Below are 115,343 nucleotides of genomic sequence, written 5' to 3' on the forward strand. Positions count from 1 at the left end.
TGTCCCTTAATTCACTATAAACTTTCACAATTGTTAGTGAAATATTTTCCTTTGGAATGCCCTGAAAGAACCTTAAAATCCTTAAGACGTAATCTTTCATCACAAAATGTCAGCGTCATCCCCTGGATCCATTCATAAAGGTATTTGATGCAAGAAAGTGAAATCAACGTCCTATTGGGGTCTTTGAATGGAGGTGGTTTTTATTACTGCCCCCCAATAGTTCTCTACCCCTTTTATTCCCTCCTTAAAAACGTCTTTGTGATATAGGCTTTCACACATTTTTCGCTTTTACATACCATAAGTAGCAAACAATATATGTCAGTCATCCCGGGCGCACCGACTCATCGCAGCCACTACGCTCGGGTTGTGACAAGGCTAAAGGAGAGGAACCCATTTGAAAAGGCTGCTGAAGATTAGTTTTGCTTTATTTATGATCCTCATTCTCGCAATTGGAGTATGGGGGTGTGCCAATGAGGAACAGAAATTAGAAAAGGTTAAAATTGCAGAAGTTACACGCTCGATTTTCTATGCTCCTCAATATGTCGCAATTGAAAAAGGCTTCTTTAAGGAAGAGGGGCTGGACATTGAGCTGACTACCACTTGGGGCGGGGATAAGACGATGACCACCCTGCTCGCTGATGGAGCGGATGTTGCACTGGTGGGTTCAGAAACAAGCATTTACGTGGATTCTCAAGGTTCGAGTGACCCCGTTATTAATTTTGCCCAATTGACCCAGACAGATGGCACCTTTCTTGTCGCAAGGGAAAAAATGGAGGATTTCGACTGGGAGCAGTTGAAAGGTTCTACTTTCCTCGGCCAGCGAAAAGGCGGAATGCCCCAGATGGTTGGGGAATTTGTCCTGAAGAAGCAGGGTATCAATCCACAACAGGACCTGGATTTGATCCAGAACATTGATTTCGCCAACATCCCTAATGCCTTTGCGTCCGGGACAGGAGATTATGTCCAGCTCTTTGAACCAACTGCATCAATTTTTGAAAAAGAAGGAAAAGGCTATATCATCGCTTCATTTGGTGAACAGTCCGGCCATGTGCCATATACAACCTTCATGGCGAAAGAAAGCTTCATGGAAGAAAATAATGAAACCATTGAGAAATTTACGAGAGCGATTTATAAAGCCCAAAAGTGGGTGGAGGAGCATGATCCTTCTGAAACCGCTGATGTCATCCAGTCCTACTTTGAAGATACTGAACTGGATATCATCGAAACCGTGGTCGACCGATATAGGAGCCAGGGTTCGTTTGCACCGGATCCAATTCTTGATGAAGAGGAATGGAATAACCTGCAGGATATCATGGATGAAGCCGGGGAACTTCCAGGGCGTATCGACCATGAGAAATTGGTCAATACCACTATAGCTAAAGAAGTCATGGATGAATAAAGTATGGTAGAGTACCGGCGGTTAGTCCATATGGGGCTAACCCTCTTTCTCTAATAAGAGTATCCAAAAGGAGGGGGAAAAATGGAGCTACTGGAAATTAAACAAATTCATCATACTTATTTCACACCCACTTCTGCCACTACAGCTTTGGAAGACATCTCACTTTCCATACAGGAGGGGGAATTTGTCTCTTTCCTGGGTCCGAGCGGCTGCGGCAAAACCACTTTGCTCTCCATTGTCGCTGGCTTGTTTGAACCGAGTTCGGGAACAATCAGGATCGATGGTGATTCCATTGAAAAGGGCAGGAACAAAATCGGCTACATGCTTCAGCAGGACTACTTATTTCCCTGGAAGACAATCGAGGAAAACATCCTCCTGGGCCTGAAAACGATGGGCCTCCTGACAGTTGAAAAGAAAAACTGGGTCTTAAACTTACTGGATGAAATTGGGCTGAAGGGCGTTGCCCAACAATTCCCCAGACAGTTATCCGGAGGGATGAGGCAGCGGGCTGCACTTGTCCGTACGCTTGCTGTAGAACCAAAACTGCTCCTGCTTGATGAACCTTTTTCTGCACTTGATTACCAAACCAAACTGAAGCTCGAGGATCTTGTGTTTGAAACTCTGAAGTCATTCCACAAAACGGCACTACTCGTCACCCACGATATAGGAGAAGCCATTGCGATGAGTGACCGGATTGTCCTCCTGTCTGCCAAACCAGGAAGAATCCATAAGGTTTTTGAGGTGCCGAAGAAGCTCAGGGAACTAAAGCCCTTCGACTCCAGAAACCATGAAGCCTATTCAGACTGCTTTCAACTCATATGGAAGGAGTTGGAGTCCCTTGAGTCCACATAGTAACATCAATAAGCAGCATGAACAATTTTTACAAAGCCTAAAAAAGGAAAAGAAGATGGTTCGCTTCTACCAGCTGCTCATATTCCTTTCCTTCTTTACAGTATGGGAAGCAGCCAGCCGGGCCAACTGGATTGATCCCCTTATCTTCAGTTCACCGACTAAGATATGGAACTTGTTCATCGAAAAAATCGGTGACGGATCACTGATTATGCACATTACAATCACGTTGGGAGAAACTGTAGCCGGATTCATACTCGGCACTCTTTTGGGAACATTGCTTGCAGCTTTACTATGGTGGTCCCCATTTCTGTCAAAGGTTCTGGACCCCTATCTGGTCATCTTAAATGCAATGCCGAAAGTGGCACTCGGCCCGATCCTTATTGTTGCACTTGGACCAGGTCTCACATCCATCATCGCAATGGGTGCGATCATATCAGTCATCATTACCACCATAGTTGTCTATACATCCTTCCGGGAGGTTGATCCCAACTATTTAATCGTCATGCAAACCTTCGGGGCAACCAGAGCACAAACATTTAAAGAAGCCATCCTGCCCGCATCTTTTCCAACCATCATATCCACCTTGAAAGTCAATGTTGGATTATCCTGGGTAGGGGTCATTGTCGGGGAGTTCCTGGTATCTGCCAAAGGTCTCGGCTATATGATCATTTATGGTTTTCAAGTATTTAACTTCTCTCTCGTACTGCTTTCGCTGCTGATCATCGCAGTGTTCGCCACTCTTATGTATAAAATTGTCGAAATCCTCGAGAAAAAATTAATACGATCCTAAAAAACGAGGCTCATTAAACAGCCTCGTTTCTTACTGCACGTATCCTTGTTCTTTCAAATAGCTCAATGCTTTTTCAATGACGTCATCCTTCATCACAAAGCTGAAGCTCTCATTTTCCAAAACGGTTTCAAAATCCCCGTTCCAAAGGCGGGGTCCTTCCGTTTCCAGGTAATCATTTTTCCTTTTTAACGTCCCGACTTCCGCAAAAAAGATGGCCTTTGCAAACGGGGGCTGCTGCTTCACCATATATGTGCCGATCCTGGACAAGCTTGATGCTACACCACCGGTCTCTTCAAACAATTCTCGTTTGGCTGCTTCTTCAAGCGTCTCATCTGCTTCAACATTGCCTCCTGGGAATTCAAGGCCGCGGACACTATGGTTTGTCAGAAGCCACTCCCCTTTATGACGGGCGATCACAAATACATGCGTGGGGTCAAGCGGAAAATAAGGGCTGCCCAGCTCCAGATGAACTTCATAGCCGTTAAAATCAATAAATTTCTCCATTTTCTCACCATTTCTCAACTGTTTATTTTAAGAGATATTTCTTGTGGCATTTTTCTGTGTCAATCAACGGCACATTTATACTTAACCAGCATCTCTTCTAACTATGTTTAACGAAGTGAAGAGAATGAGTTGATTGTAACGGAAGTGGAGGATCTCCGGCGGGAGCAGCGGGACTTGTCTAGCTTAAGCAGCCAGCGCCTAGCGGATTTCGCTCTCTCCTTGCGATAAGTCATCATCGAATCGCTGTCGCTCTTCGTGATTCCTATATCTCATGCGGGAGCCCTCCAATCTGTACGGCGCTGAACGGCCGCTTCCGCTTTTTATTCAATCCAGCTCCAGCGCCTAGCCCCTCGGGGTCATAAGCCCATCCGTCATGAAGGTTAAAGAACAACCTTCCCGCCTGCTCGTCTTATGCCTGTCGGGGCTGATCAAGGCGCTTCCGCTTTTTATTCAATCCAGCTCCAGCGCCTAGCCCCTCGGGGTCATAAGCCCATCCGTCATGAAGGTTAAAGAACAACCTTCCCGCCGGCTCGTCTTATGCCTGTCGGGGCTGATCAAGGCGCTTCCGCCTTTTATTCAATCCAGCTCCAGCGCCTAGCCCCTCGGGGTCATAAGCCCATCCGTCATGAAGGTTAAAGAGCAACCTTCCCGCCGGCTCGTCTTATGCCTGTCGGGGCTGATCAAGGCGCTTCCGCCTTTTATTCAATCCAGCTCCAGCGCCTAGCCCCTCGGGGTCATAAGCCCATCCGTCATAGAGGTTAAAGAGCAACCTTCCCGCCGGCTCGTCTTATGCCTGTCGGTGCTGATCAAGGCGCTTCCGCCTTTTATTCACCTGTCCTGCGGAGTTGCATACTTGAAGTGACAATCAACTACTCTTTCTAATTATCTGATCCACCCCATTATACTACTCTTCCCGCCCTCCTTCATTTCTCAACAATTTGCGCACAAAAAAACAGCACTCTTAGAATGCTGTCAGGTCAAATCCGTTAATATGCCCATACTTTTAATATGGTTCTTTGCATCCTCATCGCCTAACGTGTATATCATTTGATAGGCATGCAGCAGGTTATCGTCATAGGCATCATTATCTTTATCAAAATGATACTGTAGATACGGGGTATGGGCCCGGTAAAAGTTCCTCCAGTCTGTTGAGTGCTGCTGGTCGAACACTTCCCGGAGCCTTGTGATTTCTTCATCTGTTGCTGAGATCTTGAAATTCCATGGAGAATCCGTAGAACTTCTGGAGATTTCTCCTGTTGCAATTTCAATGTAATACTCATTTTTCACTTCTGCCATGAGTTCCACCCCTTATCAATAGTATTTATCTTTTTCCTCAAATCACGAATTTCTATTCAGACTCATCCTTGTCCTTAATTTTGCTGCGCAGCGATTCTACTGCGTCCCTCAAAAAAGGGGGGAGCGGGAGCCCAGCCCTGCCTGCGTTTTCAATGACGGATAAAATTTCATTGCAAAGATAAAAAATTATTGTTGAATCCCGAATAATATGCTGATTTCCAAGTATAGTATCAATAAGGTGGGCTGCTGCCACTATGCTGAATATAATAACCTTTTTGCCGATTCCTTTTATTCCTCTCTTGCTTGAAAGTTTGCCAGTGATCCCCCCTGCGACCAGACCAGTAATATAATCAAGGATCATTGCGATGACCAAAATGGCAAGCAGCCTGTTCCAGCCGCTGCCCGTCATATTGGAGACAGTTGAGGTAATGATTGATGCAAAAGGAATGATCCACTTGTTCATCCCATTGCCTCCCTTCATACAATAAAATGGGATTAACCTATTTGAATAAGGGTAAATATTATTTAAGTGGTTGTCCCTTTTATTATCATATGAACAAAGAAGTATAACGTTTATTAATATGAAAAATTGAGTCAGGAGGTGAGGTAACGTGAAACTTGTCGAGGAGCTATATGAAATTTACAGGGGGAAAATCAGGGGAACGGATGAGGACCTGGATATGATCGCTTTGACAATTCTCGAACAATCATCAAGACAGGAACTTTTAAACATCATCGACGAAATGGACAATGAGGAACTTCAGTATTTTATTCGCTTATACATATTGGAAACGCTGAAAGAAAAGCTGACAGCCGGCGAGCATGATAATCACTATAATTACAGGACCCTTCATTGAACGACAAACCCCCAAAGAACCGGTCTTTGGGGGTTTTCCTTACCCTTTCAGGTCGATGGAACCGCCTTTGAACGGGTGAGGTGCTTCCTTTTGGATTGCTGTCTCTGTCATGTTTTCCATCATAGCCGTCGCTCCAGCCATTTGAGATGCCATTTGGCTTTGCAGCAGGCTCAAGTTCAGAGTGTGCTGCAGTTCAGCTGTCTGCCTGCTCATCATTGCAGATAAGTTCATGGCACTTCCCTCGTCTCTGTAAAAAATGTATGTACTCACCATGAAGTCTTATCTTTAACTTAACAGAGTTTAATAATAATAGGAACACTATTAACCTGATTTTATCTTCATGGTAAAATGGAGAGTAAGGGAGGAATACATTATGGGTTATGTTGGTGTACTTGTCATCTCAATCATCCTTATTTTTATCATCATACTCGTCAGTGTCCTGACAACAAGCAAGGCTTACGACTATAAGCACACAGTGGATCCAATTGAGGATAATCCCCATCTGGGTAATGATGAAACCGAAAATAAGGATGAGACGAAACAATCCTGAACCAATAAAAAGGAGAACAGCTTTCCTCAGGAAAATTGTTCTTTTTTTATGGCATTTTGCATATAGTTTCGTCCATGAGCTTTTCAAGCCTGTTCGATTATCGAGCCTTATTGCCTTTCCTTTTATAAACCGATGCCGGGGTTGGAAATACCCTGTTTTCGAATGGGACTCTATCTATAAAGCATGGTTCGTCCCAAACACCCTGTTTTAAAATGAGTTTGCGTTCATACTTAACCCAGCTGAAATGACTTTCCCTCATGTATCCTATTAATGTACTTTCAGAAAAACCATTTCCGACTAACGCGGTGAGGAAGAGTTTTGAAATTTTTCCTGATTTGATCAACTTTATGCTTAACCAATCGAGATTTATAGTTGATTGGTTTCAATCGTCTTGCCTGCTTTATAATTTTCAGGGGTAATGGTATATTTCAGTTATAGAATTTACCAGGGGGCCAGTCATGCAAAAAATATTCCTGGCGTTCATTCGCCTGTACCAGTTGGTCATTTCTCCCCTCAAGCCTCCAACCTGCAGATTTTACCCAACCTGTTCCCACTACGGGATGGAATCCATCAAACGATTTGGAGCCATCCGGGGCGGTTGGCTGACGATAAAAAGAATCGTAAAATGCCATCCCTTCCACCCCGGGGGAATCGATCATGTACCTGAAAAGTGGCCATCAAGAAAATAATCTTGGTGGTTTTTTTCTTGCTTTTTTGAACAGGTGATAGTAAAATCATGTAGGTGATACAAATCGTAATGATTACTTTTTAAATAATTCGGACTTATTCTGACTTGAATGAAATGAGGAGGAGAAACATGAAACGCGTAAACATACTATTCAGCATCACCCTCCTGTTGCTTCTTGCAGCTTGCGGAGCCGGCACTGAACAAGAGAACAGCAAAGATTCAAATGCTTTAAAAGTCTATACAACCGTTTATCCGTTGAGTGATTTCACCGAGAAGATCGGCGGTGACTATGTGGAAACGTCATCCATTTACCCGCCAGGAACGGATGAACACACATTTGAACCTTCCCAAAAAGATATGATGAAATTATCGGATGCAGACGTATTTTTCTATATTGGACTTGGTCTAGAAGGGTTCGTAGATAAAGCTGAAAGTGTCCTTGAACATGAACATGTCACCATGGTTGCGACAGGAGCTGAACTTGAAGACAGTCTTGAAGGCGGTCCTGACGAGGATACAGAAGAGGAACACGCTCATGAGGATGAACATGACGAACATGTCCATGAAGAAGAAGGCTCTCACGGACATAGCCATGATATCAATCCACACATCTGGTTAGATCCTGTCTATGCAAAAGAACTGGCTCATACGATTTATGAAACACTCTCTGCCGAAATGCCTGAGCAGGAAGAAACCTTCAAAGAAAACTATGAAAACCTGCTTTCCCAGCTCGATGATTTGAATGAATCTTTTAAATCAACTGCAGCTAATGCAACAACTAAAAAGATCTTTGTGGCCCATGCAGCATACAGCTACTGGGAAGACCGCTATGGTATTGAGGAAGTGTCGATTTCCGGTATTTCATCGTCTGACGAACCATCCCAGCAGGAGTTGAAAAACATCATTGATGACGCAAAGGAAAATAACATATCCCATATCATCTTTGAACAAAACGGAACATCCAGGTTGACTGAAGTGGTACAAAAGGAAATCGGTGCTGAGAAACTGACCTTGCATAACCTCGGAGTCCGCACCCAGGAAGATATCGATGAGGATAAAGACTATTTTGATTTAATGAATGAAAATATCGAAACACTGCAGGAAGCTCTTGGCAGTGAATAATGTTGAAAAAGCGCTGACTTTATGGGAGGCCACTGAAAAAGTCCAATAAAAATCTAAAAGGCAGAATTGTTTACTTTAAAAAACGATTCTGCCTTTTTCATTTCCCGTTTTATGAAAAGGTGTAGATTTCCGTTCCAGGTGCACGACTCTGCGGGGTCTCACCTGTCCCGCTAGTCCCGCAGGAGGTCGCACACCTTCCACTCCAATCAACGCAGCAAAAAAAGAACTACCTACTAACAAAGCCTTACTTTATAATAGAAATATCAATAAAAGTGGGTGGTTTCCAATGATTCAGCAACAACAAACAATGATGTTCAGTAAGTATATGGACCTTTATGATATCGTCGTTCCTCAGGACAATATGTTAAGGAAAATAAACGATTTAATCGATTTCTCCTTTATTTTTGATGAATTAAAGAATAAATATTGTCATGATAATGGACGGAATGCCATTGATCCTATAATACGCATGTTCAAATATCTGTTTTTGAAAACCATTCACGATGTATCAGATGTAGATATTGTTAAACGTTCGAAATATGATATGTCTTTCAAGTATTTTTTGAATATGGCTCCAGAAGAGCCCGTCATTGATTCAAAGTTCTCTGACTAAGTTTCGTAAACTTAGGTTAAAGGACATGAACTTATTAGACATGCTTGTCAACAAGACGGTTGAGATTGCCATAGAGAATGAAATTATAAAAAGTAAGTCCATTATTGTGGATGCCACCCATACCAAAGCCCGCTATAATCAAATGAAGCCAAAGGAAATTCTTATGGAGCGCTCCAAGAATCTTAGAAAATCGATTTATAAGATTAACGAAAGTATGAAGGACAAGTTCCCTGTGAAGCCAACCAATGATGTTCTGGAAGATGAGATAACCTACTCACAAAAGCTCATTAAGGTGATAGAAAAGGAAGAAATCCTTTTAGAATATCCCAAAGTGAAGGAACAGATTAATCTCCTGAAAGAAACGGTTGCCGATGATATTGAGCAGCTCCAGTGCATGAATGATTAGGATGCCAAAGTGGGACACAAAACAGCAGAATCCTCGGGTCTAATTGGCATGGAGTTACAAGGTGCCATGGCAATATTTGCGGTAAACATTAAGAGGATTCTCAAGCTAATGGGATAAAAAGAGCAACACATACAAAGCTTTCAAAGAAAAAAGCCGCCCCTTTTTCCTATATTAGGAAGAAGGGGCGGCTTTTTATTTAGTAATCATAAACTATGGTCGGCGCTTTTTGTTGGTTTGGTGCTATGTTCTCCACTGTATGGCTGTCACTCCCCGGCTATGCAGGAAAATCCAGATGCAAAGAGGCCGTTCAACGCTGTACTGATTGAAGGGCTCCTATACGAGTTAAATTCATCTACTAAGACATCAGTCTCGGGGTTGACTTATCCTAAAAAAAGCGTAAAGGGCCGTTCACCCGCTTACGTGCCGGACTGACTCCGTCTGGGATTAAGGAAACCGCTGGACGAGTCTCTAGAGCTCTTTTCCCCTTCCTCTCCAACAGTTTTTAATCCTTCATACGATTTCTTCTTCTTTTCCAGTCTCAGGATTACCTCCTGTGGGATTGGCTGTTAACCGTCAGCTCTATCCTCCGTTTCCACTTCTGGATAACTCTGCATAATTTGTATCTTTTGGAGAAGAATAAAACCGTCAAACACTAGTTAAAGGAGTAACACTTATGGATGATTTGGTAATTGCTCGGTCAATGTTCGGGACGACGATGGGATTTCACATCATATTTGCCACTCTCGGAGTCGCCATCCCAATGATGATTCTGATTGCAGAACTGCTTTATCAGAAAACGAAAGACCATGAATATGAAATCATGGGGAAAAGATGGACAAAAGCCTTTGCCGTCCTGCTCGGAGTCGGAATTCCTTCAGGGACGATTGCCGGTGTTCAGCTTTCTCTGCTATGGCCGGGCTTTATGGAGGTTGTCGGAAGAGTCATGGCACTTCCTTTCCAGATTGAAATCTACGCTTTTTTTGTGGAAGCATTATTCATGTCGATTTATGTGTATGCAGCCAACCGTATCGCTCCATGGATGCGTATTCTCAGCCTGATACTGGTTGTACTCGGGGGACTGGCTTCTGCTGTACTCATTACGAATGTCCATGCGTTTGAAGGAACTCCTGCGGGATTCAGGATGGTCAACGGTGAAATTGTCGACGTTGATCCATGGAAGGCTTTTTTCAACCCAAGTTTCTTCGTAACAGCGGGACATGTTGCATTGTCAGCGTATGTAACAGGAGGATTTGTCATCGCTTCAGTTGCTGCTTACAAAATGCTGAAGGCGGACTTCGGCAGCAGAGTATATAAGTTCCACCGTAAAGCGCTGATGCTCGGTCTGCTGGTGGGAGCAACTTTTGCCTTTTTCACAGCCATCAATGGACATGAATCGGCACAGATGCTCCACGAATATCAGCCTGAGAAACTTGCAGCGGCAGAAGGTTTATTCGAAACCCAGCGGTACGCACCTCTTGCCATCGGCGGATTCACTGACAGAGAAACCCAGGAAATAAAATGGGGAATCGAAATCCCCTGGGCATTAAGTTTCCTGGCAGGAAACAGCTTTCAAACAGAAGTCATAGGATTAAATGATTTTCCAGAGGAATATTGGCCTCCTCTTTTTGTTCACACGCTGTTTAATGCCATGGTAGGGATTGGAAGCCTCCTCATAGTGCTTGGCCTTATCGCCTTTGTATGGAACAAATTGCTCAAGAAGGACCGTTTCCCTAAATGGATGATGTGGTTATTCATTACCGGCGGCCCTTTAGCGATTCTGGCTATTGAATTCGGGTGGATTTTTGCCTGTACCGGCAGACAACCTTGGACGATTTACCGAATGCTTAGTACCGAGGACTCCGTGACTACTACCGGGAATCTGGCAACATTGTTTGTCGCCTTCACTTCGGTCTATGTGGTATTGGGAATCGCTGTAGTTTCCGTACTTCTATATTATTTCAGAAGAAATCCAGCTGAAGATGACCTGAACAAAGCAGAGCACACAAGCACAGGATTTTTTTCGTAACCTCACCTACATACGCCTGAAAACTTCACTGGGGGTGAAAAGATGTCGAATGAATTACTGGCCATTACGGTACTGTGGGGATTTGTATTTATCTATGCTGTCATGGCCACCATGGATTTCGGAGCGGGCTTCTGGTCCATGGTTTACATTAACCGGGAAAAAACGAAAGCCACGAATATCGCCAACCGCTACCTTTCTCCAACATGGGAAGTGACCAATACCTTTATCGTGGCGATTGTGGTGGCTGTCTATAGTTTCTTTCCAGGCGCTGCCTATTCACTTGGCACTGTCCTTTTAGTTCCAGGAAGCATGATTCTTTTATTGCTTGCCCTTCGAAGCGCCTTTCTTGTATTTTCTCATGTTGCTGAAGACTACAGAAAGATCCTGACTTATATTTCAGGGGTTTGCGGCTTGTTGATACCTGGTCTGCTGATCAGCGTCCTGCCTATTTCCCACGGACAATTTGTGGATTTTGAAGATGGCCAGACCCTGCTTTTGGGGGAACTGTTTGCCAGTCCGAATGAATATGCCTTTATAGCCTTTGCCATCAGTTCTACCTTGTTCCTTTCTTCTCTCCTTCTCGCGGACTACTCGAAAACTTCTGAGGAACTTGATGCCTATCGCGTCTACCGGAGAGATGCGATGATAACAGGGCCTCTGTCGCTGATGTCAGCCTTGTGGATCATGTTTACTCTGAAGACGGAAGCCAGCTGGCTCTATGAAAGTATGATGGAAGACAGGATTCTGCTTGTATTTTCATTGCTGGGTTTTCTCGTTGCCGGCGCAGCTTTATTTTTGCCCACAGACAAAAAAGGCATCAAAGGCCTGCCAAGGATTGCAGTCATTGCCATTACGCTTCAATATCTGATTGCCAGCTATGTATACGGAAAGGCTCACCTTCCATATATCATTTATCCAGAAGTTACCATCAGTTCTGGCTTTACGGATCCTAATTCCTTTAAAGCCGTCTTTATCACCTATATTGTCGGGTTCGCCATCCTGTTTCCAGGGTTCATTTATTTCTGGAGCCTGTTCATGAATGATAAGCGATACTTGAAACAAAAGACATAGATATAGTTACCACTCATAAACCTGTTAAATAACATCAAAACTAACCATGTACGGCATTTCTAACATGGGAGTTGAAGAAGATGGCAAAAGACGTACTGTGCGAAGTGAATAACTGTCACTTCTGGAAACATGGAAACAAATGCTCTGCAGACCAAATTTATGTAGTCAGCCATTCTGGCAAACAAGCTGATGACCAGCATGAAACGGATTGTAAGACATTTGAACCTGTTTCCTAATTAGACCCAAAGATTATGACTGCCGAACAAGTAAAAGGAGGCTGATTTCAGCCCTCCTTTTTAGTGTTTGAATTCTTTTGTGAAAAGGGAAACCTGCTTTAATCGTCCTTGGTTTAATTCGACACCGATCCCCGGTTCTTCAGTCACAGTAATCTTTCCATTTACGACTGTTACTGCCGGCTCTATGATATCCTCTTCCCAATAACGAGATGAGGACGATATGTCTCCCGGAAAATCAAAGCCTTCCAAAGTAGAAAGGGCAATATTATGCGCCCTGGATATCCCGAATTCAATCATGCCGCCACACCACACTCGCACGCCTTCCTGCTTGCATAAGTCATGCACGGAAACAGCAGGGGCATATCCTCCGATCCGGCCAAGCTTGATATTGATGAACCTGCAGCTGCCCAGTGCAATAGCGCTTCTGGCATCATGAATAGAAGTGATGCTTTCATCGAGACAGACCTTGGTCTTCAACTCTTTCTGAAGGAGGCTGTGCTCATAAATGTCGTCTATCCCCAAAGGCTGTTCAATCATTTCGAGCCCGAATGGATCCAATTTTTTTAGATGTTGAATATCTTTTAAGGAATAGGCAGAATTTGCATCAGCCATTAACGACAGGTGAGGGAATTCATTCCTGATGGCCTTAATCAATTTAATATCCTTCTCCGGGGAGATTTTCACTTTAATCCGCTCGTAGCCTTCCTTCACCAATTCATGTACTTGCTCAATTGTTTCTTTTATCCCAGGAGATCCAGCCACTGCACCGGCAGCGATGATTTCCCTGGTTCCTCCTAGCACACGCCATAGCGGCTTTTCGAGTCGTTTCGCATAAAGGTCCCAGACCGCGCATTCCAAAGTTGCCTTTGCCATATTGTTTCTTCTGACAGATGAAAACAAGGGAAATACTTCTCGCGGATCAGTGATAGATGATCTTAACAACAGAGGGATCAACACATCCTGTAGGATATGCAAAGAGGTGCCGACTGTTTCTTCTGTATACCACGGGGTACTGAAGGCCACTCCTTCTCCATATCCCCTGATTCCCCTCTCATCAATGACTTCCACGATAATCCCTTCCCGGTCCTTAACCGTTCCAAGATGTGTTGTAAAAGGCTTCTTGAGCTTCATCTTGATAACATGGAGGATGATCTTTTCAATTTTCATTGTCCTGCTCCTTTTGAACAAATGCCCTCAAATTCTTTCGCAATAATTTATTGGATGCATTTCTAGGGAGGCTTTCAACCAAGTAAATATAGTGAGGAACCTTATAACCGGCAAGCCTGGTTCTGCAAAAATCCTTTACCTGCGAACTTTCCAGCTCTTTTTCAGAAACAAGGAAGGCTGCCGGGACTTGTCCCCATCTTTCCGATTCAACCCCGATTACCCCGGCTTCAGAAATATCAGGATGGGACACCAGAACAGATTCAATTTCGGCAGGATAGATATTTTCCCCTCCAGAAATAATTAGATCGGAACGCCGGTCAAGTACATATAAAAAGCCCTGGTCATCCCGGCAGCCGATGTCCCCTGTCAGGAACCAGCCTGCTTCAAAGCTCTCGTTATTTGCCTTTTCCCGATTGAAATATCCTTTTGTGACATTCGGGCCCCTTACGGCGATTTCCCCCTGTACATGGGCTTCCGCTTCTTCGCCGTTATGGACAATTTTCAATTCACAGGGAAATAAGGGTTTGCCCGCAGATCCCAGTTTTTTCAGGCTGTCCTCGGGCGAGAGTGTCACGATTTGAGACGAAGTTTCGGTCATCCCGTAGGTCTGATAAACAGGGATACCTTTTTCTTTACACTCTTCAAGCATACTTTTCGGCGCAGGGCCGCCTCCAAGCAGCATACAGCGGAAATCAGGATGGTAGCTGTCCTCTTCCAGGTCTTTCAGAAGCCTTTGAAGCATGGCACTGACTACGGAAATAATCGTTATGCCGCCACTCCTTAAATCCTGGTTCACATCCGCTGCATCGAATTTTTCATAAAGCTTGATCTCCATACCGTAAATTATGCTTCTCATCAAAATCGAATAACCGCTTATATGAAACAATGGCACAGCACACAGCCAGACATCGCTTTCCTTAAGTCCGAGGTTCAGTGCCGATCCTACTGCGCTCCACCAATGATTATTGTATGACTGCACTACACCCTTTGGCTTTCCTGTCGTTCCGGAAGTATACATGATTGTACAGACACCTTCCATTTCAACCTGTTCATGAGGATGGAATTCCTCTGATTGCTGTGACTCCAGCTCTGAAAGCGCAAATACTCTTTCTTTATTGATGATTCTCTTCAACTCATGTGCACAGCTATGGAATTCTTCATCATAAAACAAAGCATCAATACCGGTGTCTTGAATTTGAAACTCCAACTCTTCATTGGTCAAACGGTTATTCAACATCACTGCCGCCACGCCTGCCTGCTGAAGAGCAAGGAGCAGGAAGTATCCAGCTTTCGTATTTTTAATAAGAACACCTGCTTTAGTGCCTTGCTTTACATTGAACGTATTTTGAAGGGTCCCAGCCCACCTTCTCGCGGTATCATAGACTTCCCTGAACGTATATTGATGTTCCTCAAACGTCAAAGCCCTTCTGTCAGGAGTCAAAAAGGCTCTCTGTTTCAATAAGTTGGGAAGGAATAAATGATTCTCCATTTCGAAGTCTCCAATCCATTGTGTTTCTATCATTTTTCCATTAATTTTTAGTAAATGTTGATTTGGTATTCATAGTTAAATATTCGAGATACCCACGTGTTTCGAGCGAGGGTCAGCATTTTCTCTTTTTAAGCCTCTGCTTCCATGGGGGTATATCAACTTCCTCTTCAACTTTCTTTCATTGGTATTGAGCTGCATTGGTAAGATTTCCTTTGAACGATATGCGTTAATTCGAAAAAAAGCTTGATGGAAGATTCCATCAAGCCTTTTACTAATCATCCAACACACTGTTCAGGTCCGTTCCGTTTGAACCTCTTCCCCATTAAGGGAATCGTGGGAATTGACCGAAGTCCGGCTTGCGCTTTTCCTTGAACGCATCGCGGCCTTCTTTTGCCTCATCTGTTGTATAATATAGAAGTGTTGCGTCACCAGCAAGCTGCTGAAGACCTGCAAGTCCATCTGTGTCCGCATTGAATGCCGCTTTTAGGAAACGAAGGGCAGTCGGGCTCTTCTCCAGCATTTCAGATGCCCACTGAACGGTTTCCTCTTCCAGCTTCTCATATGGTACCACAGTGTTGACCAAGCCCATTTCCAGAGCCTCCTCTGCACCATACTGACGGCACAGGTACCAGATTTCTTTTGCTTTCTTATGGCCGACGATACGAGCGAGATACCCTGCGCCATACCCGGCATCAAAGCTTCCTACCTTTGGACCTGTTTGTCCAAATACAGCATTATCTGCAGCGATTGTCAGGTCACAAACGACATGAAGCACGTGGCCCCCGCCGATCGCATACCCGGCAACCATTGCGATGACCGGTTTAGGAATGACACGGATCAGACGCTGTAAGTCCAGGACGTTCAAACGAGGAATTTCATCTTCACCAACGTATCCGCCATGGCCGCGGACGCTTTGATCTCCTCCGGAACAAAATGCTTTCTCTCCAGCACCTGTCAAAACGATAACGCCTACCTTGGAATCGTCTCGAGCATATGCGAAGGCATCAATTAATTCCATCACAGTCTTAGGACGGAATGCATTGCGAACCTCAGGACGGTTGATCGTGATTTTCGCTATTCCATTATATGTTTCGTACAGAATATCTTCATAATTTCTTTCGCTCACCCATTCAAATGACATAACGGGAAAACCTCCTTATGTATTCTTTAAAAACTCACTTACTATTGTACCAAACTTTTCAGGTTCTTCCACATGTAATGCATGGCCGGTACCCTGAACGATTACAACAGAGGAATTTTCTGCGTCTTTCTCCATGGCTTCTGCAATTCTGCAAAATTTACTGTCGAGCTCCCCTGCTATAAAAAGCATGTCCATTGAAAGATATTTTAATCCCTTCCAATAGGAAGGCTGCCGGCCGGTCCCCATACCCTTGAGGCTGTTCGCAAGCCCCAGTGGATTTTGGGACAGTCTGTTGTTTCTGATTTTCTCCTTAATATCAGAAGACAAAGACTTTTGTGATGAAAACAGGGGGATATCTTCCCAATAATCAACGAAAGATCTCATGCCTCTGGATAGAATCATATCAGCCAGCTTTTGATCACCTGCATACCTTTGGTTTCTCTCGTCTTCCGTCTTCAACCCTGGGGAAGAGCTTTCCAAAATCAACGTTTTGACGCGATTTGGGTAGGCAGCAGTAAACCCAAGCGCGAGTCGGCCTCCCATTGAATACCCTAGCAGATAGACTTCATTATAGTTCAATTTCTGAAGAAGCCGTTCTAAATCGTCTATAGCCCGTTCAATCCTGTAGCGTTCGGGTGTTTCAGGCGATTCTGTCTTGCCATGTCCAAGCAGATCCACCGCTATCGTTTGGTAATCTTTCAGATAAGGAAGGACACTGCCCCAAGTACTGCCGTCACCGGTAAATCCGTGAAGAAGTACTAACGGGGGACCTTCTCCTTTAATCTCGACATGGTACTGAACACCATTAATAGAAAAAATCATATTCTATCCCCTGTAATGTGAATTATTGTCAAACTACAGCAGCCTTTCTATTTCCCGGGAAACATTATTCCACAATTCTCGATGGTTACGGACATTTTCTTCTCTGTTGGTGACAGCTTCAATGATGGATAAACCCGATATTGTGTCCCACTCTGCCAAAGCTTCCGTAAATTCTTCGAAGGTTTCAGCTTTTTTATAATTTGCTCCATAGAGTTTTGCTGCATGGACAAAATCAAGATCAGCGGGAGTTCCAAATAAAAGCTCAAAATGCTCCTTCTCATTTGCTTGCGGCAAGTAAGAGAAAATGCCTCCGCCGTTGTTATTGATCAGAAGAATCTTCAAGTTGAGGCCATACATCTTCCCTGCCAGCAGGCCATTCATATCATGATAAAAGGCCAAATCACCAATTACCAGATAAGTTGGCTTCCCGGTTGCACTGACGCCCATGGCTGTCGAGACGACACCATCAATCCCATTGGCCCCGCGGTTCGCGAGTACAGTGACATTCTTTTCATTATTCATGAAGAAGGTATCCAAATCCCTGATTGGCATACTATTGCTCGCAAATATTGCCGAGTTTTCCGGGAGGGATTCGATTAAACTTTTGACAGACATTCCTTCATCCAGCGATACATTGTTTTTAACAGTAAAATCAGCTGTTAATTCCTGGGTTTTTTGATTGATCTTCACCCATTGATTCATCCAGCCGCCTTCAGTATCTGTTCCATCCATCATATCGGCCAACCCATTTAATACTTGAGCTTCATCAGCATGTATCATTTCCGTACACTTTCCTGATGGATCTCGCCACATGCCTCCTGAATCTAAGACCCAATGGTCGATTTCCTGATCCTTGAGAAAAAGTGTCAGTGCTTTTGAAACAGGCATAGCCCCGACACGAATGACGATATCCGGTCTCATTGCAGACTTGAATTTTTCTATCCGCAAGAAACTGTCATAACCATCAATGATCAGGGATTTGTCATGGTCCCCGCTTCTTAATGAAGACAGCGGATCCGCCAGCACAGGGAAGTTCATCTTTTCAGCCAGCTTAACAACCGCTTCCACAGCACGGGCATCCAATTGAGGACCGCATACGATCATCCCTTTCCTTTTTCCGGAAAGCTGAAAAGCCAGCCTCTCAAGTACCGAACGTGAAACACTGCCAGCCCCTTGTGTGATGACTGTCTGGCTTTGTTCTTCTTTAAAGGTATATCTCATATCAGGTACAAGCGGTTCGCGAAGCGGGAAATTAAAGTGAACTGGGCCCTCTGGCACACTTTGCGCAAAAGCAGCTCCGCGCGAAGCGGCTCTCTTGGCATATTGAATCATGGAATCAGTGTGTTCAGGGAGGGCCATTTCGTCAAACCATTTTGCATGGCTGCCAAAGAGATCAATCTGGTTAATGGCCTGTGGTGCTCCTACTTCCCTTAATTCATGAGGCCTGTCAGCAGTCAGGACAACCAGCGGCACGCGGGAATATTTGGCTTCAATGACTGCAGGATAATAATTAGCAGCAGCAGTACCTGAAGTACACAATATGGCAACCGGCTGTTTGTCGGCTTTTGCCATGCCAAGTGCAAAGAAGGCTGCCGACCTTTCATCAATATTGATAAACGACTCTATATTCGGATGTTTCGCAAACAGCATTGCCAGCGGGGTTGAACGTGACCCCGGACTGATTACCACTTTGTTGACCCCCGAATGATACAGCTCTTCTATAAACGCAGAAAGATATTCAGTTAGTGCTTTCTGATGATCAAAGTCCATCAGTATTTCCTCCTAAAGCCCGAAGCATTGGTTTGAATTTGATTTGTGTTTCCCGGTATTCACTCTCTGCAGTAGAATCTGAAACGACCCCGCAGCCGGAGAACAAATATGCCTCATCTTTAAATATAAGGCCGGAACGGATGGCGACAGCAAATTCACCGTTTCCATAGGCATCCATCCATCCCATTGGAGCTGCATACAGACCCCTGTCCATCTTTTCAGCTTGCTTGATTGTCTCCATGGCCTTATCCCTTGGAACACCGCCAAGTGCCGGAGTCGGATGAAGCTGGGATACAAACGTTAAAATGGAGGTCCCTTTCTCCGCTTTTCCTTTTACAGGGGTATAAAGATGCTGGATATCCCTCACCTTCATCAGGTCAGGTCCTTTCGGCATTTGCACCTCTGAGCAATGTTGTCCCAGTACATCCTTGATCATTTCAACCACCAGATGATGTTCATGGCGATTTTTCTCATCCCGAAGAAGGCTTTCTCCCAGCAGTCGATCTTCCTCGGGATCGGAGCTGCGTGCTATAGAACCCGCAAGACAGGTGGAAAGGATGGCATCCCCCTCCTTTTTGACAAGCCTTTCGGGCGATGCCCCAAGGAAGCAGCTATTAGCCACTTCCATTGAAAAAATAAAGCTGTCCCGCTGTTCATCCCAGAGGTTTTGAATCACTTCATCAGAAGAGGGTTTATCCTTGAATGTCATAAGCATCTTCCTTGCAAGGACAACCTTCTCCATTTCCCCGGCTTTCAGTTTTGAGACAACTTCCTCCAGGGCCGTCTTCCATTCTTCCGGTGCTACTTCAGTTTCTTTCACCACTTCTAAGGTTGAATTTCTGTCTTGTGACTGTCCTAACAACTCTCTTCGTTTTTCATCAATGATATCTACTAATGTTTCATCATCCTGTGAGGTGCAGAGTATATTGGTCGTCAGATAGCTCTCATCTCCAGCCACCGTCAACATAAACGTTGGCATTTGAAAGATCCCATGTGAAAAATCGGACCACTCTTTCGATCTTGGAACTGATGGATCAAAAGAAAATCCACCAAATAAAAGTGGCCCTGTACCGGCCGTCTCCTCATCAGACTCTATCACTGCATTCTCGATTAAGCGCTTCCACTCGTTCTCAATCGAAGTGTAACGGTTATTTTCAGAATCATTTCGAAGCATATATGCGCTGCCTAAACCGGCAATTTGTGTTGTGTTCTCCTTGTCCTTCCAAAAAAAGCGCTCTCCATTATAAAGCGAAAAGCCCTTTGTATAAAATGAAAGGGGGTTTACGCGGCTGACCTTTTGAACTGCACTGTATAAAACCGGGACGCCTTCAGCTTTAGCTTTTGCCAATGCCTTTTCAAAGCTGCCTCCGATTTTGATATCATGAATAATACTCAAAACAATCCCCCCATAAAGCCTTCCTTAGATTTAAACCTATTTTAAGATACACCTGACATATAGTCGTGTCAACGTTCATCACTTTATTTCCTTATTATATAATAACGTCTTTTTGCACATTTGAGAAACGGAACGTTTTATCTTTTAAGATATGGAAAATAACACCTTCCGGCTTTTTGAAAAAGTTATTGACACTTTTGTGTCCTTTACCTAAACTTTAATCTGTAAAGCAATTGTAACTTAAACTATTTCCCACAATTAAGGAGAGGACCAAGATGGAGACATATACATCCAATATTGTGGAGTCAGATAAAGGCTGGCGTATCTGGTGGCAGCTGACCAGACCCCATACACTTACAGCCGCATTTGTGCCCGTCCTGCTTGGAACTGCATTAGCCGTACAGTACGGGGATATTGACTGGCTTCTCTTTTTAGCAATGTTGGCAGCAAGCATCCTGATTCAGGCTGCGACCAACATGTTCAACGAATACTATGATTACGCGAGGGGCCTTGATAACGAGAAATCAATCGGAATCGGCGGTGCAATCGTCCGCAACGGCGTCAAGCCCTCTACGGTAAAAGGCCTTGCATTCGGTTTATATGGGGCCGCATTCCTCCTCGGCTTGTACATCTGTGCCAACAGCAGCTGGTGGCTGGCAGTGATAGGCTTAGTTTGCATGGCAGCAGGCTATTTTTATACTGGTGGACCTGTTCCAATTGCCTACACACCCTTCGGTGAAATTGTAGCAGGCTTTTTCATGGGAATTGTGATCATCTTGATCTCATTCTATATCCAGACAGGGATTGTGACCGCATCGAGTGTCCTGATTTCGATTCCAATCTTTCTCCTTGTCGGTATGATCCTGATGGCGAACAACATCCGCGATTTCGATGGAGATAAAGAAAACGGCAGAAAAACGCTGGCAATCCTTATAGGCAGGAAAAAAGCGATCAATCTGCTTGGCGCAGCCTTTGCCCTTTCCTACATTTGGGTGATTGCACTCGTCATTGCCGGTTCATTTACACCATGGCTCCTCATCAGCATAATCAGCATTCCAAAAGCCATTAAAGCCTACAAAGGGTTTATTGGAAAAACAATGCCGATACAAATGATGCCTGCCATGAAAGCAACAGCTCAAACCAACACAATTTTTGGTTTCCTGCTTTCAATCGGATTGTTTATAAGCTATATCTAAGTTAGGAAAAGACCAATCGCCAACGCGATTGGTCTTTTCATGTTCCTTACATTCTCACACTTTCCTTAGGCAAAACCTACGGGCAAGGCCATAAAGGATACATAAACTAAAAAAATGGCTGTATTCTGCTTCAACGAAGAACGGATGGAGGTGTACAAAATGACGTTACGGACAACAGGATTGATCGAAAACTCCCCGGTGAGCGGAATTCGTCCCAATCAGCAAATGTCGGTGCAGATCATGAACCGGAATGCATCCCATTTTTCATCTGTACTTATCCAGGGCTTTCATGGCACAGAGCGCAAACCGTATATCCTGAAGACCATCGAGATTCCACCTCAACAGTCAAAGTGCTTAAACTTCTATGCCGAGTTTGATATGCTCTTTTTTGAATTTAACGTACTGAATGAAATGGAAGAGAACGTAGAGATAACTCTATGGGGCAAAAATTCGGATGGATTATTAACCATGCAACATCCGGTGTTTTCAGAACTAACAAATCAACTAGTTCAACAAGTACAGGAACAAAACGGATGCAGAAAAACGTTTGGTTTCGGCTCTTTATACGGTTCTGATGAAGAACAGCCTCTAAATGGCCGGTTCGAGACCATTGAATTTGATGAAACAGGGCCCGCTGTGAATGCCGCTCCTGCCCTGTTGACCAATCTCCTTTCTGTCTCTGAAAATGGGATGTATGAGATTACTGCCCAACTGACTCTTCTGCTGGATACCCGGGAATACTCAGTGCAGGGAGCCAGTTTTGAACTATTCCGCGGCAATCAGTTCCTTCCAGGCTCAAGGTTTGATTTATATATAAGTGAACCAGAAACCAAACTGATTACGACAATAGGCAAGACAATCCAGTGTAAGCTGTCTGCCGAAGATGCCATCAGCATAAGAGTTTCTGCCGCCTTAAATCAGCCCTATTACCGGTCAGGATCACTTACCATAAAGCGGCTCTATTAAGGGTTGTTTTTCCTATTAATGTTTTCCATCCTCAAAATCATGTTTCCGCCCTGTCCATATTGGATAAAGTACAACATACATGAAAATCAACAAAACTTTTTCATACTTGATTGCACCTCCAATATCAAATGGAATAAAGGACGTGACACAGATGTTGACGGATAAACAACTTGAAAAGTTAAAGGATGAATTGCTGGAACGACAAGAGCAGCTTCAAAGGCACTTGGACAATGATAAAAAGACGCTGCATGGCCAAAATGAGCAGGAGAGATACGGCGAGCTGAATACGGTTGATAATCACCCTGCCGACCTTGGAACAGAATTATATGAACGTGAAAAAGGGTTTGCCCTCGATGACCATGCAGAATCAGAGATGGAAAAGGTGGATCAGGCCCTTGCAGCGATGGAAGAAGGAACATACGGAAAGTGCAGGGTTTGCGGCAAAGAAATCGAGTACGAACGATTGGAAGTGCTGCCGACCACCCTTTACTGCAAAGAAGATACACCAGAGACCACGCTTGCAACAGACAGACCCGTCGAGGAGGATATTCTGACGCCTCCGAAGAACGACAGCTATATTAAAGGCCGGAGAGATGAAATAAAAGATTACCAGGACAGTTTCCAGGAAGCCGGCAGGTACGGAACTTCCGAAACCCCTTCAGATTTCCAAGGTACCTATAATGATTATAATTCCATGTATCAGGATGGAGTCAGATCGAATGATGGAAACACAGAAGACATTGATTCCTTCTCTGCTACAGACATCGAAGGAAAAGAAAGAAAAGTCGTCCCAAATGAAAAAATGGACGACTATGAAGACAAGCTGGATCGTGAAGACCTTGAATCACCGATTGGAAATATCCCCTACAAAAAGGGAGACAGCTACGTTTCAGATAAGAAAAAATAATATCACAGGCTAATCATGCCTGATGGTCTATCGATATCTTTACTCACACGCCGGTCCCGCCGAAAGGTCCGGTACACAAAAGGAAAGCGCCGGTAATAATCTAACTCGTTCGGTTGAGAGGGAGAAAATGCCTATTTGCTGGTGGTTTTGCCGGTTAAAATACAAGGCTGTTTTCGCATATATTGTTGTTTTCGGAAAAATCCCAAGTGCCGGATTTTTCCCCTGTATTATAGGGTTTTACTCTCGAAAAAGAACGGGCAGCTCTTTTCTTTCCCTCTCACCGCGGTTTTAACGACGATTTACCAGGATATTAGTTGAAATTTATATTGAATAGCAACAAAGTTTACGAAAAGAGCCAAATACAAAGACTTTTGCAGGCTGTTTTGAAGTGTATTATGAATGAAAATTGCACAAAAAAGAGGAGCTGCCAACGACCTTGCAGCTCCTCACTTCTATTATGTGTTATTAATTAAGCCCCAGATCGGTTGCACAGCCGGTTTCCCGTTAAACTTTACATTCTTCAGCAATGAAACCAGGTTCTCTGCTAATTGAGGTTTATAGAGGGAAAAATTATCCTTAATTAGCAAATAGTATTGAAAACAGCTTAAATAGAGGGAGAAATTCCTCTTATTTGACTCAGAAAACGTGAAAATAGGCAGCTTTGCTTTGTATAAAGGGAAAAACTCCCCTTATTTTCCGCAAAAACCACGTCTACTCTACATCTAACGGTAAAATCTCCCCTTATTTTTCTCCCACTGGTTATTCCCCTTCTCTTCCCATCTATTGTATCTGGCAATAACGAATCCGCGGACAAATTTGTAACATAAAATGCAGACCAGTTTGCAACACCACATACATTTATGCGGTAGTGCAAATTGGCCTGCAAATCAGTATGCAGCAATAAGCGAAAAAACACCGAAACTATTGATATGCCGATAAAAAAGGCGATACAAAATGCTATGCAAATTGTACCGCAAATTACCTTTCAATTTATTGGTTTCTCCCTCTGTACTGAACGGGTTAGTAATAATCAGCTGCGCTTTCTTTTTTATCTCTTGATCAGTTGCTTTCCGGTAATTCCCCAAATATCATCAGCATACTCTTTGATCGTCCTGTCACTGGAAAAATAGCCGGAACCAGCGATATTGATCAAACTTTTTTGCAGCCACAGGTCTGTATTTTCATACGCCTTTCCTGCCTTTTCCTGTATAGTTGCATAGGAGGCAAAGTCCCGCAGAACAAAATACTGATCATTTTCAGCCAGAAGCGAATCGAAAATCTCTTCAAAGTGGTCTGCAGAGTCAGGCAGTGTACCATCTATCAACTGATTGATGACCTGTTTGATATGTTCATCATGATGATAATACTCCATAGAATAATATCCACCCTCGGCATAGTACTTCATGACCTCTTCAGCCGATAATCCAAAAATAAAGATATTCTCGGGACCGGCCTTCTCAAGGATTTCAATATTTGCGCCATCCAGGGTACCCACTGTTAAGGCACCGTTCATCATGAATTTCATATTGCCCGTTCCAGATGCCTCTTTGCTCGCAGTTGAAATTTGCTCACTGATATCGGCGGCCGGGATGATATCCTCTGCTAAAGAAACCCTATAATTTTCCATGAACACCACTTTAATGCGGCCTTTTACAACCGGGTCATGATTAACGAGTTTCGCAACCGAGTCGATCAGCTTGATAATTTTTTTAGCATAAAAGTATCCTGGTGATGCCTTTGCCCCGAAAATGAAAGTCCTTGGATGCATATCAAAGCTCGAGTCTTCCCTGAAACGGTTATACAAATGAAGGATATGCAGAACATTCAGGAGCTGTCTTTTGTATGCATGAAGACGTTTGATCTGAACATCAAAGATTGAACCTGGATCGACTTGCAGTCCGTTCTGTTCCATGATTTTTTGGGCAAGCTGCTGTTTCTTATAATGTTTAACCTTCTGCAGTTCCTCCAGGAACATCCGGTCTTCTTTAAAAGCATGAAGTGCGTGCAGCTTTTCCGGCTCATGGACCCAATCACTTCCTATCGCATTTGTCACCAGTTTAGCGAGAGGCTGGTTTGCCTTTAACAACCATCTGCGGTGAGTGATTCCGTTGGTTTTATTATTGAATTTGTCAGGATAAAATTGATAAAACAAGTTCATTTCCCTCTGCTTCAATATTTCAGTGTGTATGGCTGCAACACCATTTACACTGAAACTGCCCGCAATGGCAAGGTGGGCCATCTTTATTTCCCCATGCGAAACGATAGCCATTTGTTCAATCCTATTCCATTCGCCGGGATATTTTTGCCACAAGGTCTGGCAGAACCGCTCATTAATCTCATTTACAATCATAAAAATTCGCGGAAGCAATGGTTTAAAGATTCTGACGGGCCACCGTTCCAATGCTTCTGATAAGGTGGTGTGATTCGTATAGGCAAAAGTCTTTGAAGTGATGCTCCAGGCATCGTCCCAATCCAGCCCATGTTCATCCAGGAGGATCCTCATCAATTCGGGAATTGCCAGCACAGGGTGTGTATCATTGATATGAATTGAAATAAAGTCATGTAAGTCACGGATGTCACGCTTTTGCGCCAGATAGGATCTCAGAATGGACCGCAGACTGGCACTGACAAGAAAATACTGTTGTTTCAAACGCAATGTCTTCCCCTCATCATGTGTATCATCCGGATAAAGGAATTCCGTGATTGCCTCTGTTTCCCTTTTATGTTTCATCATATCTCTGCCGGCTTGATAAGAAGAAGGTTCAGCACTCCAAAGCCTCAACGTATTGACCGTTGACGTCTGGTATCCAACTACGGGCATATCATAGGGAACAGCTGTTACAGCTTCTGCATCCATATGGCGGAACTTCCAGCGGCCATTCTCTTCATGTGATTCCACTCTCCCCCAGAAGAGCACCTCCACTGCCAAATCCGGCTTCCTCACTTCCCAGACATGGCCGTGACGCAGCCACTGTTCCGGCAGTTCCACTTGAAATCCTTTGACGATCTTTTGTTCAAAGAGACCATGCTTATATCGGATGCCGCATCCATGTCCAGGAAGGTCGAGGGAGGCCAGTGAGTCCAAAAAACATGCGGCAAGCCTTCCCAGACCGCCATTTCCAAGACCCGCATCCGCTTCCTCTTCTTCAATATCATCAAGGTCAATACCCAGGTCGGTCAGTCCTGCTTCGACAATTTCATAGATTCCCAAATTCATAAGATTCTGGCGGAGCAAGCGGCCAAGCAGAAATTCAATCGATAAGTAATAGACCTGCTTCTGCCCTGTGAACCGATATTGCTCATTGGTGCCGATCCAGTTGATGCTGATGTACTCCCTGATTATATTCCCAAGCGTGAAATACTGATCACGGCTTGTGGATTCAGGAAAAGTTTTCCCATACATCATTTCAAGCCGCTTCAGGAATACCACTTTAAAATCATTTTTATCAGAAAACATGGCTCTCACTCCTGGATGAAATTTTCGCGTAAAGTTGATTGTATTTAAACGCGGACTGGGCCCATCCACAGTCAACCCCCATCGCTTCTCTGACAATTCTTTCCCATGTGTTCGTGTCTTCATGATAAAACGCCAATGCCCTCTTCAATGTGTAGAGCATATCATGTGCATTGAAATTCCTGAATGAAAAACCGTGCCCCTCACCTGTATCCTCATTATAGGAAAGGACCGAATCATTCAGCCCTCCTGTTTCCCGAACAAGTGGCAGCGTTCCATATCTAAGGGCAATCATCTGCCCTAACCCGCAGGGCTCAAACTTCGAAGGCATTAAAAATAAATCCGATCCAGCGTAAATCTGTTTAGCAAGGCTTTCATCAAAGCCAATGTGGACTCTCAGCTTTTCAGGATATGCATTCGCCATATTGTTAAAGAATTGTTCAAACTCCTGGTCTCCCGTACCAAGAATTATAAACTGCAGATTTCCCTGCATGATTTCGCTGAAAACCCCCTTCACCAGGTCAAGACCTTTCTGCTTGGTCAATCTGGAAACGATGGAAATAATCGGCACATCCTGGTTCTGATCTAAACCGAATTTCTGCTGAAGCCGCCTCTTATTCTCCTTCTTCTTGCTGGGATCCTCTTTTGTAAAAGGTACAATGCCGGCTCCTGCCTCCGGCGAATAGTAAGAGTCATCGATCCCATTCAAAATCCCCTGGAGGCTGCCTGCACGCCCTCTCAGCACACCTTCAAGCTTCTCTCCATAATATGCGGTCAGTATCTCATCCCTGTAAGTTGGACTGACAGTCGTAATATAATCACTTGCAATAAGGGCCGCCTTCATGAAATTGATATTCCCATAAAACTCCAGCTGTTCAGGGTGAAAATAGGACTCGTCAATACTCAATAAATCTGTCATGACTTCCTTCGGAAATACACCTTGGAATTGCAGGTTGTGTATCGTAAAGATGCTCCTGATAAAACTGTACCCTTTTCTCCATTGATACTGGGTGCGCAGCAGAAAAGGAATCATGCCTGTGTGCCAATCATGGCAGTGGAGAATATCAGGATAAAAATCAAGTTGTGGCAGGCTTTCCAGGACCGCTTTTGTAAAATAGGAAAATCTCTCGCCGTCATCCCAGTACCCGTAAAGGCCGTCCCGTTTAAAATAAAATTCATTATCCACAAAGTAGAACGTGACACCATCATGTTCCAAGGATTCTATCCCGCAGTATTGTTCCCGCCAGCCGACCCGGACGGAAAACTCACAGACCTTTTTCATTTTGTTCCTATACGGCTCTGCGATTGATTGATATTTTGGCAGAATCACCCTGACATCAGTGCCCAGGCTTTTTAACTCTTTTGGCAGGGAGCCGGTTACATCCGCCAGCCCGCCTGACTTGATGAAAGGAACACATTCCGAGACAACAAATAATACCTTCACGAGTTCATCAACGCTCCTTGGATCATTCCTTTTCTGATGACAATTGGATCCTGCCGGGTTCCGACAAGTTTCACATTGTCCTCTATCTTCACATCTTTGTCCAGAATGACATGTTCTAATACACAATTTTCCCCTACTTGGCTTTTTTGCATAATGATACTGTTTGAAACCATGCTTCCTCTGCCGATTTTAACGCCTCTGAACACAGTGCTGTTCATTACATTCCCTTCAATGAAGCAGCCATTGGCAATGATTGCATTCTTCACAGTCGCACCATTTTGATATCTTGTAGGGGGTTCATCCTTTACCTTGGTAAGGACTGGGTACTCTTTTCGGAACAGCTGTTTCCAGCATTCGGGTTTAAGGAGATTCATGCTTGCATTGAAATAACTTTGAATGCATTCAATCCTTTCAACATATCCCAAATATTCATAGTCGCATATACTTAACCCGCCTGTTTTATCCTCAACCACATCTTTCATACAAGTATAGCCCGTTTTCTCACGTGTTTCGATCAACTCAATAAGCCGGGAAGTCTCCAGAAGATAGATCTCCATGGACCTTTGCTCATGATTCATCTTTGTAATATCACAGCCTGTCTCCATGTGGCGCTTTAGCATAGGAGTGAAATCTGTCGTGAATATCGTATTGCAGTTGGTAATCAAAGCATATTTCTGTTTGCTTCGTTGGAAATAATCCATATGATGTGCGAAATGATTGAATGAGCCCATCGCCTGGTTTGCCGAAACAATCGCCGGAGCCGGGAAAAAGAACAACCCGTCTCTCTTTCTGTTCAAGTCCCAGTTTTTACCCGAACCTAAATGGTCCATAAGCGAACGATACTGATATTTAGGAAAGATCGCTACACTGTGAATGCCGGAATTCACCATATTGGATAAGATGAAATCGATTAATCGGTAGCGTCCTGCAACCGGCACAGCAGCCAATGAACGGTTCAGCAGCAAATCTTCCAAGGATTGGTGATAAGTGGTTGCGTCAATTACTCCTAGCATTGATTTATTCAAGTGATTACCCCCTGTCGCATGATGAGTGGTTATTGTGCTTCCTCTTCTTCCATAATGGATTCCAGCAATGTTTCTGTAACAAGAATGACGTCATCAGACCCTTCCTCGGGAATGATGCATACTCCATCAGGGATCCTGATATTTGGCGGTACAATCACCTTTTCCAAATAAGCACCTTTTCCGATTGCCGCATCAGGCATAATGACCGAATCTTTAACATGAGCCCCGGTTTCCACTCTTGTTCCCTGGAATAACACCGAATGATCTACAACTCCCTCAATATAACAGCCTTCATTAATCAGAGAACCTTCCACAACAGCCTCTTCAGAAATATACTGAGGCGGCTGGTTGGGATTCACTGAGTAAATGCGCCATTCATGGTCAAATAGATTCAAGTCGCATTCATCATCCAGCAAGTCCATATTTGCCTCCCAAAGGCTCTTCACCGTTCCAACGTCTTTCCAGTATCCATTGAATGGATAGGCCATTAATTTTTTCTTTTCTTCAAGGAGCAAAGGGATCACATCTTTCCCGAAGTCATGGCTTGATTCCGGATTCCGGTCATCCATCTCAAGATACTCTTTTAACAGTGACCAGTTAAAGATATAAATGCCCATGGAAGCAAGGTTATTTTTCGGTTTCGGCGGTTTTTCATCAAACTCTACTATTCTCATATCTTCTGAAGTATTCATGATTCCAAAGCGGCTTGCTTCCTCCCATGGAACTTCGAGGACGGAGATGGTTACATCCGCTTTTTTACTTGCATGGTACTCCAGCATCTTTTCATAATCCATTTTATAAATATGGTCTCCTGAGAGAATGAGGACATACTCAGGATCAAACTGTGCGATATAATTAAGATTCTGGTAAATGGCACTGGCTGTCCCTGTATACCAACGGACTTCCGATGACTCAGCGTAGGGAGGCAGAACGGTCACTCCGCCGCTCTTCCTGTCGAGGTCCCACGCACTTCCGATTCCAATGTAAGAATTGAGGAGAAGAGGCTGATACTGGGTCAGCACCCCTACAGTTTCTATACCTGAATTGGTACAGTTGCTTAATGTGAAATCGATGATACGGTATTTCCCTCCGAATGGTACTGCGGGTTTAGCGAGGCTTTTAGTCAGTGAACTTAACCTGCTGCCTTTCCCTCCTGCTAATAACATTGCGACACAATCTGACTTTGCCATACTTAATGCGCTCCTTCCTGCGATGAATTGGTCTTAGATATACTACTGCATATGGTGGGATGGTCATCTCCACATAACATGGTTTCCCATGGTAACCCTCTCTTTTTACCGGTAAAATTTCTTGGTTGATTTGGTTGGATCCTCCGAACCTGTAATGATCGCTGTTCCAAATTTCCCTGTAACCATCCGCCTCCAGTACACCGACTTTATAATGGTGATAAACCACCGGACTGAAATTGCAAATGACCAGCATATGATCGTCGGGCTGTTCTGCTTTTCGGATGAACGAAAAAATCTGCTGGGATGCATTGTTTACATCCACCCAATCAAATCCTTCCGACCGATGGTCCTGCTCATACAATGAAGGCGACCTTTTATATAAATGCAAAAGCTCCTTAAGATATGAATTAAACTTTTGATGTTTTTCAAAATCCATCAGATGCCAGTCAATCTGTTCAAGGTCTTTCCATTCAGAAAACTGCGCCACCTCTGTTCCCATGAATAAAAGCTTCTTGCCGGGGTGTGCCGTCATGAAACCAAGAAGCAGGCGGAGCTGGGCAAATTTCTGCCAGTAGTCCCCCGGCATTTTATCGAGCAGAGATTTCTTTCCATGCACCACTTCATCATGTGAAAATGGCAGGATATAATTTTCGGTGAAAGCATACAAAAGAGAAAACGTGATTAAAGAATGCTTCTCCTGGCGTTCAGACGGCTGAGATTCCATATATTTCAGCACATCATTCATCCACCCCATATTCCACTTATAATTGAAGCCCAGTCCCCCATAGTGGACTGGAGACGTAACCTGCGGCCAATCAGTGGAATCTTCAGCGATCATCAGGGCATATGGGTCAAAATCAAACACGGACTTATTCAGTTTCTTTAAAAATGCGATTCCCTCATGGTTCACGCTGTTTTCATCCCGATTTGCTCGATAGATAATGTTTGCTACAGCGTCCACCCGGAAACCATCGATATGAAATTCTTCCATCCAGAACCTGGCGCTCGAAAGGAGGAAACTTTGAACCTCGCCTTTTCCCAAGTCAAAGTTTGCCGTACCCCATGTATAATTTTCCCGGTCATATTCATGGGCATAGTCATACAGGAACGATCCATCAAATTGATATAATCCATGGGCATCTTTACAAAAATGGCCCGGAACCCAGTCCAGGATCACCCCAAGCCCATGGGCATGACATTCATTAATGAAATATTTGAAATCAGCTGGAGAGCCATAACGGCTGGTAGGAGCAAAATAGCCTGTCCCCTGATAGCCCCACGAACGATCGTAGGGATGTTCAATGATAGGAAGTAATTCAATATGGGTAAAACCGTGTGAGACAGCATGTGGAATGATTTCTGCGGCCATTTCCCGATAGCTCAAAAACTCTTTTTCATCTTGCTTGCGCCAAGTTCCCAAATGGACTTCATAGATAAACATCGGCTGGTTATAAACAGGCGTTTCACCCTTTTTCGACAGCCATTCTTCATCCGTCCACTCGTAGTCCCCCAAGTCACAGACGATACTGGCTGTATTCGGCCGCAGCTCGTTATTAAATGAAAAAGGATCGCTCTTCAAGAGGATTTCCCCAGCCGCTGTCACGATCTCATATTTATATATGTGGTGGAGAAGGTCCTCCCCTGTGTCCAAAAACCATATACCTTCTTCATTGAGCTTTTGGCATTCATACCCCTCACTATCCCAATCATTAAAACTCCCGGCTACACTGACAGATCTCGCTTCAGGGGCCCAAACACAAAAGGCGGTATTGTATCTTCCATCCTTTTCAATACGATGAGCACCGAACATGCGGAAAGCCTCGAACAAATTACCTTCATGGAACAAATGAATATTAAAATCGGTAGGAATCACGGCATTCATCTCTTTCACCTGCAGTTAAATTTAAATGTATTTTATATAAATCTTCTTTCAAACTAAAGAAAATCCTTTAGTTATTTTTCGGAAATATCCGACAATTCAAAGGTATGTAAGCGGTTCACATGAAAATCTGCTTCTGCAGATAGAGAAGTTTTAAGGGATTGTGACGGGTTTTGTCGAAAAGTTTTCGTAACTTAAAAGAGAGGTGAGAGCAGAAAAGGGCATAAAAACGAGGATAAGGAGATAATTTGGGTTCAGTCTCATCTCAGCAGGAAGAGATGAATGGAAAAATATTTTAACCATTGTAGGAATAAGCTTTCTACCCAGCATGGACGGGACTTGCCTGTTAGGAATATCCGATTTGATAGATCTGATTTTTCAGGATCACTAGGTGGTGTTTTAGTCTCATCATTTTTTGTTGTCGATTTATTTGGTGCCTTAATAAAACCCTATGGAGCCATCAGTTGTAATCAATTTTATTTGATGACTAAATAAACCACACCACATGCAGATTGTTCCATATCAGTTCATTTGGTATCTTACTCTTCCTTATTTTGTTTTGCCTGAGGCCATATCTTACTTAATTGGCCCGCTTTCGTTCCGTTAAAGAGTCCAGATTCAAAATCAACCGTTTTTTAGCATACAAAAAAACACTATCTGTTTAGATAGTGTTTTGGAATGACCCGTACGGGATTCGAACCCGTGTTACCGCCGTGAAAGGGCGGTGTCTTAACCGCTTGACCAACGGGCCAAATATAGATGGCGGAGAAGGAGGGATTTGAACCCTCGCGCCAGTTGCCCGACCTACACCCTTAGCAGGGGCGCCTCTTCAGCCACTTGAGTACTTCTCCAATAATGGCTCCGCAGGCAGGACTCGAACCTGCGACCGATCGGTTAACAGCCGATAGCTCTACCACTGAGCTACTGCGGAACAAACAAAAGTGGGCCTAAGTGGACTCGAACCACCGACCTCACGCTTATCAGGCGTGCGCTCTAACCAGCTGAGCTATAGGCCCATGGAGCGGGTGAAGGGAATCGAACCCTCATCATCAGCTTGGAAGGCTGAGGTTTTACCACTAAACTACACCCGCAATAACTAAATGGGGCGACTGATGGGAATCGAACCCACGAATGTCGGAACCACAATCCGATGCGTTAACCACTTCGCCACAATCGCCATAATATTTAGTATTAAAAATGGTGGCTCAGGACGGAATCGAACCGCCGACACATGGATTTTCAGTCCATTGCTCTACCAACTGAGCTACTGAGCCATAATATGTTTCGGCTTACGCTAAGCTGCGAATCTCTTCGTCAGCGCCCTTATTCACATCCTCACGCACATCAGTGCGCTCCGATGTTCATTCGGTTGCTTCCTTGACCTTCTTGCTTATCGAAACCCTCTTATTCTGGAATCACATTCATAAAATTTCGCTAAGCTGCAGATCTCTGTATGCTTCAACGAAACCCACTTTGTATTGGTCACAATTCTTCATGAAAAATGGCGGTCCGGACGGGACTCGAACCCGCGACCTCCTGCGTGACAGGCAGGCATTCTAACCAACTGAACTACCGGACCATGTGAGGCTTTCGCTTATGGCGAAAGCCTCTTGTATTGCGGGAGCAGGATTTGAACCTGCGACCTTCGGGTTATGAGCCCGACGAGCTACCGAACTGCTCCATCCCGCGACGATAAAAGATATGGCGGAGGAAGAGGGATTCGAACCCCCGCGGGCTTTAACACCCCTGTCGGTTTTCAAGACCGATCCCTTCAGCCGGACTTGGGTATTCCTCCGTATAATGATTAAAGAATAATGGTGGACCTTGTAGGACTCGAACCTACGACCGGACGGTTATGAGCCGTCTGCTCTAACCAACTGAGCTAAAGGTCCCTTAAGTAGCGGCGGAGGGGATCGAACCCCCGACCTCACGGGTATGAACCGTACGCTCTAGCCAGCTGAGCTACACCGCCATGTTATTAGAATTTCCCTTTACTCACTATGTCTGCGAGTTGTTGGAAGTTTATTTTACTCCGCTCTGCTTCGTAAAAAAACTAAGTGGAGCCTAGCGGGATCGAACCGCTGACCTCCTGCGTGCAAAGCAGGCGCTCTCCCAGCTGAGCTAAGGCCCCAAAAATGTGACTGAAGTGGTCGGGAAGACAGGATTTGAACCTGCGACCCCTTGGTCCCAAACCAAGTGCTCTACCAAGCTGAGCTACTCCCCGAAATAAATGGCGCGCCCGAGAGGAGTCGAACCCCTAACCTTTTGATCCGTAGTCAAACGCTCTATCCAATTGAGCTACGGGCGCATATATTAAACTGTCTGGTGCCGAGGACCGGAATCGAACCGGTACGGTAGTCACCTACCGCAGGATTTTAAGTCCTGTGCGTCTGCCAGTTCCGCCACCCCGGCTAAGAACCTGTAATGGAGCGGAAGACGGGATTCGAACCCGCGACCCCCACCTTGGCAAGGTGATGTTCTACCACTGAACTACTTCCGCAAAAATATGGTGCGGGTGAAGGGAGTCGAACCCCCACGCCTTGCGGCGCCAGATCCTAAGTCTGGTGCGTCTGCCAATTCCGCCACACCCGCATATTTTTTCACCAATTAAAATGGTGAGCCATGAAGGATTCGAACCTTCGACCCTCTGATTAAAAGTCAGATGCTCTACCAACTGAGCTAATGGCTCATTAAGAATATAAGTGGTGCCGGCAAGAGGACTTGAACCCCCAACCTACTGATTACAAGTCAGTTGCTCTACCAGTTGAGCTACACCGGCAAGTGTTTTTCTAACAAGAACCAATTGTACTATCTTTTGATGTTAAATGCAATATCTCTTTTTGGAAATCATGGTGGAGGATGACGGGATCGAACCGCCGACCCTCTGCTTGTAAGGCAGATGCTCTCCCAGCTGAGCTAATCCTCCATTATAAAGCCTGGCGACGTCCTACTCTCACAGGGGGAGATCCCCCAACTACCATCGGCGCTGAAGAGCTTAACTTCCGTGTTCGGCATGGGAACGGGTGTGACCTCTTCGCCTTAGTCACCAGACATTGTCTTTTTATGGACAAGTATTATTATAACGAGATCATTTTATTTTTCAAGTGTTTTTGAAAAAATTGTTCTCTCAAAACTAGATAAAGGTCATGAAGAATCAGATAGGATTCCGAGTTTCGCTATTTGCAAACCAGCTCCGGCGGCTAGAAGCTCGGGGTCATTAACCATCAATCAGCCGAGGGCGAAGAACACCCTTATCTGCTTGCTGTCTAATGCCTGTCACTTCTGGTGAAGCCGCCTGCGCTTTTTAACGTGGTTAAGTCCTCGATCGATTAGTATCTGTCAGCTGCACGTGTCGCCACGCTTCCACCTCAGACCTATCTACCTGATCATCTTTCAGGGATCTTACTCACAAAAAGTGATGGGAAATCTCATCTCGAGGGGGGCTTCATGCTTAGATGCTTTCAGCACTTATCCCTTCCGCACATAGCTACCCAGCGATGCCTTTGGCAAGACAACTGGTACACCAGCGGTGCGTCCATCCCGGTCCTCTCGTACTAAGGACAGCTCCTCTCAAATTTCCTGCGCCCACGACGGATAGGGACCGAACTGTCTCACGACGTTCTGAACCCAGCTCGCGTACCGCTTTAATGGGCGAACAGCCCAACCCTTGGGACCGACTACAGCCCCAGGATGCGATGAGCCGACATCGAGGTGCCAAACCTCCCCGTCGATGTGGACTCTTGGGGGAGATAAGCCTGTTATCCCCGGGGTAGCTTTTATCCGTTGAGCGATGGCCCTTCCATGCGGAACCACCGGATCACTAAGCCCGACTTTCGTCCCTGCTCGACTTGTAGGTCTCGCAGTCAAGCTCCCTTGTGCCTTTACACTCTGCGAATGATTTCCAACCATTCTGAGGGAACCTTTGGGCGCCTCCGTTACTCTTTAGGAGGCGACCGCCCCAGTCAAACTGCCCACCTGACACTGTCTCCCACCCCGATCAGGGGCGCGGGTTAGAAGTTCAACACAGCCAGGGTAGTATCCCACCAGCGCCTCCACCGAAGCTGGCGCTCCGGTTTCCAAGGCTCCTACCTATCCTGTACAAGCTGTGCCAAAATTCAATATCAGGCTACAGTAAAGCTCCACGGGGTCTTTCCGTCCTGTCGCGGGTAACCTGCATCTTCACAGGTACTATAATTTCACCGAGTCTCTCGTTGAGACAGTGCCCAGATCGTTGCGCCTTTCGTGCGGGTCGGAACTTACCCGACAAGGAATTTCGCTACCTTAGGACCGTTATAGTTACGGCCGCCGTTTACTGGGGCTTCGGTTCGCACCTTCGCTTGCGCTAAGCACTCCCCTTAACCTTCCAGCACCGGGCAGGCGTCAGCCCCTATACTTCGCCTTACGGCTTCGCAGAGACCTGTGTTTTTGCTAAACAGTCGCCTGGGCCTATTCACTGCGGCTCTCTCGGGCTTGCACCCTACCAGAGCACCCCTTCTCCCGAAGTTACGGGGTCATTTTGCCGAGTTCCTTAACGAGAGTTCTCTCGCTCACCTTAGGATTCTCTCCTCGCCTACCTGTGTCGGTTTGCGGTACGGGCACCTTTTTCCTCGCTAGAGGCTTTTCTTGGCAGTGTGGAATCAGGAACTTCGGTACTATATTTCCCTCGCTGTCACAGCTCAGCCTTTATGGTGACGGGATTTGCCTCATCACCAGCCTAACTGCTTAGACGCGCATATCCAACAGCGCGCTTACCCTATCCTCCTGCGTCCCCCCATCACTCAAACGGAAAAGAGGTGGTACAGGAATATCAACCTGTTATCCATCGCCTACGCCTTTCGGCCTCGGCTTAGGTCCCGACTAACCCTGAGCGGACGAGCCTTCCTCAGGAAACCTTAGGCATTCGGTGGACAGGATTCTCACCTGTCTTTCGCTACTCATACCGGCATTCTCACTTCTAAGCGCTCCACCAGTCCTTACGGTCCAGCTTCTCAGCCCTTAGAACGCTCTCCTACCACTGACACCAAATGGTGTCAATCCACAGCTTCGGTGATACGTTTAGCCCCGGTACATTTTCGGCGCAGAGTCACTCGACCAGTGAGCTATTACGCACTCTTTAAATGGTGGCTGCTTCTAAGCCAACATCCTGGTTGTCTAAGCAACTCCACATCCTTTTCCACTTAACGTATACTTTGGGACCTTAGCTGGTGGTCTGGGCTGTTTCCCTTTCGACTACGGATCTTATCACTCGCAGTCTGACTCCCATGGATAAGTCTTTGGCATTCGGAGTTTGTCTGAATTCGGTAACCCGATGAGGGCCCCTAGTCCAAACAGTGCTCTACCTCCAAGACTCTTACTACATGAGGCTAGCCCTAAAGCTATTTCGGAGAGAACCAGCTATCTCCAAGTTCGATTGGAATTTCTCCGCTACCCACACCTCATCCCCGCACTTTTCAACGTGCGTGGGTTCGGGCCTCCATTCAGTGTTACCTGAACTTCACCCTGGACATGGGTAGATCACCTGGTTTCGGGTCTACGACCACATACTCATTCGCCCTATTCAGACTCGCTTTCGCTGCGGCTCCGTCTTTCCGACTTAACCTTGCATGGGATCGTAACTCGCCGGTTCATTCTACAAAAGGCACGCCATCACCCGTTAACGGGCTCTGACTACTTGTAGGCACACGGTTTCAGGTTCTATTTCACTCCCCTTCCGGGGTGCTTTTCACCTTTCCCTCACGGTACTGGTTCACTATCGGTCACTAGGGAGTATTTAGCCTTGGGAGATGGTCCTCCCAGCTTCCGACGGGATTTCTCGTGTCCCGCCGTACTCAGGATCCACTCAAGAGGGAACGAAGTTTCGACTACAGGGTTGTTACCTTCTGTGACGAGCCTTTCCAGACTTCTTCGTCTACTTCATTCCTTTGTAACTCCGTATAGAGTGTCCTACAACCCCAAGAGGCAAGCCTCTTGGTTTGGGCTAATCCCGTTTCGCTCGCCGCTACTCAGGGAATCGCGTTTGCTTTCTCTTCCTCCGGGTACTTAGATGTTTCAGTTCCCCGGGTCTGCCTTCCATACTCTATGTATTCAAGTATGGATACTGCACCATTACGTGCAGCGGGTTCCCCCATTCGGAAATCTCCGGATCAAAGCTTACTTACAGCTCCCCGAAGCATATCGGTGTTAGTCCCGTCCTTCATCGGCTCCTAGTGCCAAGGCATCCACCGTGCGCCCTTTCTAACTTAACCATCGGCGAACGATAAGCTTCGGATTGCGGCGTTGCCTTCGTTTCTTCCGCTGCTCATGTACGGTAAGGTACACTCCGCTGCTCAGAAACACGGGCGCCTTGCACTCCTCGCTTCTCCTTCACCTTAGTTTAAAACAATATCTCATAAGAGATATCCTAAAATGGCGAATTCTCGGTTCTTTCTTGACTTTCTTCATGACTATCTTTATCTAGTTTTCAAAGAACAATGTTTGATGGTGGATTTGTTTGCTTTCGCAAAAAATCTTATTGAACCATCAAAACTGAACAAAACAAAATCAACGCGTCACGTCTCATATATCCTTAGAAAGGAGGTGATCCAGCCGCACCTTCCGATACGGCTACCTTGTTACGACTTCACCCCAATCATCTGTCCCACCTTAGGCGGCTGGCTCCAAAAGGTTACCTCACCGACTTCGGGTGTTACAAACTCTCGTGGTGTGACGGGCGGTGTGTACAAGGCCCGGGAACGTATTCACCGCGGCATGCTGATCCGCGATTACTAGCGATTCCAGCTTCATGCAGGCGAGTTGCAGCCTGCAATCCGAACTGAGAACGGTTTTATGGGATTTGCTAAACCTCGCGGTCTTGCTGCCCTTTGTACCGTCCATTGTAGCACGTGTGTAGCCCAGGTCATAAGGGGCATGATGATTTGACGTCATCCCCACCTTCCTCCGGTTTGTCACCGGCAGTCATCTTAGAGTGCCCAACTGAATGCTGGCAACTAAGATCAAGGGTTGCGCTCGTTGCGGGACTTAACCCAACATCTCACGACACGAGCTGACGACAACCATGCACCACCTGTCACTCTGTCCCCCGAAGGGGAACGCCCTATCTCTAGGGTTGTCAGAGGATGTCAAGACCTGGTAAGGTTCTTCGCGTTGCTTCGAATTAAACCACATGCTCCACCGCTTGTGCGGGCCCCCGTCAATTCCTTTGAGTTTCAGTCTTGCGACCGTACTCCCCAGGCGGAGTGCTTAATGCGTTAGCTGCAGCACTAAAGGGCGGAAACCCTCTAACACTTAGCACTCATCGTTTACGGCGTGGACTACCAGGGTATCTAATCCTGTTTGCTCCCCACGCTTTCGCGCCTCAGCGTCAGTTACAGACCAGAAAGTCGCCTTCGCCACTGGTGTTCCTCCACATATCTACGCATTTCACCGCTACACGTGGAATTCCACTTTCCTCTTCTGTACTCAAGTCCCCCAGTTTCCAATGACCCTCCACGGTTGAGCCGTGGGCTTTCACATCAGACTTAAGAGACCGCCTGCGCGCGCTTTACGCCCAATAATTCCGGACAACGCTTGCCACCTACGTATTACCGCGGCTGCTGGCACGTAGTTAGCCGTGGCTTTCTGGTTAGGTACCGTCAAGGTGCCGCCCTATTCGAACGGCACTTGTTCTTCCCTAACAACAGAGCTTTACGATCCGAAAACCTTCATCACTCACGCGGCGTTGCTCCGTCAGACTTTCGTCCATTGCGGAAGATTCCCTACTGCTGCCTCCCGTAGGAGTCTGGGCCGTGTCTCAGTCCCAGTGTGGCCGATCACCCTCTCAGGTCGGCTACGCATCGTCGCCTTGGTGAGCCGTTACCTCACCAACTAGCTAATGCGCCGCGGGTCCATCTGTAAGTGGTAGCCGAAGCCACCTTTCCACCCTTCCTCATGTGAGGAAAGGAACTATCCGGTATTAGCCCCGGTTTCCCGGAGTTATCCCAGTCTTACAGGCAGGTTACCCACGTGTTACTCACCCGTCCGCCGCTGACTTCAGGGAGCAAGCTCCCATCCGTCCGCTCGACTTGCATGTATTAGGCACGCCGCCAGCGTTCGTCCTGAGCCAGGATCAAACTCTCCGAAAGAAGTTTGACTTGCTCATTTGCTAATTAAAGTGTTAGCAACTTTGTAAGAATCAAGTTCTTACTAGATTAACGTTGACGTTTTGTCTTGTTTTGTTCAGTTTTCAAGGTTCAACTTGTTTTCGCTGTGTTTCAAAAGCGACTTTATTATCATATCACTTCACCGTATGGGTGTCAAACACTTTTTTAAAAATGTTTGTTGAAGCGATAAGTTAAGGTGTCGTTTGCAGCGACGAATAATAATATATCATGATAATATTTTTTGTGCAATACCTTTTTTAAAAGTTTTTTTCAAAAAACATATTTTTTTTATACCTTCATATATTTAATAGTAAACAATCCCTTATGAGAGGAGCAGTTCAGTTATATGCTAGTAAACGCAGCCCTTATTCTTTCATTTATCATGGCGATATATTTATTTGCTTATTCCTTTGTACAAGCACTTGAAATCAGTGAGTCTGAAACAGAAGTCAAGGGAGGGACATTCATCTTCTCAATCATCATGGCTTTTTTCTTTTCTGGATTTACATATGTTTTTATATAATTTACACCAAAGCAGGGAGGATACGTCCTGTCTTTCCTCCCATCCCCTTTTCTTCAAATAAGTTCAACCCCTCATTTGAAAGTCTCTCTTCAACAAGGATGAGAGTGATGCATCAACAAAATGGCCTTTTTCAAAGAATCGTTCCCGCTGTGTTCCTTCATATACAAAGCCGCACTTCTCAAGGACATTTTTTGACCGGTCATTCAATGGATCGTAAAATGCTTCAATCCGATTTGTCTCCAATTGTTCAAATGCGTAAGCAAAAATGGCATGTAACGCTTCCTTCATTATCCCTCTTCCCCAATATCCCGGATTGAGTTCATATCCAACTTCCATTTTAAAATGCTCATTCTCAATTTCATGGAAACCGCAGGTACCGATTAAATGGTCTATCGGCTTAAGTGTGATTGCCCATCTGATTTGCTCGTGGGTATTAAAGCCGGAAGCCAACTTCTCTATTAGCGCTTCAGCTTGTGAAAGATCAGTAAACGTCTCCAGGTCATAGTATTCCGTTACTCTCTCATCTGAAAAGTTATCGTAGATGGCTCGTGCGTCCTTTGAAGTGATTTCTCTCAAAACCAACCTCTCTGTCTCCAATATAGGAAAAACATCCAATGCTTTTTCCATTCCTTTATCCTCCCTTCACTTGAGCGGCCGTTAATTTTCTGAGTTTACGTTCTTCCCTTACAAAAAAGAAGATTCCTAACAAAATGATACCTCCGCCAATCACCTGGGATATCACTACAGCCTCTCCTAAAAGATAGTAAGCCAGAATGGAGGCCCCTATTGGTTCAAATAGGATGGCCATCGATATGGTCGAAGTACTCAGCCATTTTAAGGACCAATTGAATAGGGTATGACCTAGCAATGTTGGTATGATGGCAAGAAGCAAAAAGTAGAGCCATTCTTCAGTTGGATACGGCCCAAGTCTCTCCCCTTTTATTAACACATAGAAGAAAAGGACGACGGTGCTCATCAAATACACAATAAATGTATAGGTAACCAATGAAAGTCTTTGACGGACATTCTGGCCGAACAATAAATACGCTGTTACAAGAGCACATGCCAGCAGCGCCAACAGATCACCCCATAAAGCCAATCCGCTTATACGAAAATCCCCCCAGCTGATGACAATACTTCCGGTGATGGCCAAAGCAGCAGATAATAATGCGGACCTGCTGAATTTCTCTTTGAAGAATAGGTATGTTCCCAGGAACGCGAACAAGGGCTGCAGTGTAACCAGCACGGTAGAACTCGCTACAGATGTGTAATTTAGCGATTCAAACCAGAGGATAAAATGAAAGGCCAGAAAGAATCCCGCTGCCACTGTGTACAGCCAATCCTTAGCCGTTATTTTTTTCAGTTCCTTTCTATAGTTTAATAGAAAGACAGGAGACATCAGGAATATAGTGAATAGAAGCCTGTAAAAGGCAATTACACCAGCATCTGCACTCGAAACCTTGACTAAGATGGCAGATGTGGAAACGGATATTACTCCAATGACCAGAATGAAGTATGGATTCATGCGATATTCCTGCATCATGCGACCTCCTTTTAAGTGAATTCCTTTATCCTTTCATCTCAGCGGATTCTTATTCTATACTATTGAGCCAAAATCCTTCCCTGATGGCAAATAAAAAGAATCAACCAAAAAAGCAGGTCGATTCTTTTTATGAACGTTTATTAATCTCGGTTGACTTTATAAAAGAAAGCTGTTGCAGTTCTTCCAGTATCTTCGATGGATATGCCGGCCCTTTTGTCGAAATGGAAAGTGTATATTTCATTAAGAGGTCGCCTTTCGTATTGCCTCCTTCCAAATTATATTGAGATACATCCATTTCTTTAGAAGATAATACTTCATTGACTTTACCGATATGCCCTTCACCTTTTTCTATAATCAGTGTCAGAAGCAAATTATCTTTCATCTCTATTTTTTTCTTATACAGTTTTTCAAATCGGTTGAGAAAAAATAAGGTCGTTACAATAATGATTGTAGCCAGTACCGCTTCATAGTACATTCCGATGCCGACAACAATGCCGAGCCCGGCCACAACCCAAATACTCGCAGCGGTCGTCAACCCTTTTACCGTTATCCCGCCTTGCACCAGTATAGTGCCCGCGCCAAGGAATCCAATACCGGAAATTACATAGGATGGAATCCTGCTGGGATCGAAGCCTCGTAAATCATCATGTTCCTTAAGATAGTCTTCAAACCCGAAGATGGAAACCAGCATCAGCAAGCATGCACCGACTCCGACAACAATATGTGTCCTCAAGCCTGCGGGATGGTTCTTTGCTTCCCTTTCTATCCCTATAAGTCCGCTTAAAAGAACGATCACGAATAACCTTATAGTAGAAGTGATCATTTCATCCGTCATGAACATTATTTTTCCTGCCTCTCCCTTATACCCTGATTGCTTTGAGTTCTATAATGATATTTTTTCATATTATTTAACCGGATTTAAAGCAGATTAAACCGCTGTACTCCAGGGAATACTCTTTATACACGCAAATGCGCCAAGCTCTTTTATTATTTATATGCAGATTTCTTTCCATCATTAAGAATTTTTCAACTTATATTTCTAATTAAGGAGGCCCCATGGCAGACTGGCAGAGCTTATTAAAAATTTGGCAGCTTGAAAATAAACTCTTGAAGGTTGAGTACCTCACAACCAAGAAAGGGAAATCCTCCTTTTCCGGCCGCCTTATACAGTTCCATCCTGATACCCAGACACTGATTTTTTACATGGATGATTCAAAATCGGTTATCGCTCTTTATTTAAATCAAATAGAAAATATCGAGCCCAGTTAATTTTGATAAAAATTGGTAATTGGGAGGTTAGTGATATATTTTCCTATCATTGACTTCCTTAAAGGCTTACAGACCAGGCTTCCCCCTACAAAGACTGATGCAATATTGCCATATCCCAGTCTCTTGACGAAACCTCAGATTGGTGATAGGATGAGGTTAATTGTTTTTGTTCGGTAACGCTTAGAGATTCGTCTTGATAGATTATTTAGAGCAAGAATGGTAATACATTGTGGCAATTGCCACACAGGAGGAAACACATATGTTACAAGGTAAAGTAAAATGGTTCAACGCAGAAAAAGGTTTCGGTTTCATTGAAGTAGAAGGACAAGACGATGTATTCGTTCATTTCTCTGCTATCCAAGGCGACGGTTTCAAAACTCTAGAAGAAGGTCAAACAGTTTCTTTCGAAGTTGAAGAAGGCGCTCGTGGACCTCAAGCTGCTAACGTAACTAAGTAATTAGTGAAACAGCGAGAAAAAACTCCCATCTTGGGAGTTTTTTTTTTATTTATTCTGCTTTAACCAACTGTGTATATACGACAAGACGCTCCTCATACTCTTGCTCTTCATCATTAAAATCACCAGAACATGTAATCAGATTCAATCGAGGCTTTGAGTGGTAGCCGAATATACTTTCAAGCGGGGCATCATTGGTGAAGTAGGAATCAACTCCAAGGACCTGAAATATAAGAGTTTTTTCGTTTTCACCTAAGATCTCAACTGTATCACCTTTTTTCAAATCTCTAATATGATAAAACGCACCCGGCTCCCCCTTTCCATCAAGGTGTCCCGCAAGAACGGCATTCCCCTTTCCCCCGGGCTCTACACCAGGTTCAAACCACCCGGCTTCATTGATATTACTTGGGACTTCCATTTCACCATTTTCCAAATATCCTACCTCCGTAACAGGTGCTTCCATCCCAATAGAGGGAATTACAATCTTTTTTGGTATTACTTCGACCGCATTCAGGCTTTGGATCTTGGATGGCTCATAAGCCAGGTTTGATTCAATATAACCGGTGACAGCAATTTGCGGAGTTATAGATGGAGGACCAGCACTAACTGGAGGTGCTGCACTTGTATTTGCACTTATTGTCGTAACTAGGAGAATCCAGTAAAGAATAATGGTCTTTTTAAGCCATGCTTTCATTTTCCTCCTCCTATGTAAAGAAAGGGAAGAGTGGTCTCTTCCCTTGATGAATTTACTCTGTTAATGATTTACGTCTGAATAAAGCAAGACCCGCAAACAACAAAACAGGAACTGCCCAAAGTACCCATGTACTATCGGTGTTACTCATTCCGCCAAGACCAGTGTTCGGCATTTCAGGCATACCAGCAAATTTGTCCGGGAACTGATCGACAAATGCCGAGCTGAACAATTTGGCAGGTGTAAACATATGACCGTATCCCTTTCTGGCAGTATCCCAAGTGGCTTCATAGTCACCTTGTACGTAACTGTTAAAGGTTCCTACCAACTGGTCAACGTGGGTTTGAAGGCCTGTTGCCAATGCTTCCGCCTCTACTCGTGTTTCAGTTGCGCTGCTGATGAATTCAGAGAAATCCTGGCGGTATTGATTTAACTCATTCAGCGCTTCTTCTTTTGCCATCTCATCTTCATTGGCCGTCCCATTTACATAATCAACGAAATAGGAAATGTGATTGCTCCACATTTCTTTGAACTTAGCAGCAGCTTCATCCCCATATACAGAACCAATCGCTGCCGAAAGTTCTTCTGTATTTTCATTCAAGACATTGACATTGGCTTGAAATTCAGGCGCTCCATCAATTCCATTCTGCATCGCCTGCTGTGCGAGAGCAAAGTGTTCAGAAAGAAGGAAGTTCAAGTCAGAACGAAGATTCGAAGCATTTGTTACTGCTTTTGTATTATTGAACTTTTCGGGAAATTGATTCACGATGGCACTGGATAACGCTTTACTGGTCATATACAAATGTTCCATTGCATCACTCTGCGTGGAATAAGCCTTATCGTAGTCTTCCGCCATATAAGCATCAAAACCGGAAATCAATTGTTCAATATGAGTTTGCAAGCCTGAAGATAATACATCAGCAGGGACTTTCCCATTTGTAGCCTCAGAAATAAACGTTGAAAAATCCTGCTTATACATCTGCAGCTCTTCCAATGCAGCTTGTTTAGCTGCTTCATCTCCATTAGCAGAAGCTTTTACATAATCAACAAAGTAACTGATATGATTGCTCCAAAATTCATTAAACTGCTCTCCTGCTGCCTCGCCGTAAACACCGTCAATTGCAGCGGTGAGATCTTCTGTATTCCCATTTAATGCTTCTGCCACTTGAGCATAATCCTTATCTCCATTTGCACCTTTTCTCATAGCCGTCATAGCAAGGTAAGCATGTTCTGAGAACAGCCTGTCCAGATCAGCTCTTAATTCGACAGCTGCTGTATCAACTGATGGTGCTTCTGAAGTGTTTGCTGATGCCACCCCAGGAACTAATAGTGATAAACTTAATGGTACTGCGACTAATACTTTCTTAAAATTCATCTTTTACCTCCTAAAATTTTTTCTTCATTCGTAGATGTTATGTATCATTGATGTACTGAAGTTGTATAACAATATGTTACATTGGAACTATTCCTCACTCAGGACTTTTTAAACATATTTAATGTGTTTTTTTAGTTAGTAAGGTAAAAGTCACCAGACAAACCCCTATGTATGTAAGCGTCAAACAATTATTTTTTTCTGTTGGAATTGTTTGGTTTACGAAAAAACAAGGTAAGTATATAATGAGAGTATCATCATAAAATAAAAAAGAGAGCCCTGATGGCAATCAGGACTCCCTTACAGCAAATACCTGCACGGATATGCAGCGGCTCAACATAAGCTAAACATAAGAAGTAATCATCTTTAACCTTTGGCCGGGGATGGGATGGTTACTTCTTTTTTTCGGCTCTATTATATTTGTTGGGGTAGGTTTTAAGGCAAAAAAATACACGCAAGCTCCTTAATCTTTTACACTTGAGTTGACTAGAAACAAGACAAAGATAGGAGTTGCGTGTACATGCATTTTAACATGGTTTTACCTGGATTAGAAGAGGTTAGGATTTTGAAAGCTGAGGAAATAGGGGAGGCATACCACCTGCATATTGAATTGCCCAAAAGGAAACATATGTGTCCTGCTTGTGGTGATCAAACGACCAAGGTACATGATTATCGTCTTCAAAAGATTCAACACCTTAAGCTCTTCGAAAGGACTACTTACTTGTTCTATCGAAGACGGAGGTACAGCTGCCACTGCGGCAAACGCTTTGCCGAAGATAATCGTTTTGTCCAACGGTATCAACGACATACCATTGAATGGAACCAAGCCTTAGGCCTCCGGGTGATTCAAGGGAAGAACTTCAAAGATACAGCCTGCCAGTTCCGCACATCTCAGGCCACAGTAATCAGGCGTTTTGATCATATTTCTGCCTCTCAGTTAAAAGAGGTTGAAAAGCTCCCACCTGTGATTGCGATCGATGAGTACAAAGGAGATACCAATGCAGGAAAGTACCAGTTAATTATAGCTAACGGGGAGACTAGAGAGCCATTGGATATACTTCCAAACCGCTCAGTAAGCACCATTAAGAAATACCTTCGGGAAAAGGGTTCAGAAGTTCAATTGGTCGTGATGGATATGAGCCATGCCTTTAAATCTGCGGTTCAAAAAGCATTGGGTTCGCCTATTATTGTGGCGGACAGATTTCACTTTTCCCGCTATATCCATTGGGCTTTAGAACGCGTGAGAAGGCGTGTCCAAAAAGATTTTCATCCATATGACCGCAAGAAATGTAAAAGAATGAAGCACATTTTTCATAAGCCATATAGCCAATTAAATGATCGGCAACACTGGTATTTAGAAAGGTATCTTGGTTTGTCTGAAGAGCTGCGCACAGCTTTTGCGTTAAAAGAAGCCTACAGGTTATGGTTTGAAGAGGCGAAGGAAATTGGTACGTCAGCTCCCAATAAGGTTAAAGAGGGATTGTACAACTTTTACCGACAGGTTGAAAATTCAAGCTTAAAGGAGTTTCACCAGGCTATTCAGACCTTAAAGAACTGGCAGACTGAAGTATTAAATAGCTTTGCCTTCAACTATAATAACGGTTTCGTCGAGGGATTAAACAATCAAACGAAGGTCATTAAAAGAAATGCCTTTGGGTTTAGACGATACGACCGTTTTAGACTTAGAGTACTATTGCATCACCAATTTAAATCAAAAGGAATTAATGTGGGATAAGGAGCGAGTGCTCCTACCCCAACATTTGACGTAGAACCTTTTTTTCTGTCAACGCGATTATCGCGACGACGAGAGTTCCAAACGCAATCATGATCTGAAGAACATCTCCAATTGCAACCATAAGCGTATCACCTCCCTTCTATCGGGAGTAATGAGCCGCTGCCCCATCCTGTATTGTGCTGTATCTCTATTATATCATTGATATGCTTACATATATCTCAGCAAAAAGAACTCCTTCAAAATTTTTAAGCGGGTAAAATTTCCTGTTATCGTAGAAGTTGCAGATAATGCAGGACCCTTATATTGGCTTCACTTTCTTCTCTGTGGCCAATTCCCCTTTTCACAGGCCCGCTTCCTATCTTTTTTTCTTTCATCGGCCACATTCGCTTTGTTCAGTGAACCATCCCGCTTCTCTTCCCTGTCATCAGGCCGGTTCCTCCAATCATTAGTATCTATAATATCCAACCATTCCATGGCATTTCCCATTAAAACTTGCTATATTAATGATGTATACCAGAAAGCAGCGAAAGGATGTTGTAATATGACAAGCGATTCTGAAAACACTAACGAATCAATCGTTTATTATAAAGATGAACCTGACGAAGTCAGCGGAAGATGTGAATGCGGAAATAAATTGTTCAAGTCGACTGTGAAGGACGGAATGCTTTACAGAAAATGCAGAGAGTGCGGCAAGACGAAAATCGTATAAAAATATAGCCTTCCCAAAAAGGAAGGCTATATTTTTAGATCTGAATCTTTCTCTCTGTACTTTTTAAATAGAAGCCATCCTCCCCAAACAAGGAGGACCAATACTGCATATACCATAAAGAAAACCAGGAAGCCCCATAAACCGATTACGGCATCGGCGAACTCCATATTGCCTCTGCTTGTGATCGCCTGCTGGATCTCTATGGCAAATACCAATACGAACATAAAGGTCATGGTATATAAAAAGGAAATGATTGTGATGCCAAAAGGAAGCTTCGAAAGCCATTTCGTTAAAAGGAAAATAACGATGAAGGCAGCAATCCCAATGAACCCCATGATCCAAAAATGTAAATCCTTATCTGTAAGGCTCAGACCCAACAGATTGGTTGAAACGTCAATCAATATATCATGCAGCTGATTCACTGCTTCAGCCAGCGCTTTGATGCCTTCCTTCATTTCCGGCTCACTCATTTCTCTATTATTAGTTCTTCTTCAAATTATACCAATATAGAAAATGTCTTGATACCTATTTAGTAATCAGATGCGATATCCCGAAGCTATCATACCCTCACAGTATTGGCTGCTTGCCATCGGTTCTTTAAAGCATTCTCAACGAATAATGGATCCCTTCCATACAAGCGTATGACGTCCTTGATTTCCTCAGCCAGATATTTATCGTTTCTATTATTTGCAAGTGATGGATAGCCTGAACCTCTTTGCAGATAATCCGAACTTGCGATACGGTACCATCTATCTTCTTCAAGGGGCTGGTTACCAATCATGATCTGAGTGACCTTACCGCCATCATACTCTACTTCCGCTCCCGAGATATGAAGTTTTCCGACAAACCTTCCTCTGAAACCAGGTCCTCTCCCGTCAGCAAGGCATACCTGTGCATCAAGCGACTGCTCGATGGCTTCACGCAAATGTCTTCCTTGTATTTCAAAGGAAGTGGGATTTAATGGAGACGGACATATTTCAATAAGTTTTTTGTTGGATATATAATCAAACAAACCCGCATTGACAATCCCACTGTTAATCAGCCCTATTTCACACTCGAGCATATCCCTTAACCCGTCGGCAATCAAGTTAGTAATCGGATTTTCTTCAACTACATCATGCCAAAGAGGAGACGGAAGCCGATAGAGCGGCTGGCTCAAAACAGTAATCGCTTTCTCCTTATTTTTTTTAAGGATCGAGAGGACTTCCCGATCTTCCTCCTCGCCTTTGGTTGATATCGTTTTGGAATGAAGCAGTTCCACTCCCGTCGGTAAAACCTCCATTTCAATGATCCCTACATATTCTCCGTAACACCCGGCACTATTTAAGATCGTGCCATTGATTATTTTCGCCTGCGGATAAAGCTGGTGGTCATGAGCGGAAATAATGATATCGATCCCCTCTATTTCCTCTGCAAGGGCATCATCGGCAAATGTGCCCACATGATTCAACACAAGACACAGATCATATTCCCCTTTTCGGCTCCGAAGTTCTTCCCTAAGTGCTTCCTTATAAGAAGTGATATGGACGCCCAGTCCATCATTAAAAACACCCAGATCAGGAGAGGATCCTGTAATGAGGATCCGGATTCCATTCTTCTCAATGATCTTGGATGACATTACCCCATTTACCGGCTCCTTCTCTTTTCTTTGAAGATTGTTACTGATGAATGGCACACGGCTCATAGTAGCCATATACTGCAGTGTATCGACCCCATGGAAGGTCTCATTATTTCCAATGGTGATGGCGTCGTAACCAACCGACTCCAGCAATTCGATTGCCGCGGCCCCTCTTGTCCCCTGCAGCTCTATACTCTTGAAGTCTGCAAAATCACCGCCATCCAGCAACAGTGTATGATCATCTTTTAGCTTTCTTATTAATGATGCCGCTTTAGAAAATTGCTCAAAATGACTGTGAAGATCATTCGTATGAATAATTTTTAATTTCATATTACACCTCAGCTTTTATTTGATTCCTTTGATTAATCTTCGAACTATCTTTTCATTCTCCTGCAGATATAAAAAATTCCGAATATTAAAATTCCATTATTTTCTTAAATTCTGTTTAAAAATGACATAAATAGTCTATAATACCTATTAGGAATGGAGATGTTGATGATGAACAAAGACATTGAAACTCTTATCTTCATTAAAGAACTAGGCAGACTCTTTGATGATTATAAGAGATGCCCTGATAATAATACAAAAGCATTAATCGAGGATGATATCCTTTTTTTAACAGAGATCATTAATCCCCATTAATTAATTTATAAATCACGGTCCTGCATTTTTTGCAGGACTGTTTTCTTTTCCACTCATTTTCTTAGACAAGCTCGAATATCCTTCTTATATACAGAAACGATGGAATGAGGAGGAATAAATTTGAAAAAAGTCATTATGACGGGAGCGCTCCTGCTGTTTATAGGCGGATGCGGAACTGAAGAGTCTGCCGTTCCAAGTGAATTATGTGGATATGGAGAAATGATGACCGTCAATGGAAATGAATATCTGCGTATTCACGAAAAGAAATCCCTGACTCTTGATCAAGAGGTAGGTGAAATTGCAGAAAAAATTGACGAGGTCCTTCATCCAGTAGCCCATCTCACCTCTAACAGTCTTGACGAAGGAACTAAAATCTTCAGTGTCCATCATCATGAGGACTACTTGGTTGCCAAGACAGGGGAAGAAAAATATCTTTTATTCCAACAACTAAATGACTGAAGACAGGGTCTGGCGGCTGCCAGACCTTTTCTCCTGATCATTTCGTTTCCCCCCCTCCCTGACATAATAAGATATACTATTGATAGTAGGGTATTTTCATTAACTGCACAGGAATACATATTCGACCTTGAATGAGTAGCTGGAGGATCAATTGATGACTAATGAACTAGAAACATTAGGAAACATGATAATACTTAAGAAATATGACCTTGCCCAAGAAATACACAGGGATAGAATGGCAGGAGTTCCCATGGCTGAAACAGATAAACGTAATTTCGCCAAGCTTGAACCCAAAATCCTTGAACTTCGCGCTGAATTTCTCAGTTTATTTGGAGAGGCTTTGATTGAATATAAGGATAGGCAAAAGGCCATCGACCGAGTTAAAAAATGGGGGCGCACGAATGGGGAGTACTTCTTCAACTTGGGAGCACCATTAAATGAAGCGTTAAAAGACACAAGCTTCTACAGAGAGTATATTTGGAAAGCTGTCAGGGAAGCGGCAAATGAATATGCCATTTCAACAGATACCTTATTTGAAGTAATCGCTATTATTGATCCATTATTGGATCAAGCTGTTTATAATTTCAGTCTCAGCTATGTTGACAGTTTTCAGAAATCCATGGAAATGGCCAAGTCTGCTTTCCTTGAATTATCTGTACCCGTTGTTCCCCTTGGCCCCGAAATCGCTGTACTGCCTTTAATCGGGAATATCGATACCGAAAGAGCCAGACTATTGATAGAAGAAACCTTAAAGCAATCAGAAAAATTAAAATTAAGTCATTTGGTAATTGATCTGTCAGGTGTCATGACCGTTGATACCATGGTAGCAAATCAATTGTTCAAGGTAATTGAAGCCCTCTCTTTAATCGGAGTGAAGACGATCATTACCGGCATTCGTCCAGAAGTCTCACATACAATGGTTTCTCTGGGATTGAATCTTGGTCGTTTGACAATTAAAGGCTCTCTACATCAAGCTTTAAAAACTCTGAATTTTTATACTGTTTCTTGAGACATATGCTTGGCGGACACCATTTGTTGTGTTCGCTTTTTTGCAAGGCCTTTTTCAAAGATCATTGCTTTTTTCGGAAAGATGTTTTCGCATATATTGTTGCTTTCGGAAAAATCCCAAAAGCCGGATTTTTCCCCTGGATACTTCGTTTTTTGCTCTGAACGAAGAGAGAAGCTCTTTTCTCTCTTGTTAAACAGGGGTTTTTCCGGTTCATTACTCCACTATCTTTCGGGAATTAATATCAGATAGCAACAAAGTTTACGAAAAGAGCCTTTCGGAAAGATCCCAAGAGCAGGCACCCTGGGTACTGGAATTCTTCTCGTTCAACAGGGCGAGCGGCTCTTTGCTTTCTTGCTCACCAGGGTTTCTCTGATGATTTAACAAATGATTCTTTTGTAAAGAAAGGGCTGAATATCCAGGGCCCTTCTTATCCGATGCTATATAGCAAACTTATCATACACTATACGAATGCTTTTTCCACGGCTGTCGTAATAGGCTTCTTTTGTGTAGTACCAATAAGAATCCCGGTCGCTGTAAAGCTTGATGTATCCGGACGACATATAGACCGTTTTGACGTATGTCCATGAATGTTTGCCCTCATCTACTGGAACATATAACGGACTGGTTGTATCATCGGCCGCTTTCATCACTTCTCCCCTATCGGATTCATCCGCCGACACAGTACCGCTGCCAAGAAGTCCCGCCGCCAATAACCCTCCCAAGATGCTCAAGGTCATTCTTTTGGCTGATATCATTCTCCTACCCTCTTTCAGTATTGTCTCTATTTCTATACTCACCTGATAAATCTCTCAATTTGCTAAACTATCAGCTTATATAGTTCAATCACCTTATATATTATCATAATATTTCCAGATTATTTAAAAATTGGTGCAATATTATCTATCCGGTTTGTCCATATACCGCCTGTATAACCGGTAGGAAGTTGATCCAGGTCCTTCACTGAATCAAATCCCTCAGACCAAGTCCCGTCTCCTGCAACAACGATGACCCTTGTATCCACAGCATCCATCCTGTTAAGAAACTTATCAGGCCAGCCCCATAACAGACGGACATACTTGAGAGGTATATGCAGCTGGGTTTGATTGCATGCATCAGGAACCGCTCCTGACCATCCATACGCCAGGTAAGGAATAAGACAGCTTTTCAACGATTCTTTGGACATTACCCTGACATCAGGGAGTTGCTTCTTGAGTGACTGAACTGGCTCATCGCCTCCATAAACCGTGATAAGTTTCCGTTGTTCAACCGTCAGCTGCAGAAGGATCTCTGCCATTAGAACGCCTTCCACGGGATCATTACTTTTTATATGGATCAAGAACTGTTTATCAGGAAAAGCACTCAACACCTCTTCCATGGATGGCATTAACCCTGTTCCTTTTCCCCTGAAAGGATATGTTTTTCCGCCATCAGCGGTATACCCATGTCCAATGTCAGCCTGCTTTAACTGTTCCATTGTATACTCCTTCGGTTCACCAGCCAGATTTGTCCGGCAATCCAACGTCCAGTCATGAAAGACAGCAAACTGCCCATCTTTGGTTGGTCGTACATCAAATTCCACCATATCGGCCCCGGCGTCAAAAGCAGCTTCTATGGAAGGGAGTGTATTTTCCAAATAAGGATGCTCCGGTTCATATATCCGTTCCGCTGTACATGTGTCCCCTTCAATTCCCTTCATACTGAACGTTTGCCCCATTCCCCTATGGGCAAGAAGATAGGGATCTCCTTTACGCTCCTTTGTAAACATCGATGTATTATTAGCAAAAATAAAAACTGATAGAATAAGCACTATGATCGTGCACCTCTTTACTAGTTTCTTAATGTTCACTTTCCTAACCTCCAGATTCGGTATAAACTATCTATGTACACTATAGTGAATTATGAGGAAAGTCCTCAATAGTAGGTCAATGATAATTGAATAACAATTCCATCATAGGAGAGTAAAATGAATTCATCTGCATATATGATCGTTGAACAAGGTACGCCATTTGAAAAAGGAGCGTTTATCCCCCTTACATTGAAGAAAACGGTAATAGGAAGAAAGTCCAAAGAATGGTCTCCTGACATCTCCTTTCAGAATATCCATGTGTCAAGGGAACACATGGCCATCCTCTCAGGCAAGGCTGGAGAGTACTTTATTGAAGATTTGGGCAGTAAGCATGGAACGTTGCTGAATCACCAACGTCTTTCCGCTAATCAAGTGGTGCCGTTAAAAAATTCGGACACGATCTCATTGGCTGGAGGGCTGATTACCTTTTCATTTATACTATCCGCCCTTGATCTAACTGCCGATTTTGCACCAATGCTGTCGCTTGCTACCCGCAAGGATCTTCATTTGGACTCCATTAAACAGGAACTGACCATTAAAGGACAGGCTTGTGTCTTTTCAGAGAAAGAGTTTGCGTGCATTCAACTCTTGATAAGAAATCAGGGACACTTTGTTTCCAGCGGTGAAATAAAAGAAACCGTCTGGCCTGAGAGAAAATATACTGTGGATCAGACACCAGATGTAACACCTGAAGAGATCAATGCCTTGGTCTATCGGATCCGTAAAAAGCTGCCGGATTGTATAGGCATTGAAAATATAAGAAGCAGGGGATATATTCTGTCCGTTAACTAGTCCTAAAAAAAGCAGACGCGAGGAGGCGTCTGCTTTTTAGAATAAAAGTGATTAAAAATCAAAGTTATCTGGATCGGGGCCAACACGGTGGTCCTGATTCAAACTATCGATCTTCTTCATATCTTGTACAGTAAGCTCGAAATCAAATAGGGAAGCATTTGCAGCAATTCTAGTTTCTTTTGTAGACTTAGGAATTGCAACAATTTGATTTTGCAAATTCCAGCGAAGGATCACTTGCGCAGTTGATTTACTGTATCTATCGCCGATTTCTTGAAGTACAGGACTTTCAAGAATCTCTCCTTGCATAAGAGGAGACCACGCCTCTAACTGAATTCCATTTTCTCTACAGTAGATCAATAGATCCTTCTGAGTCAATCTTGGATGCAGTTCCACCTGATTGACCATCGGCTTGATTTCCGCTTTTTTCAATAATGTTTCTAAATGATGAATTTGAAAGTTGCTGACACCGATTGCTTTGATTTTTCCATCCTTATAAAGCTTCTCAAGGGCTTTCCAGGCCTCGGTATATTTCCGTTCCACCGGCCAATGGACCAGATAGAGATCCAGGTATTCCAAGCCTAATTTTTCTAAGGATATTTCAAAAGCAGCCAACGTTTCTTCATAACCCAGATCGTCATTCCACACTTTTGATGTGATGAACAGGTCGCTTCTATTAAGTCCTGCTTCTTGGATTCCTTCAAGTATTCCTCGCCCTACTCCTTCTTCATTCCCATAGATGGCGGCAGTATCAATACTGCGGTATCCATGCTTGATCGCTGTTTTGACCGCATGGACTAGTTCAGGCCCTTCTTCTACTTTAAATACACCAAGACCCAGCCATGGCATGTGAATTCCATTTGATAATGTCGTTGTGCTTTGTAAGTTATTCATATACTTTTCCTCCATTGTTTTCATTGTTTATTGTTTTAATCCTTTAAGCTTCTTTCTCCTGCAAATCTTTCATTTCCAGATGCCTGCTCCAGCCTGTAAGCAGAACAGCAGCCGCGACCATCAAGCCGCCGAGCCAGCCGGTATGGATGAGCCCTATCGAATCGGTAATGATCCCGCCGAGATAGGAACCGATTGCGATTCCCGCATTAAAGGCGGCAATATTAAGAGCCGATGCCATGTCCACCGCCCCCGGGACAAATCGTTCAGCAAGCATGACCACATACACCTGCAACCCAGGGACATTCATGAACGCAAACAGCCCCATGGCGATAATGGTCAATAATCCTGCTACTTTAAATGGTGCCGTAAAGGACAGGACAAATAGAATGACCGCCTGGAAAATAAACATATAGAATAGTGAATTTATCGGATTCTTATTGGATAACCTGCCTCCCACCATATTCCCTATTGCAATCGCTATCCCATAAAGGAGCAGGATGACTGCTACACTCCCAGACTTATAACCTGTAATATCCTGGAGCAAGGGAGAGAGATAAGTGAAAACAACAAAGGTCCCTCCATATCCAAGAGCAGTAATGATAAATACAAGCAGCAGCCTGCCATTGGTCAGGAGCTTGTATTGATCTGAAAATGTCGCCTTCGCACCCCTTTCTAAGTCAGACGGCACCAGCAAGGCATTGGCGGCCAGGGAGATAATCCCGATGATCACGATTGCCAGGAAAGCGTTTCTCCATCCGAATTGCTGGCCAAGGAAGGTACCAAACGGCACCCCGGTGACCGTGGCGACCGTAAGACCCGTGAACATAATTGAAATGGCACTCGCCCTTCTGTTTGCCGGGACCAGGCTGGCTGCTATTGTAGAACCTATGGACATAAACACACCATGGGAAAATGCCGATAGCACCCTTGCCGCAAGTAAGATCGTTACGCTTGAAGCCGTTGCTGCGAAACTATTTCCAATGATGAAAATAATCATGATCCAAATCAGAAGTGCCTTTCTGGACATACTGGAAGTGAGTGATGTAACAACTGGAGCCCCCACTGTCACTCCAAGTGCATATAACGAAACCGTTAATCCGGCAGTTTTTACGGATATATTTAAATCATCAGATATAAGGGGCAGCAATCCCACACTGATGAATTCTGTCGTTCCTATCGCAAAGGCACTGACCGCTAATGCCAGCAGCCCTATCAGACTTCTTTTTCTTTCTTTTGTCATCATTCTTCCTCCTCTTTCAAGTAGTCATTTCAGCCGGCAAATGTTATTATGATTCATACAGGAAGATATGAAAAGTACGTACTTTAAAGTGCTATAGATACTTCAAAGTAATATAGGCACTAAAAAGTTCCTATCGAATAGGAGGCAGGCAATAGTGAAGAAAAAGAAATATAACATCAGTGTCGAAGCCACATTGGAAGTCATTGGCGGAAAGTGGAAATGTGTCATCCTCTGCCACCTGACACATGGTAAAAAGAGAACGAGTGAGTTAAAACGGCTGATGCCGAATATTACACAGAAAATGCTGACCCAGCAGCTCCGCGAACTGGAAGATGACGGTGTAATCAATAGGATCGTCTATAATCAGGTTCCTCCCAAAGTAGAATATGAGTTGAGCGAATATGGATGGAGCCTTCAAGGTATCCTGGATTCTCTTTGTGCGTGGGGGGAGAACCATATTACGAAAGTGTACGGAGATAAATCGGAGGTACTGGAGGAAAGCATCCTGAATGAATAGCCTGGAAACGCGAAAAGCCCCATTCAAAATAACTTTAACTCGTTCGGTTGAGAGGGAGAAAATGCCTATTTGCTGGTGATTTGCGGGTTAAAATACAAAGACTTTTGCAGGCTGTTTTGAAGTGTAATGTGTATGAAAAATTGCACAAAAAAGAGGAGCTGCCAACGACCTTGCAGCTCCTCACTTCTATTATGCGTTATTTAAGTAAGCCCCAGATCGGTTGAACAGCCGGTTTCCCGTTAAACTTGGCATTCTTCAGCAATGAAACCAGGTTCTTTGCTAATTGAGGTATATAGAGGGAAAAATTCCCCTTAATTAGCAAATAGTACTGAAAACAGCTTAAATAGAGGGAGAAATTCCTCTTATTTGACTCAAAAAACGTGAAGATAGGAAGATTTGCTTTGAATAAAGGGAAAAACTCCCCTTATTTTCCGCAAAAACCACGTCTACTCTACATCTAACGGTAAAATCTCACCTTATTTTTCTCCCACTGGGTTATTCCCCTTTCTCTCCCATCTATTGTATCTGGCAATAACGAATCCGCGGACAAATTTGTAACATAAAATGCAGACCAGTTTGCAACACCACATAAATGTATGCGGTAGTGCAAATTGGCCAGCAAATCAGTATGCAGCAATAAGCGAAAAAACTTCAAAACCGTATGCCGATAAAAAAGCGGATACAAAATGCTATGCAAATTGTACCGCAAATTACCTTTCAATTTATTGGTTTCTCCCTCTGTACTGAACGGGTTAAAAATAACTTGAATGGGGCTTTTTATGGCATATTGTTAGTTTCACATCATATAGACAGTCATAGTAATCACAACTGGCTGATTGAAGCGGATGAATGCGCACTCACCTGAGAGAAAGAGCAGTGGGACAGGCTAAATCCAGCTCCAGCGGTCACCGACTATCGTATTTCGGTCTCCTTCCTTGCGAATCCAGCTCCAAGGCCCAGCTGCCAGCGGACTTCCCGACTCCTCCTTGCGATTAGTCAACATCAACTCATTATCGTTCGTTGTGTTTCCTATATCTCATGCGGAGCCAGTCCAGTCCGTATGCAGCTGACCGGGCCTTTCCGCTTTTTAGTGATAACTCAACATCAACTCACTTCGTTCGTTGTGTTTCCTTTATCTCATGCAGGAGCTCTCCAATCCGTACGTCGGTGAACGGCCGCTTCCGCTTTTTATCCAATCCAGCTCCAGCGGCCACCGACTATCGTATTTCGGTCTCCTTCCTTGCGAATCCAGCTCCAAGGCCCAGCTGCCAGCGGACTTCCCGACTCCTCCTTGCGATTAGTCAACATCAACTCATTATCGTTCGTTGTGTTTCCTATATCTCATGCGGAGCCAGTCCAGTCCGTATGCAGCTGACCGGGCCTTTCCGCTTTTTAGTGATAACTCAACATCAACTCACTTCGTTCGTTGTGTTTCCTTTATCTCATGCAGGAGCCCTCCAATCCGTACGTCGGTGAACGGCCGCTTCCGCTTTTTATCCAATCCAGCTCCAGCGGCCACCGACTATCGTATTTCGGTCTCCTTCCTTGCGATAACTCAACATCAACTCACTTCGTTCGTTGTGTTTCCTTTATCTCATGCAGGAGCCCTCCAATCCGTACGTCGGTGAACGGCCGCTTCCGCTTTTTATCTGACGTTCATGTCATTCGGATGAGGACCTTTGCGGCGGTCCTTGTTCAAACCGTTGATTTGGCTCATCTCATCATCAGTCAGTTCGAAATCGAATACATTGAAGTTTTCCTCGATTCTTGAAGGAGTCACTGATTTTGGAATGACAATCGTATTATTTTGCAGATGCCAGCGAAGAACGACCTGCGCAGGTGTTTTTCCATGTGCTTCAGCAATGTTCTTGATTGTGTCATTCTGCAGCACTTCCCCGCCTTGCTCAAGCGGACTCCATGCTTCAACAAAGATATCATGCTTTGCACAAAATGCTTTCAATTCATTTTGCGCAAGATGAGGATGACATTCAACCTGGTTCAGTACTGGCTTGACATCACACTCTTTCAATAGTCGTTCCAAGTGTTCAATTTCGAAGTTGCAGACACCGATTGCCTTCACTTTACCGTCATTATAAAGCTTCTCCAATGCTTTATATGTATCCACATACTCATCGAATTCCGGAGTCGGCCAATGAATCAAGTATAAATCTACATAGTCGAGGCCGAGTCTTTCCAAGCTTTCATCAAAAGCACGCAATGTGTTGTCATACCCTTGATCGGTATTCCAGACTTTTGTCGTAATGAAGAGCTCTTCGCGGGGTACAGAAGCTTCTTTTATTGCTTTTCCTACACCTTCTTCATTTTGATAGATCATTGCCGTATCAATGGACGTATAACCTGTTTCAATTGCTTTTGAAACAGCGGATGTCGCTTGATCATTCTCAACCTGCCATACCCCGAACCCAAGCTGAGGCATTTTGACACCATTATTTAGAGTCACGAAATTCATTTGGCATATCTCCTTTAATATAAATTCCTCACCAAGTGACACACATCTATAAGGTGTACGCCATGGTCCATCCTTATTCTTAAAAAGAATATCTCACTTAGCCGGTAAACCAATTATATAAAATTATCAGTGATTGGATAAAGCAAAGAGGCTTGGAACGCAAAGATGCCCAGGATGGTATTTACCCTTAGGATAAGTTCCCCTGTATTGCTGAGGACATAAGACCAGAGTGCTAAACAATTATTCACCCATCAATAGTTTAAAAGGAAGATTCTCCCGCTGGATACGAAGAACCTTCCTTGTTTGTGTTTCATATTACTGCTGCTGTTGAGGTGGCTGCGGCATACTTCCCTCTGAAGGACGTTCACCTTGGAACTGCCCTTGACCTTGCTCCGGCCCTCGGCCTTGACCTCCTCTTACTTCCGTTGTGGACCTACAACAGGGTATCTCATGGAAGCTTCATAAGACCGAAAAAGAAGTGAAATTGAAATCATGATGACTCATGAAGCGTCCATAAGAACGAAAAAGAAGTAAATTTGAGATCAGGGTGACTCATGAAGCGTTCATAAGACCAAAAAAGAAGTGAATTTGAGATTAGAGTGTCTCATGGAAGCTTCATAAGACCAAAAAAGGAGTGGATTTGGAAATAGAGTGTGTCATGAAGCGTTTATAAAACCAAAAAAGAAGTGAATTTGCAATCAGGGTGTAGAGAAAGGGGGAGTAACGATTGATAGAAAAATAAGGGGAGATTTTACCGTTAGATGTAGAGTAGACGTGGTTTTTGCGGAAAATAAGGGGAGTTTTTCCCTTTATACAAAGCAAAGCTGCCTATTTTCACGTTTTTTGAGTCAAATAAGAGGAATTTCTCCCTCTATTTAAGCTGTTTTCAATACGATTTGCTAATTAAGGGGAATTTTTCCCTCTATAAACCTCAATTAGCAGAGAACCTGGTTTCATTGCTGAAGAATGCAAAGTTTAACGGCAAACCCGCTGTTCAACCGATCTGGGGCTTAATTAAATAACGCATAATAGAAGTGAGGAGCTGCAAGGTCGTTGGCAGCTCCTTTTTTTGTGCAATTTTTCATACATATTACACTTCAAAACAGCCTGCAAAAGTCTTTGTATTTTAACCCGCAAAACCACCAGCAAATAGGCATTATCCCCCTCTCAACCGAACGAGTTATGACCCAAGCAGACAGGGGTTTTTATATTCATTAATTGGAGGTGCAGTCAGATTCCGTTGGGCTAAATTAAGTATGTTTCTCTTGGATTCTTACCCCTACACAAGAGAGTTCGGTCTATAACGGTACGTTTCTTCTGGAGTCATACACCTACACAAAAGAGTTTGGTTTATATAACCCTACGTTTCTCCTGGACTCGTACCTCTACACCAAAGAGTTCGGTCTTACGGTACGTTTCTCCTGGAATCGTTCCCCTACATAAAAGAATTAAGTCTAAAACGGTACGTTTCTTCTGGAGTCATACACCTACACCAAAGTGTCGGTTAATAACGGATGTTCCTTCATACCAAAACACAAAAAAAAGAAGAGAGACATCAACGTCCCTCTTCATCAAAAAGCTTATTTCCCTGCAGCCAATTCCGCTGCAACTTTTTTATTTGCCGGAAGCTCTTCAATTGGATCTTCCGATGGTGTCGATCTCTTGATAAAGAATGAAAGAACCAAAGCCACCGCCGCAATGCCGGAGGCTACCAGGAAGGCATCATTGATACCTTGCAGCATACCTTGCATTGTGATCTCCTGCTGCATTTGAGCCATGGCTGCTTCTGAAGGCTGGCCAGTGGCGTTTTTCATTGCGTCCTGCAACAGTTCCTTCGTATGAGTAACTGTACGATTGGACATGACCGTGATAAGCAAGGCTGTGCCAATCGCTCCAGATACCTGGTTGAGCGTATTGTTCATTGCTGTACCATGAGGGTAGAAACGTCTTGGCAGCTGATTCAAACCGTTTGTGGAAACCGGCATCATGACCATCGACATACCAAACATCCTGATGGAATTCAAGACAACCAAGTTTGTGTATGAAGTATCCTGTGTTAACTTACTGAATAAATACGTTGTGACAACCGTAAGCAGCAAGCCGCTTGTAGCCAATACACGGCCGCCGAACTTATCAAACAGCTTCCCTGTGATTGGTGACATGATTGCCATGACAAGTGCACCAGGAAGCATAAGCAAACCTGCATCCAAAGGTGAGATCCCGCGGATAGTCTGTACATAGATCGGAATCATTAACATTCCGGAGAACAATGCCATATTGACGACCATCGTGATGGAAGAAGACAATGCGAACATTGGATATTTGAATACCTGGAAGTTCAACATTGGTCTGTCGAGCTTCGATTGGCGGAGGATGAAAATCACCAATGAAACAACACCCAAAGCAATCATGCCATACACCCAAGGACTATCCCATCCTTTAGTGCCTGCTGAACTGAACCCGTATAGTAAGCTTCCGAACCCTACACTGGAAAGGATCATTGATAAGAAATCGAGCTTGATGTCCACTTTCTCTTTTTTATCCTTCAATAGGAAGAAACCAAGTAAAAGCACAATAATCGCAATCGGTGTTACGAAGTGGAAAAGCATTCTCCAGTCATAGTTTTCTACAATCCAGCCGGAAAGTGTGGGACCTATGGCTGGTGCAGCCATCATAATCAAACCGAACACACCCATTGCAGCTCCGCGTTTTTCAACCGGGAAGCTGACAAGCATGACATTCATCAACAGCGGCATCATGATCGCTGTACCGGATGCCTGAATCATACGGCCCGCAAGCAGTACCGGGAATACATGAGCAACCCCAGCAAGCACCGTACCGATTGTAAACAAACTCATCGCCACTAAGAATAAGCGGCGGACCGAATATTTTTCAATAAGAAAAGCGGTTGTCGGAATTAACACTCCATTCACCAGCATGAAGCCGGTTGTCAACCACTGTACCGTAGACGCTTCGACCTCCAGCTCCATCATGATGGATGGGAGGGCGATATTCAACAATGTATTATTAAGAAATGCAATAAAAGCTCCTACCATCAGGACAGCTAATATCCCATATTTAGGACGTACATTTTTAGTTGTACCTTCCATTTATTTTCCCCCTATACTATTAGTTCATTTTTTTGTACTGTCATTTTAAACAAGATATATCATATACCATCGGTACAAAAAATTCAATTGGAAATTTAATTTTTTTTATAAAAGTTTGTAGAATCCTTGATACTAGGTTATTATCAGAATTATACAGGCGGTATAGTCAGGGGGGAAAAGAATGAACAAAAGAAAACAGCATGTGATTTCAAAAGCACATGGACTGTTTATCGAAAAAGGATTCCAGCAAACATCCATTCAGGACATATTGGACTACAGCGGCATTTCCAAAGGAACGTTCTATAATTACTTTTCATCAAAGAATGAATTGTTGATTGAACTGTTCAAATCAATTTACAGCGAAATCGAACAGAAACGAAATGACCTGCTGGTAAGCCAAGATCCTTCTGATATAACTATCTTCATTAAGCAAATTGAGTTCCAAATGATTGAAAACAAGGAAAACAAATTAATCCCACTTTTCGAGGAAGTCATGATGTCAAAGGACGAGGACCTGAAAAATTCGGTCAAAAGAGGACAGCTGAAGATGATTTACTGGCTGCATGGGCGGTTCCTGGATATCTTTGGGGAAAGCAAGAGACCTTATCTCTTGGATCTTGCCATTACTTTTCTGGGCATCCTGCATCATAATCTCCGCTATTATTCTATGGTGAATAACACCACTGCAGGGCTTCACCGGGTGGTGCACTACAGCGTCGACCGCATCATCAATACAGCAGAGGAACTCGAAAAAGGAAGCAAGCCGTTATTCCGGCCTGAACTGCTTCAAGTTTGGTTCCCTGAATATCAAACGAGTACCCCTGATTCAAGGCAGAAACTTCATCATACGGTTTTCTTCTTGAAGCAGCAGCTTACTGACACGGGGGAACAGATGAAATACGAAGAGCTCCTGGACTTCATCCAGGAAGAGTTGCTCCATTCCAAGACACCTCGCCGGTTTTTAATCGAAAGTGCCTTCTCGTCACTAAAAGAGGGAGAAGAATTATTTGAGGAATCTCATTTTGAAAAGCTGGAGAAATTGATCAAGAAAAATTTAATTTAATATAGATTGTCCCTCGCCTTTTAGCGAAGGGCTTTTTTTGTACTATCCTCCCCACCTTTATCTTGTCAATAAACTTCCAAAACTTCTTTCAGGATGTCTATTGTGAATTAAAGTGCATCATGATATTTTTAGGTTAGAATATCACTAACAGAAGTGTTTTTCCTTCGTTAAAAAAAGATCATCAGTGGACAATAATCCATTATGGGGTGGAGTGAGCTTGAATGAAAACAACTGCATTCAGAATAAGTGACATGGAACTCATTTCTGAGGATTTAAAGGCGTTGCTTATATCCATTGGCACCCCAAAAAGAGTGAAGGCTGATACATTTTTATTTCAGGAAGGCAGAGATGCCGCTGAACTGTACCTGATTAAAACGGGGCTCTTCCAAATCAGCAAGCTGACCAATGACGGAAGAGAATTAAACATGAGGATATGCAAAGCAAATGATATCATCGGAGAGTTGACCTTATTTTCGACAGATGCGAAGTACATGCTCAGCGCGCTGTCCCTTGCTGAAAGTGAAGTGCTTGTTATAAATAAAGACAGCCTTGAAGCTGAATTAATTCAAAATGCAGCTTTGACGTTTGAATTCATGAGGTGGATCAGCACCCATCTCCGTATGAATCAGTCCAAAATCAGGGATTTAATGATAAACGGAAAAAAAGGGGCGCTCTACTCTACCTTGATCCGTTTCACCAATAGTTACGGTGTACGAACTGACGAGGGAATCCTGATTGACCTACACCTTACCAATCAGGTGTTTGCAAAGTTTTGTGCCGCCACCCGGGAAAGTGTCAACCGTATGCTGAGTGAATTAAAGAAGAAAAAAATCATTTCGGCAACAAAGGACGGAAGAATCATTGTGAAGAATATACAGTATCTTAAAGATGAGATAGGCTGTGAGGACTGCCCGATCAGCATTTGCAATATCGACTAATCGCAACCAGACTTCAAGTCATGGCAGCGGGCTCGTTTTGCCGCCAATCGAGCTTTTATTCAGAAAGGATACTTCTCATATTTACGATCGAATAAAACAGAAAAAAAGCTGAAGAACAGCAGTCGCTGCCTTCAGCTTTTTCTATGGCCCAATTTATATGCAGTCCCCTTCCCACGAAAACATACATCGCCGCTATAAGCTGCCTTCATTGTTACAAAACCATCAAACACACCCATCTCAGTACATAATGTTTCCTTTCACTGCTCATCATCCAATGATTACTCTCTCTTTCGGATAGTGATAAGCTTCCTTGGATGTTTTGCCCCGAATCAAGAATAAGAAAGAGAAAATCCCAATTCTTCCAATGAACATCAAGACAATGATGATCCACTTTCCAGCTGTGCTCAGTTCCGCCGTGATTCCCATCGATAATCCCGTTGTTCCAAATGCTGAACACACTTCAAAAATGATTTGCATGATGCTGAATGCCGGCTCAATATACGTCAGCAGGATGACTGCTGAACTACAGATCATTACAGCAGTAGTGATGACAATGAACGACCTTTGAATATCCTCTGGATCTACCTCTCGCCCAAATACTTTGATCGTGTCTTTTCCTTTCGCATAAAAGAAAATGCTTAGAATCATGATGGCAAATGTCGTGGTACGGATACCGCCGCCCACACTGCTGGGTGATGCCCCGATGAACATCAACCCGCTGAGGATCAGCAAGGTCGGGTTTGAAAATTCACTTACATCCATTGTCGCAAGCCCGCCATTCCGGGTAGAGACGGACTGAAATAATGAATAAAAAAAGGACTCATGCCAGGATTTCCCCATAAAGAAATGATTTCTTTCAAACGCATAAATAAGGGCAGTCCCAATAATGATAAGAATAAAGAACGTCAGGGTTGTTAACTTTGTGAACAGTGTAAATCTGTACTGGGAACTTCCACCGCTCTTGATAAAATCTTTTATTTCAATAAGAACCGGAAACCCAATGGCCCCAAGAATTAATAGGACAATATTGATAAATTGAACAAAATAGTCCTCAGCAAAAGGCACCAGAGAAGTACCTGTTATATCAAAGCCTGCATTGGTTGTCGCACTGACAGACGCAAAAAATCCCTGTATAAATGCTTCCTGCCAGGTTGGGAAGTAGTGCAGGAAGTGAATCCCCAATATGACGGCACCAAGCAGTTCTATACTAATAATTATGATCAATATCTGTCTCATCAGCTGAACCAAGCCGGAAAAAGTAGACCTATTTTGGTCCGTCATAATCAGCCGGCGGTCTTTCAGGCCGATTTTCTTACCAAACAGCAGCCAGATAAATGTACCAAGGGTCATGATTCCAATACCGCCAAATTGCAATATGAAAGCCAATACGAAATAGCCCGGCACACTGAAAGTATCAGTAGTTGAAACCACCGTAAGCCCCGTAACACTAATGGCACTGACTGCGGTAAAGACAGCATCGATGAATGACCATTGCGCATCAGGCTTATGGACACCCGGAAGGCTCAGCAAGATGGTGGAAACCGCTACTGCCAATAAATAAAATAAAACAATTAACTGCACAGATGATAACTTTCTTCTTAATTTTTCTAACTTCTTCCTATCATTCATCACTACACGACCTTCGGTAAAACATAAATTGTTTAGATTGACCCGGACCCGGTAAAATATGGGGCTTTCTACTTCACTATTTATTTTACCATTATCAAATGGAAATAAAAATGTGATTAAAGAAGAGCCAGCTACTAAAGAATTTTGCCCAACCTGTGATAAATAAAGGCTGGGGAGTAACCCCATAATAATAGAAAGCGGGAATTCATTCCATAAAACGGGGAATACAAACAGCAAGAAGCCAATCAAAAATGAATGGAAACCAGCATTCATGACATAAAATTTTTTCACACTTGCGGCTACCTTTTTTCGACAACATACGCTATTATTAGCCTAGCAATAAAAATGAGATTTTCTGGAGGTTTGAAACGAATGGTTTTCAAGAAAAAAGACAATTTTGCCATTCTTCTGAGCAATATTGCTGATAATTTAAAGGAAAGCGCCCATTATTTCGATGATTACAAAATCACAACTATCAGTGACTTAAAAACGTTTTCCGGGCATATGAAAGAACTTGAAACGAAAGGTGACAGTTATGTCCATGAGGTTATCAAGGACTTGAATAAAGTTTTCATCACACCTATTGAACGCGAAGATATTCTGGCATTAGCGATGAGCATGGACGATGTTCTGGATGGACTGGAGCATACCTCTGCTATGTTTGAAATGTACAGCATCACCAAAGCAGATGAATACATGCTGAAATTTGTGGAAGCGATCCGTCAAAGCAGCGATGAAATTGACGCTGCCGTGCACATGCTTTCCACAAAGAAATGGACGCAAATTCATGAACACGCGGTCAAGATTAAAGAATTGGAATCAGCATGTGATGGGATTCTGAGGCAATCCATCAAACATTTGTTCAATACTGAAAAAGACCCGATCCGCATCATTCAATATAAGGAGATCTATGAAGAGCTCGAGCAAGTAGCAGACTATTGCCAGCATGTAGCTAATACTTTCGAAACCATTATAATGAAGAATGCATAAGGAGTTTAATCAGGTATGGATACTATACTCATTTTAACGATTCTGATTGTGGCCGCTGCCCTGGCATTCGATTTCATAAATGGATTCCATGACACAGCCAATGCCATTGCCACGTCAGTTTCAACCAAAGCACTTAAACCAAGACATGCGATCATCATGGCGGCTGTCATGAACTTCGTAGGGGCAATGACCTTTACCGGAGTAGCGAAAACGATCACAAAGGACATTGTCGATCCGTTCACTCTCGAAAACGGGACAACCGTGATCCTTGCTGCACTTCTGGCGGCGATTATATGGAATCTCATCACCTGGTACTACGGTATCCCAAGCAGTTCTTCCCACGCCTTGATTGGTTCCATTGCAGGTGCGGCTATAACGGCGGCAGGATTTTCAGCACTGAATTACGGTGGTTTCATCAAAATCATCCAAGCGCTTATCTTTTCGCCGATCCTTGCATTCGTTATTGGCTTCATCGTCTACAGTATTTTTAAAGTCGTATTCAGGAACAGCAACCTGGCTAAAACAAACAGGAACTTTCGGTTCATCCAAATCGGAACAGCTGCCCTTCAATCGTTTACGCACGGAACCAACGACGCTCAAAAAGCAATGGGGATCATCACAATGGCTTTGATCGTTAATAATTACCAGACATCCGGAGATATCCAGACATGGGTTCAATTCTCTTGTGCACTATCCATGGGGCTTGGAACATCCATCGGTGGCTGGAAAATCATCAAGACCGTCGGCGGGAAAATCATGAAAATCCGCCCAGTTAACGGTGTAGCTGCCGATTTAACAGGAGCTGCAGTCATTTTCGGGGCTACTGCCATTCATTTACCAGTCAGTACAACTCATGTTATTTCCTCCTCCATCCTGGGGGTCGGTTCGGCTCACAGGATAAAAGGTGTGAAATGGGGTACAGCCCAAAGGATGCTGATCACATGGGTGATCACCTTGCCGATTTCAGCAGCCTTGGCGGCAATCATTTACTCTGTTTTGAATCTATTCTTTTAACAAGAGATTCTTACCTTAAACTTTGTTGGTATTTAGGACGAATGCTAAAGAAGAGGCGCCATCCCCTGATAGGCAGGATCGAAAAGAGCTTCTCTCTTTGTTGAGAGAGAGTACCTCCAGTGCCCATGAGGATTATTAGTCTCTTCAGGTTTTTCCGAAAGCAACAACCTATGTAAAAACAACCTGACAACAAAGCCTGTCCTCCAGTCATGTAGACCATGGAGGACAGGCTTCTTTAATTACTTGCCGTGTGTATATAAATAAAAAACTAATAAGTCTTCTGTGAATTCTCCAGTAGTTTCCTACAGCTTGAATTGTGAAATGACTTCTTCCAGTTCAACAGCCATCTTTGCTAATTCATTTGCAGCAAATGATACATCTTCCATTGACGCATAGTAGAAGCTGCAACAATCTGGGAACGGCCATTCACTTCCAAGGACGTTTTCGAGACGTTATCAATATAGGATACAACCTCTGGAATGCGGTTTTTTATTCTACTTTCTTCCTTTTCCGCACTGATATAAACTAAAAAAAGCAGCCAAGTGGCTGCGTTTTTTGATATGGAGCATAGCGGGCTCGAACCGCTGACCTCTTCGCTGCCAGCGAAGCGCTCTCCCAGCTGAGCTAATGCCCCGTAATATAATGTTGGGACGCTTTTTATTATATAAAGTTTATATTATTTTAGCAAGTAGTTTTTTTGATTTTTTTCAATTGTCATTTGCTGTCTGTTTACTTTTTATTGTAAACGCTTTCCATTCCTTTTATAATGAAAGAAAATTCAGATATCAATAGGAGGTTTTTATGCTGCAAGCTGATGTATTGCCGGATGAGACAAAGCCATTTGATGAATCGCATATTGGGACAAGTGAATTGCAAAAGAATTTTCGAATCGATCTTCGAAATTTTTCAGAAAAAGAATATAATAAATTCGTCAAAGTGGATACCATCCGCGACTGGTCTTTGTTGTCGTGGAAAGATGTCGGCCGGCCGTTTGAGGTGAAAAATTATTCCGCGGACAGATCCCAATATGAAGAAGAGCATGGCAAGCCTATGAGTGCCCATACTTCCTGGCAGTATTTCAACAGGTCCTTTCATGAATGGTTCTCAAAGGATGTCCCGCTTGAACAGCAGAAAGAAAAGGAAAAGTTCTTCACCAGCCTGAAATCCTTCAAACCTGAAGAAATAAAGTCTGCCCTTGGCGATGCCGTCCGGATCCAATTATGGAACTATGTCCACCGCATCCAGGATGGAATCTGGGATCCGCGCGGAAAGCGGACACTCTTTGAAGGGCTCGATGTTTCCAAACCAAGAATTCTTTTTCTCGGGGCTGCTGAAGGTTATGAAGCCATGCAGCTTGCTGCGATGTATCCGGGGGCACAGGTGGTGATGGTTGATTACGATGAGTATTGCAAGACGACCAGGTTTGAACACTTTCCGGATTCGTACCCGTTCCTTGGTGAGAACCCTCAAACCGGTCAACCGAAAATCTATTATAAGGATGACTTCACGATTGAATATGTGGTGGATGATATCCGCAGCCTTTCTTTCGGGAAGGAATTCGATATCGTCATCTCGGTCGGACTTTTAGAGCATTTTCCTGACGAGTACAAACCTGAAGTCGTCGACTGGCATCGCAAATTCCTTAAGCCCAACGGATATGTAGTCATGACCACACCCAGAAATCAACTGCGCTCCCGCCTTTACTATAATATTTTTGCTGATGTGATGAATCATACCTATCGCGAGCTGATGACGGTCGAACAAATGGGGTTATATATGTACGAAAACGGATTGGATATTCGCAAATCCGGGGTGATAAAAGTTCATAATGGCATAATCGCCAAAACCAGATAAGGTTTATTTTTCCTCTTATGTAACATTTCAATTTCATCTTCGTCTACTTCAGTAACAAATGAAGAATCGGGAGTGAAGAGGATGAAAAAATTATGGATTGGTGCTGCTGGTCTCCTGCTGGCTGTTGCGATTGTTTTTGTATATTTTAAGCAGCCTTTGGTCGAGACCGGTGCCACAAGTTCTGAAAGGAACATCGTGCTTTCAGATAAGACTTGGCAATTGGAATTCTCCGAACCTCTCAAAAATATTGGCAAAGAAGCATTTTATGTAATGGATGATGAAGGAGATAAAGTACCCGTCAAAATCGCCCTCAGCGAGGATCGGAGAAGTGTCTCTATCCAGCCTCCGAAAGAAGGATACTCCACTGAAACCGAATACTATACACTGCATATTTCCCCTGAGGTCAAATCCTCTCTCGGCCTTCCTGTCCGCGGGGATAGAACAGTAGAATTTGCCGTCGTTCCCACCCTTCCAAAAGTAGAATCAAAAGAAGACCTGAACAGGTATTTCAACTACGCCATCAAACGAGAAAAAGAAACCAAACCCAAGTTTTCACTGTTCAATAAGGGAACTACAACGCAAGAATCAGCAGATACCGCTGATGCAGGGGGAGCCCCTGCGATGGAGAGTGAATCTGCATCCGCTGATTACAGCACGACGAACAACCAGGTGCAGGGTGTCGATGAGGCAGACATCGTAAAGACGGATGGCACGTATATATACCAGGTCACTTCCCAGAAGCTGATGATTACGAAAGGATCTCCCGTGGAGAAGATGGAAGTTGCCTCTTATGTTTCGTTTGAACCCGACTTTGCTCCACAGCATTTGTTCCTGCAGGGAGAGAAACTCGTTGTTATCGGCAACAGCTGGAGTGATGACTATTCCCATAAACCATCGACTAAAAAGAACTCTGTACAGGCATTGGATATACCTGTACATGGGATGATGAAAACCCTCATATATGATATCTCTGATAAAGAAAAGCCTGAATTGCTGCGTGAATTTGGCATGGAAGGAAGTTATGTCGCCGCCAGGAAAACAGGTTCCTTTGTATACCTGGTCGCCAATCACTATCCTGATTACTGGATCCTTGAAAACAAAGAAGATGCTGATCTGAGGCCGCGGATAACGGACAGCTTGAATGGGGAGGAACCTGCCTTATTGGATTTCGAGGATATCAAATATATGCCTCAATCCACCGAAACCAATTACACCTTATTTGCCTCCCTCAACCTGGAGGAAATCGCTTCCGAAATCAATGTAGAATCTTATCTCGGCAGCGGCCACCAGTTGTATATGTCCAAAAATAACCTCTATATGGCTTTGAGCAGGCACAACCCGGCAAAAGAAAATGCATGGCAGTCAGCAGATACCGAAATTTACAAATTCACGGTCAACCAGTCGGACATTGAATTTGCGGCAATGGCTAATGTGAAAGGGACCATCCTTAACCAGTTCTCAATGGATGAACACAAAGGGAATTTTAGGATTGCCACCACAAAAGGAGATGCATGGGGAGATCAAAATACCCCTTCTTCCAACAATCTGTATATTCTTGATGAAAATTTAAAGCATATCGGAAATGTTGAAGACCTTGCAAAAGGCGAGCAGATTTATTCAGTCCGGTTTATGGGAGACAAAGCCTATATGGTCACATTCAAGCAGGTGGATCCTCTTTTTGTCATCGATACGAGCACTCCTTCCTCACCGAAAGTACTGGGTGAGCTGAAGATACCAGGGTTCAGCAGTTATCTTCATCCATTGGATGAAAATCATCTGATCGGATTTGGTTATGATACAACACTGGTAAAGGACGATAAGATGCCGAATGAAGAGCCGAGGGTCCTGACAGCAGGCATGAAAATTTCTCTCTTCGATGTGTCAGATTTCAATAACCCTAAAGAACAGGATACCGAAATCATCGGAGGGCGCGGAACCCACTCTTATTTACTTGAGGACCATAAAGCACTGTTCCAGCACCAAAACAGAAGCTTGTTCGGGTTTCCAGTATCGGTTTATCATGAAAAGGAAGGCAGTATGTATGAACAGGTGTTTGACTATCAAGGGGCTTTGGTTTTTGAAATCACCCCTGAAAATGGCATAGTTCAAAAAGCGCAAATGATTCAATCGGACGGGGATGATATGTATGAGCGCTGGGAGAATCAGATTCAGCGGATGATTTATATCGATGAAAACCTCTACACTCTATCTCCGGAGGAAATTCAGTCATACAATTTAGGCAATTTTAAAAAGAGTAATGAACTGACACTTCAATAAATAAGAAATTGATTCGGGCTCTCTATTGAGGGTCCTTTTATTTTTATGAAAACCGGGAATAATGGATAGAATGTGGGAAAGGAGATATTTTATGAACATTTATTTTTACCAGCGGTTTCTTCGATGGCCGATTTTAGTGCGGACATTCTTAATCGCCATGGCGGCCATTTCAGGCTTTGGTATCCTGATTCATCTGATAGAACCCGAAAATTTCCCGACAGCTTTTGACGGGATTTGGTGGGCAATCATCACCACCTCTACTGTTGGATATGGGGATTATGTTCCATTGACCACCTTAGGCCGGATTGTGGCGATGCTCTTAATCCTGTTAGGCGCTGGTTTCTTAACGACTTACTTTGTCACATTAGCCACTTCCACTGTAACGAATCAGAATGCTTACCTGGAAGGCAAGGCAACCTATTCAGGGAAAGACCATACCATCATTGTCGGCTGGAATGAACGTTCAAGAGAAATCATTGATCAACTGCTTGCGTTTGACAGGCATCATGATATTACATTGATTGATAACACTCTTAAAGAAAATCCGTACAGAAATCATATTATCCACTTTATTAAAGGAGAAGCATTCCGTGATGACATTCTCCTGAAGGCCGGCATCCAAAAGGCAACCATAGCTGTTATCACAGCTGACCAAAATAAGAATGAAATAGATGCTGATATGAACTCCGTCATGACCCTGCTGGCGATGAAGGGAATTGCACCTGATCTTTATTGCGTTGCTGAGATATTAACCAGTGACCATATAGCAAATGCAGAAAGGGCCGGTGCTGATGAAGTGATTCAGACCAATAAGCAGACTAGCTATATTATTATGGACAGCATTTTGTCCAAAGGGATGAGCACCACTATATTAGAGTTGTTAAACCATTTAAAAGGCAATAATCTTAAGGTGATTACCGCATCCCCGGAATGGTGTGAAAAAACGTTCAACGAACTGAGCAGTTCCCTTTTAGAAAAAAACATCATCCTCTTGGGCATCAAGAAAGGAGGGCACACTACAGTGAACCCTCCTCTGGAGACTATTGTAAAACCTGAAGACGGACTGCTGGTCATTTCAAGCGAAAGGTGATTACCTTATCAGCTGGTCTTCCAGTTCTTTTACCAATTCCACCCCCACAGACACATATTCCTCAGGAAAGCTTGCGTCAGGGTCCTGGGGTTCGGAAAACTGGTTCGTCGTTCCTGAAAACGTCCCGGTTGAGGCGTGATCATCCAACCCTCGCTGATATTTATGAGAAAGCAGGAATGGCCTTCCAAGTTCGACCGTGGCACCGCGGGAATCCAGTTGACCATCTACGGAGGCAAACGGAATACGCAGAAATTGGTAACCTACTTCGTCATCGATTTTATAATCAAAATATCCATGGTCATAATCCCAATTGCCGCCGATATCGTACCCGAGCGGCTTTAACAGCTGCTCCAGCTTGTATAACTGAAAATGCTGCCCCTCCAGTTTAGAAGGAAGTTCAATCATCCCAAACACTCCTTTCTTTTCGGTTAGTTTTTCCCAGAGTGATTGGGATAAGTCATAAAAGATGAAAAAGTATGGGTCCAGTTGGTGAAGGTGTGAAAGGCTGAATAGCTCTTTTTTGGAGACGTTCTTTTGGATAGAAAAATTTTCAGTCCTTTCAGCGCACTGATGGACTGGGCTTAAGTTTGTTGGTTTTGAATTCGGTCCTTTAAGCCACCGATGAGCGTTCATGAAACACCCTTCTCTTTCTCACTCCTTTTTGGGTCTTATGAAGCTTCCATGACACACCCTTATCTTATATTCCCTTCCTTTTTGGTCTTATAAAGCTTCCACGACACACCCTTATCTTAAATTCATTCCTTTTTTGGTCTTATGAACGCTTCATAAGACACCTTGATCTCAAATTCACTTCTTTTTTGGTCTTATGAACACTTCATGAACTACTAAAATTTTATAGTCGCAAAAAACAGGTCTTTTGAATCCGGTCAATCCAAAGAAAAGGCTGCCATCCTATGGGGATGCCAGCTTTCTATATCAATTATTTAAGGCGCTTTTCCAGCTCTGCTTTCTTCTCTTCGAAACCAGGTTTTCCAAGAAGCGCAAACATGTTCACTTTATAAGCTTCCACGCCCGGCTGGTCAAATGGATTGACGCCCAGCAGGTAGCCGCTGATGGCGCAAGCTTTTTCAAAGAAGTATACCAGGTAACCGAACGTATAAGCATCCATGGCCGGTATTTCAAGAATTAGGTTTGGAACGCCGCCGTCTGTGTGCGCAAGCATTGTTCCTTCGAATGCTTTGTTGTTGACGAAGTCCACTGTTTCACCTGCAAGATAGTTCAGGCCGTCCAGATCGCTTTCTGCTTTTTCGATTGTCAACTCGTGGCGTGGTTCAGAAACTTTGATGACCGTTTCGAACAAGTCCCTTCTTCCTTCTTGAACGTATTGCCCAAGCGAGTGAAGGTCAGTGGAAAAGTTTGCTGATGCAGGGAAGATTCCCTTTTGATCTTTTCCTTCACTTTCGCCGAACAGCTGCTTCCACCATTCGGAGAAGTACTGCAGGCCTGGTTCATAGTTGATCAGCATTTCAATCGTTTTGCCTTTATTATAAAGAATATTTCGAACAGCTGCATACTGGTATGCAGGGTTTGCTTCAAGCTCGTCTGTATCGAAGTCACTGCGAGCCGCTGCAGCACCGTTCATCATTGATTCGATATCAATTCCGCTCACTGCAATTGGCAGAAGCCCGACAGCTGTCAAAACAGAATAACGTCCGCCAACATCGTCAGGCACGACGAATGTTTCGTAGCCTTCGTCATTGGCAAGTGTCTTAAGAGCACCTTTTGACTTGTCTGTTGTAGCGTAGATGCGCCTTCTTGCTTCCTCTGCACCATATTTTTCTTCCAGTTTCTTGCGGAAAATACGGAACGCGATTGCTGGTTCAGTTGTTGTGCCAGACTTTGAAATGACATTGATGGAGAAATCTTTATTTTCAAGCAGGTCCATCAAATCTGTCATGTAAGTGGAACTGATGTTATTCCCCAAGAAAAGGACTTGAGGTGTTGAGCGTTTTTCACCTGGAAGAGCATTATAGAAGCTGTGGTTCAGCATTTCCAGAGCTGCTCTTGCTCCCAGGTATGAGCCGCCGATTCCGATGACAAGAAGGACATCAGAGTCATTTTTTATTTTCTCGGAAGCCTTTTGGATCCTTGAGAATTCTTCTTTGTCATAGTTTTCCGGAAGGTCCACCCACCCCAAGAAGTCATTTCCTGCACCTGTTCCTTCATGCAGTGATTTGTGGGCTGTCTTTACAGCATCTTTTACGTATGTAAGTTCATGTTCACCGAAGAATGTCAGTGCTTTTGAGTAATCAAAGCGTACATGTGTCATATCTTTTTTCCTCCCTATTTGTTATTCCTTTACTCACTTTACCTAAAGGTATGCTCTTAATCAAGAATCGGTCAAAGTGAAAGCGATACCATTTGGTTTTTTTTACAAACTTTCACTAAATAGCTGTGAATCCTTCAGAACCTTGGTTGATATCAGCTTATATCCCGCTTCATTTGGGTGCAGGGAGTCACTGAAATAGGTCTTTTTGGATTTATCTTTAAAGACCTCGTTCAAAGGAATAAAATTGATTCCTTTAAACTCTGCCATCATTTCAACGTTAAGCTTATTCCACTGATCTATATATCCTTCTATCTCTTGATTTTTCGGGTAGGGATTATACAGACCGATAAGGTGGATTGGCGCCAATTCGTTTTCACTTCTGATGATATCCAGGATTGAGGTCAAATTCCTTTGATACTCAGCCTTCCCTTCATTGATATTCTTTTCGTGAAGGGTATCCAGGTTTTCTCCGTTGCTGTTGATAAAATCATTGGTGCCGATAAAGACGATGATACTGTCTGCCTCATCAACCTCTTTCCTGACTTCCGGATCTTTCAACTGCCGTAAAACACCACTCGATTCCTGGCCGACAATTCCATAATTCAAGATATCCACCGCACCTTTTTCATATTTCTCATTCAAGACGGTTTCAACTTTGTCAACATATCCCTCTTCACCCTTATCTCCATACCCATAAGTCAATGAATCGCCAAAGGCCGCTATGGTATGTTCTTTTGACTGATAGTGTGCCCAACCAAGGATAAGAGAAACACCAAAGATTCCTAAAATGGCATAAAGTGTAGTTTTCATATAACATCCTTCCCTGGCAGACTATTCGGAATGCGAAAACGGCCGTTGGAGCCTGACAGTATATGGAGAAAGGGGACTGTACCCGAGTTAGGACAGTCCCGCAATTTATTTCTTTATAGTGAAGCTTTCAGGATGGCTTTCACATCATCATGATTCAAAGATGTAAAGTTGCCGAATTCACCGTTTGCCATCGCTTTGTCTGCCATTACATCGATTTTCTCGTCATTGATATCATAATCAGCCAAGCGTGAAGGGGCTCCGAGGCTGCTCCAGAATCCAGACAGCTTATCGATCCCTTCCAAGCCGATTTCTTTATCTGTTTTACCCTCTGGGTCAATATCGAAAACACGGACTGCCATTTGAGCAAAACGGGCAGGGTTCACATCAATAGTATGTCTCATCCAGTTAGGGAACAAGATCGCCAATCCCCCTGCGTGAGGAATGTCATAGACAGCGGAAACCGCATGTTCTATATTATGTGTTGCCCAGTCTCCGCGGTAACCCATTTGCAGCATACCATTCAATGCAATCGTTCCGGAATACAAGATCGTTTCCCTGTGCTCATAGCTCTCAAGGTTTTCAAGAAGCTTAGGCGCGGTTTCAATAACGGTCTTTAATGTAGACTCACACAATCTGTCCTGTAATGGAGTATTTGTGGCATTATTGAAATATTGCTCAAATACGTGTGACATCATATCAACCATACCGTAAATGGTTTGGTCTCTTGGCACAGTGAACGTATTTTGGGGATCTAAAATAGAGAATTTTGGGAACACAGCAGGGCTTCCCCAGCCATACTTTTCATGAGTTTCCCAGTTGGTGATGACAGAACCCGAGTTCATTTCAGATCCGGTCGCAGCCAAAGTTAGGACTGTTCCGAATGGGAGAGCTTCTTCAGCAAAAGCTTCTTTGATTACAAGATCCCAAGCGTCTCCGTCATATTTTGCACCTGCAGCTACTGCTTTCGTACAGTCGATGACACTTCCGCCTCCTACTGCAAGAATGAATTCGATTCCTTCATTTTTACAGATCTGCACCCCTTTTCGTACTGTGGAAATACGAGGGTTCGGCTCAACACCGGCAAGTTCATGAACTTCTGCATTCATTTCCTTTAGTAAACCCGTTACTTGATCATAGAGGCCGTTACGCTTGATGCTGCCTCCTCCGTAAACAAGCAGGACCTTTTTTCCATAGTGAGGAATTTCTTCCTTAAGTTTTTCCACTTCATTTTCACCAAAAATTAATTTGGTCGGATTATAGTAAGCAAAACTGTTCATTCCTGTTTCCTCCTTTATTTTATTTTCAGCAGCTTCTATCATATGTAAAAGCCTGTTTCTCCTATACATTGCCTTTTCATTATCGAATATAATGTTCCCTGATTGCAAAGAAAATGCACTCGGTTATTTTTTTCAAAGAATGCATAATAAAGGGCAAAAAACAACAAGCTATGAAGGAACCAAGAAAAAAAATGCCGAGTGATTATTTTAATGCTGGCATATATTCCATAAGGAGGTAACAACATGAGTACTATTCAACGCATCGCACTGGTCCTTACTATCATTGGAGCCATTAACTGGGGGCTGGTTGGTTTCTTCCAATTTGACCTTGTTGCCGCTATCTTCGGCGGACAGGATTCAGCCCTTGCCCGTCTTGTATATGGTTTGGTCGGTATCGCCGGTCTAATCAACATCGGTCTTCTGTTTGCTCCTTCTGAAGAAGCAGAGCATTCTCCTGAAGCACGCCCAACTCGATAAAAATGCCAAGGCAGACTCCGGGATACGGAGTTTGTCTTTTTTGTTTGGCGGCTCGGATGGAATCGGGTTGTCTGCACCTAACATTTTAGTCATTTTATGCGGCTGGTGCCTGCTACAATTCCATCACTCTGCCAAGTACAGTTCAGTGTTTTTGTGCCAGGGAGATGTACTTATCTTGTATCAGGTGGTGGAATTTAATAATTTTATGCCTGGTATCTACAATTATAAATTCATCCTGAATTTGCAGATGATATCTCGAGTTTGCTCCCAATTTCATACCAATCATACGTCGCACCCATTAGCTTCTGTTCTGCCCAAACACAAAGTGCTTGTGCAGGTTTTTCCCTGTCTGACACTTCACCTTGTCTTTGCAGGCTATTCTTCTCACATCCTTATCTTCTACAAATCCCCATCCCTTTGAAGGTATTTCTCCGCCAACAAGAAATGCAGACTAGCGAAGCAGTCTGCGCAGGATTTTCAAGCCATTTTTAGAGTTAGGGTATTTAAATGAAAAATCAAAGAAGTTGGTTTGTTTCAAGACACTTTTATAATGTGAGAAGGTTGAAAAGCTGCTTTCACCATGGTAGCTGCCAATTCCGCTTTCGCCTACTCCTCCAAACGGAAGATGCGGCGTCGCAATGTGCATCAGAGTATCATTAATGCAGCCGCCGCCATATGAAAGGTTCGCCGTAATGTCTTTTTCAACATTGTCATTTTCTGTGAACAGGTAAAGGGCAAGAGGCTTCGGACGGCTTGTAACAAATGATTTGACCTCTTCCACCTTTTCGTAGGTAAGCACCGGAAAGATCGGTCCGAAAATTTCTTCGGTCATCACTGGTGCGGTGGTGTTTTCTGGTCGAAGCAGCGTCGGCTGTATTTGCAGGGCTTGATCATCGAATCCCCCTCCGTAGATCACTTCCCCATCGTTCAAGTAACTCTTCAGGCGGTTATAATGACGTTCATTGACGATTTTCCCAAACTGATCACTTTTGAGCGGTTCATCGCCGTAAAACTCCTGAACAACTTTTTTAAATTCTTCTATAAACTTCTCTTCTGCGCCTCTGTGTATAAACAGATAATCTGGTGCAATACAGGTCTGTCCGGCGTTGGCCAGCTTCCCAAACGCGATTCGTTTTGCGGCTAAGCTCAAATTAGCATCTTCATGTACGATGCATGGACTCTTCCCGCCCAATTCAAGTGTAACCGGGATCAGCCTTTTGGACGCAGCTTCCATCACTATTTTTCCGACCGGCACACTTCCTGTGAAGAAGATGTAATCAAATTCCTGATCCAGCAGATGCTGATTTGTTTCGATTCCGCCTTCCATGATAAAAACCACCCCTTTTTCAAAGCTGCCTTCGAACATTTCCGAAAGGACACTTGAAGTATGAGGTGTTAACTCAGAAGGCTTGACTATGGCAGTATTGCCCGCTGCAAGGGCACCAATCAACGGGGAAATGGCCAGTTGAATCGGATAATTCCATGGTGCGATGATTAACGACACACCATAGGGCTCAGGGATACGGTAACCTTTTGAACCTAAATGGGTGACGGCCGTTTTCACTTTTATCGGTTTCGCCCACGAGTCCAGTTTTTTCAATGTGAAACTGATTTCTTCAAGTAAGATGCCAATTTCAGTTGTGTAAGCTTCCCTCTCAGATTTGTTCAAGTCTTGATGCAGAGCTTTCATGATTTTTGACTCGTTTCTTCTTAGGGCATCAGCTAATTTATTCAGATTAGCTTTCCTTGCCTCCAGCGGTCTGGTTTTTCCAGATGCAAAACAATTCTTCTGAAGACTAACTGCTTCGGCTATTTCTTCCTTTGTCTTTTCACGAATTGTCATTCCGCTCATATTAAAACGCTCCTTGAATTCTGGTTATTTACTATATTATATACCTTTTTCAATGAGTATACGTCAAAGTTGGATGAGAGATTGAACAAAGCGCAAGCGGCCGTTCAGCTCCGTACAGATTGGAGGGCTCTCGCATGAGATATAGGAATCACGAAGAGCGACAGCGATTCGATGATGACTTATCGCAAGGAGAGAGACCGAAATCTGCTAGGCGTTGGCCGCTGGAGCTGGATTGACTATAAAGCGGTATGGCCCCGTTCAGCGGCGTACAAACTGGAAGGCTTCCGCATGAGATATAGGAATCACGAAGAGCGACAGCGATTCGATGATGACTAATCGCAAGGAGGAAGACTGAAGTTTGATAGCCGTTGGGGCCATGGAGCTGGATTGACTATAAAGCGCAAGCGCCTTGATCAGCCCCGACAGGCATAAGACGAGCCGGCGGGAAGGCTGCTCTTTAACCTTTCTGGCGGATCGGCTTATGACGCCGAGGGGCTAGGCGCTGGAGGCAGATGTCAGAACTACTTTTATTATCCTTACCTCAAGCCTTTTATAGTTTCCTATACAGCAAAAAGCCGACCAGGCCTCCAGCCTGATCGACTTTTTATTAAACCCAGCCCCTGAAACGGGAAGCTTCTGCCATTTTGCGGGCACCAACCATGTAGGCTGCCAAGCGCATATTGACTCTGCGATTAACCGCTGTGTCATATACGTTATTGAACGCCTCAACAAGTTTAGTGTGAAGTTTTTCATTTACTTCTTCTTCCGTCCAGTAATAGCCTTGGTTATTCTGGACCCATTCAAAGTAGGAGACGGTTACCCCTCCCGCACTTGCCAGCACGTCTGGGACGAGAAGGATGTCTCTCTCTGACAGGATTTTTGTGGCTTCAAAGGTTGTCGGACCGTTCGCTGCCTCAACGACTATCGATGCCTTTATGTTTTGGGCATTGTCTTCTGTGATTTGATTGGAAATGGCCGCAGGGACAAGGATATCACAGTCGAGTTCCAGTAATTCCTTATTAGAAATTGTGTTTTCAAACAAAGTTGTTACGGTTCCAAAGCTGTCACGGCGATCCAGCAGATAATCGATGTCCAGGCCTTTCGGATCGTGAAGAGCTCCATGGGCATCAGAGATAGCGATAACTTTCGCGCCTGCCTCATGCATGAATTTCGCCAAAAAACTTCCTGCATTTCCAAAGCCTTGGATGACAACGCGGGCTCCTTTAATATCGATGCCTTTTTTCTTTGCGGCTTCCTCGATACAAATAGTAACGCCTTGTGCCGTTGCCTTTTCACGCCCTTGTGAACCTCCCAGTACCAATGGCTTTCCTGTAATGAAACCTGGGGAGTCGTTTTCACGCAGCCGGCTGTATTCGTCCATCATCCACGCCATGATTTGTGAGTTGGTATATACATCTGGCGCCGGGATGTCTTTGGTTGGTCCGACAATCTGGCTGATTGCCCGAACGTAGCCACGGCTGAGCTTTTCCAGTTCAGTGAAGGACATTGTTCGCGGATCACAGATGATACCGCCTTTTCCTCCGCCGTACGGCAAATCTACAATCCCGCATTTCAAGCTCATCCACATGGATAATGCTTTAACTTCTTCTTCATCGACCTCCGGATGGAAGCGGACGCCGCCTTTTGTCGGCCCGACAGCATCATTGTGCTGGGCCCGGTATCCTGTGAACACCTTTATCTTGCCATCATCCATACGCACAGGGATGCGGACTGTCAGCATGCGGACCGGCTCTTTTAAAAGTTCAAACATTTCCTCACTATAACCGAGCTTGCCCAGCGCATCATTGATTACATGTTGAGTAGATGTAAACAGATTCAGATTTTCTCCCATTGAAAAATTCGCCTCTTTATTGTGTAGTCTAAAACCGTTGTTATTGTAACATACAACTTGACGATTTTCTTACCAACTAACAAGGAAATACACAAATTCACAATTGCTGTCTTTCATATCATATCCATTCCCATCAAATCTACAGTGTTGAAAACAAAACTTTATTTCATTTGATTACTTTGAAAGCACTTTTTGAATGCGCTCGATTGCCCAATCAAGGTCTTCCTGGCTGATGATCAGCGGAGGAGCAAATCGTATGACTGTTTCATGCGTTTCTTTACACAGCAGCCCTTCTTCTTTAAGCTTTTCACAATAGCTGCGTGCAGGCTCGGTCAGCTCGACCCCGATGAACAATCCTCTGCCCCGTACTTCCTTGATTTTCGGATTGTCAATTTCTTTCAATTTATTCATGAAGTATTCTCCCAATTTAAGGGATCGTTCTGCAAGTTCTTCATCTTCAAGGACTTCCAAAGAAGCGACTGACACAGCACATGCCATCGGATTCCCTCCGAAAGTCGAACCATGAGAGCCGGGATTGAATACTCCAAGAACCTCCTTGTCGGCTACGACGCAAGAGATCGGGAATACTCCGCCGCCAAGGGCTTTACCAAGGATATACATATCAGGTTCAACATCTTCCCACTCGCAGGCAAACATTTTCCCAGTCCGGGCAAGCCCTGCCTGAATTTCATCTGCAATAAACAGGACATTGTTTTCTTTACAAAGCTCATATGCAGCCTTCAAATAGCCTTTCGGAGGGATGACGATTCCAGCCTCACCTTGAATAGGCTCAATTAAAAATGCAGCTGTGTTAGGCGTGATGGCTTCCTTCAACGCATCAATGTCCCCGTAAGGAACAAGATTGATGCCCGGGAGCATAGGGCCAAAACCGCGCTTATACTCTTCTTCAGAAGAAAGGGAAACCGCAGACATTGTGCGGCCGTGGAAGTTTCCTTCACAAGCGATGATCTCAGCCTGATTTTCTGTCACGCCTTTCTTGTCGTAAGCCCAGCGGCGTGCTGTTTTAATTGCTGTCTCAACAGCTTCAGCCCCTGTGTTCATCGGCAGGGCCATATCTTTGTTTGTCAATTTACAGATTTTCTCGTACCATGGTCCGAGCTGGTCATTGTGGAATGCACGTGAAGTCAGAGTCACACGGTCCGCCTGGTCTTTCAGCGCCTGAATGATTTTCGGGTGGCGGTGCCCCTGGTTTACTGCAGAATAGGCACTCAACATATCCATGTATTTGTTTCCTTCTGGGTCCTTAACCCAGACACCTTCAGCTTCCGAGATGACGATTGGAAGCGGGTGATAGTTATTCGCGCCATATTCCTGGGTTTGATCAATAATAGATTGAGAGTTTCCAGACATTCATTTTTCCTCCGATCAATTAATTTTAATAAGTATGAATTGTGTAAAAATATGTTTATTTATAATCAATGGAGCCTCCACTTGAAGGCTCCATTATATTGTCAATCTTATAGCATTTCTGATGTTGTTTTAGCTTGCATATGAAGAAGCAAGTAGTCCGGTCCGCCCGCTTTGGAGTCCGTACCTGACATGTTGAATCCGCCGAATGGCTGATATCCAACGATGGCTCCTGTACAACCGCGGTTGAAGTAAAGGTTTCCAACATGGAAATCTTCACGAGCCTGTTCGATGTGTGCACGGTTGTTTGTGATGACCGCACCAGTCAAGCCGTACTCTGTGTTGTTGGCTACCTCGATCGCATGATTGAAATCTTTTGCCTTTGAGAATGCGACAACAGGTCCGAAGATTTCTTCTTTCATGATGCGCGCTTCCTGATCCACATGGGCAAAGATTGTCGGTTTGATGAAGTAACCTTTGGAGCTGTCTCCTTCGCCGCCGATCATCAATTCGCCTTCTTCTTTACCGATTTCGATGTAGCTCATGATTTTATCGAATGCAGCCTGGTCGTTAACCGGTCCCATGAATGTTTCACGGTCTGTAGTATCACCGACTGTCAATTCTTTTGTCAGTTCAACGGCACGCTCAAGAACTTGATCGTACACATCCTCAACGATGATTGCACGGGAACATGCAGAACATTTTTGCCCTGAGAATCCGAATGCAGATGCAACGATCGACTTTGCAGCCAATTCTAAATCTGCTTCTTTATCAACAACGATTGTATCCTTACCGCCCATTTCAGCGATTACGCGCTTAAGCCAGATCTGGCCAGGGTTTACCTTTGCAGCACGTTCGTAGATTCGTGTACCGACATCGCGGGATCCAGTGAACGATACGAAGCGTGTCTTTGGATGATCTACCAGGTAGTCCCCTACCTCAGAACCGCTTCCAGGGATATAGTTGATAACGCCTTTTGGAAGTCCGGCTTCTTCAAGAACCTCGATGAATTTCGCTGCTACCACCGGTGTAGTGGAAGCTGGTTTAAGAAGTACTGTGTTACCGGAAACGATTGCTGCCACCGCAGTACCGGCCATAATGGCGAATGCGAAGTTCCATGGGGAAATGACTACACCTACTCCCAGTGGGATGTAGTTGAATTGATTGTATTCGCCTGGGCGGCTTTCTACCTTGAAGCCTTCTGCAATGCGCAGCATTTGGCGACCGTAATATTCCATGAAGTCAATGGCTTCAGCTGTATCCGCATCCGCTTCGTTCCATGGTTTACCTGCTTCCCTTACCAGAATCGCAGAGAATTCATGTTTGCGGCGGCGTACAATTGCAGCAGCCTTGAACAAGATATCTGCGCGTGTCTCCGGCTTTACTTTTCTCCAAGTCTTGAACGTTTCGTAAGCTTCGTTCATAGCTTTCTCAGCTAATTCACGGCTTGCTTTGGAAACACGGCCTACAACCTGCTCTTTGTTCGCCGGATTCACAGAAACGATCTTGTCTTCAGTCGTGATTTTCTCTCCGCCGATAGTTAACGGATAATCCTGACCTAAATAACTGTCCACCAACTTAAGGCCCTCTTTAAAAGCTTGCTGATTTTCTTCTTTTGAAAAATCTGTGAATGGTTCATGTTTGTACGGAATCAATTTCATTTCCCCCTTTATCTAGAATAAAAATTAATATTTTTATATATTTGCAGGGCATACACGCAAAAAATATTTGCAATAAGAAAACCCTTACAGATATAATAATGCAAAAGATAGTTGCGTTTTTCAAGCCTTTTGCTTAATTTTCTAAAATAAATTCAAAAAATGCCCGCCGCCATATGTATGGATAACAATTCCATCATTCAGCACAGGGCCAAATGCTTGCTGGACAACCATCATGCACATTACACTATTACACTATGAAACAGCCTTTCAAACTTATAAACCTGATTTCTTAAAATCTTTCTCGATTTTTTTCAACGGCAGTACTTAAAAGGGGAGAAACAAGATGTTTGTGAACGGGATGCAAGAGTTAGTTTATCTCTATGAGAACGTGTTGGACTCTATAGATGCAGGCGTTCATGTTATTAACTCAGAAGGAAAAACCATTATTTATAATCGAAAAATGAGGATGATCGAAGGAATGGATGTCGAGGATGTCTTCGATAAAAATCTCCTTGAAGTCTTTCAATTCAGTTACGGGGAAGAAAGCACACTGTTGGATGTACTCCGGACCGGAAAACCAGCTCTCAATGTCAAACAAACGTATTTCAATGTCAAAGGCAGCGAGGTTACGACTATCAACAATACCTATCCGGTTATTCATGAAGATTCCATCGTCGGGGCCATGGAGATCGCCCGTGATATTACCAAACTTGAAAAGCTGATACGCGAAAACCGATCAAAAAAAGAAGACCCGATTTATACATTCGATCATATTATTGGGGAAGATCTGTGCTTTAAAGAAGTCATTGAGAATAGCAGGCGCGCCGCCAAAACCTCTTCGCCTGTTCTGATTGTGGGAGAAACCGGAACCGGGAAAGAGCTTTTTGCCCACAGCATTCATAATGGCAGTCCAAGGGCAAAGGACCCTTTGATTAATCAAAACTGTTCCGCACTTCCTGATACTGTCATGGAAGAACTTTTGTTTGGGGTGGATGACGAGGATGACGAGGAAATAATCGAGAATCCCGGATTATTTGAACAGGCATCCAACGGTACATTGATCTTGGACGAAATCAACAGTTTAAGCTTACCTATCCAAACCAAATTGTTAAGGGTGTTGAGAGAAAAGAAAGTCCGCAGGCTCAACTCCCATCTTGACAGGCCGATTGATTGCCGGATAGTCTGCACCATCAACGAAGATCCAGTCGATGCCATTTCAGAAGGAAGACTGAGGAAAGAACTCTATTATCAATTAAGTGTTGTTTCCATCTTCCTCCCACCTTTAAGAGAACGGATGGAAGACTTGGATCCCTTGCTTACCTTTTTCATCGAAAAGTATAACGGATTGTTCGGAATGGAAGTTCAAGGTGTCGAAAATTCAGTGCATGAGAGGTTCAAAAACTACGAGTGGCCGGGAAATGTACGGGAATTGGAACACGTTATCGAAGGGGCCTTTAACTTGATGGGGTCCGGGGGTCGTATCGGCTACAACCAGCTGCCGGTCCATTTCAGGCAGCGCACTCAGCTTTCAAAAGAAATGAAGCTTACAAGTAATGCCGAAGATTTTCTTTTTGATGGCGATAAGGATATCAAACCACTCGAGGATTATATCGCCGAAGCAGAAATATATTACATCCAGAAAGCACTTTTACATCATGACTTTAATGTCACCAAAACCGCCAAGGCTCTTGGTATGAGCAGGCAGAATTTGCAGTATCGGATTAAAAAATTTGATATTGAACGTCCTGATTGATTGCTCTGTACAAAAAATGCCTCCCTTAAATTAAATGGAGGCATTTTTTGTTGTTCATAATTTTGAGCCTATATTTTTTTTCGGTTATCCTGGGGGATTATTTGGAATCGCGACTACTTTTCTTTTTTTCCGGCGCTTTCTGTTCCGATTCCGGCCGGATCGCGACTACTTTTCCTTCCTCCCGGCGCTTTCTGTCCCGATTTCAACCGGATTGCGACTACTTTTCTTTCCTTCCCGCACTTCCTGTCCCGATTCCGGCCGGATCGCGACTACTTTTCTTTCCTTCCTCACGGTACTTTCTGTCCCGATCCGGCTGAATCGCGACTACTTTTCTTCCCTCCCGGCGCTTCCTGTCCCAATTCCGGACGAATCGCGACTACTTTTCTTTCCTCCAGGCGCTTCCTGTCCCGATTCCGGCCGAATCGCGACTACTTTTCTTCCCTCCCGGCGATTTCTGTCCCGATTCTGGCCGAATCGCGACTACTTTTCCTTCCTCCCGGCGCTTCCTGTCCCGATTCCGGCCGAATCGCGACTTCTTTTCCTTCCTCCAGGTACTTCCTGTCCCGATTTCAACCGAATCGCGACTACTTTTCTTTCCTACATACACTTTCTGTCCCGATTCCAGCCGAATCGCGACTACTTTTCTTTCCTCACGGTACTTTCTGTCCCGATTCTGGCTGAATCGCGACTACTTTTCTTCCCTCACGGCGCTTCCTGTCCCGATTCCGGCCAAATCGCTACTACTTTTCCTCCCACCAGGCGATTTCTGTCCCGATTTCAACCGAATCGCGACTACTTTTCTTCCCTCCAGGTACTTTCTGTCCCGATCCGGCCGAATCGCTACTACTTTTCCTCCCACCAGGCGATTTCTGTCCCGATTTCAACCGAATCGCGACTACTTTTCTTCCCTCCAGGTACTTCCTGTCCCGATTCCGGCCGAATCGCGACTACTTTTCTTCCCTCCCGGCGCTTCCTGTCCCGATTCCGGCCGAATCGCGACTACTTTTCTTTTCTCACGGCACTTTCTGTCCCGATTTCAACCGAATCACGACTTTCGTCTTTTTCCAGCCCATATTGTTTAGATACGGTTTCCAAGTTGAAGATAATTCCCAAATGCTCTCATTTAGTCGTTTTACCGCCTCACTATGATTCGAGCACAAAAAAAGAACCAGCTTTATAAGCCGGTCCTTGCAACAATATTATTTCTTGATCAGATCTTCACGCTCTGATTGCTCGATCCACTCTTCAAGCTTGTCTTTAAGAGTATTGAAGCCAGTTGGAGCAGCTTCAGGAGCTTGGGCAGGCTTTACGCTTCCTTGACGGCGCTTAGGCTTTTTAACTGCAGCAGCAGCTTTAGGCTCTTCTGCAGGCGCCTCTTGTGTAGCACGGATGGATAGGCTGATTTTACCTGCTGCTTCATCGACAGATAATACTTTTACTGTTACTTCATCGCCAACGCTTAGATGTTCGTTTACATCTTTAACGAAGCCGTGTGTGATTTCAGAAATATGAACAAGTCCTTGTGTATTTTCATCAAGAGCAACAAATGCACCGTATGGCTGGATGCCTGTTACTTTACCTGTTACAACGCTTCCTGTTTCGTATTTTGTACTCATGGGAACAACTCCTAATTATATATAAATTTTCTCCTTTTTACGCAATTATAGATTATATCACAGTTGGCAAGCATACGCAAAATTTCTCTATATATAGTAGGTGTTTTCCCTTTTTGCAAATGAAAAAACATTCATCGGGATATTTTTTAAAGTTCATATTCCATATTAAAATCATCCCAATTTCCCGGTTTACTGAACTGATTTTCTTTCAGTTTATTGTAGTAGGGCTCAATCCTCGCAGCTGTTTTGGAAGCAGGATATTTCTCCATCAACTTTTCGAACGATTCTTTCATATCCTCCTTTATGGATCCGTCCTCATTGAAGAGGGATTGAGTGGAAGACCCTTTTACATACGCTCGTAGCAGGGCCGTGTATTCCAGCCTGAATTCTTCAAGGAAACCTGAGCCTGGAGGCAGGTTATCCAGCACGCTCTCATATAGCAGGAGATCTCCTCCGGCCCGTGCCCAATTGGTGGTAATCACCCCTCCGTTTAGGCTTGCCGGCAGACTTTCAAGGGTCAGCACATCCATATATACTTCAGGAAGCTCAGATGAGGACAACAAGAAGGAGACATATGAAGCATCCATGCCGGCCTGGATTTGTCCGTCAGGTTCTGAGAACTTAAGTAAAATGCCATTGGCTGTCGCTCCTTCCACCAATTGAATCAATTTATCTGAATACTGTTTTTCCTGTTCCAGTAAAATTTCCCTGCCCTCCAGCCGGCCATCTTTACTTTCTCCTTCCCATTCTGCTCTGAATCTCTCCATCTCTTCTTCATAAACCGGGATGAGTGCCTTCTGAGTCACTGTGTACTTTTCTACCCACTCTTCGGCTTTTTCATTGTCAATCTGTTTCCCGGTCAGCCCGTTCAGCATTTGCTGCGGCGTTTTTAACATATCATCCACATTTCCATTGATCATTTCGGCCAGGTTGGCGTCATTATATAGCTGCATTTTTTCATCCTTAAGGGTTTGAAGAATATGGGTTACATATTCTTCAGCAGCGGATCCCATTTCGGTTTGACTGAATCTTGCTTCTGTCAGGCCCAGACTCCCTATCGCCTGGCTGCGGCGTATTTTGTAATGACTCTCTACCTCTTTAATGGTCTTTGAGATTTCTTCCGATGTCATTCCGGACTGCTGCCCGCTCTGGAGACTTCCTCCCTGATCGCCTGTAATTTGCAAGACCAGAACCGAAGAGATCAGTAGGATACCGATAAAACTTGCTGCAAATGGCCAGTGAATGAGTTTCCGCCTTTTCCTTTCCGGATGTTTCTCTCTTTCAATTGCTTTAATTACCTCTGATACATCGGTTTGCCCCGGCATCCTTTCGTAGCTTTTGTTAAGAAGCTCCATCCTTTTTTCCAGCATTTTATCATCCATGGCTTTTTCCCTCCCTTTTTTCAGCTTGTATCAACGCTTTCTTCAGCATATTCTTTCCCCGGAGCAGTCTTGTCTTGACTGTGGAAGGATTCAAAGACAGGATTTCCTGGATATCTTCATATTTTTTCTCGTGAAAGTAGTAAAGAATAATCGGTATCCGGTATTTTTCATCCAGCTTTTGGATACAGTCATGCAGCAGCCTGTCTTCCTCTTCCCGGAAAAGGGCTTCTTCGGGCAGAGATGAAGCATCCGGCAGGGGCTCATTGGCCAGTTTTTCCGACTTCAGGTGGTGACGGTTTTCTCGCTTCAAGAAATCCCTCGTAACATTCAAGGTTACTTTATAGAGCCAGGTTGTGAATTTAGAATGTGAAAACTGATGTAAGAAGCGGTAAACCCTTATGAATACTTCTTGAGAAATGTCTTGAATATCACGGGTGGACGCACCCATTTGAAAAGCAAATCGCTCGACGATCGGCGCGTAGTGTTTCACCAGTGCACTATAGGCGGATAAATTTCCGTTTTGTGCCTGTTTTATAAGATACTCGCCTTCCATAAACAGCTCCCCCTTTCCTTTTATTTGTAATTATGTAACGCCTGTTTTCCAGTAATTGTTTCAAAAAATGAGAAATTATATCTGATTATTTTAAATCATCTATACACTGGGTGAAAAACATAGTAAGATGGTGAAATCGTTCAGAGAAAGGAGAAAACAAAATGAATAATAGTGATCAATGGTCATCCAAAATTGGGTTCATACTGGCCGCTGCCGGCTCCGCCATCGGACTCGGGGCGATCTGGAAATTTCCTTATATGGCTGGAACGAACGGGGGCGGGGTTTTCTTTTTGCTCTTTATCCTATTTACTATCTTAATCGGAACTCCCATCCTGCTCGCAGAGTTTGTCATAGGCAGACGGGGCGGGGGAGACGCTGTCACTTCCTACCGGGTGCTGGCTCCTGCTTCTGTCTGGCCATTTGTAGGCTATTTCGGGACCCTTGTCTCTTTAATTATTTTATCATTCTACAGTGTGGTGGGCGGCTGGATTCTTTCTTATTTGATCCGCAGTCTGTCAGGCGGTTTGACCGGGATGTCCCAGGCAGAGTATGGTGCCTTGTTTGAAAGCATTATCAGCAGTCCATGGGAGGTTCTCCTTACACAGGCCATATTCATGATTATGACTATCCTCGTGGTCAAAGGCGGAATCAAAGCGGGGATCGAACGTGCAAGCAAATTCATGATGCCTGCTCTATTTGTCCTTTTCCTTGTATTGGTGGTGCGCTCTTTGACACTTGAAGGTGCAATGGACGGTGTACGTTTCTTGTTGCAGCCTGACTGGAGCTATTTAACTGCAGAAACCGCTTTACTGGCACTTGGACAAGCCTTCTTTGCCCTGAGTGTCGGGATCTCAGTCATGGTTACCTATTCTTCTTATCTACCTAAAACTGAAAATATGCCGAATTCGGCTTTTAGTGTCGCCAGCTTGAATATCTTCATTTCCCTTCTGGCAGGGCTGGTCATTTTCCCTTCGGTGTTTGCTCTTGGTTTTGAGCCGGATGTGGGGCCGGGGCTCGTCTTTGTCGTGATTCCTGCCGTCTTTAATGAGATTGCTTTTGGCGGAGTGTTCCTGACCTTCTTCCTTGTGCTGCTTCTTTTCGCGACGTTGACATCAGCGTTTTCAATCCTAGAAATCATCGTCGCAGTCATGGAAAAAGGAAATGAGCAGAAGCGCAGCCGGTATGCCTGGTTCGCAGGAATCCTGGTATTCGTTGTCGGTATTCCAAGTGCGTTGTCATTCGGTGTGCTGACTGACTTTCAAATCATCGGAAAATCATTTTTTGACTTTGCGGATTTCATCACGAGCAATATCGGGATGCCGGTTGGAGCCCTGCTGATCAGTATTTTCACTGGCTACGTATTGAAAAAGTCAGCGGTGAAAGAAGAACTGCAAAGAGGATCGGGAATGTCTGACGGGTTGTTCAGTGTCCTCTATTTATTAATTCGGTACCTCGTTCCTATTGCCATCATCGTTGTTTTCCTGAATTCTTTCGGAATCCTTTAACACTTTAAAGCATGTAGGGACAGTCCCCTGTTACGGCAGCGCGTTAAAGCGCGAAGGGGGACTGTCCCTTTTTGCGCGGTGAAGTGGTAAAGCTTCCATGTGGCAATTCTCACATTTTGTTCAATGATTTCTTGGCTTATTTTGGCAGCTCAATGGTAATATAATAGTATGAAGGTTAATTTGATGGAGGGATTCATATGTCTCATTTTGGTCAGAACTTGAAATTATTGCGTGAAGAACGGAATATCAGCCAAGAAGAATTAGCCATGCGGGCGAGGCTCGGAAGAAGAACGATTGAGAAATACGAGAGCGGGAGTCAGATTCCTGACACCCAGACAATTCTGAAGCTGTCTACTGTCCTGGATGTACCAGCATCTGAAATGCTTGAAAAGGAATCACTAGAAAGCCATCCTCAAGGCATTGACCAGGAAATTGAGCAGCTCATCAGTGAAATCGGAACCAAGAAAGCAAAATTAATCCTGCGCAAAGCAAAGGAATTCTCTGAAGAAGATTTCTTGCGAGTAATGCAGATGTTATATGAAATTAAATACGGATCATCGGTCGAATAAACTTTCTCACTTTTATATGTATAGAAATGCTCTTGGGGGGCAATGCTTTTAGTAAGCTTTCTAAGTATTCCCCCTTTTGTTTTCATTGTGGACGATATAGTATATATCGTCCTATTTTTTTGTTCCTGGGTGGCTGATTTTTGTAGAGTGGCCATTAGTTTGCTTAACCGCTGATAAACCTTTTTAAGGATTGCCACTCGATCATTCAATACCGCCGAACCCACTTGCATTCCCTTCCACAACAGGGCTCAACAATTTGAATTCCATGTGTTTTTTTACTCGGGCAGGGTAGAATACAAATACGTATTGTTATCGGGAGTGAGAGGAATGAATGATATAACTTATAAGGCTGTTATCAATGGCGCAGAAATTTTCTATGAGTACCACCGGCATCCGTCTTCCCAGGAAACCTTTGTACTGCTCCATGGATTTCTTTCATCTACTTTCAGTTTCCGGCATCTGACCCCGCTATTAAAGGAACAATACAACGTCATATCGGTCGACCTGCCGCCATTCGGGCAGAGCGGAAAGAAAACGGACTTTATTTATTCGTATCAAAACCTGGCCAGGACGGTCATCCTTCTGATGAAAAAACTTGAAATCGATAAAATTCACTTGATAGGACATTCGATGGGTGGCCAGATCTCGCTCAACGTTATGAAACAGGAACCGGGTCTCGTTGAAAAAGGGATCCTTCTTTGCAGTTCAGGTTATCTTAAAAAAATGAATTGGCCCATGATGATGCTGAGCTATATACCATTCTTTCATTTGTATGTAAAAATGCATCTGGCTAAGTCTGGCGTCCGGCAAAACCTGGAGAACGTCGTGCATGATTCAAAGATGATCAATGACGAGATGATGTTTGGTTATCTTAAGCCGTTTCTCGATGATGACATTTTCCGGGCACTGACCCGAATGATCCGTCACAGGGAAGGAGACCTGAGCCAGCAGGACCTTAACAGGATTGAAACACCCTGCCTTTTGATCTGGGGGAAACATGACCGGGTCGTACCGCTTCACATAGGGAAAAGGCTGAATAAAGATTTACCGAATTCCAAACTGCTGATTCTTGAAAATACAGGTCACCTCGTACCTGAAGAAAGGCCTGAAGATGTTTATCAGCATATCCGCTCGTTCATATCACAGGAGTTCGGGGAGCAAAAGGTTGAAGCCACGAGTAAAAGCCAGATCTCCAATACTCTTCCTGTTACTTAAAAGGGTGTCCATTTGAAGTGCTTTCCATTGCTTCGGATGGACACCCTTCTTTCTCGAAGTGAATGAACCCTTTTAATTAAGCAGATTTTTTTCATCTTACCCTCTCATCATTTAACATATTATTGAGTGAACTTAGTTTTTACTATTGAAAAAAGGATGTGAACAGGATGCACCATTTTGATTCGGTACCGAGCAGGAAAGGGACTTCATCGGTAAAATGGGATATGACCAACACGGTTTTTGGGAGAGATGATGTGCTCCCGATGTGGGTTGCGGATATGGATTTCCCTCCCCCTCATCAAGTCATTGAAATTCTGAATGACCGGCTTAAACACGGCATATTTGGCTACACATTCACAGGTGAACCCCTAGGTGAAGCAGTCAGCGGTTGGATGAAAGAACGCCACAACTGGGAAATCCAGAAAAACTGGCTGTTATACAGTTCGGGTATCGTTCCTGCAATCGCCACGATCATCAGGACGTTTACGGAAAAAGGAGACGGCGTTCTAATGCACTCTCCCGTCTATACTCCTTTCTTCAGCCTGGTCGAAAAAAATGAGCGTGTAGTAAAAAAGTGTCTACTGGAAGTGAAAGATGGACAGTATGTGATGGATTTTGCCAAGTTCGAGGAAAGCTTGCAGCAGGGTGTGAAACTTTTCCTTCTCTGCAGTCCCCACAATCCAGGAGGACGTGTGTGGAGACAGGACGAACTGGTCAAGATGGCCGAACTCTGCAAAAAAAACGATGTACTGATGGTTTCCGATGAAATCCATGCGGATCTTGTACATAAGCCAAACAAGCATATCCCGATTTCTTCTATCAGAAAAGAGTTTGAAGAATTCATCCTTACCCTGGTTGCTCCGAGTAAAACGTTCAATATTGCCGGACTACAGGCATCAGCCATGATCATACCGAATCAGAAATTAAGGGAAAAAGTGTCTGAGGAGCAGCAGAAGCAAGGAGTTTTCACACTGAATACATTCGGGGTAATCGGAATGGAAGCCGCTTATCTGCATGGCGGTGAGTGGCTGGACAGTCTTCTCGACTATCTGCAGGAAAATATCAGAATGGTTACAGCGTTTGTTGCAAAAGAACTTCCGGAATTGACTGTTATGGAACCAGAGGCTACCTATTTGTTGTGGATTGACTTCCGCAAACTTGGAAAGTCCGAAACAGAACTGGAAGACTTGCTTTTGAACAGAGGAAAACTTGCTCTTGAGCCTGGCACGAAATATGGAAAAGAGGGAGAAGGCTTTTTCAGGATGAATATTGCCTGCACACAGGAAACACTGAAAGATGGGCTCGCCAGATTAAAAAAAGCGTTCTCCTGACACATAAGGGGATACTTTAGCACATCACCGTGGAAGGGGACTGTCCCGCTCCACGGTGATGCGTTAATACGCTAAAAAAGCTGCAACCCCTGGGTTGTCAGCTTTTAGTCTTTCTTCTTTTCATTTGTAATCTCTCCGCAGGCAATTCTTTCACCGGCATCTCCTGCAGGCTGGGACATGCCGTCATCCTGCCCTTCATTGATGACGATGGAAGTCCCTTCTTTTGTAAATAGAGAGGTCGGGCCTTTGGAAAGGGTAACCAGCGGGGCCATGATTTTTCCTTTGTACGACCCGTCATCCTCAACGATCAAGTTAGGCAGATCCCCTGCATGTGCCCCTTTAGGGTGAAGAAGGCCGTGTTCCTTATCTTCAGGGTTAAAATGATTTCCGGCAGCTACAAAGTCAGGCGCTTCACACTTCCCTTTTTCATGAATATGTATGCCATGCACCCCTGGAGGCAGCCCGACAAGATCGAGATCCAGTTCCACACCCGCTGCCATCTCCTGCATTTTCACCTTGCCTAGAGAGTCACCGACAGGATTTTTTATATCAACCTCTGTTTTCTTCGGATTTTGAACTGCACAGCCCTGAAGCAAGATTGCCGATGCGAGCAGGCCTGTCACTAGCTTTGCATTCATAGTATCCCTCCAACAAAAATCATCTCTACCATTGTTGCCTTTGTTGAAGGAAAATATTCTTCATCCTTTCTTAAGTGCGGTTCTCCTCAGCGTTTCTTCTCGCTTCTTCTTCTGCCTGTTTCGTCTTCTCTTCTTCTTTTTTCGAAACTTTAAGGATCCAGCGGAATGTCAGGACGGCTCCAATTCCAAACAGGAGCATCCAGAAGGCAGCTGGTATATATTCTGTTTTATCTTCCGGGAAATAAAGAAACAGATTTAAAATTAATGCGTTAAGCATAATGGGCTCCTTTCAAACTTTTCAAGTTGTAGCCATTATATCAATTCCTCAAGGTTAAAACCATGTCGAAAAACCAAACAAAGGCAGCTGATCTCCACTGGACACAGCTGCCTTGTTGCCAATCCTATTCTTTGATGATTTCTATCTTTTCAATCACTACATCTTCTGCCGGCTTATCATTTTCACCTGTTTCAACTGCGGCAATCTTATCGACCACATCCATACCCTCGATGACCTGTCCAAAAACGGTATGATGGTTATCAAGATGAGGGGTCCCGCCGCGTTCCATATAGGTTTCGATGGCTTTCTTGCCAAAGCCTGCTTCTATCATTTTCTCTTCTAAAGCAGGGTCAAGACTGGAGTTCTGCACGATGAAGAACTGGCTTCCGTTCGTGCCCGGCCCGGCATTGGCCATTGAAAGAGCACCACGGATATTCAGCAATTCTTTAGAAAATTCATCCTCAAACGGTTCGCCCCAGATACTTTCACCGCCTGTACCCGTACCTTGCGGGTCTCCCCCTTGAATCATGAAGTCCTTGATGACCCGGTGGAAAATGACGCCGTCATAGTAACCTTCCTTGCTATGGGTCAGGAAGTTTTCAACTGCCTTAGGAGCCTGTTCCGGGAATAACTTAATGGTGATGTCTCCCATATTCGTCACCATTTTTACAGCGTTTTCATTTTCCTGAATTTCATCCGTCAACTGAGGGTAATTGACATCGCTGTCATCCACTGGTCCCGCTGTTTCTTGTTCCTGTTCTTTTCCTGCCGGTTCATTTTGCCCATTGTCCTGGTCTGTCTCTTCCCCGTTGGATGTTCCGCAAGCAGTCAACATCAACAAAAGAAGCGCAGCTGCAGCCATTACGATATACTTTTTCACACGAATTCCTCCATCATAAAATTTGTTTGTATGTATAATAGTCGATAGTGCCAATACATGGCAACTCTCTCTATTATGGAGTAGAATGAGAGTAATTGCTATATAACGAAAGGCTGTTTTTCACAAAAACAACGGCCGCACACAGAATAAAAGGAGGAAAACTCATGTCCGATTTTAAAAATGGAGATAGCGTAACGGCTCTTTATAAAACCGGAAGATACATAGGAGAAGTCACGGATTCCCGCCCAGGCGTGTATGTCGTCAAAATTCTGGCCGTCTTAAAACATCCGCGCCAGGGAGATCTGCACAACCCTAAAGATGTAGACGTGCCTCTGTTTCATGAACGAAAAGCGCTCGCCTTCAAGGAAAGAGCCAATATCCCTGAAAAAGTGGTCAAGCCATTCGAAGGGGAGACTCCCGAGTATAATGACTCCCTGATCCGGTCATTCAATGAATTAAAGGTACAGTTGGAATCTGAGGATTCAGCTTTCGCACAAAAAAGCCTGGAAACACTGGAGAGTGTAAAGAGGGAGTATGAATTGATGTATTCCATCACGCTCTAAAAACCTGAACCCAAATCAATTGGTGATTTGGGTTTTTTTAAGCCATCTGATTAAAAATCTTGGATAAGTCGATACGGTCGCCGATTGTGGTCGGTTCCGCTTTATCCAGGTACTTTTTATCTTTTTCCACCAACTTATAAATATGGTACGTCGTCAACGCATCATCCAGCGCTTTGTGATGCTTGCCGACACCTTCCCGTCCATACTCCTGCACTGCTTTCCAAAGACCCGTCTGATTTTGATCCCCGAAAAATCGCTTGTATTCCATGGACAGATCAACAAACTCCCCTGTAAAAGGAAAATCGATTCCTGCCCTGCTGCAGTTATGCCTCAGAACCTTCATATCCATGTTGCCCCACGTGATGATTTTGCTCTTCCCTCTCTGGTTCAATTCTTTTAAATACTGTACCAATGAGTGAAATGGAATTCCATTATCTACATCACTTTGGGCAATTGATAAAAATTGCTTACAACGCTTTGTCAACACCGGAAAGGCTGAAGGCTTCACATAAGAAGAAAACTTATCAGTCACTTTTCCATTCTGCACAGCCACAAGTCCTGTTTCAATGATCTCAGGATAAAAGCCCCGTGGATACTGCTGCCTCTCCGGCATCGAAAATTCAAAATCAATGATGATCAATTGAGTGCCTTTCAACTGAATCCCCTCCAATCATACAGTCATGATCCCACACATACCGAACAACCCTGCAAAAAACACTCAGACTTCATTCTATTCATTATATCACGATTACACTAAAAATTATGACAATTTGAATAAAAAGCGGAAAGGCCCGATCAGCTGCGTACGGACTGGACTGGCTCCGCATGAGATATAGGAAACACAACGAACGTTAGTGAGTTGATGTTGACTAATCGCAAGGAGGAGCCGGGAAGTCCGCTAGCAGTTGGGCCTTGGAGCTGGATTGACTAAAAAGCGCAAGCGCCTTGATCAGCCCCGACAGGCATAAGACGAGCCGGCGGGAAGGTTGCTCTCTAACCTTCTTGACGGATTGGCTTATGACCCCGAGGGGCTAGGCGCTGGAGCTGGATTGACTAAAAAGCGGAAGCGCCTTGATCAGCCCCGACAGGCATAAGACGAGCCGGCAGGAAGGTTGGCTCTTTAACCTTCTTGACGGATGGGCTTATGACCCCGAGGGGCTAGGCGCTGGAGCTGGATTGATTATAAAGCGCAAGCGGCCGCTCAGCGCCGTACAGATTGGAGGGCTCTCGCATGAGATAAAGGAATCACGAAGAGCGACAGCGATTCGATGATGACTTATCACAAGGAGAGAGACCGAAATCTGCTAGGCGATGGCCGCTGGAGCTGGATTGAATAAAAAGCGGAAAGGCCCCGTTCAGCGGCGTACGAACTGGAAGGCTTCCGCATGAGATATAGGAATCACGAAGAGCGACAGCGATTCGATGATGACTTATCGCAAGGAGGAAGACTGAAGTTCGATAGCCGTTGGGGCCTTGGAGCTGGATTGACTAAAAAGCGCATGCGGCCGCTCAGCGCCGTACAGATTGGAGGGCTCTCGCATGAGATAAAGGAATCACGAAGAGCGACAGCGAGTTGATGATGACTTATCGCAAGGAGGAAGACCGAAATCCGCTAGGCGCTGGCACCTTAAAAGCGCAAGCGGCCGTTCAGCGCCGTATTCAACGGTAAAACGGTTGACTGCCATCAGTTCCGGGTAACAAAAAGAAGACTATTCTCCAGGGTTCACCAACCAGCAAATAAGCGTAAAGGGTTGCAGAAACAAGCAGATATTTTATACTATTAATATTTAGTAAACCGAAATATATAGATTAATAAACTTGAAGAAGGTGTTAGTTATCTCTATAGAAAAACGAAACCTGACGATCATGTGGTTCGCAAATTTTCTTGTTGCTGCCAGCGCCACGATGGTACTGCCGTTCCTGTCCCTCTACTTAGAAACTTTCGGAAGCTATGACAGCGCATTTGTGCAGCGCTGGTCAGGCTATGTATTCGGCATCACCTTCCTGATAGCTTTCTTGATTTCACCCATCTGGGGAAGAGTCGGCGATAAATACGGATTCAAACCGATACTGCTGATCACCGGCTACGGCATCTCCCTGTCGATATTTATGATGGGCTTCGTAGACTCTGTGATTGGCCTGTTTTTGCTGCGTGCTGCAATGGGGGCTGTTACAGGATTTATCCCGACATCCATTGCACTCATCTCATCGCAGACACCAAAGGAAATTGCCGGAAGAACCCTGGGCACCCTCCAAATGGGAACCGTTTCAGGAGGGTTATTCGGACCTGTCCTCGGTGGTTTGATGGCCGATTCATTTGGATTTTCTTATACATTCATTATTACCTCCATCGCCATTGCCATTGCGGCTACCGGCGTCCTATTCGGGATTCAGGAAGTCAAAAAGTCATCTCATACTAATAAAAACAAAACCCGCTACTCCAGCAAGGAGGTTCTGCAGCATATTGTCAAACATAAGCTGCTTTTAACCGTGATGATCATCTCTTTTATCATCCAGGTTGCGAATTTCAGCGTGCAGCCTCTTTTGGCCCTTTATGTAGATGAAATGACTTCCACAGCGAACATTGCTTTCCTTGCGGGGCTTGCGTTTTCAGCAACCGGCGTGGGCAATTTGCTTGCTACAAGAAAATGGGGCAAACTCGGCGATGATATTGGATATGAAAAGGTACTCTCCATCCTGCTTATCCTTGCGTGTATTTTCATCATCCCGCAGGCCCTCGCAGAACAGCTTTGGCAATTGGTCCTATTCCGATTCTTATTTGGCATTGCGATTGGGGGAATGATTCCTAGTGTTACGGCCTATATCAGGCAGGAAGCTCCCCTTTCAATGCAGGGCGAAGTTCTTGGATATAATCAGAGCTTCCGTTTCTTAGGAAATGTTGCCGGACCTGCGTTGGGTGGAGTTCTATCCGGCTTTACAGGTATTTCCTCAATTTTCTATATTACTGGTGCTTTATTCTTGGCGGCTTTTGGATTATTATGGTGGAGTATGCGGCATTCCGAAAATTACGTGAACGAGACGTATTGATTTCTGAAAACTGCTTCTAAGAACCAATAAAGCTAGAGATGAGTTGAAAGCATGAGAACCGTCACCGGTTATATTTTAGTATTTTCATTGTTTCCATTTTTCCTTTTCATCCTTTTTACTTCTGCTAAAGAAGTTCAAAAAGTACACGGGTTTCACCTCGCCCTTGAAGATGCTGTCAGTGAGGACCAGTTCCAAATGACGAAAACGAGTTTGATAACAGATAAAGATGGCAGCGTATTTTCCGAGATGAACAGGCCCTTCCGGCTTTATGCCGATGAAGAAAAGATTCCCGACTTTGTAAAAGAAATTGTGGTTGCTTCGGAAGATCAGCATTTCTATGAGCACGTCGGTTTCGATGCAGGCGCCATTTTAAGGGCGGTTGTCAAAAACCTGGTCTTCACTCATATCCAGCAGGGCGGGAGTACGATTACACAACAGTTGGCAAGGAACCTTTACCTCGGCCAGGAAAAAACCTATAACCGAAAGCTCACCGAATTATTTTATGCACATGAAATTGAAAAATCGCTGAGTAAAGAAAAGATCATGGAACTGTACCTCAATGTCATCTATTTCAGCAATGGCGTTTATGGTATTGAAACAGCAGCACAATATTACTTTCAAAAACCACTCGGAGAGCTGAATAAAGCAGAGCTTGCCTTTATCACAGCCATACCGAATAACCCAAACAAATATGATCCGGCTGAACATTTCGATCAAACAAAGATCAGACAGGAACGCCTCTTGGATATTATGCAACAGACAGGAAAACTTACAGAAAAAGAAGCTGCAGAGCTGAAAAAAGTTCCCATTCAATTGAATGTCCGGAAAAAAATAGACAAGTTTCCCGATTATGCAGTCTATGCCGAATCAGAATTAAGAGAGCTCGTTGCCATGAAGGAAGGCTACTTAAAAAAGCTCGATAATGCCCAAAGCGGGGAAGAAAAACAAAAAATCTATAACGCGTTCGATGAGCGGATGAGCGATATCGTCAATTCCGGCATCATCATCCATACCTCCCTTGACCGTTCCATACAGGAAAAAAGCAAGTCCGCTTTTCAAAACAGATTGAATTACGAGGGAATTCAAGGGGCAAGTATCACGATTGATAACGACTCAAGAAATATCATGGCAATGGTCGGCGGGAAAGACTATAAAAAGTACAACTTCAATCATGCCTACCAAGCATTTCGCCAGCCGGGGTCAGCCATCAAACCGCTCCTTGTTTATGGACCTTATATCGAACAGACCCAGGCATCCATTGCAGAACGTGTCAGTGCAGACAACTATTGCATCGGCAATTACTGCCCAATCAATTATGGAGGCAGGCAGTACGGGACAGTCACAATCAACACAGCCTTTTCCCAGTCCTACAATACTCCAGCCCTCCGGTTGTTTGAAAAAGTCGGGATTGCCGATGCCTTTGATAAATTGGATGAATTCGATTTTGAGAAAATGCAGGATCAGGATTATACCTATGCTGCTTCGATAGGCGGCTTCACTTACGGGATGTCCCCTCTGGAGATGACAGACGCCTACACGTCCTTTATTGATGGAAAGTATCAGCCGGCACGCGCCATCACGAAGGTAACTGATTACAAAGGACAGGTCCTTTATGAATGGAATGAACCAAAGGAAACCCTCTGGTCTCAGCAAACAACCGAGAAAATCAGGGCAATGATGGCCAATTCCATGCAGAATGGTACCGGAAAATGGGCAAAAGTGGACAAACCCTATGCAGGGGTCAAGACAGGGACAACCAACAACTATAATGATTATTGGGTATTAGGTCTGACTGATTCCTACACAACCGGAGTCTGGATAGGACATGACACACCGAAGAGTATGGAAACCATCGAGCGGGACCGCCCAAGTCATTTGATTTGGAGAGATATCATGAAGTAGATCAGGGCTTTTGGGCTCTGGTCTTTTTTTTATGGCTCTTCTTCGTGAACTTTGCTGCTATTCATGCAAATTTAAAAAACAATCTATCCCTAATTCATCTGAAGAACCTTTGTAAATAAGATGGAAAGAGCTGCTCTTCCTAACGAGAAATAAAACATCTAGTATCCAGGGGAAAATCCGGCTTAGACATTTTTCCGAAAGCCATGATCCATGAGAGAACACAGCCTTTTTATTTACCTTTTTGAGCCTTGCACAGATTTTCCTTATTATGTCTGACAGAAGTCCAATTCTTCATAGATAAAGGAAACGTCATTCCCCTTCCCTCCTCCAAAACCTCCATCGGAACTGTCACAACTGCCAGAGTCACTGTAATCCCCGAAGGCGAATGGCGAAGAAGCAGGACCTCTGCCTGGCCTCCGTCGTTTTGGAGGTTTCGTGGAAATGGCACTACACGTAATAATAAGCGGCCGTATAACCAGAAAAAGAATCACTTCGAAATATCTCAATAAGCAAACAGGCAATGAAGCAAAGCTCCAATGCCTGTTTGGCTTATTGATTCAATTTCACTTCAGAAATGATCGGCAGGCTCGCAAGGAGTCCATTATATAACTTCAGGACAACTAAAAAGACAACCAAAAATAACGAGGACCAGATAATCACTTGAAAAAAGATGACACCGAAAAGCCCTGGTTTGGTTAAAGACGGACTGATTTTATAGATAAAATAAACAAAGTAGGCTATCGATGTCAAAAGAAAGATCACCAAAAGCCCCAGGAATGATTTGAGACTGGCAACCGACACTAACGCTCCAATAAAATATACCATCGAGCCTGAACGGACCTGATGGAGAATTTCCCCTTCATTATCCAGTGAAAAGAACAGCAGGGAAACCTCATTTATGGTTTCGGCAATGAGCTTTAAGGCTGCAAACACCATGAAACACACAATCATGAGGAAAATAAGCAGTATGAATTTTAATTCGAGATCAGAAAGAAATTCCCGCATCCCCGGATAAATCCCGATCTTTTTAAAGAGATCGACAAATACCTCTACTCCGTATACAGAAAATGTCAAACTAAACAGCAATATAGAAAATAAAGGCAAGTATCCTGTTAAATATGTATTCTTCACGCATTTCTCCCCTAACAAATTTTTACCGCATTTCCATCTTAATCTTTTATCGACAGATTGAAAAGGGGAGGAATGCACCTATATTTGGTAAAAGGCTCAGCAGCTTTTGCTGAATAACAGGTCATTTTGCCAGCCTGATATACTCTCGAGGTTTAAAAGGCTCATGGCTTGCTTCTTGAAGATCAGTAACAGATTCAATTTCCACAATCTCTGCATCTACAACTTCCTCATTTAAGCCCGTTGGCTGCAGCATGTTTTTATTTGACCACTGATGCTTTTTTTCCTCTTGTTCCTGAACATACCAGGCGCCAACAAAAAGTGTGGAAAATATCATCGCAGAAACGGTTTTTTTCATTTTCATCCTACATCACCACCTACGGATAGCATGCGCCTTTTTGGCTCATACTATTCAAACAATAGGACACTTCGACTTTAGACTGACCTGGATTTTCAACAATTTTTGTACGAAAAAATCATTTTTCCGGAAAATTTTTCGCGGCTCTTTTGCCGTGTTTCTACATATTTAATATCAGAAATTGACCTTTGCGTCCCTGAGGCCTTTCATAAATGCACACGTCATTTTTTTACGTTATAATTTCTTTTGAGGCTTCTTTGAGAACCCAGACATATCTTGAGAAGAAATGATTTAAAACTTTGAGGATGATGATAAGTGTTGGAGATACATAAATAAAATTTTATAAGGGGGTTATCTTCGGTGACATTATTACACTGGGCAATTCTTTCACCTTTTTTGGCAGCTATCCTTGTCCCGTTTTTGTATAAAAAGCTGCGTTCTATACATACCGGATGGTTTGTCCTCGTTCTTCCTGCAGTGCTGTTTGTTTACTTTTTCCAATTCATCAGGGTTACGTCCGAAGGGAACGCAATTCAGGAAACGGTGGAATGGATGCCGTCATTCGGAATCAATTTCACTGCTTACGTTGATGGTTTAAGTTTACTTTTCGCCCTGCTGATTACAGGAATCGGCTCTCTTGTTGTTTTATATTCGATTTATTATTTGTCGAAAGAGAAAGAGCAGCTGCATAATTTCTATGTTTATTTGCTCTTATTCATGGGGGCAATGCTCGGAGTCGTCCTCTCAGATAACCTGATTGTTCTTTATATGTTCTGGGAGTTCACTTCCATTTCATCTTTCCTCTTGATTGGTTATTGGTATCATCGCGAACGTTCCCGTTACGGGGCGCAAAAGTCGATGCTGATCACCGTATTCGGCGGTCTCTCCATGCTCGGGGGATTTCTGCTTCTCTATTTAATGTCTGGAACATTCAGTATACGTGAACTGGCAGGAATGTCAGATATGCTCATTACTGATCCACTATTTCTTGGCGCCTTGATCTTAGTCCTGCTTGGTGCTTTTACAAAGTCGGCTCAATTTCCATTTCATATCTGGCTTCCGGATGCCATGGAAGCACCGACACCGGTCAGTGCTTACCTCCACTCAGCCACGATGGTCAAAGCGGGTATTTACCTCGTAGCCCGTATGAGCCCTGTGTTTGCTGAGTCTGGAGTCTGGCTGTGGCTTGTCGCCGGTTTTGGGATCATGACCTTATTCTGGGGATCTTTCAATGCTGTCAAACATACAGACTTGAAAGGGATCCTGGCCTATTCGACTGTCAGTCAGCTCGGTTTGATCATGTCTTTATTGGGAATCGGCGCTGCCGCTCTTCATTATGACTATCTGGATGAAAATATATATGGCGTTGCCACGATGGCTGCTGTATTTCACCTTATTAACCATGCGACCTTCAAAGGCAGTCTGTTCATGGTGGTGGGGATCATTGACCATGAAACGGGGACAAGGGATATCCGCAAACTTGGCGGGCTGATGAATTTCATGCCGATCACATTTACAATAGCAGTCATTGGCGCTTTTTCAATGGCAGGTCTTCCGCCTTTCAACGGATTCCTAAGTAAGGAAATGTTCTTTACCGGAATGGTCCAGGTTCTTGAGATGGATATTTTCAATCTTGAGACGTGGGGAATTTTATTTCCTGTATTGGCATGGGTGGGAAGTGTATTTACTTTCATCTACAGTATGATCGTAGTATTCAAGCCATTTACTGGAAAGCATCAGCCTGAAAAGCTGGATAAAACGCCTCACGAGGCACCGCTTGGCATGTTGATTTCACCAGTGATCCTGGCATCGCTGGTCATTGTGTTCGGGTTCTTCCCAAACATCCTAACAGCCACTATGATCGAGCCTGCGGTTTCTGCCATAACGACTCTTACGGTTGAGGACTCACATATTTATTTTTGGCACGGTTTCACTCCTGAATTGTTCATGACTCTCGGAGTTATCCTCTTCGGGGTGCTGCTGTATACGCTGCTTCCAAAATGGAGAGGCATTTACAATACGATCCCTGAAAGATTGACCCTGAATTCGTTTTACGACAACGGCCTGGCTAAGGGGGAGCGCGGCGCCTTCAAGCTGACAGGTTCTTATATGACCGGCTTCATCAGAAGCTATCTTGTGTATATATTCACGTTTTTGATCGGAATCTTGATTGTCACACTGGTTATTAAAGATGCATTTGTCATTGATACATCCGACCTTGCTTCGATAGGCCTTTACGAAGTGATCATCGCCCTCATCATGGTGGTCAGTTCTGTCACAATCCTGTTTGCCAAGTCACGTCTGACCTCCATCATTGCCTTGGGGGCAGTCGGTTATTCTGTTTCGTTATTCTTTGTTCTTTTCAGGGCACCGGATTTGGCACTAACACAGCTTGTCATAGAAACCGTTTCTGTTGCTCTCTTCCTCCTGTGTTTCTACCATCTGCCGCCGCTCAGCAGGCATGAGGAAAGAATGAGCTTTAAACTTGGAAATGCATTGATTGCCGTAGGTGTTGGGGCAACCGTCACATTGATTGCCATTGCTTCATACAGTACGAAGCTGTTTGGCTCCATATCAGAATTTTATATTGAAAATGTTTACGAAGAAGCAGGCGGAAAGAATATGGTTAACGTTATACTTGTGGACTTCCGCGGCTTCGATACATTGTTTGAAATCTGTGTCCTCGGTATTGCCGCATTGGGAATCTTCTCGATGATCAAACTGAGGATGACAAGGAGGAAAGAAGGATGAGAACCAATGATGTTATCCTCCAAACTGTAACAACCATTGTCAGTTTCATGATTATCCTGTTTTCAGTCCAGCTTTTCTTCGCCGGCCACTATCATCCCGGGGGAGGATTCATCGGAGGGCTGATGACTTCAGGGGCCCTGGTACTTCTTTTACTTGCCTTTGATATCAAAACCGTCAGCAAAATTCTGCCTGTAGATTACAAACTGCTGATAGCGATCGGGTTATTACTGGCTGTCGGTACAGGTGCGGGGGCTTTGTTGTTTGATGTTCCGTTCCTGACTCATGCTTACAACTATTTCAATCTTCCTGTTCTCGGGAAAACATCACTGCATACTGCCGTGATTTTTGATACAGGAGTTTATTTGGTTGTTATCGGAGTCACGATGACCATTATTCAGACGATTGGAGTGAGCGAATAATGGAAATTCTTATGGCCATAGTTATTGGCATCCTTTTTACAAGTGCCGTTTATCTGATGCTGTCCAAGAGCCTGCTCCGTATCATAATTGGTACAGGCCTGCTCAGTCACGGAGCCCATTTGCTGATTCTGACCATCAGCGGCCTGAAAGAAGGCGCTCCGCCTCTACTGGGCGAACACGCTCCATCATACGCAGATCCACTGCCGCAGGCATTGATTTTAACAGCAATTGTTATCAGTTTTGGTGTTACTTCCTTTTTCCTTGTTCTGGCTTACCGTGCTTATCAGGAACTTGGAACTGATAACGTGGATCAAATGAGAGGAAACGAAGGAAATGATTAATTTACCGCTATTGCCGATTATAATCCCGTTGTTTACAGCGATCATTCTCATGTTTTTTGGAAAGAATGTCACCACGCAAAAATGGATCGGGGCCATCGCCACAGCAGGGACGGTCATTGCATCGATCATCCTGGTGAATACCGTCAGGATGGATGGGATACAGACAGTGAACCTGGGAAGCTGGGAAGCTCCATTCGGTATCGCCATGGTGTCTGATATGCTGTCTGCCCTGCTTGTTACGACCACAAGCATCATTACGTTTTTCGTCCTCCTTTACTCTTTCCGTTCAATCGGTAAAGGTAGAGAACGATTCTACTATTATCCAGTTGTCCAGTTTCTGCTGGTCGGGGTAAATGGTGCATTTACAACAGGTGATATTTTCAATCTGTTTGTCTTCTTTGAAGTCATGCTGATGTCATCTTATGTCCTTATTGTCTTGGGAGGGACAAAGGTCCAGCTTAGAGAATCGATTAAGTATATCCTGGTGAATATTATTTCATCAGCCTTATTCGTTGTAATGGTTGCTTACCTGTATTCTGTGCTGGGAACATTGAACATGGCCGATATCTCTGTGAAAATAGCAGAAGCCGACCAGCCGGGGATCCTGACCGTCATCGCTGTCATGTTCCTTGTCGTCTACGGATTGAAAGGAGCCATTTTCCCATTATATTTCTGGCTTCCTGGATCTTATTATGCGCCGCCTACACCAGTATTGGCGTTATTCGGTGCGCTGCTGACAAAGGTCGGGGTTTACTCGATCATGAGAACCTATACTCTGTTCTTCTACCATGACACAGGGTACACACATGCAATCCTTGGCTGGCTTGCGATCATCACGATTATTGTAGGATGTATCGGTGCCATCGCATACTGGGATGTAAAAAAAATTATTATTTACAATATCATCATTGCAGTTGGAGTCATTCTTTTTGGAGTTTCCGTCATGTCTCCTGAATCTCTTGAAGGGTCAATCTACTACTTGATCCATGACATGATCATCAAAGCTGCCTTATTCCTGCTGGTCGGCGTCATGATTGCCATCACCGGCACCAGCAATCTCCGGAAAATGGGTGGTCTTATAAAAGATTATCCATGGCTGGGGTGGACCTTCCTGATTGCAACACTGACACTTGCCGGAATCCCGCCTTTCAGCGGCTTTATTGGAAAGGTGCTGCTAGTGAGAGGAAGCTTTGCTGCAGAGGCCTATATCGGGGGAGGCATGATCCTTCTTTCCAGTCTGTTTGTCCTTTACTCGGTCATCAAGATTTTCTTGAATGGAGTATGGGGAGTCCCCAAGGAATATGACGGGAGAAACAAGCACAATGCCTTCTATTTATGGGGCTGCGCTGTCTTCCTGGTCATTCTTGCTGTAGCATATGGAGTTGGTGCTGAAGCTGTTCGTCCGCTTATCTCGCAGGCATCAGAGGCACTGGCTGATCCGGGAATCTATATACAAGCAGTACTAAAGGAGTAATGTAGAATGGCCTTTCAAATCTTATTGAATTTCTTTCTAGCTTTTCTGTGGATGTTCTTACAAGTATCTTTTACTTCGACATCCTTTATCATTGGATACATTCTCGGATTGATCATTACCTTTGCTTTCAGAAGGTTTTTCAACAGCCGGTTCTATATGTACCGAGTATTTGCCTTGATCAGTCTGCTGCTATTATTCATCAAAGAACTGATCCTATCAAATATTTCGGTTTTAAAAACGATTCTAAAACCAAGACTGGATATCAGGCCGGGCATTTTCGCCTTGCCGACAGATCTGAAATCCGATTGGGAGATCACACTGCTTGCGAACTTGATCACTCTGACTCCGGGAACGCTGGTTGTGGATATTTCTTTTGATAATAAAATACTGTATATCCACACCCTTGATATTGATGACGTCGACGAGGCCGTTGACGATATCAAGAATTCATTCGAAAAAGCCATCATGGAGGTGAGCCGCTGATGCTTGAAACCATCATTCAAATTTCCCTGCTTGCTGTATCCATTTCAATGGTTGGCCTTATTTACCGGGTGATTGTCGGCCCAACCACGCCAGACAGAGTGGTAGCACTGGACGCATTAGGGGTCAACCTGATTGCCATCATTGCATTGGCATCCATGCTGCTGCACTCAAAGTCATTCCTGGAGGTCATTTTGCTGATCGGTATCCTTGCCTTCATTGGAACAGTTGCCTTTTCGAAATTCCTAGAGAAAGGGGCGATCATAGAGCATGACAGAGATCATTAGGTTCATTATTGGATTCCTTCTTATTGCCGGTTCGTTCCTTACCCTTGTCACAGCGTTTGGCTTGATCCGCCTTCCGGATGTCTATACCCGGAACCATGCGGCTTCCAAGAGCGCTACACTCGGTGTGATGTGCATCCTGCTTGGGACCTTCCTGTTCTTCTTTTTGGAAGAAGGCCACTTCAACTCCAGGCTGATTCTTGGAATCATCTTCATTTTCATTACAGCACCGGTTGCCGGTCATCTGATTTCAAGAGCTGCCTACAACAGCGGCGTGGCCCTTTGGGAAAAGAGCGTACGTGACGATCTAAAAGAAAAGCAGAAATACGAAAACAAAAATATGTAAATGAAAAGGACTGCATCCGTAAATTCCGGCGTGCAGTCCTTTTTTAAATCAGTTATCGTATAACCTGTCAGCTACTTCCCCATCGCCATTATGGATGACCAGAATCCCATCATGATCATTCACATAAGGTTTGGCTTTATCCAGTAGATCTTCTTTTGTATCTTCTGTATAAATGGCTTTATCGCTGCCCTGCTTCTTCAATGCCCATCCATCATCATTGGCATGCACATGATACTCTGCCTTATCCTTTGAATCACCATCTACGTATTTCTCAGCACGGTCTGTAGCAATGGCAATGGCCCTTCCATCATCATATCCTTCACGAAGCAAGGCATTCCCGATCTCAATCGCTTTATCCCTGACATCAGACGAAAGGTTCTTCCATGAGGCAGGATAATCGTTTTTTGACCAAGGCATATGATTTCACTCCTTTAGCAGTATTTCTTATTAAAATTCCCCGTTCATAGAAAGGTAAACACACTCTTCAGCACATTAAAGCGGTGAGGGACAGTCCCCCACCGCTTTAATGTGCTGAATTATTATTTTTTCGGCACGACTGCCATTGTACAGCGTGATACACAAATCAGGCTGTCCTCTTCATCTGTAATCCGGATATCCCAGACCATCGTGCTTTTCCCCTGATGGATGACTGCTGCTGTAGCCGTGACAATTCCATCTTTCTTCGCTTTAATGTGATTGGCATTAATTTCAAGACCAAAGCAAATCTCTTTATCAAGATCGATGAGTTCCACCGCCCCCACACTCGCGACTGTTTCCGCCAATGCTACAGAAGCACCTCCATGCAGATACCCAAAAGGCTGCCTCGTTCTTTCATCAACAGGCATTGTTGCCACCACTTTGCCTTTTCCAAGTTCGATGAATTCCATTCCCAAAGCGCTGATCAGTGTATTTTCATTATTCATTTCTGTCACCTCTTCTATTGATTCCTTATGCTAACTTTCTCGACTTATGTACAGAAATCCTCTTTTTATCCCCTAGGTTTTCAGATGAACCCGCTATTTTGCATTGTTGCTTTCCTCTTTACGAATACGTGGAAAACGAAGTGCATATAGTTCTCTATGAACAGCAAAAGAATATAAAATCCTTTTTCGATTCAGTAAACTTTGAAAGGAGTCAACTATGCATAGATACCACCCCTTCTATACACCGACACAGCGGCCGCAAGCTCCAAGGTGGCCGCCGGTCAATCCATATTATACAGCGCAACGGCATCCATATGAGTATCCTACTGTGCAGCCTCAGCAATTCATGGACTCTGCTGACAAGACGAAACCACTTTTGGATGATGCCAAACTCATTTTAGATCAGGTTTCAGTATCAAAGGACTTTGCCTCAAAATTAATGGACGCAGCCCAAAAATCTAAAATGAATGAACTGCAGAACCTTATTAACGGGACTGGGGTCAAAAGCACTCCTGGAATAAAGTTCAACCCTGATGGATTCACACTGGACTTCAGCAGCAAAACCGCCAATATTGACTGCTGCCATTTGACCATCATCCTTAGATGGAAATAGAAATCAACAAAAGAGCTGCCCATGCAGCTCTTTTGTCGATGATATTAATAAGGATATCCTCCATACCCGGCACCAGTACCATATCCGTAACCAGGATACCCTCCATATCCAGCATATCCTCCATAACCATAAAATGGCGGCCGATAATAATATGGCGGTCTTACTAAGGCTCCTCCAATTACACCGCCCAGGACCCCTCCAAGAAAAGGAAGGCCGAATCCCCAGCCAAATCTGTTTCCATACCCTGGATTCCTGAAATGAAATCGCGGATCAATCATTTCTGTATACCTCCTTCTATATTTAAGGCTTCTCTACCTATGTATGCGGGAGATGACCCAATGGCATGGGCAGACCTGTAGAAATCGGTTTTTCACCCTCTGTCAAAAGGACGCTTCCTAGTAGAAGCATCCTTTTCACCTTATAAAATAATGGCGGCAGCCCAGCCAAAAAGGATCAGTGGGATGTTAAAATGCAAGAATGTCGGCACGCATGTATCCCAGATGTGATTATGCTGGCCATCTGCATTCAGCCCTGCCGTTGGTCCTAGAGTGGAGTCTGAAGCAGGTGAGCCTGCATCTCCCAAAGCGCCGGCTGTGCCGACTATCGCAACCGTCGCAAGAGGACTGAATCCAAGTTCCAAAGCAAGCGGAACAAAAATTGCTGCAATGATCGGGATCGTTGCAAAAGAAGAACCGATTCCCATTGTGACAAGTAGCCCGACAATCAACATCAGCAATGCGGCAAGAGATTGATTCCCGCCAATGATATCAGAAGTGGCTTCAACAAGGGTCTGTACATGTCCAGTTGCCTGAACAACCGCTGCAAAACCATTAGCTGCAATCATGACAAAACCGATGAACGCCATCATTTTCATTCCTTCAGTCAATACTCCATCTGCATCTGTCCATTTAACTGAACCTGAAACATAAAGAATGGCCAAACCGGCTAAGGCACCGAAAATCATCGAATCCAGGGCGAGCTGAACATACAGGGCAGCAATAATAGAAATGACCGCAAAGATAATCCCTTTCTTTGTATAAACAGCTGTCGGTTCAGCTTTCTGCTCTGCCACTTTTTTATATATGCGCGGTTTTCTGTAACTGAAGAACACCGCAATTAACAAACCGACCACCATACCCGCTGCCGGAAGAAGCATTGCTTTTGGAATATCGGACATCGCAATTTCCAGTCCACTGGATTCCATATTTTGCGCAATGATTTCATGAAACATGAAACCAAATCCGTATGGCAATAAGATGTATGGCGCTGTCAGGCCGAAAGTTAATGCGGAAGCAATCAGTCTTCGGTCGATTTCAAGCTCCACCATCACTTTTAAAAGCGGCGGCACAAGTATCGGGATAAAAGCGATATGAATCGGAATCAGATTCTGAGAGAAACATGCCATTAATAAAATAGAAAATACGATAAGGGCTTTAGACAGCGCTTTTCTTCTAGAATCTCTTTCTTTTCCTGCCATTCTGATGACAAAATTCACAAGCAGGTTTGGAATCCCCGTATAAGAAATCGCTACAGCAAAACCGCCAAGTAAAGCGTAACTGATGGCAATATTGGCTCCTCCGCCTAATCCTTCTGTAAAAACACTGACTGTTTCATTTATTCCCAAGCCGCCTGTCAATCCCCCTGCAAGTGCTCCGGCAATCAAAGCAAAAACCACATTCACACGGAACAAACTGAGGATCAGCATGATCAGGACAGCGATGATGACTGCATTCATGTTGAAAATCTCCTTTCAAGAGCATACGTCATTTACTTTAGTACACTAAATTGGTAGAGCATTAAAATACTTCTACTAATCTATCAAATGGATTTAATGCTGTCAACACTTTACTGTGCTAAATCACTAAAATGCCGAATTCCAATTATTTCATTTTCCCTTCTAGCAATATACCCCTTTCCAGCAGCGATATACCTGTTCAAAACCAATAAAAAAAGCCTGCCTCAAAAAGAGACAAGCTTTTCATAAACCTCTATTTTTCAGATGACTCAAAGCGTTCAACAAGTAATGCAAGTGTACGTGCCATGACACCGGTTGCTCCCGCTGGTCCAAGGTTGTAATCAGACTTGGACGTAGCTGTTCCTGCTATATCCAGGTGGACCCACGGCGTTCCTTCAGCAAACTCTCCAACAAAAGCCCCGCCCATGATGGCATGGCCTTCCCTTCCAGGAGAGTTGTTCAAGTCGGCAATTTTGCTGCTTCTGACTCTTTTCTTGTCATTCTCCGTATAAGGTAGTCTCCAGATGAACTCCCCCGCTTCTGATGAAGCTTCCAACACTTGTTCAAAAAGGGCTTCATCATTTGTCAGGGCACCTGTTTTGTCATTTCCAAGGGCAACGATGACGCCTCCTGTCAATGTCGCGACATCCACCAGGTAGTTGGCTCCGTGATGCTTTGCATAGGTCATGCCGTCTGCCAGCGCAAGCCTGCCTTCTGCATCTGTATTAAGTACTTCAATGGTCTTGCCGCTCATTGCCGTGATGACATCATCCGGTTTGAAGGCATTTCCGCTTACCATATTGTCTGTTGAAGGAATGACGGCCACAACGTTTTGTTCAGGCTTCAGCTCCCCGATGATTTCCATCGCTCCAAGAACAGCTGCCGCACCGCCCATATCGGTTTTCATACCGACAATTCCATCTTTGGGTTTAAGGGAGTATCCCCCTGTATCAAATGTGATCCCTTTTCCGACAAGTCCGATGACATCGTTCCAGTCGTCTCTTCCCTGATACTTAAGGACAATCATTTTAGGAGGCTCTACGGATCCCTGGTTGACTGCAAGGAGGGCACCCATTCCGAGTTTTTCCATCTCTTCTTTATCGAGGATCTCCACTTCGAATTCATATTTTTTACCGATTTCTGCTGCATAGTCAGCAAGCTTTGTCGAAGTCAAAATATTCCCCGGCGCATTGACCAAGGCACGTGCAGAGTTCACTCCGCTTCCATGTGCATAGCCAACCTGAAGGGCTGCCTCGATTTCAGCACTATCCTCCTTGGAGAATGCTGTCAGGCTGTGGATGAACGTTTCAGGGACATTCGCTTTATGTTTGTAACCAGGGAATCGGTATGTCGCCATTGTGAATGCTTCACTGACAGCATGAGCCGCGTCGGAAGCATCCAGCTGATCAGTCGCCAGCGTGTCCAATGCAACGGCAAAAGAAGAAATCTTCATTTCCTGGATTGCCTTGGAAGCTGTGCCGATTGCTTCTCTTAGTTCATCGAATGAAAGCTCTTTTGCTTTTCCCAGCCCTA

The 115,343-nt window shown here is 44.1% G+C and carries 102 protein-coding genes, 22 tRNA genes, 3 rRNA genes and 1 pseudogene (1 of these 128 cut by a window edge); 49 read left to right on the top strand and 79 right to left on the bottom strand.

Translation table 11 applies throughout. The annotated features are described in order from the left end of the window. The first annotated feature begins 394 nt into the window (after positions 1–394). The 3 genes from AC4E8A_RS18550 (at position 395) to AC4E8A_RS18560 (ending at position 3,041) form a co-directional block, all read left to right on the top strand. Positions 395–1,399: an ABC transporter substrate-binding protein gene (locus AC4E8A_RS18550; RefSeq protein WP_490195199.1), complete on the top strand. Its 1,005-nt coding sequence runs from the start codon at positions 395–397 to the stop codon at positions 1,397–1,399. 81 nt (positions 1,400–1,480) lie between these two features. Further along, the gene (locus AC4E8A_RS18555; protein ID WP_490195201.1) at positions 1,481–2,251 is read left to right on the top strand and encodes an ABC transporter ATP-binding protein; all 771 of its coding nucleotides are present in this window, start codon (positions 1,481–1,483) and stop codon (positions 2,249–2,251) included. Further along, positions 2,238–3,041, top strand: a complete 804-nt coding sequence (locus tag AC4E8A_RS18560; RefSeq protein WP_490195203.1) for an ABC transporter permease — start codon at positions 2,238–2,240, stop codon at positions 3,039–3,041. Before AC4E8A_RS18555 ends, AC4E8A_RS18560 begins: the two co-directional genes overlap by 14 nt. A gap of 30 nt (positions 3,042–3,071) precedes the next feature. On the opposite strand, the gene ytkD is transcribed toward AC4E8A_RS18560, so the two are convergent. The 3 genes from ytkD to AC4E8A_RS18575 form a co-directional block, all read right to left on the bottom strand. Continuing rightward, positions 3,072–3,545 carry an RNA deprotection pyrophosphohydrolase gene (ytkD, locus tag AC4E8A_RS18565; RefSeq protein WP_490195205.1) on the bottom strand — a complete coding sequence of 158 codons (474 nt, stop codon included), beginning with the start codon at positions 3,543–3,545 and terminating at the stop codon, positions 3,072–3,074. A 972-nt stretch (positions 3,546–4,517) separates the two neighbouring features. Beyond that, the gene (locus AC4E8A_RS18570) at positions 4,518–4,841 is read right to left on the bottom strand and encodes a hydrolase (protein WP_490195207.1); all 324 of its coding nucleotides are present in this window, start codon (positions 4,839–4,841) and stop codon (positions 4,518–4,520) included. Positions 4,842–4,893: 52 nt separating this feature from the next. Then, positions 4,894–5,304: a phage holin family protein gene (locus tag AC4E8A_RS18575; protein WP_490195208.1), complete on the bottom strand. Its 411-nt coding sequence runs from the start codon at positions 5,302–5,304 to the stop codon at positions 4,894–4,896. Positions 5,305–5,452: 148 nt separating this feature from the next. Between AC4E8A_RS18575 and AC4E8A_RS18580 the strand changes: the two genes are divergently transcribed. Beyond that, positions 5,453–5,698, top strand: a complete 246-nt coding sequence (locus tag AC4E8A_RS18580) for a DUF6154 family protein (RefSeq protein WP_490195210.1) — start codon at positions 5,453–5,455, stop codon at positions 5,696–5,698. Between the two features lie 39 nt (positions 5,699–5,737). Here AC4E8A_RS18580 and AC4E8A_RS18585 read toward each other — a convergent pair whose 3' ends face one another. Then, positions 5,738–5,929, bottom strand: a complete 192-nt coding sequence (locus tag AC4E8A_RS18585) for a hypothetical protein (RefSeq protein WP_490195211.1) — start codon at positions 5,927–5,929, stop codon at positions 5,738–5,740. A 142-nt stretch (positions 5,930–6,071) separates the two neighbouring features. On the opposite strand from AC4E8A_RS18585, the gene ytzI reads away from it, so the two are divergent. The 7 genes and pseudogenes from ytzI to AC4E8A_RS18620 all read left to right on the top strand — a co-directional run bounded on the left by ytzI (position 6,072) and on the right by AC4E8A_RS18620 (position 12,410). Then, on the top strand, positions 6,072–6,248 hold the full coding sequence (gene ytzI / locus AC4E8A_RS18590; protein ID WP_490195213.1) for a YtzI protein: 177 nt from the start codon (positions 6,072–6,074) through the stop codon (positions 6,246–6,248). Between the two features lie 458 nt (positions 6,249–6,706). Next, complete coding sequence (gene yidD / locus AC4E8A_RS18595) at positions 6,707–6,937, top strand: membrane protein insertion efficiency factor YidD (RefSeq protein WP_490195215.1); 231 nt, start codon at positions 6,707–6,709, stop codon at positions 6,935–6,937. Positions 6,938–7,065: 128 nt separating this feature from the next. Continuing rightward, entirely contained in the window at positions 7,066–8,058 is a 993-nt protein-coding gene (locus AC4E8A_RS18600) for a metal ABC transporter solute-binding protein, Zn/Mn family (protein ID WP_490195217.1), read from the top strand. Between the two features lie 286 nt (positions 8,059–8,344). Beyond that, positions 8,345–9,074 (top strand): annotated as a pseudogene (locus AC4E8A_RS18605) (transposase); the annotation flags it as partial. A 676-nt stretch (positions 9,075–9,750) separates the two neighbouring features. Next, positions 9,751–11,103 carry a cytochrome ubiquinol oxidase subunit I gene (locus AC4E8A_RS18610; protein WP_490195219.1) on the top strand — a complete coding sequence of 451 codons (1,353 nt, stop codon included), beginning with the start codon at positions 9,751–9,753 and terminating at the stop codon, positions 11,101–11,103. Between the two features lie 42 nt (positions 11,104–11,145). Next, positions 11,146–12,174, top strand: a complete 1,029-nt coding sequence (locus AC4E8A_RS18615; RefSeq protein WP_490195221.1) for a cytochrome d ubiquinol oxidase subunit II — start codon at positions 11,146–11,148, stop codon at positions 12,172–12,174. A gap of 80 nt (positions 12,175–12,254) precedes the next feature. After that, complete coding sequence (locus tag AC4E8A_RS18620; RefSeq protein ID WP_490195223.1) at positions 12,255–12,410, top strand: DUF1540 domain-containing protein; 156 nt, start codon at positions 12,255–12,257, stop codon at positions 12,408–12,410. Positions 12,411–12,470: 60 nt separating this feature from the next. Here AC4E8A_RS18620 and menC read toward each other — a convergent pair whose 3' ends face one another. The 6 genes from menC to AC4E8A_RS18650 all read right to left on the bottom strand — a co-directional run bounded on the left by menC (position 12,471) and on the right by AC4E8A_RS18650 (position 20,195). Beyond that, positions 12,471–13,577: an o-succinylbenzoate synthase gene (gene menC, locus AC4E8A_RS18625; RefSeq protein ID WP_490195224.1), complete on the bottom strand. Its 1,107-nt coding sequence runs from the start codon at positions 13,575–13,577 to the stop codon at positions 12,471–12,473. Then, positions 13,567–15,066 (bottom strand): o-succinylbenzoate--CoA ligase, encoded by a 1,500-nt coding sequence (locus AC4E8A_RS18630; protein ID WP_490195227.1) that lies wholly within the window; start codon positions 15,064–15,066, stop codon positions 13,567–13,569. The genes menC and AC4E8A_RS18630 overlap by 11 nt, the downstream gene beginning before the upstream one ends. A 322-nt stretch (positions 15,067–15,388) precedes the next feature. Then, positions 15,389–16,207, bottom strand: a complete 819-nt coding sequence (gene menB, locus AC4E8A_RS18635; protein ID WP_490195228.1) for a 1,4-dihydroxy-2-naphthoyl-CoA synthase — start codon at positions 16,205–16,207, stop codon at positions 15,389–15,391. Between the two features lie 15 nt (positions 16,208–16,222). Further along, the gene (menH, locus tag AC4E8A_RS18640; protein WP_490195229.1) at positions 16,223–17,029 is read right to left on the bottom strand and encodes a 2-succinyl-6-hydroxy-2,4-cyclohexadiene-1-carboxylate synthase; all 807 of its coding nucleotides are present in this window, start codon (positions 17,027–17,029) and stop codon (positions 16,223–16,225) included. Positions 17,030–17,062: 33 nt separating this feature from the next. Next, the gene (menD, locus tag AC4E8A_RS18645) at positions 17,063–18,799 is read right to left on the bottom strand and encodes a 2-succinyl-5-enolpyruvyl-6-hydroxy-3-cyclohexene-1-carboxylic-acid synthase (RefSeq protein ID WP_490195231.1); all 1,737 of its coding nucleotides are present in this window, start codon (positions 18,797–18,799) and stop codon (positions 17,063–17,065) included. Next, positions 18,789–20,195 (bottom strand): isochorismate synthase, encoded by a 1,407-nt coding sequence (locus tag AC4E8A_RS18650; RefSeq protein WP_490195233.1) that lies wholly within the window; start codon positions 20,193–20,195, stop codon positions 18,789–18,791. The genes menD and AC4E8A_RS18650 overlap by 11 nt, the downstream gene beginning before the upstream one ends. 275 nt (positions 20,196–20,470) lie before the next feature. Here AC4E8A_RS18650 and AC4E8A_RS18655 point away from each other — a divergent pair, with 275 nt between their 5' ends. The 4 genes from AC4E8A_RS18655 (at position 20,471) to AC4E8A_RS18670 (ending at position 23,816) form a co-directional block, all read left to right on the top strand. Beyond that, positions 20,471–21,391 carry a 1,4-dihydroxy-2-naphthoate polyprenyltransferase gene (locus AC4E8A_RS18655; protein WP_490195235.1) on the top strand — a complete coding sequence of 307 codons (921 nt, stop codon included), beginning with the start codon at positions 20,471–20,473 and terminating at the stop codon, positions 21,389–21,391. 159 nt (positions 21,392–21,550) lie between these two features. Further along, positions 21,551–22,357 (top strand): hypothetical protein, encoded by an 807-nt coding sequence (locus AC4E8A_RS18660; protein ID WP_490195236.1) that lies wholly within the window; start codon positions 21,551–21,553, stop codon positions 22,355–22,357. A 151-nt stretch (positions 22,358–22,508) separates the two neighbouring features. Then, complete coding sequence (locus tag AC4E8A_RS18665; RefSeq protein ID WP_490195238.1) at positions 22,509–23,264, top strand: TraR/DksA C4-type zinc finger protein; 756 nt, start codon at positions 22,509–22,511, stop codon at positions 23,262–23,264. Between the two features lie 399 nt (positions 23,265–23,663). After that, a complete protein-coding gene (locus AC4E8A_RS18670; protein ID WP_490195240.1) occupies positions 23,664–23,816 on the top strand; it encodes a hypothetical protein in 153 nt (50 codons plus the stop codon). 496 nt (positions 23,817–24,312) lie between these two features. Here the strand turns inward: AC4E8A_RS18670 and AC4E8A_RS18675 are convergent, their stop codons facing one another. From AC4E8A_RS18675 to AC4E8A_RS18815, 29 genes are all read right to left on the bottom strand, one after another. After that, entirely contained in the window at positions 24,313–26,721 is a 2,409-nt protein-coding gene (locus AC4E8A_RS18675; RefSeq protein ID WP_490195242.1) for a glycogen/starch/alpha-glucan phosphorylase, read from the bottom strand. After that, positions 26,711–28,162: a glycogen synthase GlgA gene (gene glgA, locus AC4E8A_RS18680; RefSeq protein ID WP_490195244.1), complete on the bottom strand. Its 1,452-nt coding sequence runs from the start codon at positions 28,160–28,162 to the stop codon at positions 26,711–26,713. The genes AC4E8A_RS18675 and glgA overlap by 11 nt, the downstream gene beginning before the upstream one ends. Beyond that, positions 28,159–29,187: a GlgC family sugar phosphate nucleotidyltransferase gene (locus tag AC4E8A_RS18685; protein WP_490195246.1), complete on the bottom strand. Its 1,029-nt coding sequence runs from the start codon at positions 29,185–29,187 to the stop codon at positions 28,159–28,161. The genes glgA and AC4E8A_RS18685 overlap by 4 nt, the downstream gene beginning before the upstream one ends. 29 nt (positions 29,188–29,216) lie before the next feature. Then, positions 29,217–30,377 (bottom strand): glucose-1-phosphate adenylyltransferase, encoded by a 1,161-nt coding sequence (locus AC4E8A_RS18690; protein ID WP_490195248.1) that lies wholly within the window; start codon positions 30,375–30,377, stop codon positions 29,217–29,219. Beyond that, positions 30,307–32,259 carry a 1,4-alpha-glucan branching enzyme gene (glgB, locus tag AC4E8A_RS18695; protein WP_490195250.1) on the bottom strand — a complete coding sequence of 651 codons (1,953 nt, stop codon included), beginning with the start codon at positions 32,257–32,259 and terminating at the stop codon, positions 30,307–30,309. Before glgB ends, AC4E8A_RS18690 begins: the two co-directional genes overlap by 71 nt. A 676-nt stretch (positions 32,260–32,935) precedes the next feature. Next, positions 32,936–33,007: transfer RNA gene (locus AC4E8A_RS18700), tRNA-Glu, on the bottom strand. Between the two features lie 9 nt (positions 33,008–33,016). Continuing rightward, positions 33,017–33,107, bottom strand: a tRNA-Ser gene (locus AC4E8A_RS18705). 5 nt (positions 33,108–33,112) lie between these two features. After that, positions 33,113–33,187 (bottom strand) — tRNA-Asn (locus tag AC4E8A_RS18710). 11 nt (positions 33,188–33,198) lie between these two features. Next, positions 33,199–33,272 (bottom strand) — tRNA-Ile (locus AC4E8A_RS18715). A 1-nt stretch (position 33,273) separates the two neighbouring features. Further along, positions 33,274–33,347, bottom strand: a tRNA-Gly gene (locus AC4E8A_RS18720). A gap of 10 nt (positions 33,348–33,357) precedes the next feature. Next, positions 33,358–33,433, bottom strand: a tRNA-His gene (locus AC4E8A_RS18725). 21 nt (positions 33,434–33,454) lie between these two features. After that, positions 33,455–33,530 (bottom strand) — tRNA-Phe (locus AC4E8A_RS18730). A 228-nt stretch (positions 33,531–33,758) separates the two neighbouring features. Beyond that, a tRNA-Asp gene (locus AC4E8A_RS18735) sits at positions 33,759–33,835 on the bottom strand. 36 nt (positions 33,836–33,871) lie between these two features. Beyond that, a tRNA-Met gene (locus AC4E8A_RS18740) sits at positions 33,872–33,945 on the bottom strand. A gap of 13 nt (positions 33,946–33,958) precedes the next feature. Then, positions 33,959–34,051 (bottom strand) — tRNA-Ser (locus AC4E8A_RS18745). Positions 34,052–34,071: 20 nt separating this feature from the next. Beyond that, positions 34,072–34,148, bottom strand: a tRNA-Ile gene (locus AC4E8A_RS18750). Between the two features lie 6 nt (positions 34,149–34,154). Continuing rightward, positions 34,155–34,228, bottom strand: a tRNA-Met gene (locus AC4E8A_RS18755). 86 nt (positions 34,229–34,314) lie between these two features. Next, positions 34,315–34,387 (bottom strand) — tRNA-Ala (locus tag AC4E8A_RS18760). Positions 34,388–34,403: 16 nt separating this feature from the next. Continuing rightward, positions 34,404–34,480, bottom strand: a tRNA-Pro gene (locus tag AC4E8A_RS18765). A gap of 7 nt (positions 34,481–34,487) precedes the next feature. Then, a tRNA-Arg gene (locus AC4E8A_RS18770) sits at positions 34,488–34,564 on the bottom strand. Positions 34,565–34,579: 15 nt separating this feature from the next. Beyond that, positions 34,580–34,668 (bottom strand) — tRNA-Leu (locus tag AC4E8A_RS18775). Between the two features lie 13 nt (positions 34,669–34,681). Beyond that, positions 34,682–34,756, bottom strand: a tRNA-Gly gene (locus AC4E8A_RS18780). 7 nt (positions 34,757–34,763) lie between these two features. Beyond that, positions 34,764–34,848, bottom strand: a tRNA-Leu gene (locus AC4E8A_RS18785). Between the two features lie 21 nt (positions 34,849–34,869). Next, positions 34,870–34,945, bottom strand: a tRNA-Lys gene (locus tag AC4E8A_RS18790). A gap of 14 nt (positions 34,946–34,959) precedes the next feature. Then, positions 34,960–35,035 (bottom strand) — tRNA-Thr (locus AC4E8A_RS18795). Positions 35,036–35,106: 71 nt separating this feature from the next. Further along, positions 35,107–35,182 (bottom strand) — tRNA-Val (locus tag AC4E8A_RS18800). An 8-nt stretch (positions 35,183–35,190) separates the two neighbouring features. Further along, positions 35,191–35,307: ribosomal RNA gene (rrf, locus tag AC4E8A_RS18805) — 5S ribosomal RNA — on the bottom strand. Positions 35,308–35,565: 258 nt separating this feature from the next. After that, positions 35,566–38,501: ribosomal RNA gene (locus AC4E8A_RS18810) — 23S ribosomal RNA — on the bottom strand. Positions 38,502–38,825: 324 nt separating this feature from the next. Then, a 16S ribosomal RNA gene (locus AC4E8A_RS18815) occupies positions 38,826–40,376 on the bottom strand. Together the 16S, 23S and 5S rRNA genes with 21 tRNA genes alongside form the textbook arrangement of a ribosomal RNA operon. A 364-nt stretch (positions 40,377–40,740) precedes the next feature. On the opposite strand from AC4E8A_RS18815, the gene AC4E8A_RS18820 reads away from it, so the two are divergent. Then, positions 40,741–40,917 carry a hypothetical protein gene (locus AC4E8A_RS18820; protein ID WP_490195252.1) on the top strand — a complete coding sequence of 59 codons (177 nt, stop codon included), beginning with the start codon at positions 40,741–40,743 and terminating at the stop codon, positions 40,915–40,917. Between the two features lie 63 nt (positions 40,918–40,980). Here the strand turns inward: AC4E8A_RS18820 and AC4E8A_RS18825 are convergent, their stop codons facing one another. The 3 genes from AC4E8A_RS18825 to AC4E8A_RS18835 all read right to left on the bottom strand — a co-directional run bounded on the left by AC4E8A_RS18825 (position 40,981) and on the right by AC4E8A_RS18835 (position 43,301). Further along, a complete protein-coding gene (locus AC4E8A_RS18825; protein ID WP_490195254.1) occupies positions 40,981–41,544 on the bottom strand; it encodes a GNAT family N-acetyltransferase in 564 nt (187 codons plus the stop codon). A gap of 4 nt (positions 41,545–41,548) precedes the next feature. Beyond that, positions 41,549–42,457, bottom strand: coding sequence for a DMT family transporter (locus AC4E8A_RS18830; RefSeq protein WP_490198936.1), 909 nt, complete (start codon positions 42,455–42,457; stop codon positions 41,549–41,551). A 130-nt stretch (positions 42,458–42,587) separates the two neighbouring features. Further along, on the bottom strand, positions 42,588–43,301 hold the full coding sequence (locus tag AC4E8A_RS18835; RefSeq protein ID WP_490195256.1) for an MgtC/SapB family protein: 714 nt from the start codon (positions 43,299–43,301) through the stop codon (positions 42,588–42,590). 215 nt (positions 43,302–43,516) lie between these two features. Between AC4E8A_RS18835 and AC4E8A_RS18840 the strand changes: the two genes are divergently transcribed. Together AC4E8A_RS18840 and AC4E8A_RS18845 are read left to right on the top strand one after the other, a co-directional pair. Beyond that, positions 43,517–43,729, top strand: coding sequence for a hypothetical protein (locus tag AC4E8A_RS18840; RefSeq protein ID WP_490195257.1), 213 nt, complete (start codon positions 43,517–43,519; stop codon positions 43,727–43,729). A gap of 259 nt (positions 43,730–43,988) precedes the next feature. Next, entirely contained in the window at positions 43,989–44,186 is a 198-nt protein-coding gene (locus AC4E8A_RS18845) for a cold-shock protein (RefSeq protein ID WP_119544766.1), read from the top strand. 49 nt (positions 44,187–44,235) lie between these two features. Here the strand turns inward: AC4E8A_RS18845 and AC4E8A_RS18850 are convergent, their stop codons facing one another. Next, positions 44,236–44,877, bottom strand: a complete 642-nt coding sequence (locus tag AC4E8A_RS18850) for a class F sortase (RefSeq protein WP_490195260.1) — start codon at positions 44,875–44,877, stop codon at positions 44,236–44,238. Positions 44,878–44,929: 52 nt separating this feature from the next. After that, positions 44,930–46,249: a copper amine oxidase gene (locus tag AC4E8A_RS18855; protein ID WP_490195261.1), complete on the bottom strand. Its 1,320-nt coding sequence runs from the start codon at positions 46,247–46,249 to the stop codon at positions 44,930–44,932. A gap of 511 nt (positions 46,250–46,760) precedes the next feature. Between AC4E8A_RS18855 and AC4E8A_RS18860 the strand changes: the two genes are divergently transcribed. Beyond that, complete coding sequence (locus AC4E8A_RS18860) at positions 46,761–47,981, top strand: ISL3 family transposase (protein ID WP_490193842.1); 1,221 nt, start codon at positions 46,761–46,763, stop codon at positions 47,979–47,981. A gap of 13 nt (positions 47,982–47,994) precedes the next feature. Here AC4E8A_RS18860 and AC4E8A_RS18865 read toward each other — a convergent pair whose 3' ends face one another. Beyond that, positions 47,995–48,102, bottom strand: a complete 108-nt coding sequence (locus AC4E8A_RS18865) for a putative holin-like toxin (protein ID WP_490195263.1) — start codon at positions 48,100–48,102, stop codon at positions 47,995–47,997. A gap of 420 nt (positions 48,103–48,522) precedes the next feature. Between AC4E8A_RS18865 and AC4E8A_RS18870 the strand changes: the two genes are divergently transcribed. After that, positions 48,523–48,690: a DUF8096 family protein gene (locus AC4E8A_RS18870; RefSeq protein ID WP_490195265.1), complete on the top strand. Its 168-nt coding sequence runs from the start codon at positions 48,523–48,525 to the stop codon at positions 48,688–48,690. Positions 48,691–48,716: 26 nt separating this feature from the next. Here the strand turns inward: AC4E8A_RS18870 and AC4E8A_RS18875 are convergent, their stop codons facing one another. Both AC4E8A_RS18875 and AC4E8A_RS18880 read right to left on the bottom strand, forming a co-directional pair. After that, positions 48,717–49,145: a hypothetical protein gene (locus tag AC4E8A_RS18875; protein WP_490195267.1), complete on the bottom strand. Its 429-nt coding sequence runs from the start codon at positions 49,143–49,145 to the stop codon at positions 48,717–48,719. Positions 49,146–49,249: 104 nt separating this feature from the next. Beyond that, the gene (locus AC4E8A_RS18880) at positions 49,250–50,638 is read right to left on the bottom strand and encodes a bifunctional metallophosphatase/5'-nucleotidase (protein ID WP_490195269.1); all 1,389 of its coding nucleotides are present in this window, start codon (positions 50,636–50,638) and stop codon (positions 49,250–49,252) included. A gap of 165 nt (positions 50,639–50,803) precedes the next feature. Here AC4E8A_RS18880 and AC4E8A_RS18885 point away from each other — a divergent pair, with 165 nt between their 5' ends. From AC4E8A_RS18885 to AC4E8A_RS18895, 3 genes are all read left to right on the top strand, one after another. Continuing rightward, a complete protein-coding gene (locus tag AC4E8A_RS18885; protein WP_490195271.1) occupies positions 50,804–50,950 on the top strand; it encodes a hypothetical protein in 147 nt (48 codons plus the stop codon). Positions 50,951–51,070: 120 nt separating this feature from the next. Then, the gene (locus AC4E8A_RS18890; RefSeq protein WP_490195273.1) at positions 51,071–51,409 is read left to right on the top strand and encodes a hypothetical protein; all 339 of its coding nucleotides are present in this window, start codon (positions 51,071–51,073) and stop codon (positions 51,407–51,409) included. 154 nt (positions 51,410–51,563) lie between these two features. Continuing rightward, positions 51,564–52,418, top strand: coding sequence for an STAS domain-containing protein (locus AC4E8A_RS18895; RefSeq protein WP_490195275.1), 855 nt, complete (start codon positions 51,564–51,566; stop codon positions 52,416–52,418). 437 nt (positions 52,419–52,855) lie between these two features. Here AC4E8A_RS18895 and AC4E8A_RS18900 read toward each other — a convergent pair whose 3' ends face one another. After that, positions 52,856–53,173, bottom strand: coding sequence for a hypothetical protein (locus AC4E8A_RS18900; protein ID WP_490195277.1), 318 nt, complete (start codon positions 53,171–53,173; stop codon positions 52,856–52,858). A 119-nt stretch (positions 53,174–53,292) separates the two neighbouring features. Beyond that, positions 53,293–54,264 carry a glycerophosphodiester phosphodiesterase family protein gene (locus AC4E8A_RS18905; protein WP_490195279.1) on the bottom strand — a complete coding sequence of 324 codons (972 nt, stop codon included), beginning with the start codon at positions 54,262–54,264 and terminating at the stop codon, positions 53,293–53,295. Between the two features lie 117 nt (positions 54,265–54,381). On the opposite strand from AC4E8A_RS18905, the gene AC4E8A_RS18910 reads away from it, so the two are divergent. After that, positions 54,382–55,056, top strand: coding sequence for an FHA domain-containing protein (locus tag AC4E8A_RS18910; RefSeq protein WP_490195281.1), 675 nt, complete (start codon positions 54,382–54,384; stop codon positions 55,054–55,056). 51 nt (positions 55,057–55,107) lie between these two features. Here AC4E8A_RS18910 and AC4E8A_RS18915 read toward each other — a convergent pair whose 3' ends face one another. Beyond that, on the bottom strand, positions 55,108–55,947 hold the full coding sequence (locus AC4E8A_RS18915; RefSeq protein WP_490195283.1) for an aldo/keto reductase: 840 nt from the start codon (positions 55,945–55,947) through the stop codon (positions 55,108–55,110). 43 nt (positions 55,948–55,990) lie between these two features. Next, entirely contained in the window at positions 55,991–57,187 is a 1,197-nt protein-coding gene (locus AC4E8A_RS18920) for an MFS transporter (RefSeq protein WP_490198937.1), read from the bottom strand. A gap of 154 nt (positions 57,188–57,341) precedes the next feature. On the opposite strand from AC4E8A_RS18920, the gene AC4E8A_RS18925 reads away from it, so the two are divergent. Next, entirely contained in the window at positions 57,342–57,704 is a 363-nt protein-coding gene (locus AC4E8A_RS18925) for a winged helix-turn-helix transcriptional regulator (protein ID WP_490195285.1), read from the top strand. Positions 57,705–59,349: 1,645 nt separating this feature from the next. Here the strand turns inward: AC4E8A_RS18925 and AC4E8A_RS18930 are convergent. Together AC4E8A_RS18930 and AC4E8A_RS18935 are read right to left on the bottom strand one after the other, a co-directional pair. Beyond that, complete coding sequence (locus tag AC4E8A_RS18930) at positions 59,350–60,174, bottom strand: aldo/keto reductase (protein ID WP_490195287.1); 825 nt, start codon at positions 60,172–60,174, stop codon at positions 59,350–59,352. Between the two features lie 1,580 nt (positions 60,175–61,754). Beyond that, positions 61,755–63,284 carry a DHA2 family efflux MFS transporter permease subunit gene (locus AC4E8A_RS18935; protein ID WP_490195289.1) on the bottom strand — a complete coding sequence of 510 codons (1,530 nt, stop codon included), beginning with the start codon at positions 63,282–63,284 and terminating at the stop codon, positions 61,755–61,757. Positions 63,285–63,465: 181 nt separating this feature from the next. Here AC4E8A_RS18935 and AC4E8A_RS18940 point away from each other — a divergent pair, with 181 nt between their 5' ends. Both AC4E8A_RS18940 and AC4E8A_RS18945 read left to right on the top strand, forming a co-directional pair. Next, positions 63,466–64,347 carry a TetR/AcrR family transcriptional regulator gene (locus AC4E8A_RS18940; RefSeq protein WP_490195291.1) on the top strand — a complete coding sequence of 294 codons (882 nt, stop codon included), beginning with the start codon at positions 63,466–63,468 and terminating at the stop codon, positions 64,345–64,347. A 221-nt stretch (positions 64,348–64,568) separates the two neighbouring features. Beyond that, positions 64,569–65,285, top strand: coding sequence for a Crp/Fnr family transcriptional regulator (locus AC4E8A_RS18945; RefSeq protein ID WP_490195293.1), 717 nt, complete (start codon positions 64,569–64,571; stop codon positions 65,283–65,285). Positions 65,286–65,552: 267 nt separating this feature from the next. Here AC4E8A_RS18945 and AC4E8A_RS18950 read toward each other — a convergent pair whose 3' ends face one another. Beyond that, a complete protein-coding gene (locus AC4E8A_RS18950; protein WP_490198938.1) occupies positions 65,553–66,914 on the bottom strand; it encodes a TrkH family potassium uptake protein in 1,362 nt (453 codons plus the stop codon). 372 nt (positions 66,915–67,286) lie between these two features. Here AC4E8A_RS18950 and AC4E8A_RS18955 point away from each other — a divergent pair, with 372 nt between their 5' ends. After that, positions 67,287–67,904, top strand: coding sequence for a DUF47 domain-containing protein (locus tag AC4E8A_RS18955; RefSeq protein WP_490195295.1), 618 nt, complete (start codon positions 67,287–67,289; stop codon positions 67,902–67,904). Between the two features lie 15 nt (positions 67,905–67,919). Beyond that, on the top strand, positions 67,920–68,918 hold the full coding sequence (locus AC4E8A_RS18960) for an inorganic phosphate transporter (RefSeq protein WP_490195297.1): 999 nt from the start codon (positions 67,920–67,922) through the stop codon (positions 68,916–68,918). 561 nt (positions 68,919–69,479) lie between these two features. Here AC4E8A_RS18960 and AC4E8A_RS18965 read toward each other — a convergent pair. After that, a tRNA-Ala gene (locus tag AC4E8A_RS18965) sits at positions 69,480–69,552 on the bottom strand. Between the two features lie 167 nt (positions 69,553–69,719). On the opposite strand from AC4E8A_RS18965, the gene AC4E8A_RS18970 reads away from it, so the two are divergent. From AC4E8A_RS18970 to AC4E8A_RS18980, 3 genes are all read left to right on the top strand, one after another. Continuing rightward, positions 69,720–70,772 carry a class I SAM-dependent methyltransferase gene (locus tag AC4E8A_RS18970; protein ID WP_490195299.1) on the top strand — a complete coding sequence of 351 codons (1,053 nt, stop codon included), beginning with the start codon at positions 69,720–69,722 and terminating at the stop codon, positions 70,770–70,772. Between the two features lie 81 nt (positions 70,773–70,853). Continuing rightward, positions 70,854–73,049 (top strand): beta-propeller domain-containing protein, encoded by a 2,196-nt coding sequence (locus AC4E8A_RS18975; protein ID WP_490195301.1) that lies wholly within the window; start codon positions 70,854–70,856, stop codon positions 73,047–73,049. A 91-nt stretch (positions 73,050–73,140) separates the two neighbouring features. Beyond that, positions 73,141–74,139: a potassium channel family protein gene (locus AC4E8A_RS18980; protein WP_490195302.1), complete on the top strand. Its 999-nt coding sequence runs from the start codon at positions 73,141–73,143 to the stop codon at positions 74,137–74,139. Here the strand turns inward: AC4E8A_RS18980 and AC4E8A_RS18985 are convergent, their stop codons facing one another. The 4 genes from AC4E8A_RS18985 to AC4E8A_RS19000 all read right to left on the bottom strand — a co-directional run bounded on the left by AC4E8A_RS18985 (position 74,140) and on the right by AC4E8A_RS19000 (position 78,516). After that, complete coding sequence (locus AC4E8A_RS18985; protein WP_490195304.1) at positions 74,140–74,544, bottom strand: YugN-like family protein; 405 nt, start codon at positions 74,542–74,544, stop codon at positions 74,140–74,142. A gap of 535 nt (positions 74,545–75,079) precedes the next feature. Next, positions 75,080–76,429 carry a glucose-6-phosphate isomerase gene (locus AC4E8A_RS18990; protein WP_490195306.1) on the bottom strand — a complete coding sequence of 450 codons (1,350 nt, stop codon included), beginning with the start codon at positions 76,427–76,429 and terminating at the stop codon, positions 75,080–75,082. Positions 76,430–76,531: 102 nt separating this feature from the next. Beyond that, positions 76,532–77,239 (bottom strand): DUF459 domain-containing protein, encoded by a 708-nt coding sequence (locus AC4E8A_RS18995; RefSeq protein ID WP_490195308.1) that lies wholly within the window; start codon positions 77,237–77,239, stop codon positions 76,532–76,534. 113 nt (positions 77,240–77,352) lie between these two features. Beyond that, positions 77,353–78,516 carry an iron-containing alcohol dehydrogenase gene (locus tag AC4E8A_RS19000; RefSeq protein WP_490195310.1) on the bottom strand — a complete coding sequence of 388 codons (1,164 nt, stop codon included), beginning with the start codon at positions 78,514–78,516 and terminating at the stop codon, positions 77,353–77,355. Between the two features lie 243 nt (positions 78,517–78,759). Here AC4E8A_RS19000 and AC4E8A_RS19005 point away from each other — a divergent pair, with 243 nt between their 5' ends. After that, positions 78,760–78,993: a DUF378 domain-containing protein gene (locus AC4E8A_RS19005; RefSeq protein ID WP_006837125.1), complete on the top strand. Its 234-nt coding sequence runs from the start codon at positions 78,760–78,762 to the stop codon at positions 78,991–78,993. Between the two features lie 451 nt (positions 78,994–79,444). Here the strand turns inward: AC4E8A_RS19005 and AC4E8A_RS19010 are convergent, their stop codons facing one another. The 4 genes from AC4E8A_RS19010 to pruA all read right to left on the bottom strand — a co-directional run bounded on the left by AC4E8A_RS19010 (position 79,445) and on the right by pruA (position 85,726). Continuing rightward, a complete protein-coding gene (locus AC4E8A_RS19010) occupies positions 79,445–80,845 on the bottom strand; it encodes an aldehyde dehydrogenase (protein WP_490195312.1) in 1,401 nt (466 codons plus the stop codon). A gap of 607 nt (positions 80,846–81,452) precedes the next feature. Continuing rightward, positions 81,453–82,697 (bottom strand): Glu/Leu/Phe/Val family dehydrogenase, encoded by a 1,245-nt coding sequence (locus tag AC4E8A_RS19015; protein ID WP_490195314.1) that lies wholly within the window; start codon positions 82,695–82,697, stop codon positions 81,453–81,455. A 174-nt stretch (positions 82,698–82,871) separates the two neighbouring features. After that, positions 82,872–84,068: an ornithine--oxo-acid transaminase gene (locus AC4E8A_RS19020; protein WP_490195316.1), complete on the bottom strand. Its 1,197-nt coding sequence runs from the start codon at positions 84,066–84,068 to the stop codon at positions 82,872–82,874. A 107-nt stretch (positions 84,069–84,175) separates the two neighbouring features. After that, positions 84,176–85,726: an L-glutamate gamma-semialdehyde dehydrogenase gene (pruA, locus tag AC4E8A_RS19025; protein ID WP_490195318.1), complete on the bottom strand. Its 1,551-nt coding sequence runs from the start codon at positions 85,724–85,726 to the stop codon at positions 84,176–84,178. A gap of 343 nt (positions 85,727–86,069) precedes the next feature. Here pruA and AC4E8A_RS19030 point away from each other — a divergent pair, with 343 nt between their 5' ends. After that, positions 86,070–87,479, top strand: coding sequence for a sigma-54 interaction domain-containing protein (locus AC4E8A_RS19030; protein WP_490195320.1), 1,410 nt, complete (start codon positions 86,070–86,072; stop codon positions 87,477–87,479). Between the two features lie 165 nt (positions 87,480–87,644). Here AC4E8A_RS19030 and AC4E8A_RS19035 read toward each other — a convergent pair whose 3' ends face one another. The 5 genes from AC4E8A_RS19035 to AC4E8A_RS19055 all read right to left on the bottom strand — a co-directional run bounded on the left by AC4E8A_RS19035 (position 87,645) and on the right by AC4E8A_RS19055 (position 91,030). Continuing rightward, positions 87,645–87,770: a hypothetical protein gene (locus AC4E8A_RS19035; protein WP_490195322.1), complete on the bottom strand. Its 126-nt coding sequence runs from the start codon at positions 87,768–87,770 to the stop codon at positions 87,645–87,647. Between the two features lie 85 nt (positions 87,771–87,855). Then, positions 87,856–88,086 carry a hypothetical protein gene (locus AC4E8A_RS19040; RefSeq protein ID WP_490195324.1) on the bottom strand — a complete coding sequence of 77 codons (231 nt, stop codon included), beginning with the start codon at positions 88,084–88,086 and terminating at the stop codon, positions 87,856–87,858. Positions 88,087–88,678: 592 nt separating this feature from the next. Next, positions 88,679–89,095 carry a S1 domain-containing post-transcriptional regulator GSP13 gene (gene yugI / locus AC4E8A_RS19045; RefSeq protein WP_490195326.1) on the bottom strand — a complete coding sequence of 139 codons (417 nt, stop codon included), beginning with the start codon at positions 89,093–89,095 and terminating at the stop codon, positions 88,679–88,681. 146 nt (positions 89,096–89,241) lie between these two features. Continuing rightward, positions 89,242–90,477 carry a hypothetical protein gene (locus AC4E8A_RS19050; RefSeq protein ID WP_490195328.1) on the bottom strand — a complete coding sequence of 412 codons (1,236 nt, stop codon included), beginning with the start codon at positions 90,475–90,477 and terminating at the stop codon, positions 89,242–89,244. Further along, complete coding sequence (locus AC4E8A_RS19055; RefSeq protein WP_490195330.1) at positions 90,470–91,030, bottom strand: RNA polymerase sigma factor; 561 nt, start codon at positions 91,028–91,030, stop codon at positions 90,470–90,472. The genes AC4E8A_RS19050 and AC4E8A_RS19055 overlap by 8 nt, the downstream gene beginning before the upstream one ends. Before the next feature lie 161 nt (positions 91,031–91,191). Between AC4E8A_RS19055 and AC4E8A_RS19060 the strand changes: the two genes are divergently transcribed. The 4 genes from AC4E8A_RS19060 to AC4E8A_RS19075 all read left to right on the top strand — a co-directional run bounded on the left by AC4E8A_RS19060 (position 91,192) and on the right by AC4E8A_RS19075 (position 95,650). Next, entirely contained in the window at positions 91,192–92,535 is a 1,344-nt protein-coding gene (locus tag AC4E8A_RS19060; RefSeq protein WP_490195331.1) for a sodium-dependent transporter, read from the top strand. A gap of 197 nt (positions 92,536–92,732) precedes the next feature. Continuing rightward, positions 92,733–93,104 (top strand): helix-turn-helix domain-containing protein, encoded by a 372-nt coding sequence (locus AC4E8A_RS19065; RefSeq protein ID WP_490195333.1) that lies wholly within the window; start codon positions 92,733–92,735, stop codon positions 93,102–93,104. 327 nt (positions 93,105–93,431) lie between these two features. Next, the gene (locus tag AC4E8A_RS19070) at positions 93,432–94,319 is read left to right on the top strand and encodes an alpha/beta fold hydrolase (protein WP_490195335.1); all 888 of its coding nucleotides are present in this window, start codon (positions 93,432–93,434) and stop codon (positions 94,317–94,319) included. A 167-nt stretch (positions 94,320–94,486) separates the two neighbouring features. Beyond that, positions 94,487–95,650 carry a MalY/PatB family protein gene (locus AC4E8A_RS19075; protein ID WP_490195336.1) on the top strand — a complete coding sequence of 388 codons (1,164 nt, stop codon included), beginning with the start codon at positions 94,487–94,489 and terminating at the stop codon, positions 95,648–95,650. Positions 95,651–95,754: 104 nt separating this feature from the next. On the opposite strand, the gene AC4E8A_RS19080 is transcribed toward AC4E8A_RS19075, so the two are convergent. The 3 genes from AC4E8A_RS19080 to AC4E8A_RS19090 form a co-directional block, all read right to left on the bottom strand. Further along, positions 95,755–96,288: a superoxide dismutase family protein gene (locus tag AC4E8A_RS19080; protein WP_490195338.1), complete on the bottom strand. Its 534-nt coding sequence runs from the start codon at positions 96,286–96,288 to the stop codon at positions 95,755–95,757. A 70-nt stretch (positions 96,289–96,358) separates the two neighbouring features. Further along, entirely contained in the window at positions 96,359–96,565 is a 207-nt protein-coding gene (locus AC4E8A_RS19085; protein WP_490195340.1) for a hypothetical protein, read from the bottom strand. 124 nt (positions 96,566–96,689) lie between these two features. Continuing rightward, positions 96,690–97,445: a peptidylprolyl isomerase gene (locus AC4E8A_RS19090; protein WP_490195342.1), complete on the bottom strand. Its 756-nt coding sequence runs from the start codon at positions 97,443–97,445 to the stop codon at positions 96,690–96,692. Between the two features lie 164 nt (positions 97,446–97,609). Between AC4E8A_RS19090 and kapB the strand changes: the two genes are divergently transcribed. After that, entirely contained in the window at positions 97,610–98,008 is a 399-nt protein-coding gene (kapB, locus tag AC4E8A_RS19095) for a kinase-associated lipoprotein KapB (protein ID WP_490195344.1), read from the top strand. A gap of 37 nt (positions 98,009–98,045) precedes the next feature. Here kapB and kapD read toward each other — a convergent pair whose 3' ends face one another. Continuing rightward, positions 98,046–98,663, bottom strand: coding sequence for a 3'-5' exonuclease KapD (gene kapD / locus AC4E8A_RS19100; RefSeq protein ID WP_490195346.1), 618 nt, complete (start codon positions 98,661–98,663; stop codon positions 98,046–98,048). Between the two features lie 1,181 nt (positions 98,664–99,844). Here kapD and AC4E8A_RS19105 point away from each other — a divergent pair. Together AC4E8A_RS19105 and AC4E8A_RS19110 are read left to right on the top strand one after the other, a co-directional pair. Further along, on the top strand, positions 99,845–101,056 hold the full coding sequence (locus tag AC4E8A_RS19105) for an MFS transporter (protein ID WP_490198939.1): 1,212 nt from the start codon (positions 99,845–99,847) through the stop codon (positions 101,054–101,056). Positions 101,057–101,107: 51 nt separating this feature from the next. Then, on the top strand, positions 101,108–102,958 hold the full coding sequence (locus AC4E8A_RS19110) for a transglycosylase domain-containing protein (protein ID WP_490195348.1): 1,851 nt from the start codon (positions 101,108–101,110) through the stop codon (positions 102,956–102,958). Positions 102,959–103,507: 549 nt separating this feature from the next. Here the strand turns inward: AC4E8A_RS19110 and AC4E8A_RS19115 are convergent. Together AC4E8A_RS19115 and AC4E8A_RS19120 are read right to left on the bottom strand one after the other, a co-directional pair. Continuing rightward, a complete protein-coding gene (locus AC4E8A_RS19115) occupies positions 103,508–104,089 on the bottom strand; it encodes a DUF5366 family protein (RefSeq protein ID WP_490195350.1) in 582 nt (193 codons plus the stop codon). Between the two features lie 121 nt (positions 104,090–104,210). Beyond that, positions 104,211–104,450: a hypothetical protein gene (locus tag AC4E8A_RS19120; protein ID WP_490195352.1), complete on the bottom strand. Its 240-nt coding sequence runs from the start codon at positions 104,448–104,450 to the stop codon at positions 104,211–104,213. A 354-nt stretch (positions 104,451–104,804) separates the two neighbouring features. Between AC4E8A_RS19120 and AC4E8A_RS19125 the strand changes: the two genes are divergently transcribed. From AC4E8A_RS19125 to mnhG, 7 genes are read left to right on the top strand one after another with little or no spacing between them, the layout of a single operon-like run. Then, entirely contained in the window at positions 104,805–107,195 is a 2,391-nt protein-coding gene (locus AC4E8A_RS19125; protein ID WP_490195354.1) for a Na+/H+ antiporter subunit A, read from the top strand. After that, a complete protein-coding gene (locus AC4E8A_RS19130) occupies positions 107,192–107,614 on the top strand; it encodes a Na(+)/H(+) antiporter subunit B (protein WP_490195356.1) in 423 nt (140 codons plus the stop codon). The genes AC4E8A_RS19125 and AC4E8A_RS19130 overlap by 4 nt, the downstream gene beginning before the upstream one ends. Then, a complete protein-coding gene (locus tag AC4E8A_RS19135; protein ID WP_490195358.1) occupies positions 107,614–107,955 on the top strand; it encodes a Na(+)/H(+) antiporter subunit C in 342 nt (113 codons plus the stop codon). The genes AC4E8A_RS19130 and AC4E8A_RS19135 overlap by 1 nt, the downstream gene beginning before the upstream one ends. Continuing rightward, positions 107,948–109,429 carry a Na+/H+ antiporter subunit D gene (locus AC4E8A_RS19140; RefSeq protein WP_490195360.1) on the top strand — a complete coding sequence of 494 codons (1,482 nt, stop codon included), beginning with the start codon at positions 107,948–107,950 and terminating at the stop codon, positions 109,427–109,429. Before AC4E8A_RS19135 ends, AC4E8A_RS19140 begins: the two co-directional genes overlap by 8 nt. A gap of 6 nt (positions 109,430–109,435) precedes the next feature. Further along, entirely contained in the window at positions 109,436–109,912 is a 477-nt protein-coding gene (locus tag AC4E8A_RS19145) for a Na+/H+ antiporter subunit E (RefSeq protein WP_490195362.1), read from the top strand. Then, positions 109,912–110,196, top strand: a complete 285-nt coding sequence (locus AC4E8A_RS19150; protein ID WP_490195364.1) for a Na(+)/H(+) antiporter subunit F1 — start codon at positions 109,912–109,914, stop codon at positions 110,194–110,196. Before AC4E8A_RS19145 ends, AC4E8A_RS19150 begins: the two co-directional genes overlap by 1 nt. Further along, entirely contained in the window at positions 110,180–110,539 is a 360-nt protein-coding gene (gene mnhG / locus AC4E8A_RS19155; RefSeq protein WP_490195365.1) for a monovalent cation/H(+) antiporter subunit G, read from the top strand. Before AC4E8A_RS19150 ends, mnhG begins: the two co-directional genes overlap by 17 nt. A 48-nt stretch (positions 110,540–110,587) precedes the next feature. Here mnhG and AC4E8A_RS19160 read toward each other — a convergent pair whose 3' ends face one another. Next, positions 110,588–110,956, bottom strand: a complete 369-nt coding sequence (locus tag AC4E8A_RS19160) for a DUF2188 domain-containing protein (protein ID WP_490195367.1) — start codon at positions 110,954–110,956, stop codon at positions 110,588–110,590. 122 nt (positions 110,957–111,078) lie between these two features. Further along, positions 111,079–111,462: a hotdog fold thioesterase gene (locus tag AC4E8A_RS19165; RefSeq protein WP_490195369.1), complete on the bottom strand. Its 384-nt coding sequence runs from the start codon at positions 111,460–111,462 to the stop codon at positions 111,079–111,081. 217 nt (positions 111,463–111,679) lie between these two features. Between AC4E8A_RS19165 and AC4E8A_RS19170 the strand changes: the two genes are divergently transcribed. Continuing rightward, positions 111,680–112,075, top strand: coding sequence for a YuzC family spore coat inner layer protein (locus tag AC4E8A_RS19170; RefSeq protein WP_490195371.1), 396 nt, complete (start codon positions 111,680–111,682; stop codon positions 112,073–112,075). 44 nt (positions 112,076–112,119) lie between these two features. On the opposite strand, the gene AC4E8A_RS19175 is transcribed toward AC4E8A_RS19170, so the two are convergent. From AC4E8A_RS19175 to AC4E8A_RS19185, 3 genes are all read right to left on the bottom strand, one after another. After that, positions 112,120–112,353 carry a hypothetical protein gene (locus AC4E8A_RS19175; protein WP_490195373.1) on the bottom strand — a complete coding sequence of 78 codons (234 nt, stop codon included), beginning with the start codon at positions 112,351–112,353 and terminating at the stop codon, positions 112,120–112,122. A gap of 140 nt (positions 112,354–112,493) precedes the next feature. Next, a complete protein-coding gene (locus AC4E8A_RS19180) occupies positions 112,494–113,810 on the bottom strand; it encodes a Na+/H+ antiporter family protein (protein ID WP_490195375.1) in 1,317 nt (438 codons plus the stop codon). 253 nt (positions 113,811–114,063) lie between these two features. Beyond that, positions 114,064–115,343, bottom strand: partial view of a leucyl aminopeptidase gene (locus AC4E8A_RS19185; RefSeq protein ID WP_490195377.1) — the 3' portion only. 226 nt of this gene lie beyond the right edge of the window; only the last 1,280 of its 1,506 coding nucleotides appear in the window; its start codon lies beyond the right edge, outside the window; the stop codon is at positions 114,064–114,066.

The organism is Bacillus sp. SRL337 (assembly GCF_984799155.1).

Coding starts and splice junctions, on each gene's coding strand:
- AC4E8A_RS18555 (WP_490195201.1), top strand. CDS start 1,481: ATGGAGCTACTGGAAATTAAACAAATTCATCATACTTATTTCACACCC.
- ytkD (WP_490195205.1), bottom strand. CDS start 3,545: ATGGAGAAATTTATTGATTTTAACGGCTATGAAGTTCATCTGGAGCTG.
- AC4E8A_RS18570 (WP_490195207.1), bottom strand. CDS start 4,841: ATGGCAGAAGTGAAAAATGAGTATTACATTGAAATTGCAACAGGAGAA.
- AC4E8A_RS18575 (WP_490195208.1), bottom strand. CDS start 5,304: ATGAACAAGTGGATCATTCCTTTTGCATCAATCATTACCTCAACTGTC.
- AC4E8A_RS18585 (WP_490195211.1), bottom strand. CDS start 5,929: ATGAACTTATCTGCAATGATGAGCAGGCAGACAGCTGAACTGCAGCAC.
- ytzI (WP_490195213.1), top strand. CDS start 6,072: ATGGGTTATGTTGGTGTACTTGTCATCTCAATCATCCTTATTTTTATC.
- yidD (WP_490195215.1), top strand. CDS start 6,707: ATGCAAAAAATATTCCTGGCGTTCATTCGCCTGTACCAGTTGGTCATT.
- AC4E8A_RS18600 (WP_490195217.1), top strand. CDS start 7,066: ATGAAACGCGTAAACATACTATTCAGCATCACCCTCCTGTTGCTTCTT.
- AC4E8A_RS18610 (WP_490195219.1), top strand. CDS start 9,751: ATGGATGATTTGGTAATTGCTCGGTCAATGTTCGGGACGACGATGGGA.
- AC4E8A_RS18615 (WP_490195221.1), top strand. CDS start 11,146: ATGTCGAATGAATTACTGGCCATTACGGTACTGTGGGGATTTGTATTT.
- AC4E8A_RS18620 (WP_490195223.1), top strand. CDS start 12,255: ATGGCAAAAGACGTACTGTGCGAAGTGAATAACTGTCACTTCTGGAAA.
- menC (WP_490195224.1), bottom strand. CDS start 13,577: ATGAAAATTGAAAAGATCATCCTCCATGTTATCAAGATGAAGCTCAAG.
- AC4E8A_RS18630 (WP_490195227.1), bottom strand. CDS start 15,066: ATGGAGAATCATTTATTCCTTCCCAACTTATTGAAACAGAGAGCCTTT.
- menB (WP_490195228.1), bottom strand. CDS start 16,207: ATGTCATTTGAATGGGTGAGCGAAAGAAATTATGAAGATATTCTGTAC.
- menH (WP_490195229.1), bottom strand. CDS start 17,029: ATGATTTTTTCTATTAATGGTGTTCAGTACCATGTCGAGATTAAAGGA.
- menD (WP_490195231.1), bottom strand. CDS start 18,799: ATGGACTTTGATCATCAGAAAGCACTAACTGAATATCTTTCTGCGTTT.
- AC4E8A_RS18655 (WP_490195235.1), top strand. CDS start 20,471: ATGGAGACATATACATCCAATATTGTGGAGTCAGATAAAGGCTGGCGT.
- AC4E8A_RS18660 (WP_490195236.1), top strand. CDS start 21,551: ATGACGTTACGGACAACAGGATTGATCGAAAACTCCCCGGTGAGCGGA.
- AC4E8A_RS18665 (WP_490195238.1), top strand. CDS start 22,509: ATGTTGACGGATAAACAACTTGAAAAGTTAAAGGATGAATTGCTGGAA.
- AC4E8A_RS18670 (WP_490195240.1), top strand. CDS start 23,664: ATGAAAATTGCACAAAAAAGAGGAGCTGCCAACGACCTTGCAGCTCCT.
- AC4E8A_RS18675 (WP_490195242.1), bottom strand. CDS start 26,721: ATGTTTTCTGATAAAAATGATTTTAAAGTGGTATTCCTGAAGCGGCTT.
- AC4E8A_RS18690 (WP_490195248.1), bottom strand. CDS start 30,377: ATGGCAAAGTCAGATTGTGTCGCAATGTTATTAGCAGGAGGGAAAGGC.
- glgB (WP_490195250.1), bottom strand. CDS start 32,259: ATGAATGCCGTGATTCCTACCGATTTTAATATTCATTTGTTCCATGAA.
- AC4E8A_RS18820 (WP_490195252.1), top strand. CDS start 40,741: ATGCTAGTAAACGCAGCCCTTATTCTTTCATTTATCATGGCGATATAT.
- AC4E8A_RS18825 (WP_490195254.1), bottom strand. CDS start 41,544: ATGGAAAAAGCATTGGATGTTTTTCCTATATTGGAGACAGAGAGGTTG.
- AC4E8A_RS18830 (WP_490198936.1), bottom strand. CDS start 42,457: ATGCAGGAATATCGCATGAATCCATACTTCATTCTGGTCATTGGAGTA.
- AC4E8A_RS18835 (WP_490195256.1), bottom strand. CDS start 43,301: ATGTTCATGACGGATGAAATGATCACTTCTACTATAAGGTTATTCGTG.
- AC4E8A_RS18840 (WP_490195257.1), top strand. CDS start 43,517: ATGGCAGACTGGCAGAGCTTATTAAAAATTTGGCAGCTTGAAAATAAA.
- AC4E8A_RS18845 (WP_119544766.1), top strand. CDS start 43,989: ATGTTACAAGGTAAAGTAAAATGGTTCAACGCAGAAAAAGGTTTCGGT.
- AC4E8A_RS18850 (WP_490195260.1), bottom strand. CDS start 44,877: ATGAAAGCATGGCTTAAAAAGACCATTATTCTTTACTGGATTCTCCTA.
- AC4E8A_RS18855 (WP_490195261.1), bottom strand. CDS start 46,249: ATGAATTTTAAGAAAGTATTAGTCGCAGTACCATTAAGTTTATCACTA.
- AC4E8A_RS18865 (WP_490195263.1), bottom strand. CDS start 48,102: ATGGTTGCAATTGGAGATGTTCTTCAGATCATGATTGCGTTTGGAACT.
- AC4E8A_RS18870 (WP_490195265.1), top strand. CDS start 48,523: ATGACAAGCGATTCTGAAAACACTAACGAATCAATCGTTTATTATAAA.
- AC4E8A_RS18875 (WP_490195267.1), bottom strand. CDS start 49,145: ATGAAGGAAGGCATCAAAGCGCTGGCTGAAGCAGTGAATCAGCTGCAT.
- AC4E8A_RS18880 (WP_490195269.1), bottom strand. CDS start 50,638: ATGAAATTAAAAATTATTCATACGAATGATCTTCACAGTCATTTTGAG.
- AC4E8A_RS18885 (WP_490195271.1), top strand. CDS start 50,804: ATGATGAACAAAGACATTGAAACTCTTATCTTCATTAAAGAACTAGGC.
- AC4E8A_RS18895 (WP_490195275.1), top strand. CDS start 51,564: ATGACTAATGAACTAGAAACATTAGGAAACATGATAATACTTAAGAAA.
- AC4E8A_RS18900 (WP_490195277.1), bottom strand. CDS start 53,173: ATGATATCAGCCAAAAGAATGACCTTGAGCATCTTGGGAGGGTTATTG.
- AC4E8A_RS18910 (WP_490195281.1), top strand. CDS start 54,382: ATGAATTCATCTGCATATATGATCGTTGAACAAGGTACGCCATTTGAA.
- AC4E8A_RS18915 (WP_490195283.1), bottom strand. CDS start 55,947: ATGAATAACTTACAAAGCACAACGACATTATCAAATGGAATTCACATG.
- AC4E8A_RS18920 (WP_490198937.1), bottom strand. CDS start 57,187: ATGACAAAAGAAAGAAAAAGAAGTCTGATAGGGCTGCTGGCATTAGCG.
- AC4E8A_RS18930 (WP_490195287.1), bottom strand. CDS start 60,174: ATGAATTTCGTGACTCTAAATAATGGTGTCAAAATGCCTCAGCTTGGG.
- AC4E8A_RS18935 (WP_490195289.1), bottom strand. CDS start 63,284: ATGGAAGGTACAACTAAAAATGTACGTCCTAAATATGGGATATTAGCT.
- AC4E8A_RS18940 (WP_490195291.1), top strand. CDS start 63,466: ATGAACAAAAGAAAACAGCATGTGATTTCAAAAGCACATGGACTGTTT.
- AC4E8A_RS18945 (WP_490195293.1), top strand. CDS start 64,569: ATGAAAACAACTGCATTCAGAATAAGTGACATGGAACTCATTTCTGAG.
- AC4E8A_RS18950 (WP_490198938.1), bottom strand. CDS start 66,914: ATGAATGATAGGAAGAAGTTAGAAAAATTAAGAAGAAAGTTATCATCT.
- AC4E8A_RS18955 (WP_490195295.1), top strand. CDS start 67,287: ATGGTTTTCAAGAAAAAAGACAATTTTGCCATTCTTCTGAGCAATATT.
- AC4E8A_RS18960 (WP_490195297.1), top strand. CDS start 67,920: ATGGATACTATACTCATTTTAACGATTCTGATTGTGGCCGCTGCCCTG.
- AC4E8A_RS18970 (WP_490195299.1), top strand. CDS start 69,720: ATGCTGCAAGCTGATGTATTGCCGGATGAGACAAAGCCATTTGATGAA.
- AC4E8A_RS18975 (WP_490195301.1), top strand. CDS start 70,854: ATGAAAAAATTATGGATTGGTGCTGCTGGTCTCCTGCTGGCTGTTGCG.
- AC4E8A_RS18980 (WP_490195302.1), top strand. CDS start 73,141: ATGAACATTTATTTTTACCAGCGGTTTCTTCGATGGCCGATTTTAGTG.
- AC4E8A_RS18985 (WP_490195304.1), bottom strand. CDS start 74,544: ATGATTGAACTTCCTTCTAAACTGGAGGGGCAGCATTTTCAGTTATAC.
- AC4E8A_RS18990 (WP_490195306.1), bottom strand. CDS start 76,429: ATGACACATGTACGCTTTGATTACTCAAAAGCACTGACATTCTTCGGT.
- AC4E8A_RS18995 (WP_490195308.1), bottom strand. CDS start 77,239: ATGAAAACTACACTTTATGCCATTTTAGGAATCTTTGGTGTTTCTCTT.
- AC4E8A_RS19000 (WP_490195310.1), bottom strand. CDS start 78,516: ATGAACAGTTTTGCTTACTATAATCCGACCAAATTAATTTTTGGTGAA.
- AC4E8A_RS19005 (WP_006837125.1), top strand. CDS start 78,760: ATGAGTACTATTCAACGCATCGCACTGGTCCTTACTATCATTGGAGCC.
- AC4E8A_RS19010 (WP_490195312.1), bottom strand. CDS start 80,845: ATGAGCGGAATGACAATTCGTGAAAAGACAAAGGAAGAAATAGCCGAA.
- AC4E8A_RS19015 (WP_490195314.1), bottom strand. CDS start 82,697: ATGGGAGAAAATCTGAATCTGTTTACATCTACTCAACATGTAATCAAT.
- AC4E8A_RS19020 (WP_490195316.1), bottom strand. CDS start 84,068: ATGTCTGGAAACTCTCAATCTATTATTGATCAAACCCAGGAATATGGC.
- pruA (WP_490195318.1), bottom strand. CDS start 85,726: ATGAAATTGATTCCGTACAAACATGAACCATTCACAGATTTTTCAAAA.
- AC4E8A_RS19030 (WP_490195320.1), top strand. CDS start 86,070: ATGTTTGTGAACGGGATGCAAGAGTTAGTTTATCTCTATGAGAACGTG.
- yugI (WP_490195326.1), bottom strand. CDS start 89,095: ATGAGTACAAAATACGAAACAGGAAGCGTTGTAACAGGTAAAGTAACA.
- AC4E8A_RS19050 (WP_490195328.1), bottom strand. CDS start 90,477: ATGGATGATAAAATGCTGGAAAAAAGGATGGAGCTTCTTAACAAAAGC.
- AC4E8A_RS19055 (WP_490195330.1), bottom strand. CDS start 91,030: ATGGAAGGCGAGTATCTTATAAAACAGGCACAAAACGGAAATTTATCC.
- AC4E8A_RS19060 (WP_490195331.1), top strand. CDS start 91,192: ATGAATAATAGTGATCAATGGTCATCCAAAATTGGGTTCATACTGGCC.
- AC4E8A_RS19065 (WP_490195333.1), top strand. CDS start 92,733: ATGTCTCATTTTGGTCAGAACTTGAAATTATTGCGTGAAGAACGGAAT.
- AC4E8A_RS19070 (WP_490195335.1), top strand. CDS start 93,432: ATGAATGATATAACTTATAAGGCTGTTATCAATGGCGCAGAAATTTTC.
- AC4E8A_RS19075 (WP_490195336.1), top strand. CDS start 94,487: ATGCACCATTTTGATTCGGTACCGAGCAGGAAAGGGACTTCATCGGTA.
- AC4E8A_RS19080 (WP_490195338.1), bottom strand. CDS start 96,288: ATGAATGCAAAGCTAGTGACAGGCCTGCTCGCATCGGCAATCTTGCTT.
- AC4E8A_RS19085 (WP_490195340.1), bottom strand. CDS start 96,565: ATGCTTAACGCATTAATTTTAAATCTGTTTCTTTATTTCCCGGAAGAT.
- kapB (WP_490195344.1), top strand. CDS start 97,610: ATGTCCGATTTTAAAAATGGAGATAGCGTAACGGCTCTTTATAAAACC.
- AC4E8A_RS19110 (WP_490195348.1), top strand. CDS start 101,108: ATGAGAACCGTCACCGGTTATATTTTAGTATTTTCATTGTTTCCATTT.
- AC4E8A_RS19120 (WP_490195352.1), bottom strand. CDS start 104,450: ATGAAAATGAAAAAAACCGTTTCTGCGATGATATTTTCCACACTTTTT.
- AC4E8A_RS19130 (WP_490195356.1), top strand. CDS start 107,192: ATGAGAACCAATGATGTTATCCTCCAAACTGTAACAACCATTGTCAGT.
- AC4E8A_RS19135 (WP_490195358.1), top strand. CDS start 107,614: ATGGAAATTCTTATGGCCATAGTTATTGGCATCCTTTTTACAAGTGCC.
- AC4E8A_RS19140 (WP_490195360.1), top strand. CDS start 107,948: ATGATTAATTTACCGCTATTGCCGATTATAATCCCGTTGTTTACAGCG.
- AC4E8A_RS19145 (WP_490195362.1), top strand. CDS start 109,436: ATGGCCTTTCAAATCTTATTGAATTTCTTTCTAGCTTTTCTGTGGATG.
- AC4E8A_RS19150 (WP_490195364.1), top strand. CDS start 109,912: ATGCTTGAAACCATCATTCAAATTTCCCTGCTTGCTGTATCCATTTCA.
- mnhG (WP_490195365.1), top strand. CDS start 110,180: ATGACAGAGATCATTAGGTTCATTATTGGATTCCTTCTTATTGCCGGT.
- AC4E8A_RS19160 (WP_490195367.1), bottom strand. CDS start 110,956: ATGCCTTGGTCAAAAAACGATTATCCTGCCTCATGGAAGAACCTTTCG.
- AC4E8A_RS19165 (WP_490195369.1), bottom strand. CDS start 111,462: ATGAATAATGAAAATACACTGATCAGCGCTTTGGGAATGGAATTCATC.
- AC4E8A_RS19170 (WP_490195371.1), top strand. CDS start 111,680: ATGCATAGATACCACCCCTTCTATACACCGACACAGCGGCCGCAAGCT.
- AC4E8A_RS19175 (WP_490195373.1), bottom strand. CDS start 112,353: ATGATTGATCCGCGATTTCATTTCAGGAATCCAGGGTATGGAAACAGA.
- AC4E8A_RS19180 (WP_490195375.1), bottom strand. CDS start 113,810: ATGAATGCAGTCATCATCGCTGTCCTGATCATGCTGATCCTCAGTTTG.